Consider the following 115,343-nt stretch of genomic DNA (forward strand, 5'->3'; position numbering starts at 1 on the left):
CCTGCTGGCGCTGGCCGGGAGCGTCCTGGTCAGCCGCTGGTCCCCGGCCCTCGCCCGGGGCGGGAACAACGACATGGTCGGCGTGGTGCTCGGCATCTTCGGCGCGATCTACGGCCTCATCCTGGCCTTCGTCATCGTCAACCTGTGGACCGAGCTGCAGGACACCCAGAAGGTGGTCTCCGCCGAGGCCACCGCGGTCTCGCAGATCGCCCGCGACGCCGCCGCCTTCCCGCCCGGGCCGCAGGACGCCGTCACCGCGTCGGTCGGCGGCTACGTGCACGTCGTGGTCGAGCGGCAGTGGCCGCTGATGAAGGCCGGCCGCGGCGAGTTCACGGCCACCGGCACGGAGGTCGACGCGATGTACCGGGCGCTGCTCGGGTACGAGCCGCAGTCGCAGTCCGAGCAGGCCTTCTACGCGAAGGCGCTCGACAGCCTCAACGAGGTGGCCGGCCGGCGCCGGGACCGGATCAACGCGAGCGGCTCCGAACTGCCCGTCCTGCTCCAGGTGCTGATCGTCGGCGGAGCGGTGGCGATCGTGCTGCTGTCCCTGCTGTACGGCGTCCCCGCCCGGCGGGCGCGGCTACTGTTCGTCGGCTCGGTGGCCGCGCTGATCGGTTTCAGCCTGCTGCTCGTCCTGGTGCTGGACCGGCCGTTCGCCGGGGAGCTCAGCATCTCGCCGGAGCCGTTCCGGCAGAGCGCCCTCGCCCGGTTCTGGTGACCCGGCGCAGGCCTCCGACCTCGTAGACTCTCGGCCATGACCACGCCCGACCCCGCCGCAGCGGACCGGCTCGCCCGGATCGTCAGCCTCTCCTCCGGCAGCTACCTGCTCGTCACCACCTACAAGAAGGACGGCACCCCGGTGCCGACCCCGGTGTGGGTGGTCCGGGACGGGGAGGCGCTCGGCGTCTGGACCGTCATGGACTCCTGGAAGGTCAAGCGGATCCGCAACCGGGCCGACGTCCTGGTCGGCCCCTGCGACGTCAAGGGCCGACCGACCGGCGAGCAGTACCCGGCCACCGCCGAACTCCTCACCCCCGAGCGCACCGCCGCCTACCGCACCCTGCTGCGGCAGAAGTACGGGCTGCTCGGCGTGCTCACCCTGCTCGGCAGCCGGCTGCGGCGCGGCGAGCGCGGCACCATCGGCATCCGGATCACCCTGACGGACTGATGCCCCCGCGGCCTCAGGGGTGCGGGTCCGCCAGCACGCTCGGCAGGCCGACGAACTCCGACTCCGGGCCGAAGCGCTCCTCCAGCGCGTCCGGAGTCCAGCACCTCGCCGTCGTCCATCGGCACCGGCGGGCGGTCGGCCAGGTCGTTCAGCGAGACCAGGCAGCCCAGGGTGTTGTGGGCGACCTGCGCGTGCGGCGCGGCCGCCAGGAACTCGTTCATCGCCCCGCACTCGTCCGCCTCGACGTGCCCGAAGGTCACCCAGCGCAGCCGCTCCAGCGGCACCACCCGGCTGATCGCCTCCGAGACGGCCGGGAAGAGCTGCCGCATCCCGGTGTGGAAGATCAGCGGTTCCTCGGCGTCGACCAGGAACTGGTTGAAGTTGACATCCTCCCCGCCCTAAAGGACGGGGATTCCTCCCGCGCCTGCGGCACGGACACCCGTGGTCCGCAGGTCGCCGAGGTGGGTTCCCCGTTCAGCGGGCCGTGCCTGGCGTGGGATCGCCACGCCAGGTCTTGCCAGCCCTCCAGGGGCGTTTAGCCTGTCCGCCTGCCCGGCGGCCAGAATATTGCGAGCAGCGTTGAGGTCACGGTCATGGAGCACACCGCACGCCTGACAGGCCCACTCGCGCACCGCGAGCGGCTTGGGTCCGTCGCGGTGTCCGCACTCCGAGCAGAGCTGGGAGGACGGGAACGCGCGGTCCACGATGCCGACGTGCCGCCCGTACCGGGCTGCTTTTTCTTCGAGCAGACGCCGGAAGGTGGACCATCCGGCGTCGTGGACGGACTTGGCCAGCCGGCCCCTCGCGAGGCCGCGCACGTTGAGGTCCTCCAGGTACACCGCTTGTGTCTCGCGGATGATCCTGGTGGTCTGCTTGTGCAGCCAGTCCATGCGGGTGCCGGCCACCTTGGCGTGCGCCTTGGCGACCTTGAGACGGGCCTTCGCCCGGTTCTTCGAGCCCTTGGCCTTGCGGGACAGTTCCCGCTGCGCGGCCTTGAGCTTCTTCTCCGCTGTGCGGAGGAAGCGGGGGTTGTCGATCACGCTGCCGTCGGAGAGGACGGCGTAGGTGGTGAGCCCGAGGTCGATACCGACCTCGGCATCGACCTCGGGCAGGTGGTCCGGTTCGACGTCCACCACGAAGCTGGCGTGGTACCGCCCGGACGGGTCCAGCACGATCGTCACGGACGACGGATCGGCGGGCAGTGCCCGCGACCACTTCACCCGCACGTCGCCGATCTTCGCCAGGTTCAGCTTCCCGTTGGACCGGATGCGGAACCCGTTGCGGGTGAAGCGCAGTGACTGTCGGCCATCACGCTTCGACTTGAACCGGGGCAAACCGACCGACCGGCCGACGCGCTTGCCGGACACCGAGTCGAAGAAGTTCCGGTAAGCCGTGTCCGGGTCCCGCAGGGACTGGATCAGCGGATCCACACCCACCGAGGCCAGCCACGCCCTCTCGGCGGTCCTCTTCGCCGCCGTGATCACCAGCTTCTGAAGATCCGTGCTCTTGGGATACGGACGCCCGCCCTTCCGGGCTTCCATCCGCACCGCGAGAGCGTCGTTGTACACCACCCGCGCACACCCGAACGTCCGAGCCAGCAAGGAGCGCTGACCCGCCGTCGGATAGACACGATAGGAGTACCGAAGATGCACCAGACCAACCTACCGACAGGCACTGACAACGGCCCACGTCCGAACACCCGAAGATCACTGCGGCGCTTCGCGGCTCCGGGCCAAGCCCCCATTCCTCCCCGGCCTGAAGGCCGGAGCATCCTGGGAGATCAAAGGTGAAGCCGGCGGGCGGGGCGATCTCCGGGACGTGGGTCGAGACCCGGGTGAACGCCGGCGCCCTTTATCGGAGTCAGCCGGTGCTGGTGAAGCGGCGGCGGTACTCGGTGGGGGTGGTGCCCAGGTGCCGGGCGAAGGCGCGGCGGAGGGTCTCGTCGCTGCCCAGGCCGCTGCGGCGGGCGGCGGCGGTGACGCCGTGTCCGTCGAGGAGGAGCTGCTGGGCGCGGTCCAGCCGGACGCGCTCGACCCAGCGGGCGGGGGTGGTGTGCAGTTCGGCCTGGAAGAGCCGGGTCAGGTGGCGGCTGCTGACGGCGGCGGTGGCGGCCATCGCGGGCAGGCTGTGGTCGGCGGCCGGGTCGGCGAGGACGGCGTCGGTGAGGGTGCGCAGCAGCTCGCTGCGGGCGGGCGGGGTAGCCAGCGCGGTGGAGAACTGGGACTGGCCGCCGGGGCGCTGCATGAAGACGACGAGTTCACGGGCGATGGACCGGGCGGTGTCGGCGCCGTGGTCGTGTTCGACCAGGGCGAGGGCGAGGTCGATGCCCGCGCTGATGCCCGCGCTGGTGTGGTAGCGCCCGTCGCGCACGTGCAGGGCGTCGGGTTCGACCCGGACGCGGGGGTGGCGCAGTCCGAGCGCCCGGGCGTGGCGCCAGTGGGTGGTGGCGCGGCGGCCGTCGAGCAGGCCGAGCGCGGCGAGGACGAACGCCCCGCTGCACACCGAGGCGACCCGCTCCGCCCGTTCGGCGAGGCCGGCCGCGGCGGCGAGCAGCGGCTCGTCGGGCCCTTCGGCGGCGAGGTGGTCGGCGCCGGCGACCACCAGGGTGTCCAGCGGGCCGGTGGACTCCGGTGCGGCGGTGGCGGCCAGGGCCACGCCGTTGGAGGCGGTGACGGTGCCGCCGAGCGGGGAGACCAGCGCGGCCCGGTACGGGTGGCCGAGCCGACCGGCCTGGTGGAAGACCTCCAGCGGGCCGCTGACGTCGAGCAGGGTCACGCCGTCGAACACGAGGAAGGCGACCCGCCGCGTCATGTCCGGATCCGAGGGATTGCTGTCTGTACGGACATGGCTCCAGCCTACGCCGCCGGGCGAGGGTGGAGGAGTCCACCGATCGACTCCCGATCGACTCCCGGAGGAGAGAACCACGATGAGCGAGACCGTCGCCGGCGTACGGATCCCCGACAGCGCCCTGGCCCGTGAGGCGACCGAACTGGTCCGGGACGCGGCCTCCCCGCTGCTGTTCGACCACTCGCGCCGGGTGTTCCTGTTCGGGGCGCTGCGCGGCGCCGAGCAGGGCCTGGCCTTCGACCCCGAGCTGCTGTACGTGGGGGCGATGTTCCACGACCTCGGCCTGACCGAGCGCTTCGCCCGCACCGACCAGCGGTTCGAGATCGACGGCGCCGACGAGGCCCGCCGCTTCCTGACCGCCCACGGCATCGCCGAGGAGCCCGCCCAGCGGGTCTGGACGGCCGTCGCCCTGCACACCACGCCGGAGGTCCCGCTGCACATGGCGCCGGAGATCGCCCTGGTCACCCGGGGTGTGGAGCTGGACGTCCTGGGGCTCGGCTACCACGCCGTCAGCGCCGAGCAGCGCGCGGCCGTCACCGCCGCCCACCCCCGGCCCGACTTCAAGAACCGCATCCTGGCCGCGTTCACGGAGGGCCTGCGGAACCGTCCGGACACCGCCTTCGGCAACGTCAAGGCCGACGTCCTGGCGCACTTCGTGCCCGGCTTCGAGCGCGGCGACTTCGTCGAGGTGATCCTGGGCTCCGACTGGCCGGAGTGACCGGCTCGACCGGCATGACCGGCATGACCGGAGTGACCGCCCGGCCGTGGCAGGCTTGGCGGTCATGGAGTCCATGGAGTCCTTGGAGAAGAGCGGGCCGCCGCTGCTGGTGGTGGACGGCGCGAACGTGGTCGGGTCCGTCCCGGACGGCTGGTGGCGGGACCGGCGCGGGGCCGCCGAGCGGCTGCGGGACGCCTTGGTCGCGGTCGCCACGCAGGGCCTGCCGGAGCGGCCCGGGCCGCTGGAGGTGGTGCTGGTGGTCGAGGGCGCGGCCCGCGGCGTGACCGGGCTACCGGAGGTCCGGGTGGTGTCGGCGGAGGGCAGCGGGGACGACCGGATCGTCGAGCTGATCCGGGAGGCCCGCGCCGGGGCTCCGGCGCGGGCCTGCCTGGTGGTCACCGCCGACCGTGAACTGCGCTCCCGGGTGGGCGCGTTGGGCGCCGAGGTCACGGGCCCGCGCAGCGTCCGGCGCTGAACCGGGGGCCGACGGCCCGTCCCGCTCCTACCGCTCCTGGGCGACGAACCGACTGAGGAGCTCGTGCAGTTGGCCCCGCTGCTCGGCGTCCAGGACCACCAGCAGTTCCGCCATGGCACCGCGGAACAGTTCTCCCGCCTCGTGGAGGCTCCGCTCGCCCTCCGCCGTGATCAGGATCCCGTAGGCCCGACGGTCGTTCGGGGTGCGTTCGCGCCGCAGCAGGCCCCGGCGTTCCAGGTCGTCGACGATCCGCACCAGGGTGGACTTGTCGATGCCGAGCACCTCGCCCAACTCCCGCTGGCTGCGCGCCTTTCCGTCCCGGACCGCGGTGAGCACGCCGGCGTGCTGCAGCTCGATGCCGGTGGGCCGGGCGGCCTGGTTGGCCTTGGCGCGGGCGAGTTGGTGGGCGCGGTACATCAGCAGTCCGAGGGCGGCCGGATCGCCCGGTTGTGTTTCCATGGGCCCGATGCTAGCTTCCGAGAAAGTCTCACATGAGATAATCTCAACTCGGGGTTGCATCATGCGTGTTCTGATCATCGGCACCGGCCTCGCCGGCCCCTGCCTCGCCCACGGCCTGCGCCGCCACGGCCACGACGTACGGCTCTTCGAACGGGACGCCGCCGTCGACGCCCGCAGCCAGGGCTACCGGATCCACATCAACGGCGACGGCGCCGCCGCTCTGCGCGCGTGGCTGCCCGCCGAGGCCTACGCCCAGGCTCTCGCCACCGCCTGCGCCGCGACCGCCGGGGTCAGCGTGACCGGCCCCGACCTGCGGGAGGTCACCGAGATCGAGCTGCCGCCGGGAGCCGCGGGCATCACCGTCGACCGGCTCACCCTGCGCCGGATCATGCTGCGCGGCCTGGCCGACGCGACCCGCTTCGGCGCGGGCTTCGCCCGCTACGAGCTGCCGGCGGACGGCACCGTACGGCTCTTCCTCACCGACGGCTCCACCGCCGAGGGCGACCTGCTGGTGGCCGCGGACGGGGCCAACTCCGCCGTCCGGCGCCAGCTGCTGCCGGACTTCCGGGTCACCGTGCACGGCAGTCGGATGATCTACGGCCGCACCCCGCTGACCGACCTCGTCCGGCAGCTGACACCCCCGGCCGCCCTCGCGGGCTTCCTGGGCGTGACCGGCCCGGACGGGCGCCAACTCGCCCTGGCCGCCCAGCACTTCCGCCGCGACCCGGCCGAGTTCGGGCTGCCGTCGGCCGCCGACTACGTCATGTGGGGCCTGACCGCGCCGGCCGCGCTCTTCGGGCACCCCGGACCGGAGTTCTTCCGGCTCGGCGCCGCCGAACTGCTCGCGCTGGCGGAACGGGCCGTCGCCGACTGGCACCCGTCCCTGGGCGCACTGATCCGGCTCGGGGAACCCGGGTACGTGGTACCCGGGGCCATCCAGAGCTCCGAGCGCCCCGAACCGTGGCCGCCGGTGCCCGTGACCCTCGTCGGCGACGCGGCCCACCCGATGGCCCCGGTCGGGATCAGCGCCGGAGTCGCCCTCCACGAGGCCGGGCTGCTCGCCTCCCGGCTGCTCCCGGACGCGCCCCTGCCCGACGCCGTCCGCTCGTACCAGGCGGAGATGCTCGACTACGGCTTCGCCGCGGTCGCCACCGCCACCCGCCACCACGGCGGCGACCGGTCGGGGTGAGCGCACGGCTCGGGGCCGGGGCGTGGAAGCGGCTCAGTCGGTCGGCGAGTCGACCGGCGGGCGGATCTGGAGGGCGTTGATGCCCCAGTGGATCGACGGGTCCGAGGTGTGCGCGGTGAACTGGAAGTCCCGGCCCGGACGGGCGGGGACCCGGACGGAGCCGACGCCGACCGAGTCCACCGGGCACTGCACCGTGAAGTCCGCCGGGGCCTGGCCGCCGACGTGCACCTGCACCGAACCACCGCCCTGGCAGCCGACGGTGACGTCGATCGGCAGCGTCTCGATCGCCGAGGCGGTCACCGCGCTGCCGTTCCCGATCCACTCCGGGATCGAGAAGATGGTGTCCTCGTCCGGGCTCGGCGGCAGAATCCGGCCCGTCCCCGGGTGGCCGAACGGCTCGCCCGGGCCCGATCCGTCGGTCGGCTGCGCCGACGCCGTCCCGAGCAGCGTCACCGACACCCCCAGCACCCCGGCCGCCACGGCCAGCGCGCGCGTCTTCGTCGGGCTCGTCGTCTTCATCGTCATCCCCCCGGATGTCCGTCATCCGTGCCGGTCTTCGGCACACGAATGATCGTACGACGCCCGGACGACAGTGGTCGGCGGATCGTGACGAGCGCCACCCCCGGACTCGTCGGCCGCACGGGAACCAACCGTTCCGGCCGTCCGACTGGTGGGGGGTGAAGCCGAAATCGCCGGGTGCCCGGCCGTTGAGTGTGCTGGCGGGGTTCGCCCTGCTGCTGGTGGTGGTGTTCGTGGTCTCCTACGCGGTGGGGCGGCAGGCGGGGCCGGTGGCCCCGGGGCTGACGCCGAGCCGGGGCGGCGGGACCTCGCCCGGCATGGACGGGCACAACATGGGCGGGATGCGGTGAGCCCGGTCGCGGGGACGGACACCGGGGAGCTGGTGTCCACCGATCTGGCGGTCGGCGGGATGACCTGCGCGGCCTGTGTGGGCCGGGTGGAGAAGCGGCTGGGCCGGATCGACGGGGTGACGGCCGGGGTGAACCTGGCGACCGGCCGGGCCCGGGTGCTGCATCCGGCCGGGGTGTCCGTGGACGAGCTGGTCACGGCCGTCGAACGGGCCGGGTACACCGCCGAGTTGGCGGCGTCCGGAGTGCTCGGCGGGTTGCCGGAGGAGGAACCGGACGAGCGGTGGCGACTGCTGGTCACCGCCCTGCTGGCCGTCCCGGTGCTGGCCCTGTCGATGGTGCCCGCGCTCCAGTTCACCGCCTGGCAGTGGGTGTGCTTCGCGCTGGCCGTGCCGGTGGTGACCTGGGGTTCGGCGGGCTTCCACCGGCGGGCCCTGCAAGGGCTGCGGCATGCCGCCGCGACCATGGACACCCTGGTCAGCCTGGGGGTGGCGGCCTCCTTCGGCTGGTCCGCGTACGCGCTGTTCCTCGGCGGGGCCGGGGAGTTGGGCATGCGGATGCCGTTCTCGCTGACCGCCGACGGCGGCGGCGCGGCGCACGTGTACCTGGAGGCGGCGGTCGGCGTGCCGCTGTTCGTGCTGGCCGGGCGGCTGCTGGAGGGCCGGGTGCGCCGGCGCAGCGGCTCCGCGCTGCGGGCACTGGCCGAGCTGGGCGCCAAGCAGGTGTGCGTCCGGGCGGAGGACGGCGAGGAGCGCCTGATCCCCGTCGAACTGCTGCTGCCCGGGCAGGAGTTCGTGGTGCGGCCGGGCGAGCGGGTGGCCACCGACGGGGTCGTGGTGGAGGGCGGTTCGGCGCTCGACCTGAGCCTGCTGACCGGGGAGAGCGTACCGGTGGAGGTCGGCCCCGGGGACGCCGTGGCCGGGGCCACGGTGAACGTCGGCGGCGCACTGGTGGTACGGGCCACCGCGGTCGGCGCGGACACCCAACTGGCCAGGATCACCGCCCTGGTGGCCGACGCCCAGGCCGGCAAGGCGCGGGCGCAGCGGCTGGCGGACGCGGTGGCCGGGGTGTTCGTGCCCTGCGTGCTGGCGGTCGCCGTCTGCGTGCTCGGCTTCTGGCTGGGCGCGGGCGCGGCCCCGCAGGCGGCGGTGACGGCGGCGGTCGCCGTCCTGGTGGTGGCCTGCCCGTGCGCGCTGGGCCTGGCCACCCCGACCGCGCTGCTGGCGGCCACCGGGCGCGGCGCCGAACTGGGCGTACTGGTGCGCGGACCGGAGGTGCTGGAGAGCCTGCGCCGGGTGGACACCGTCGTGGTCGACAAGACCGGCACGCTGACCACCGGCCGGATGGAACTGGCGGCGGTGACGGTGGCCGAGGGGCTCGCCGAGGAGGAGGTGCTGCGGCTGGTCGGCGCGGTCGAGCACCGCTCGGAGCACCCGATCGGACGGGCCGTGGCGGCCGCCGCCCGGGAGCGGTGCGGGGCCCTGCCGCCGGTGGACGGCTTCGCCGCCGCGACCGGCCTCGGGGTGTCCGGGACGGTCGAGGGCCGCCCGGTCCGGGCCGTCCGGCCGGACGGCGCCGCGCTGCCCCCGGACCTCGCCGGGGCGGTCACCGCGGCCGGCACGGCGGGCCGCACCGCCGTCCTGGTGGAGCTGGACGGACGGGCCGCGGCCGTACTGGCCGTCGGCGACACCCTGCGCTCCGGCAGTTGGCGGGCACTCCACCGGCTGCGCGGGATGGGCCTGGAGACCGTCCTGCTGACCGGCGACGGCCCCGGCGCGGCCGGGGCCGTCGCCGCCGAGCTGGGCATCGAGCGGGTGCACGACTCGGCCTCGCCCGAGCGCAAGGCCGAGGTGGTGGCCGAACTGCGCGCCGCCGGACGGACGGTGGCGGTGGTCGGGGACGGCGTCAACGACGCGGTCGCGCTGGCCTCGGCCGACCTCGGGGTGGCCCTGGCCTCCGGCTCCGACGCCGCGATCGGCGCCGCCGGGCTGACCCTGGTGCGCGGCGACATCGAGGCGGTGGTGGACGCCGTGCGGCTGGCCCGGCAGACCCTCGCCACCATCCGGGCCAACCTGCTCTGGGCCTTCGGCTACAACCTGGTGCTGATCCCGCTGGCGGCCGTCGGGCTGCTGAACCCGATGCTGGCGGCGGTCGCGATGTCGCTCAGCTCCCTGCTGGTGGTGGGCAACAGCCTGCGGCTGCGCACCTGGGAGCCGGGGCGCGGGCGGACGAACGGCGGCCGGATGAAGGGCGGACGGGCCAGGGGCGGACGGGCGAAGGGCGGCCTGCGGTGAGGATATCCAGGACGCTCGACCGGCTCGCCGTGGTCGGCCCGCCGGTCGGCGCGGCGGCGCTCGCACTGGCCCTGCTCACCGGCTGGACGGCGGTCGGCGGAGCCGGCGTCGGCCCCCGCCCGGTGACGGCCGACAACGGGTGGGTGCTGCTGCCCACGACGGGCGCGGCCACGGCCACCGCGGCCTTCTTCACGATCCGCAACCCGGGCGACGTACCCGACGAACTGACCGGCGCCGACTGGGAGTTCGGCGGCGGGATCACCCTCAAGCGGCATCTGCACCAGGGCGCGGCGGGCCGCTGGGAGCCGGTCTCCGGCCTGCCCGTCCCCGCCCGGGGCGAACTGGCGATGTCCCCCGAGGACGCCGACCTGATGATCGCCGCCCCGCCCCCGCTGCAGGCCGGCCAGTGGGTGGGCTTCACCCTCACCTTCCGGCACAGCCCGCCGCTGCGCCTGGTCGCCCGGGTGCTGCCACCGGGCGAACGCCCGCGCTGAGCGGCGGGCCCGGCGGCGCCGCCCCGAGCCGAAGGGCGCGCCGGTGCCGAGAGGGAGAAGCGACAAGCGAGGTACGAGCGCCGGAGCGCCGACCGTCGGCACCGGGTCAGAGCGCCCGGAGGCGAGTGGGCGAGTAACGGTCACCGGTGCCGCGCCGCCGGGCCGTACCTCACCCGTGCGGGACGACCGCCACCGGCGCCTCGGCGTGGTGCAGCGCCGCGTGGGCGACCCCGCCGAGCCGGGGGCCGAACTCGACCGGGCGGCGGCGCCGGCCCACGACCACCAGCCCGGCCCCGGCGGAGGCCTCCACCAGGCCGCGCGCGGCGCCCAGCCGGACGTCCTCGACCACGTCGACCGCCGGGTGCCGCTCGCGCGGCCCGGCCAGGGCCAGCGACAGCAGCTTCGCCTCCAGCGCCTCCAACTGGTCGACCTCCCCCGCCAGTACGGCCCCGCCCGCGTAGCCGAACAGCGGCGGCAGGTCCCAGCCGTGCACCGCCCGGACCCGGGCGCCGCGCAGCGCCGCCTCGCGGAAGGCGAAGTCGAGCACCTCCTCCTCGGGGGCGTGGGCGTCCACGCCCACCACCACCTCGCCCGAAGGCCGATCGCCCTGCCCGGTCTCCCGCACCACGACCACCGGCGTGCCGCTGCGCCCGGCCACCGCCATGCTGACCGAGCCGAGCAGCAGCCCGGCGAAGCCGCCGCGTCCGCGCGAGCCGAGCACCAGCAGCTCGGCCTCCGCGGCGGCCGCCACCAGACCGTCCACCGGGGAGTCCAGCACCGCGTCGGTGTGCACGGCCAGCTCCGGGTGGCCCCGGCGGACCGCCTCGGCGGCCTCGGCCAGGGTGCGCTGGGCGGCGGCCGGCAGGTCGTCCGGCTCGGCGTAGGCGGCGACCCCGTCGGTCAGCCACGGCCAGGCGTGCACCAGTCGCAGCGACGCCCCGCGGCGCCCCGCCTCCTCGGCCGCCCACTGGGCGGCGGCGGTGCTCTCCGGCGAGCCGTCGACCCCGGCCACCACGGTTGACGTCATGACGGTTCCTCCACTGTTTCGGCACCGGGAACGGTGCGCGCTGACGCCCCGTCCGCTCTGCTCCCACCCTGTCGTCCCCCGGCGGCGCGCCGCCAGAGGCCGCAAGCCCCCCGCCCACGGGACGAAAGACCCCCGGCCGGAAGACTACGGGCGACCCCGGCCGACACCCCGCCGACACCCGGGCACTACCGTGTGGACACGGAATACCCGCTGGTCGGACGGCCCCTGGCCGGGCCTGCCGGCGAGGGGTGGCGGGGCAGGGCGCGGACGAGGAGGACAGCGGTGGGCGGAGCGGACGGCAGCGCGGCGGGTGGCGGCGCACGGATGCCCCGGCTGCGCCTGGACGAGCTGCTGGAGGAGCTCCAGTGGCGGATCGACGCGGCGCGCGGCACCCAGAACCGGGTGCACAGCCTGCTGGAGGCGGTGCTCGCGGTCGGCCGCGAGCTGGACCTCGGCCAGGCGCTGCACCGGATCGTGGAGGCCGCGGTGGACCTGGTCGACGCCCGCTACGGCGCGCTGGGCGTGATCGGGCCGGACGGGCACACCCTGTCCCAGTTCCTGACGGTCGGTCTGTCCGACGCGGAGATCGAGGAGATCGGCCCGCCGCCCTCCGGCCGGGGCATCCTCGGCGAACTGATCCGCCACCCGCAGCCGCTGCGCTGCCCGGTGCTGTCCGACCACCCCGCCTCGGTCGGCTTCCCGGCCGGCCACCCGCCGATGCACACCTTCCTGGGGGTGCCGGTGCGGATCCACGGCGAGGTGTTCGGCAACCTCTACCTCACCGACAAGCGCGGCGGGCTGGACTTCGACGAGGACGACGAGGCGGTGATCGCCACCCTGGCGGTCGCCGCCGGGGTCGCCATCGACAACGCCCGGCTGTACGAGGAGGCGCAGCTGCGCCAGCGCTGGCTTCGGGCGAGCACCGAGATCACCCGCAGCCTGCTGTCGGGCGCGCCGCGCCTGGAGGTGGTCGAACTGATCGCCCGGCGGGCCCGGGAGATCGCCGGCGCCGAGCTGGCGGACGTCTCGGTGGCGCTGGCCGGGCCGGAGGAGCGGGCCGAGGAGCTGGCGGTGGAGGTCGCGCTCGGCGCCGAGCCCGCCGCCCGGCTGGGGGTGACGGTGCCGGTGGACGGCACGCTCTCCGGCGCCGCGTACGCCTCCGGCTCGCCGGCCACCAGCGACGAACTGGCCTGCGACGCCCGCTTCCCGGCCGGCCCGGCGGGCCGCTTCGACGGGCTGGGCCCGGCCGTCGCGGTGCCGCTGGGCACCGGCCCCGGCTACGGGCGGGGCGTGCTGCTGCTGGCCCGGGCGCAGGGGCAGCCCGCCTTCGGGCCGGAGGAGACCGGCCCGCTGCTGGGCTTCGCCGACCAGGCGGCGCTCGCCCTGGAGCTGGCCGAACGGCGGCGCGACGCCGAGCAGTTGACCCTGCTGGAGGACCGCGACCGGATCGCCCGGGACTTGCACGACCTGGCCATCCAGCGGCTCTTCGCCACCGGGATGACCCTGCAGAGCGCGGGCCGGCTGATCGAGAGCCCGGCCGCCGCCGACCGGGTCGCCCGCGCGGTGGCGGACCTGGACGAGACCATCAAGATCATCCGCTCGACCATCTTCGGCCTGCGCGCCCACAGCGAACCCGACCGCGGCCTGCGCGCCCGCGCCACCCGGGTCGTCACCGAGGCCCAGGGCCCGCTCGGCTTCGCGCCCCGGCTCAGCCTGGAGGGCCTGCTGGACACCGACGTCCCGCAGGAGCTGGCCGAACACGTGGTCGCCGTCCTGGCGGAGGCGCTCAGCAACGCCGCCCGGCACGCCCGCGCCACCCGGGTCGAGGTCACCCTGCGCGCCCTGGCCGGGCGGGTGGTGCTCACCGTCGCGGACGACGGGACGGGCATCCCCGCGGGCGACCGGCGCAGCGGGCTGCGCAACCTCGCCGAGCGCGCCGAGCGGGTCGGCGGGGCCTTCACCCACGGCCCGGCGGACGGCGGGGGCGGCGGGGGCGGGGGCACCCGGCTGGTGTGGGAGGCCCCGCTCAGCCTGTGACCGGCGACGCCGTACCCGGCGCCGCACCCACCGCCGTACGGGGGAACTCCGCCGCCGCCCCAGCCCCGTAGCAACCGCACCGCCCCAGCGCGCCCCTAGCCTGCTCGCGTCCCCCGAGCGCTGCGCCGAGCTCCCGCCGCGCGGTGCGCCGAGCGTCGAGCACGAGGACGGCCGATGGCCCACGAGTCACCCGCGACCGCCACCCCGCCCCCGGGCACCGCCGAGGTGCCGTCCGCGCCGCCGCCCAGCGGGTCGGTGACGGCGCTGCGGCTCGCGGCGGCCACGGTCGGCGCGCTGCCGGCGGTGGTGCTGCGGCTGGCCGGGATCCACCCCGAGCCGGTGCCGTCCATGGTGCTGTTCGGCCTCGGTGTGCTGTCGGCGGCGCTGCTGCTGATGTGGGCGGCGGAGACCGCCCGGGCGGACATCTCCGGTCCGCTGGCGCTCGCCCTGCTGGCCTTCATCGCGGTGCTGCCCGAGTACGCCGTCGACCTCTGGTTCGCCTACACGGCCGGCACCCGCCCCGAGTACGCCGCCTACGCGGCCGCCAACATGACCGGCGCCAACCGGCTGCTGGTCGGCGTCGGCTGGCCGCTGGTCGCCCTGGCCGCCTACCTGGCGGCCCGGCGCCGCGGCGTCGTCCCGGGGATCGTCCTGCGGGAGCACCGCCGGATCGACACCTCCTTCCTGGGCGCCGCCGCGCTGGTGGCCTTCCTGATGCCGGCGATGCGGCGGATCTCCTGGGTGCTCGCGGTGGTGCTGATCGCCTGGTACGCCTACTACCTGTTCCGGATCAGCCGCTGCAGCGAGACCGACGAGGAGGAACTCGTCGGCGTCCCGGCCCGGTTGGCGCTGCTGCCGAGGGCCCGTCGACGGTCCGTCACCGTCCTGGTGTTCGTCGCGGCCGCGGCCGTCGTCTTCGCCTGCGCCGAGCCCTTCGCCACCTCGCTGGTGGACGCCGGCTCCTCGCTCGGCATCGACCGCTTCCTGCTGGTGCAGTGGCTCGCCCCGCTCGCCTCCGAGGCCCCCGAGCTGATCGTCGCCGTGGTGTTCGCCTGGCGGCTGCGCGGCGACGACGGCCTGGGCGCCCTGCTCTCCAGCAAGGTCAACCAGTGGACGCTGCTGATCGGCTGCCTGCCGCTGGCCCACCTGCTGGGCGGCGGCCCCGCCTCGCTCCCCCTGGTCGAACGCCAGGTGGACGAGGTGCTGCTGACCGCCGCCCAGACCGTCCTCGCCGTCGTCCTCCTGCTCGACCTGCGGTTCCTCCCCTGGAAGGCCGCCCTGCTGCTCGTCCTGTTCGCCGCCCAGTTCGCCCTGCCCGGCGAGTCCTCCCGGCTGGTCCTCAGCTGGGTCTACCTGGGCCTGGCGCTTCCGATGCTCGCCCTGCGGCTGCGTGAACTGCCGCCCACCGTACGGGCCCTGGCGGGTCGGATCGCGGGCGACCCGCACTGACCGGCGCACCGTCCTTACTCGAACGACCGGGCCGCCGGGAGCGATTCACAGTTCCACCACGAGGCCTTGGAAGAACACTCTCAACATCCATTGTCGCCACGCATGTTCGAAGGTAGAGTCGCCGTTCGCCGAGCACGGATGAGCAGTTCTCAGCAGTTCTCAGCGCATTTGGGGCGGGCATGTCAAATAACCACGGTTTCCCCCAGGTCGCCCCCGACCTGATTGACGTGTTCAGAGATATCGCACGTCGAAATCCCCGCCGTCCGGCGATCGTCCACCACGGACCCGCCCTGACCTACGGCCGACTCCTGGAGTCGGCGAACGCCCTGGCCACACGCCTGGGCCCGGAGCCCGGCACGGTCGCCGTGCCGGCCGTCCACGCGCCGGAAACGGTGGTCGCACTGCTCGGAGTGCTGACCGCCGGGGGCACCTATTGCCCCGTCGACCCGGCATTCCCGGCGGCCCGCCGACAAGCCATGGCAGCGGCCGCCGGGTGCCGTACCGCGGTGCCCGGAAGCTCCGGAGACCTCCTCCGACTCGCAATCCGATTAGTGGAGTTACCGGAACCGTCGAAAAACTCCGGGGACCCCCCGGGCAGCCCCCCGGCGCACCCGCCCGGGACGGCCCCGGAACAACCGGCCTACATTCTCTTCACGTCGGGTTCGACCGGGCAGCCGAAACCCGTCCTGACCCCCCGCCGGGCCGTCACGGCCACCGCCCACGCGCTGGGCGGGCTGTTCCGGCTCACCCCCGAGGACCGGGTGCTCCAGTTCGCCTCGCTCAACTGGGACACCTGCTTCGAGGAGATCCTCCCCACCCTCACCACCGGCGCGACCCTCGTCGTCCACGAGGACGCCCACAGTGGCTCCTTCCCCCGGTTCCTCCGGCTGGTCGAGCGCGAGCGGATCACCGTCCTCGACCTGCCCACCGCCTTCTGGCACGAACTGGTCCACCACCTGGTCGACTCCGGCGACCGACTGCCCTCCTGCCTGCGCCTGCTGGTGATCGGCGGGGAGCCCGCCGCGCCCGCGCGACTGGCCGACTGGGCCCGGCTGCCGACCGGCGGGATCCGGCTGCTGAACACCTACGGCTGCACCGAGACCACCCAGATCACCCACGCCGTGGACCTCGCCGGTCCGCTGGCACCCGGGCGGACCTGGGACGGCACCACCCCCGCGCCGATCGGCCGCGCCCTGCCGCACGTCGTCGAACACCTCGACGAGCAGGGCGAGTTGCTGATCGGCGGCCCGGCCCTCGCGCTCGGCTACCTCGGCCTGCCCGAGGCCACCGCGGCCCGGTTCACCACCCTCGACGGCCGACGGTTCTTCCGCACCGGCGACCGGGTGGGCCGCGACCCGGACGGCAACCTCACCCACCGGGGGCGCCTGGACGGCGAGTTGAAGGTCCGCGGGATCCGGGTGGACCCGGCCGAGGTGGAGGCGCACCTCACCGGCCACCCGGACGTCGCCGCGGCCGCCGTCACCGGCGTCACCGCGGCCGGCCGCACCACCCTGGTCGCGTACGTGGTGGCCCGCCCGCCGGCCGGCACTCACGAACCGGACCGCGACCGGCAGTTGGACCGCGAGCTACTGCGCTACCTGCGGGCGCGCCTGCCCGCCCACCTCGTGCCGGCCCGGATCACCCTGGTGCCCGCCCTGGTGCACACCCCGAGCGGCAAGGTCGACCGGGCCGGCTGCCACCTGCGCCACGCGGCTCCCCCCGACAGGTCGAAGGAGACCTCCCATGAGCACTGACCTCACCACCCCCGCCACCGCGGAGGCCCTGGCGGCCGTCTTCCGGCGCGTCCTGGAACGCGAGGACGTCACCGCCGACTCCGACTTCTTCGACCTCGGCGGGGACTCCCTGGTCGCGACCCGGGTGCTCAGCGCCGTCGCCCGCGCCCACGGCGTCGAGCTGACCTTCGAGGACTTCCTGCTCGCCCCCACCCCGGCCGGCCTGGCCAGACGCATCGCGGCCGCGGCATGAACGAGGACGACGGGCCCAGGGCCCGTCTTCAAACTCCCGTCGTCCGCCCGGAGGGCGGGCGGGGCGGCGTTGGGGTGCGTGCATCGCAAGGCGGAGGAGGGAGTCCATGCGGTGGGGGCACCTCCCAGCCGCCAGGCTGGGGGCCATCGGCGACCGACGACAACGCGGCGAGGTGCGTGCCCCGGCGCCGCCCCGCAGGCGGGAGTTTGACGACGGGCCCTAGAACCCCGGGACGCAGCGCCGTCGTGGTCGGCGCGGGCCTGGCCGGGCTCACGGCGGCCACCGGACTGGCGGCCCACGGCTTCGCCGTCACCGTCCTGGAGGCCCGGGAGCGGGTCGGCGGACGCACCCACGGCATCGAGGCCGCCCCCGGCGTCCGGATCGACGCCGGCGCCGCCTACCTCGGCGACCGGCACACCGAACTCCACGCCCTGGCAGCCGAGTTGTGCCTCAAGACCACCCCCACCACGATGCTCGGCGCCAGCCGCTTCGCCCTCACCGACGCCGACGCCGACGCCGACGAGCAACCCGCCACCTCGGACGGCCGGTTCCCCCCGCTCGACGCCGTCGCCCTCGGCGACCTCTTCGAGCGCCTGGCCGAACTCACCGACGCCGTACGGCCGGACGCCCCCTGGCTCACCCCGGACGCCGAACGGCTGGACGCCCTGACCGCCGCCGAGTGGGCCGAGCGCCACCTCACCCACCCGGACGCCCGGCTGTTCTTCCCGCTGTTCCTCGGCGAGATGTGCGCCGCCGACCCGGCCGACGTCTCCGTCCTGCACCTCGCCTTCTACCTGCGCTCCGGCGGCGGCCTGCGCTACCTCAACGCCTTCGCCGGCGGCGCCCAGCAGGACCGGATCGCCGGCGGCGCCCACCAGGTGTGCGAGCGGCTGGCCGCGCCGCTCGGCACCGCGATCCGGCTGGGCGAGCCGGTCCGGGCCGTCCACCAGGACGACCGCTCGGTGACCGTGCACACCGACCGGGGCACGTACCGGGCCGAGGTCGCGGTGCTGGCGCTGCCGCCGCTGCTCGCCGACGCGATCGAGTACCGGCCCGCCCTGCCACAGCCGCGTTCCGGGGAGCGCACCGCCCGCGGCTGCGCGGTCAAGGTCCACCTGGTCTACCCGGCGCCGCTCTGGCGCGACCACGGCCTCTCCGGCTGGTCGGTCAACGCCCGGGGCCCGCTGCTCTCCACCGTGGACGACTCGCCCGAGGACGGGATCGGCGTCCTGACCGGCTTCGTCACCGGTGCGGAGGCCCACCGCTTCGGCGCGCTCACCCCCGAACGGCAGCGCGCCGAGGCCGTCGACCAGGCCCGCCGACTGTTCCCGATGCTCCCCGAGCCGCAGGGCGTCCACATCACCGACTGGCTCGCCGACCCGTACAGCCGGGGCTGCTACGCCGCCCTGCTGGGGCCCGGCGACTGGACCCGGATCGGCCCGGCGCTGACCGCGCCGCACCGGCGGGTGCACTGGGCCGGCACCGAGACCAGCACCGCGTTCTTCGGCCTGATGGAGGGCGCGGTCCGCTCCGGCCGCCGGGTGGTCGCCGAGGTCCTCGCCCGCGGCTGAACTCCGTACCCCCACGCCCCCGCTCCTCACCCCGCACCCCTCCCCCCGAGAAGTCCAGCACCCCCCCACCACACCCCCAGGCGCCCGGCCCACGAGGCCGCGCGCCCGGCACCCCACGTCCGGAGACCGCCATGAGCGACCAGAGTCCCATCGCGCCCCTCGCCGCCCGCGAGCGACTGATGACCGAACCCGACCTCGGGGCCGGCAACTTCCTCGACCACGCGGTGGCGGCGAACCCCCACCGGTCCGTGCCGTTCGTCTTCACCCACCGCACCGACCACCGCGGCGAGGTGGTGCTGCGCGGCCACAGCCTGCTCGACCTGGTCGCCCTGCGCGACCGCTACGCCGCCTGGTACCACGCCAACGGGGTGCGCCCCGGCGAGCCGGTCGCCGTGGTGGTCGGCGAGGGGCTGGAGCCGCTGCTGCACTTCCTCGCGCTCACCTCGCTCGGCGCCGTCCCCGCGCCGGTCAACGACGCGATGCGGCACGACGTCATGGTGCGCTACCTGGACCACGTCGGCGTGGTCGGCGTGGTCGCCGACGACACCACCCGGCTCGCCGCCGCCTACCGCAGCGACCCGCAGCGCCGCCCGCGCTTCCTCGCCCTCGCCGCCGAGGTGCGCGCCTTCGACGCGGCCGCCGTCGAGCTGCCCGCCGGCCACCCGCACCGGCACGCCGCCGAGGACGTGGTGGCGCTGATCCACTCCTCCGGCACCACCGGCACCCCCAAGTCGACCATGCTGGCGCACCGCGGCTTCTGGGACGGCAAGCAGCCCCGCATGGTGCGCTTCCCCGCCGAGCCGTACGACCGGCTGATGTCGCTGATGCCGCACACCCACGCCGGCGGCCTCAGTTACTTCCTCACCGCCGTCCTGCTCGGGCTGCCGACCGTGGTGATGTCCGACTGGCGCCGGGCCGTGGTGGAGCCGGTGATGGAGGCCTTCCAGCCGACCATGGTCGCCTCCTTCCCGCGGACCTTCGTCGAACTGGCCACCGGGGAGCTGCCGGTGCGCGGCGCGGCCCGGGTGCACTCCTGGTTCAACACCGGCGACAGCGCCCACCACGGGCACATCCGCCGGCTGGTCACCCTCGGCGAGCGGCCCGCCGGACTGATCCGGCCCTGGCTGCTGCCGAGCGAGCGGGCCGAGCAACCCGCCCTGCCCGGTTCGCAGTTCATCGACGGCCTGGGCTCCTCCGAGATGGGCATGGCCCTGTTCGGGCAGGTCAGCACACCGGAGAGCGGCCGGGACGACCGCTGCGTCGGCAAGCCGCTCGAAGTGGTCCGCCGGGCCGCCGTGCTGGACCACGACGGCACCGAACTCCCGGACGGCACCGTGGGGTTGCTGGCCGTCGACACGCCGTCGCTGACCCCGGGCTACTGGCACGACGAGCGGCTGACCGCGAGCTTCGAACTGGCCGGCTACTGGCTCACCGGCGACGTCGCCCGCCGCGACACCGAGGGCCGCTTCCACCACCTCGACCGCACGGTGGACGTCATCGACACCGCCTCCGGCCCGGTCTACAGCCTGCCGATCGAGGAGGTACTGCTGGCCGACTGCGCGGACCTCGTCCGGGACTGCGCGGTCGTCGGCGTCCCGGCCGGCCCCGGCACCGGCCAACACCCCATCGCCGTCGTGCAGTTGCAGCAGGACGCGACCGAAACCGAGGCCGATGCGGTACGGGCCGCCGCCAACGCGGCACTGGCCGCGGCCGGGCTGCCCGCTCTCGCCGCCGTCCGGATCGCCCGCACGGCGGAGGACTTCCCGCTCGGCCCGACCGGCAAGGTGCTCAAGCGCGAGCTGCGCACCCGCTACGCCACCCTCCTCACCGGCCAGTAGACCGCCATGGACCACCCCGCGATCCAGCCCGTGAACCGCCCTGCGGCCCACCCCGCGAGCAACCCGCCGGCCCACCCCGCGATCCGCCAGCCCTACCAGTACACCCGGACCGAACTGGTCGAACCGGACTGGCGCCGGCTGCCCGGCTGGCGCCGGGTCACCGCGGCGCAGTGGCGCGACGCCCAGTGGCAGCGCGCCCACTCCGTGCAGAACGCCCGCCAGCTGCGGGCCGTCGTCGGCGACCTGCTCACCGACCGCTTCTACGACGAACTCGCCGTCGACCAGGCCGAGTTCGCCACCATGCCGATCCTGCTGCCGCCGCAGGTGCTGAACACCATGGCGCCCGGCGCCGACACCACACCGGAGGCCTTCACCGAAGCCTTCGTGGCCGACCCGGTGCGCCGCTACATGCTGCCCGTGCGCACCGACCGCCACCCCCGCTGGCCCAGCCACCCGCTGGCCGCCCGGGACTCGCTGCACGAGGCCGACATGTGGGCGGTCGAGGGCCTGACCCACCGCTACCCCACCAAGGTGCTCGCCGAGCTGACCGCCACCTGCCCCCAGTACTGCGGCCAGTGCACCCGGATGGACCTGGTCGGCACCTCCACCCCGCAGGTCGCCAAGGCCCGGCTGCGGCTGCGCCCCGCCGACCGGCAGGAGCAGATGCTCGACTACCTCAAGCGCACCCCCTCGGTGCGCGACGTGGTGCTGTCCGGCGGCGACCTCGCCAACGTGCCCTGGCCGCGCCTGGAGTCCTTCCTGCTGCGGCTGCTGGACCTCGGCTCGGTCCGCGACATCCGGCTGGCCAGCAAGGCCGTGGTCGGCCTGCCCCAACACTGGCTGCAGCCGGCGGTGTTGGCGGGCGTGGCACGGGTGGCCGCGGTCGCGGCCCGCCGGGCCGTCAACCTGGCCGTGCACACCCACGCCAACCACGTCCGCTCGGTCACCCCGCTGGTCGCCGAGGCGGCCCGGGCCCTGCTGGACGCGGGTGTGCGGGACGTCCGCAACCAGGGCGTGCTGATGCGCGGCGTCAACGACACCCCCGAGGACCTGCTGGACCTCTGCTTCGCCCTCCAGGGCGAGGCCAACGTCCTGCCGTACTACTTCTACCTCTGCGACCTCGTCCCCAACGCCGAGCACTGGCGGACCCCGCTGCACCGGGCCCAGCACCTCCAGGAGGCGATCATGGGCTACCTGCCCGGCTACGCCACGCCCCGCCTGGTCTGCGACGTCCCGCGGGTCGGCAAGCGCTGGGTGCACCAGGCCGTGGCGTACGACCGCGAGCGCGGCATCTCGTACTGGACCAAGAACTACCGCACCAGCCTGGACGCCGACACCCCGGGCGCACCCGGCGGCCCCGACGCCCCTGGGGCGCTCGACGCCCTGGACCGGCGCCACCCCTACTACGACCCGGTGGACACCCTCCCCGAGGCCGGCCGCCGCTGGTGGGCCGGGCCGTCCACGACGACCGCACCCCGAGGAGCACGATGACCACCCCCGACCCGGCCGGCCCGCTGCGCCGGCTGTGCTGGATCTTCCCCGACCGGGAGTCCTCCCGGATGGCCGAGATGTGGCACGGCTTCTTCTGGGACCTCTACGCCGAGAGCGCCGCCGACCTCGGCCTGCGCTGGACCAGGCACGCCCCGGACGCCGTCAGCGTGGACGCCACCGCCCCCGGCCGCCCCCGGGTGTACGTCGACGACGAGCCGGTGACCCCCGAGGACACCCTGTTCATCACCGCGCTCTACTCGCTGCCGTACCAGTCGATGGACGTCTTCAACCAGTACGCGCTCTACGCGGTGCTCGAACAGGCCGGCTTCTACCTGCCGTTCCCCCCGCAGGTGTCGCTGATCGGCAACGACAAGCTGGCCACCCTGCTGTTCCTGGCCGACTCCCCGGTGCCGACCATCCCGACCGTGCGGATCGGCACCGGGCGGGACACGAGCAAGTACGGCTACGAGGTCGCGCTCGGGCGGATGACCTACCCGGCCATCGTCAAACCCGCCGGCTGGTGCGGCGGCGGCGGGATCAACCTGGCCCGCGACCCCGAGGAGGTCCGCGGCCTGGCCAGCCTCGCCCAGGGCGGCGACACCACCCTGGTGGTCCAGCCCTACCTGGGCGACGGCACCGTCGACTACCGGGTGTACGTGGTCGACGGCCGGCCCTACGCGGTGATGAAGCGCACCCCCGAGCCCGGCTCCCCGGTCGCCAACGCCAGCCGCGGCGGGGCCATGGAGTTCCCCCCGGTGCCGCCCGAACTCGCCGCCGCCACCGCCTGGTTCGCCGAGCGGCTGCCGATCCCGTTCTTCTGCGTCGACTTCCTGTACGACGGCGAGCGGTACTGGTTCTCCGAGCTGGAGCCGGACGGCGTGATCGCCCCCGACCACACCGACCCGGACCGCACCCTCCAACGGGACGTCACCCGCGCCCGGTTCGCCGCCTACCGGGACGGCCACGCCACGTGGCTCGCCGACGGCGGGCGCCCGCTCACCCTCGGCACCGCCCCCGGTCCCGGCCCCGCCCCCTCCACCTTCCTCCCCGCCCACCGGACGGACCCCCGATGACCGCCTTCTCGCTGTCCCCCGAGGCCGCCGCGCCCCGGCTGCACGTGGCCCGGCGCACCCTGGAACGGCTGCGCGGCGTCCCCGCCCTGGCCGCGCGCTACCCGTACCACCTCGACGCCGACTCCCTCGAGGGGCTCGCCCAACTGCCGCCGCTGGCCAGGGACGACCTCAACACCGCCCTCGCCCACCTGGAGCCGGCCGCCGACCGGTCCGCGACCTGGCTGTTCCAGAGCGGCGGCAGCACCGGCGCCCCGAAGGTCGGCTACGCCCCCACCGGCTTCTACATGGCCGGCGTGCACGCCCACTGGCAGCCGCTCGACCGCACCGACGTCTTCGTCAACGCCTGGGGCGCCGGCCGGATGTGGGGTGCGCACTTCCTCGCCGCTGCCCTCGCCGACCTCTCCGGCTGCCGGATCATCGCCCTCGGCTCCGTCACCAAGGACGAGTACGGCCCCTGGCTGGAGTTCCTGGCCGCCCGGCGGGTGACCGCCATCGGCGGCACCCCCAGCGTGCTGCGGCTCTGGTTCGCCCACGCCCGGGCCGCCGGGCTCCGGCTCCCCTCGCTGCGCAAGGTGCTCTGGCTCGGCGAGGCCTGGCAGCCCCGACTGGACGACGACCTGGCCGCGGTGGCGCCCGAGGCCCGCCGCTGGGGCATGTTCGGCAGCACCGAGACCTGGGTGGTGGGCACCAACACCCCGCACTGCCGGGCCGACACCTTCCACCCGCTGCCGCACCAACTGGTGCACACCGGCGAGGACGGGCTGCTGGACTTCACCGCCCTCGACCCCGCGGTGCTCAACCCGGTGCTGCGCTACCGCACCGGCGACGCGGGCGAGTTGACCGCCTGCCCGTGCGGGCGCCCCGAGCCCGCCATGCGCGTGCTGGGCCGGCGCGACAGCGTCGTCCAGGTCCGCGGCCTCGGACTGGACGTGGACGAGCTGGTCGCCCGGGCGGAACGCGCCCCGGGCGTGGCCCGCGCCCAGGTGGTGCTCACCGAGCGGGGCGGCCGGGCGACCGGCCTGGAGCTCCTGGTGGTGGCCGCCGGCCCGGCGCCCGCCCCGGACCTCGAACGGCTGCGCACCGAGCTGTTCACCGCCACCATCACCCTCGGCACCGCCTTCCAGCACGACCCCGGCTCCTTCCGGGTGCGCCCGGTGGACGAGCTGGTCAGCAACGGCCGCACCGGCAAGACCGCCGCCCTGATAGTCCGGGAGGAGTCGTGACGGCCGGCACCGCACCGGCGGACCCGGTGAAGGCGGCCCCGACGCCACTCGGGCACGGCTTCGCCCTGTTCTGGGCCGGACAGACCGTCAGCCTGGTCGGCGACAAGGTCACCGTCTTCGTCGTCCCGACCCTGATGATCTTCGTGCTGCACGCCTCCGCCCTCCAGGTCGGCGTGGTGGCGATGGCCCAGTACCTCGGCATCCCGCTGCTCGGGCCGATCGCCGGGGTGCTGGTCGACCGCTGGGACAAGCGCCTCACCATGCTCGCCTGCGACCTGGTCCGGCTGGCCGCCGTCGCCGCGATCCCGCTCGCCTACGCGCTGGACGCGCTCTCCACCCCACTGCTGTTCGCCTGCGTGGCCGTCATCAGCGGCGCGACGATCTTCTTCAACGTCGGCTACCTGGTCGCCGTCCCCGCCGTGGTGCCCGAGGACGGGATGGTCCGCGCCTACTCCCGGCTGGAGGGCAGCGGCTCGGTCGCCGAGGTCGCCGGGCCGTCCATCGCCGCCGCCCTCTACAGCGCGCTCGGCGTGGCCGCCCTGCTGGTCGACGCGGCCAGCTACCTGGTCTCGGCCGCCTGCTTCCGCCATATGCGGCCCTGGGGCGAGCGGACCGTCGAGGAGGGCTCTATCCGGGAGCGGCTGACCCGCGGCTTCCGGCTCAACTGGGCCGACCCGGTGCTGCGCCGGGTGGTGCTGGCGGCCGTGATCCTCAACTCCGGCGGGCCGGTGTACGTCACCGTGCTGCCCGTCCTCGCCTACCGCGGCCTGGGCGTCCGGGTCGGCGTCTTCGGTGCGGCCATGTCGGTCGCGGCACTCGGCGCCCTGCTCGGGGCCGTGGTCGCCCCCCGGCTCTCCCGGCGGTTCGGCCTCGGGCGCACGATGGCCTGGTCGCTGCTGCTGCACTGCCTGGTCGGCCTCGGCGTGCTCGCCGCGCCCGCGCTGCCGCCCGGCCCGGTGATCGCCGTGACCATGGGCTGCTACGGCTTCTTCATGTCCTGCATCAACGTGTGCAGCGCCCCCACCCGGCAGTCCCGGATGTCCGCGCGCAACCAGGGCGTGATGCACGCCGCCTTCCGGACCGTCACCTGGGGCGTGATCCCGCTCGCCGCGCTCGTCGGCGGCCTGGCCGTCTCGCTGCTCACCGGACCGCTCGGCATCCTGGACGCCGCCCGGTTCACCATGGCCGGCGGCACCCTGCTGGCGGCCTGCTCCTTCGTCCCGGCCCTCGGCCTCCAGCCGCTGCTGGACGCCGCCGAGCGCGCGAAAGCCGCCGCGGAGGGCTCGACGGCCGCGACGGCCCCGGAGGGCGCCGCGTGAACGAACCCGACTCCACGGACCCCACCGGCCGGGTCCTGCTGATCACCGGCACCTCCTCCGGCATCGGCCTGGCCACCGCCGTCGCCGCGGCCCGGGCCGGCTACACCACCGTCGCGACCCTGCGCGAACCCGACCGCGCCGGCCCGCTGCGGGCCGCCGCCGAGGCCGCCGGGGCGGCGGTGGACGTCCGCCGGCTGGACGTCACCGACCCCGACTCGGTGACCGACTGCCTGGCCGCCGTGCACCGGACGTACGGGCGGCTCGACGCCGTCGTCAACAACGCGGGCGTCTCCAACTCCGACCCCACCCTGGAGATGTCCACCGACGCGGCGCTGCGCGCCAACCTGGACGTCAACTTCTTCGGCGTCGCCACCGTCAGCCGGGCCGCACTGCCGCTGCTGCGCGCCGCGGGCGGCCGACTGGTCACCATCGGCAGCGTGCACGGCGTGGTCGGCCAGCCCTTCAACGAGGCGTACTGCGCGGCGAAGTTCGCCGTCGAGGGCTTCATGGAGGCGCTCGCCCCGGTCGCGGCGGCGCACGGCGTCCGGGTCTCGGTGGTGGTGCCGGGCTTCGTCCCGGACACCGAGTTCGGCATCTTCCCCGACATCGACCGGACCACCCTCCAGGCCGCCTCCGGCCCGTACGCGCCCACCTTCGCCGACTACCTCCGCTGGCTCGGCGGCGCGGGCTGGGAGTCGGCCGGCCAACCCGCCCGGGAGGTCGCCGAGGTCGTGGTCCGCACCCTGCGCGCGCCGCGTCCGCCGTTCCGAGTGCCCGCGAACGGCTGGGCCGCCGACTACCTGGCCGCCAAACTCGCCGACCCCGACGGCTCCGCCGTCCAGGCCCTCGCCCGCGGCTGGCTCGGGCGGCCCGCGACCACACCCTGAGCCCCCTGAGCCCCGTCACCGGCCCGCTTCCCGACCCGCCTCCACACCCACGGAGTCCCGCCATGCCCGCCAAGCCCCTGGCCGAGCTGATCCGCTTCGCCCGCGCCAACTCGCCCTTCTACGCCGAGCTCTACCGCGACCTGCCCGAGGCCGCCGACCGGCTCGACCAGCTCCCGGTGATCGACCAGACCGCCTTCTGGACGGCCAACACCTGGCCCGACAACCGCGTCCTGACCGGCCCGCTCACCGACGCCGGCGTCTACAAGACCGGCGGCACCACCGGCGTCCCCAAGTTCTCGCCCTGGACCCGCGCCGAGCACGCCGACTCGGTCACCGCCTTCGGCGCCGGACTCGTCCGGGCCGGCCTGCGGCCCGGCCACCGGGTGGCCAACCTCTTCGTCGCCGGCGAACTCTACGGCGGCTTCCTCTACATCGAGAACGCCCTGCACCACGCACCCGTGGACAACGTGCGCCTCGGCGTCGGCGGCGCCGCCCCCGACAGCTACATCGCCGACCTGATCACCGGCTTCGGCGTGCACGTGCTGGCCGGCGAGCCGATGAAGCTCAGCGCCGTCGCCGAGTGCCTGGTCGCCCGCGGCGAGCGCGCCGACGGCGTCGAACTGCTGCTGTTCGGCGGCGACCTGCTCTTCGCCGACCTGCGCCCGCTGCTCTCCCGGGCCTTCCCGAAGGCGGCCGTCGCCTCGGTCGGCTACGCCTCCAACGACGCCGGACTGGTCGGCGCGCCCGTCCCCGGCGAGGACGTCCGGGTGCACGAGGCCTTCGCCGACCGCACCGTGGTCGAGTTGCTCGACGAGGTCACCGGCGAGCCCGTCACCACCCCCGGCACGCCCGGCCGCGTCGTGGTCACCAACCTGTTCCGCACCCTGATGCCGATCCTGCGCTACCCCACCGGCGACCGCGCCGAATGGGTCGACGGCGAGTGCCGCCGCTTCCGCCTGCTCGGCCGCTCCACCGAGGGCGCCCGGGTCGGCACCGTCACCCTGCCCACCGAGGAGATCCGCACCGTCCTGCTCGCCGCCGACCCGGACCGGCACATCGCCGGGATGCAGCTGGTGCAGCGCCGTTGGGACGGCCGCGACGGCGTCATCCTGCGGCTCGGCCACATCGGCCCGCCGCCGCCCGCCGACCTCGCCGACCGGCTCGTCGACGCCGTCCACCGGGCCCTGCCGCTCTACCCCTCGGAAGCCGCCGTCGGCAGCATCCACCCCCTCACGGTGGAGTGGGTGCCGCGCTCGGAGCTGGTCACCAACCCGCGGACCGGCAAGCTCCAGCAAGTCCTGGACGAGCGGCCGCGGGAGTAGCCCGGGGCCGCCGACCGGGCCCCGGCGGGCGACTGACGCTCCGTCAGCGCCTTGCCGGTGACCTGTCGGTGAGCCACCGGTGCTGTGAGCGGTCTGTCCGCGTCCTGTGAGTACTCCCGCAGAGGCTGGTCGACGACAACACCACCGACCCACAGGAGTCCACCGTGTCCACCACCACCCTCCCGCTCGACACCCCGGCGCACCCCCGCGTCACCGAACCCCGGGCCTCGGTCCTGGTCTCCGGCGCCGGCATCGCCGGCACCGCACTCGCCTACTGGCTCCAGCGCTACGGCTTCCGCGTCACCGTCGTGGAGCGCGCCCCCGGGCTGCGCGGCGGCGGCCAGGCCGTGGACATCCGCGGCAACGCCCTGGAGGTCGTCGACCGGATGGGCCTGCTGGCCGAGGTCCGCGCCCGCCGGACCGGCCTGCTCGGGATGTCCCAGGTCGACGGGGACGGCCGCGAGCTGCGCCGCACCACCGAGTGGACGGCCTCCGGCGGCCCGGTCGACGGCCCCGACGTGGAGATCCTGCGCGACGAACTGGCCGAGCTGATCGCCGGAGCCGGAGTCGGAGCCACCGGACCGGACGTCGAGTACCTCTTCGACGACGCGATCGACACCCTCGTCCAGGACGGGGACGGCGTCCGGATCCGCCTCCGCAGCGGCGCCGAGCGGACCTTCGACCTGGTCGTCGGCGCCGACGGCCTGCACTCCAACACCCGCCGCCTGGTCTTCGGCCCCGAGAGCGACTACCTGCACCCCGTCGGCTGCTACGTGGCCGGCTGGAGCGTCCCCAACCACCTCGGCCTCGACCGCTGGGAGGTCATCCACCAGGCCGAGGACGGCTGGGGCTGCATGGCGATGACCGTCCGCGACAACACCGAACTGCGGGTCTTCGTCACCTTCTCCACCGACGAGCCGCTCGACCGGATGCTCCCCCGCGACCGCGCCGAGCAGCGCGAGCTGATCGCCGAGCGCGCCGCCCACCTGCGCTGGGACGTGCCGCGCTTCCTGGCCGGGATGTGGGAGACCGAGGCCTTCCACTACGACGTCGTGGCCCAGATCCGGATGGACCGCTGGTCCCGGGACCGGGTCGCCCTGCTCGGCGACGCCGGGTACTGCTGCTCCCCGTTCACCGGCCAGGGCACCAGCGTGGCCCTGACCGCCGCCTACGTCCTGGCCGGGGAACTGCACGCCGCGGACGGCGACCACCGCACCGCCTACCCCGCCTACGAGCAGCGGCTGCGCGACCACGTCGCCGCCAACCAGGCCATCCTCGAGCTGACCCGCGACCGCTACCGGACCGGCACCGGGCCGTTCGGCGCGCCGGACGACGCCGCACCGGATGCCTCTGCGGACGCCGACGGCGCCCCGGACTTCGACCGGCCCGGCCCGGAGATGGACGCCGCCTTCCGGGTCGCCACCGTCTTCGACCTGCCCGACTACTCCTGACCGCCCACCCCCGCCGGGTCGTCCCGGAAGGGCCTGCGGGAATCCCCCAGGCCCTTCCGGGACGGCCCGGGGCCTCAGCGCAGGCAGCGGCCGATGACCAGCTCCGGCCGGATCCGGATCCGGACCGCATCCGGGGCAGCCGCCCCCGGGCCGACCTTGGCGTGGCCGAGGACGGTGACGAACCAGCCGGAGCCGTCCCGGCCGTCCACCTCGTCGGCCTCGAAGGCGATCACCGCGCCGTCCACCGCCCGGGCCAGCTCGGAGTCGGCGGGCGCGGAGACCAGCACGCCGCCGGGCACCAGCCGGAAGGTCACCGGCAGGACGGCCGGGAGGGCGCCGACGGTATAGACCACCCGCCCGACGGCGGCCCGGCCCAGCAGCTCCAGCGCCCGCTCCCGGTCGAGCTCGCGGGGCCCGGACCGGTCCGGACGGCGGGGGAGGCCGGACGACGCGGGCCGGGGGAACGGGACGTGATCGCGGTTCATGCGAGCGATGCTCACCCGGGGCCGGGCCCGGTCACGAGTGCCGATGGTCCCGCCGAGGGGCCCCGGTGGGGTGGGCCGTCGGCTCGCCGTTCGACCTCCGACCTCCCGCTCCGACCGGGTGTCAACACCGGCAAGGCCGGGTTCACCCAGGGGTGTGGATCACGGGGCGGTGCGTGTGGGAAGCATCCGAGCGGCGGACCTCGCCGCCCACCACCTACCAGGAGGACCATCCCCTTGAAGCGCGTACTGCACGCGGCCGGCGCCGCCCTCGCCGCGGCCGCCCTCTGCCTGACCACCGCCACCAGCGCGGTCGCCGCCGAAGGCGTGCTGATCGTCGGCAACCACCGCTACGAGGACCCGCACGGCTGCTACACCTCCGAGCTCTGGCCGCTGAGCGTCACCAACGACACCGACACCGACGCCTATGTCTACGGCGGGGGGACGGGCTGCGCCGGAAAGCCCATCGCAGTGGTGCGTCCCGGCGAGCGGGGCGTCTTCGAGTTCGGGGCCGCCGTGTCCATCCGCTGAGATCCCGCCCATCGGCGGCACGGCAGGAAGGCCGTGCGGCCTGCTGCACATGTCGGCGGCGTCACCGGAGGTCAACCGTCATCCGTCAAGCCCAGCCCCGGCCGACGCGCAGCGGGGACGACTGGGCGGCGGCCGACTGCCGCAGCTCGGTGGCGATCAACGCCGCCTGCACCCGCCGCTCCACACCGAGCTTGGCGAGCAGCCGGGACACGTGGTTCTTCACCGTCTTCTCGGCGAGGTAGAGCCGCTCGCCGATCTGCCGGTTGGTCAGGCCCTCGCCGATCAGCGCCAGCACCTCCTGCTCACGCGCCGTCAGCCCCGGCCCGGCGGTCGCCGGCCGGGCGGGCTCGGCGTCGCTGCGCAGCCGGTTCAGCAGCCGGGTGGCCGCGCCGGGGTCGAGCATCGAGCGGCCGGAGGCGACGGTACGGACGGCGGCGACCAGGTCGGTGCCGCTGATCTGCTTCAGCACGTACCCGGCGGCGCCCGCCATCACGGCGTCCAGCAGCGCCTCCTCGTCGTCGAAGGAGGTCAGCATCAGACAGGCCAGGTCCGGCATCCGCGACCGCAGTTCACGGCAGACGGACACCCCGTCCCCGTCGCCTAGCCGGACGTCCAGCACCGCCACGTCGGGCCGCAGCGCCGGCACCCGCACCAGGGCCTGCTCCGCCGTCGCCGCCTCCCCGACCACCACCAGGTCCGGCTCGCCGTCCAGCAGGTCGTGCACCCCGCGGCGCACCACCTCATGGTCGTCCAGCAGAAACACCCGGACCGGCGCCGAAGCCTCGACGCCCTCCACCTCGGTCGCCATCACGCGGCCCCACCTTCGTCACCCCCGCACACTCCCAGCGGGGCCCACCGCATCATCCCCCGCCACCCGACAGAGGCCCAGGGCCCAAGGACCCCATTCCCCCGGCCTACGTCCTCCTGCCTGTCATTCCCCGGCCCGCCTCCCCATCACCCCGGTCTACTTCCTCCCGCCCCTCACTCCCCGGCCCACTTCCCCACTCGTCACTCCCCCATCACCCCGGCCTACGTCCTCCTGCCTGTCATTCCTCGGCCGCTCCTGCGCCCCGGAGGGGAGCAGCAACTCGGGCCCGGAGGGACCGAAAGAGCGCCGCGGAGCGGCGCAGCCCACCGCCCCTCACCGCTCCCGCCCCTCACTCCCCGGACGATCCTGAGCCCCGGAGGGGAGCAGCAACTCGGGCCCGGAGGGGCCGAAAAGGCGCCGCGGAGCGGCGCAGCCCGCCGCCCCCCTCACCGCTCCCGCCGCCGGACGTTCCCCCACCCCACCAGCAGGAACGCCAGCGCGACGCCCGCCCCGCCGACCGCCGCGAGCGCCGCCTTCGACGCCGGCCCGCCGCCGTCGGAGAGCAGGATCGCGACCGCGCCCAGCGAGGCCACCGCCGCGCCCACCACCAGCCAGCCGACCAGGACGACGGCCGCCGGGCGGCCGTTCCGCGGCACCGGCCCGGCGTCGAGCGCCGCCCACCGGGCCGCGGTCTCCCGCTGCTCCCCGTGCCGCTCCCACAGCGCCCGCACCCGCAGGGCCGTACCGCCGACCAGTCCGGCGAGGCCCACCTGGGCGGCGGGCCGCCAGCCGGCCCCGGCGAGCAGCAGTCCGCCCGCCAGTGCGAGCGCCGCCCACCAGAGCACGCAGGCCGCCGCCGCGGTGCGGGTGGAGCGGGGCCGGTCGGCGCCGGCCTGGAGGTCGGCGATGGCGGGCAGGTACCAGACGCAGCCGCTGGCGGTGAGCGCGGCAGTGCCGATGGCGAGGACGGTGTGGGTCATGGGCCGGCCTTCCGATTTCACACAAGGAGGGGTGAGGAGGAGCCGTCCCCGCCCGCCCGGGGGCAGCGACGCGGGCGGGGACGGCGTTCAGTGGGTGCCAGGCCTCAACCGTCGATGGAGTCCATGGAGTCCATGGACGAGGCCCGTGCCCGTTCCGCCCGGCTCAGCGGCCGGTCGTACTTCACCGGCTCCACGTCGCCCAGGTGCGTCGCCGGCTTCCCGGTGTGCACGAGCACGTCCCGGGCCGCGATGTCCGGGTGGTGGAGGTCGAAGGCCGGGGATTCGGAGCGGATCCGGGGCAGCTTGACGAAGTTGTGCCGGGGCGGCGGGCAGGAGGTCGCCCATTCCAGCGAGCGGCCGAAGCCCCACGGGTCGTCCCCGGTGACGCGCTCGCCGTACTTGGCGGTCTTCCAGACGTTGTAGAGGAACGGCAGGATCGACAGGCCGAGCAGGAAGGATCCGATGGTCGACACGGTGTTCAGCGTGGTGAACCCGTCCGAGGCCAGGTAGTCGGCGTACCGGCGCGGCATGCCCTCGGCGCCCAGCCAGTGCTGGACCAGGAAGGTCGCGTGGAAGCCGACGGTGAGCGTCCAGAAGGTGATCCGGCCGAGCCGTTCGTCGAGCTTCTTGCCCGTCATCTTGGGCCACCAGAAGTGGAAGCCGGCGAACATCGCGTACACCACCGTGCCGAACAGGGTGTAGTGGAAGTGGGCGACGACGAAGTACGAGTCGGAGACGTGGAAGTCGATCGGCGGCGCGGCGAGCAGCACGCCCGTCAGCCCGCCGAACAGGAAGGTGACCAGGAAGCCGACGGTCCACAGCATCGGCGTCTCGAAGCTCAGCGAGCCCTTCCACATGGTGCCGACCCAGTTGAAGAACTTGACTCCCGTCGGCACCGCGATCAGGAAGGTCATGAAGGAGAAGAACGGCAGCAGCACCTGCCCGGTGACGTACATGTGGTGCGCCCACACCGTCACCGACAGGCCCGCGATGGCCACCGTCGCGGCGATCAGCCCCGCGTAGCCGAACATCGGCTTGCGGCTGAACACCGGGATGATCTCCGAGACGATCCCGAAGAACGGCAGCGCCAGGATGTACACCTCGGGATGGCCGAAGAACCAGAACAGGTGCTGCCAGAGCATCGCCCCGCCGTTGGCCGGGTCGAAGACGTGCGAGCCGAACTTGCGGTCGCACTCGAGCGCGAGCAGCGCGGCGGCCAGCACCGGGAAGACCAGCAGCACCAGCACCGAGGTGAGCAGCACGTTCCAGCAGAAGATGGACATCCGGAACATCGTCAGGCCGGGGGCGCGCATGCAGATGATCGTGGTGATGAAGTTGACGGCGCCGAAGATGCTGCCGAAGCCGGACAGCGCCACACCCATGATCCACATGTCCGAGCCGACGCCCGGCGAGTGGACGGCGTCGGACAGCGGGGCGTAGAGGAACCAGCCGAAGTCCGCGGCGCCCTGCGGGGTGGCGAAGCCGGCGGCGGCGATCAGCGAGCCGAACATGAACAGCCAGTAGGAGAGCATGTTCAGGCGCGGGAACGCCACGTCGGGCGCGCCGAGTTGCAGCGGCATGATCCAGTTCGCGAAGCCGGTGAACAGCGGCATCGCGAACAGCAGCAGCATCACCGAGCCGTGCATGGTGAAGGCCTGGTTGAACTGCTCGTTGGAGAGGATCTGCGTTCCGGGCCGGGCGAGTTCGGCACGCATGACCAGCGCGAGGATGCCGCCGATCAGGAAGAACGCGAACGAGGACACCAGGTACATGGTGCCGATCGTCTTGTGGTCGGTGGTGGTCAGCAGCCTGACCAGGGCCGAACCGGGCCGTCGGGCCCGAACCGGGCCTGGCGGAGGGGGCGTTGGCGGTGAGGTGGGGTCGCCCTGTGCCTGGGTGGCGCTCAAGGACGCGCTCCTTCGGAACGTCGTGCGAATGGATGGCGATCCATGATCCGAACGCACGCCCCGCGCACCCCAGGGCCGTTGGGCCCGCCCGGCCGGGGCCGCTGGGCCCGAGTTCCCGGCCGCGACCGGGACCTCCCGACCGGGCCCCTGGCCAGGACTCCCCGCCGGGGGCCGTCGGAGCCACCGACCGCTCGCGCCCCGCTCGCCCCGCCGCCCAGCCCCGCTGGAGGACCGACGGAGCTCCCCCGCCCCGCCGTCCCCGAACCGTCGGACGGCGAACCCCCGTACGACCGCCTACGGCCCCGCAGCACCTCCGCCCGTCGCCACCGCCCCGCACCCCGCCCGACCAGCCACGCCCCCGCCCGAACCCGCCCGAACCCGACCGACCCGGGCCCCGCACACCACCGCCGACCCCACCCCGGGCCCCCGAGTTGCGCGGACGGCGTGACCGAACCCCGTCGATCCGGTGCCCTTCAACGCCCGCCGACCGCCCAGTAGCCTGCGCCCGGGAACCCCACCACCGCCGGTCACGCCCCCGCGCCCACCCCGACCCCTCCCCCACCCGACCCGCCCCTCCCCCACCCGCCCCGGAGGTACGCCGATGACCCAGCCCCGGCCCGCCGCCCCCGCCCGGCTGCGCTTCGCCGTCCTCGGTCCGCTCACCGGCGAGGCCGACGGCCGCCCGCTCAACCTCGGGCCGCTCAAACAGCGGCTGGTGCTCGCCGTGCTGCTCAGCCGGGCCAACACCGCCGTCCCGGTCGACCTCCTCACCGACGCGGTCTGGCCCGAGGAGCCCCCGCGCACCGCCCGCAAGAACCTCCAGGTGTACGTCTGCGCCCTGCGCACCCTGCTCGGCCGCCAGGACGGCCCGGACCGGCTCGCCCACTCGGCCGGCGGCTACCTGCTGCGGATCGCCGAACCCGAACTGGACGTCCTGCGGTTCCGCGCCCTCGCCCGGGCCGGCCGCTCCGCCGCCGACAGCGGCGCGCTCGCCCCCGCCGCCCGGCTACTACGCCAGGCCCTCGACCTCTGGCAGGGCCCGCCGCTCGCCGACCTGCGCTGCTCCCCCGCCGTCCGGGCCGAGGCCGACCGCCTGGAGGCCCGCTGCCTGGGCGTCCACGAGGACTGGGCGGAGACCGAGTTGGAGCTCGGCAACGCCACCGCCGTGGCCGAGGAACTGGCCGACCTCGCCGAACGCCACCCGCTGCGCGAACGCCTCCAGGCCGCCCGGATGAACGCCCTCCACCTGTCCGGCCGCCAGGCCGAGGCGCTCGCCGTGTACGACACCCACCGACAGCTGCTGGCCCGGGAGTTGGGCCTCGAACCCAGCCCCGCCCTGACCGACCGCTACCGCCTGCTGCTCGCCCGCGGCCGCACCCGGCCCACCGCCGGCCACCCCGACCGGAGCACCGCCCCCACCGCCGCCCTGCTGCCCGCCGACACCGCCGACTTCACCGGACGGACCGCCGAACTACGCGAGCTCCTAGCCGAGTTGGGCCACGATGGCGGCAACGTCAACGGCGACGGCAACGTCACGGTGCTCTCCGGACCGGCCGGCAGCGGCAAGACCGCACTCGCCGTCCACGCCGCCCACCTGCTCGCCGACCGCTTCCCGGACGGCCGTCTGCTCGTCCGGCTGCGCACCGGGGACGGCGCCCCGCGCCCGCTCCCCGAGCTGCTCGCCGAACTCACCGCCCTCACCGGCCACGCGGACCCGCTGCCCACCGACCCCGCCCGGGCCGCCGCCCACTGGCGCGCCTCCCTCGCCGGCCGGCGGACGCTGCTGATCCTCGACGACGCCGCGGGCGAGGCCGTGGTCCGCGAGCTGCTGCCCGCCCTCGGCCCGAGCGCCGTCCTGGTCACCTCCCGCAGCCAACTCGCGGGCCTCGCCCCCGTCCACCGCATCGCCGTCCCACCGCTCGCCCCGGCCGAGGCCCTCGACCTGCTCGCCCGCACCACCGGCCCCGGCCGGATCGGCACCGACCGCGCCGCCGCCGCCCGGATCGTCGACGCCTGCGGACTGCTGCCGCTCGCCATCCGGGTCGCCGGCGCCCGCCTCTCGGTGCTGCGCCACCTCCCGCTCGCCGAGTACGCGGCCCGCCTGGAGGACCCGTCCGGCACCCTGGACGAACTCGTCGCCGGGGACGTCACCGTCCGCGCCCGCCTCGACTCCGGCTGGCACGACCTCCCCCACCAGGGCCGCCTCGCCCTCGCCCGCCTCGCCACCCTGCCCCTCGCCCTGCTCTTCACCCTCCCCGAAGCCGCCACCGCCCTCGGCCGCCCCGAACACCTCGCCCTGCGCACCCTCGAAGCCCTCACCGACACCGGCGCCGTCACCTCCCCCACCGGCGAGGTCACCGCCCACGCCGCCCTCTACGCCCTCCCCCGCCTCACCCACCTCCACGCCCGCGAACGCGCCCCCGAGGCCCTCACCACCCTCCTCTGACCACCCGCCCCTCACCACTCCCCCGCCTTTACGCTCCTCCCCCTCCCCTGAGCACCCCCCGCGCCTGCACCCCCGCTCCCCCCACCCTTCCGCCTCCGCCTCCGCTCCTCCGCTCCGTCGGTCCTCCACTCCTCCGCCCGTCCACTCCTCCACCCTTACGCTCCTCCTCGTTCCTCAACTGCCCTTCCTCCACCCGCCCATCACTCCCCGGCCAATCCTGCGCCCCGGAGGGGAGCAGCAACTCGGGCCCGGAGGGGCCGAAAAAGCGCCGCGGAGCGGCGCAGCCCACCGCCCCTCACCCCAACGTCACCAGATCCGCCCCATCCACCACCCCCTCCAACCCGCACAGCGCCAACAGCACCCCGGCTGCCCCGGTGTGCAGGTCCGCCGAGAAGCGCCGCAGCCGCATCCCCGGCACCAGCAGCCCCTCCGGCCGCGCTACCAGGTGCCACTGCAACTTCCGCACCTGCCCGAGCACCGCCTCCCGCTCCCCCGACTCCCCCGACTCCCCCAACCGCGACAGCGCCAGCAGCAGCCCGGCCCGCCCCCGGAACAGCCCGGGTTCCCGGATGAACCCCGGCGCGCACACCTTCCGTACGTCCGCGACGAAGTCCTCCGCCCCCGCCACCTCGACGCCCGCCTCCGCCAACTCCCGCACCACCAGCGCGATCCCGCTGCTCCCCCGGTCCAGGTACGCCAGTCGCCGCCCCCGGTCCAGCACCTGCACCGACCCGTCCGGCACCCGGACGCACTGCCCCATCGCCCGTTCCACCGCCTCCCGGGCCGCGTCGAGCAGCCAGCGCTCCCCGGTCGACCGGTGCAGTCGCAGCTGGAGCAGCGCGACGCCCGCCAGCCCGTACAGCAGCCCGGCGCCGGTCGGCTCGGCCAGCCCGGGTACGGTCTCCCCCCGCACCACGGCCGCCAGCTCCCGGGCGTCCTCGACCGCCTCCCGAACCAACGTGTCGCCCGCCGCCCCGAGCGAGGACGCCAACCGCACCCGGGCGAGCCCCGCCCCGGCCCGTCCGCCGTACAGCCCGGCCTCCCGGGCCGGCCGCGCCCCACGGACCCGCGCGAGCAGTTCCACCGCCGCCTCCACCCGCCCGACCCGGGCCAGCACCACCGCGACACCGAGCGGCCCGTCGTACAACCCTCCAAGCCCAGCCCCGACCCCGCCCCCGGACCCGGACGACGCGCCCCGCCGCCGCATGGCCGCGATCAGCCAGTCCGCGTACTCCTCGGGCCAGTCGGCCCCGGCCCGGTGCAGCGCGTACAGCACCCCGGCCGCGCCGTGCGCGACGCCCGTACCGTCGTCGGCGAAGCCGGCTACGTCGCCGGGGAAGAGCCGGTCCGGCCGGTCGGGGGTGGCCCCGGCATGGATGCCGGCGACCAGTTCGTCGCGCACAACACCCAGCCCGGCCCCGTCGACCAGGGCAACCCCGTCGAACAGTTCACGCCCCCTCCGTTCACCACCCGAGTCACCCGAGTCCCCGGCCGTTCCGCACCGGGCCCGCACCACCGTCGGCCGCACCGGCCCCTCCCCCTCCCCCACTCCGAACCATTCCCGCGCCCGCCGTTCGAGCGCCCCCGCCTTCCCCGGATCGTGTTCGGCGAGTTCCATGACGGGCATCAGCAGCGTCAGCCAGCTGGCCCACAGCATGTGCCGGTCGGCCTCGGCCCCGTCGAGCCCGGCAGGGACGGGCAGGCCGGCCGCCCCGGCGGTGGGCACCTGGCGGTCGGTCAGTTCGGCCGCGTACTCGAAGTCGACGAGCACCACCGACCCGTCCGGCCGGAGGATCACATTGGCGGGGTGGAGGTCCCCGAACCGCACGCCCCGCCCGTGCAGCGCGTCGAGCGCCCGTTCCAGTCCGGTGACCACGCCGGCCACCCAGGCCGCGTACTCGGCGCGTTGCGCGGCGGTGCAGTTCTGGTGCACCAGCGGGTAGCGCCGGATCGCCTCGGCGAACAGCTGGACGCCCTCGATGTGCTCCTGCACCAGGAAGGTGTGCTCCCACACCGTGCGCACCTCGTGCAGCCGGGGCACGCAGTCCAGTCCGGCCAGGCGTTCCAGCGCCCATTGCTCGCGCCGCAGCCGGGTGAGGGCGTCCGCGCCGGCCGCGTCGAGTCCGGCGTGCGGGCGGGCCTCGCGCAGCACCACCCGCCGGCCCGTCCTGCGGTCCGCGGCGAGGTAGATCCCGCCCGCGTTGGAGAACTGCAGCACCTCCAGGATCCGGTAGGGCAGTTCCCCGGCCGCCGCCTCCCGGGCGGCGAGGTGCGGGCGCAGTGCCGCGGGCGGCCTGACCCACCCGGGCAGCCGGAACACCGGTTCGCGCGGGTCCGGTACCAGCTCACCGGCCGGGTCGCGCAGCGCGGGGACGGTCCGCCCGGTCTCGTCCCGGCACCACAGTTCGACGAAGGCGCCGTAGCGCGCGTACACGGGGGCCGTCCCGATCCGCAGGTCGGTGAGCACGTACGGGCCTGGGCGCCCGTCCAGCTCTGCGGCCAACTCCTCCGCGAGCAGCAGGAATTCGGCTTCGCCCGCCGGGTACACCGTGATGAACTTGCCGCTGCTGCCGCGCCCCGCGTACTTGCCGTCGGCGACCCGCAGGGCCTGGGCGCTGCGCAGGAACTTGTACGCCGTCCGGTGTTCGGCGCAGATCCGGGCGACCACCGCCAGGGTGTCGGCGGCCTGGTCCTCGACGGTGGAGACGTGGAGCTTCCAGCCCTGTTCGGGCAGTGGGGCGCCGTCCGGCAGCAGCACCGTCCACAGGCCCTGTTCCCGGCGCCGCCACCCGGCGGGCACGGCGCCGAGCCCGTGCGGGTAGCGGCTCGCCCGGTCGGGCAGCCGCCCGGGGGTGTCGTAGTAGGTCGGGTCGGCGAGGCAGTACTGCTGGGTCTCGTGGGCGCCGGCCACGGCGCACCACCTCCCTTTCCACCAGGGGTTCAGACGGCCGGAACACCCGGACCAGCCGGGACGGCCGGAACAGCCGCCGGCCCGCGCCGCACCGGCGGTGCCCAGGTCACCACGGCCGCGCAGAGCGCGATCGCGAGGGCCAGCAGGGCGAAGGTCCGGGTGCCGCCGAGGGCGCCGAGCAGGGCGCCGCCGACCAGCGGACCGAAGGGCTGCACCAGGGTGGACAGGAATCCGGCCGCGCTCTGCACCCGGCCGATCCGGTCCGGCGGCGCGGCGAGCAGCATTCCGGAGACGAAGCCGATGCTGGCGACGGTGGACAGGCACATGCAGACCGCGCACAGCAGCCCGATCAGCAGCGGCAGCCGGGTGAGCACCAGGACGGCGGCGGTCGCGGCGGAGGCCCAGCAGGCCAGCGCGACCAGGTTGCCGTCACGGGTCCTGGCGCCCAGTCTCGGGGCGAGCAGCGCGCCGGCCAGGGCCCCGGCGGCGGTGCAGGAGACGACGGTGCCGCCGCCGAGGCCGGAGTGCCCGCCGTCGGAGGCGACGGCCAGGGTGGTGAACATCAACGCGCTGAACGCGAAGTTCATCCCGAGGCCGAAGATCAGCAGCAGGGTCCGCAGGTAGGGCTGGTGCCAGAGGAAGGCGATCCCGGCGGTCAACTCGGCGCGGCTGAACACGGATCCGGCCTTGCTCTCCGGCCGCGAGCGGGTCCGGATGAGCGCCACGCAGACGGTGGAGAGCAGCAGTCCGACGCCCTCGGCCACGAAGGGCAGCACCGGGTGCCAGGCGAACAGCGCACCGCCGCCGAGCGGCCCGACCAGCCGGGCGGCGGCGCCGCGGGCCTGCATCCGGGAGGAGGCTTCGCGGACCTGCCCGCGCGGCACCACCGCGCGCAGCAGGCCGCCGGCGGCAGGCCCGTACGTGCCGGCGATGACCGCCCCGGCGGCGGCGACCAGCAGCACCAGGACCAGCGGCGCGCGCCCGTTCAGCACGGCGAGCACCAGGGCGGTGACGGCGAGCAGGCTGCCGACGTCGCACAGCCGCATCAGCCGCCGGCGTTCGATCCGGTCGGCGAGCACTCCGCCGGGCAGTGTGCTGAGCAGCAGCGCGCCGACCGAGACGGTGCCGATGGCACCCGCCCGGGCGGCCGAGCCGGTGTCCCGGAGGACGAGCAACGGCAGGGCGATCGAGGAGAGTTGGGAGCCGAGCGAGGCCAGCAGGCCGCCGACCCAGAGCAGCCGGAAGTCCCGGTTGCGGGTGAGCGGGGTGGAGTCCATGGCCGTCCTCCGGAATGGGTGGGGGCAGAACCGGGCCGGGGCTGAGCCGCCGGCCGGGGGCGGTGGTGCGACCGCCCCCGCGCCGGGGCCACCGGGCCTGCCGCGGCTCAGGAGGCCGAGGTCTCCGCGGAGTTGACGTAGCTGACGATGCTGAAGCAGTTGCCGTCGGAGGAGGCCTGGAGGAACTTGAGCGCCTGGAGGTCCAGCACGTTGGCGACGTGCGCCTCGACCTCCGCCGTCTCCTCGCCGCCACCGTCGACGCTCTCGTCGACGTTCTGCTCCATGTTCCCGATGTTCCCGATGTTCCCGATGTTCTCGGCCATGGTGGGACTCCCTTCCATGAGTGGGCTGCCGGTAGCTGCCGGTACCGCGCGGGCCGACGGTCCGTCGCAGCGGCAAAGCTAGGCGGGCCCGGCTGCGGACGGCCTGGGAATCGGTTGGCCACCGGTATGGCCGCAGGTCGGCGCGGGCGCCGAGGCCACCCGCAGCACCGCCCGTCCCGCCGGACACCCGCCCCGCACCCGCTCCGGGCTGCGGCCATACCGCCCGCATACCGCCCCCGAACCGGCTCCGAAGCCCGCCCCGCGACGCTGGCCGGGCACGCCCGTACGCCGTCCCGGCGCCGAGCACGCCCGCACAGCGAAGGACTAGCGAAGGACTGCCACCATGCCCTGCCCACTCTGCGCCCAACTCGCCAACACCAATGACCAGTTCTGCCCCGCCTGCGGCACCTCCCGGGCTGCCGCCCTCGACCTGGCGGCCGAGGAGCGCAAGCTGGTCACGGTGGTCTTCTGCGACCTGGTCGACTCCACCGCCCTGTCCGGCGCGCTCGACCCGGAGACGCTGCGCGAGGTGATCCTGCGCTACTTCGAGCGGATGCACCGCCAGATCGAGGCGCACGGCGGCACCCTGGAGAAGTTCATCGGGGACGCGGTGATGGCCGTCTTCGGCGTCCCGGTGATCCGCGAGGACGACGCCCACCGGGCGCTGGCCGCGGCCCTGGCCATGCTGGAGGACCTGGAGGACCTCAACGCCGAGCTGGACGCCACCCTCGGGGTCCGGCTGGACGTCCGGATCGGCGTCAACACCGGGCAGGTGGTGGCGGGTTCGGACGCCTCGGCGCGCCAGGCGCTGATCTCGGGCGAGACGGTGAACATCGCCGCCCGGCTGCAGACCCGGGCCGCCCCGGGCCAGGTGCTGATCGGCCCGCAGACGCTGCGGGCGGCCGGGCCGGCCGCCCAGGTGGACGAGGTGGGCCCGCTGCAGCTGAAGGGCAAGGCCGAGCCGGTGACCGCCTACCGGCTGGTCGGCCTGGACGAGGACGACCCGGAGCTGTTGCGCCGCTTCGACGTGCCGCTGGTCGGCCGGGAGCGCGAACTCGAGGCGCTCGACGCGGCGTTGGCCCGGGTGGCGGGCGGTGGTGGCGCCGAGCTGCTGCTGGTGGTCGGGGAGGCCGGGATCGGCAAGACCCGCCTGGTACGCGAGTGGCGCGAGCGCTCGGCCCGGCTCACCGCGCGCTGCGGCACCGGCCGCTGCCGCAGCTTCGGCGAGCAGGGCGTGCCGGCCCCGCTGGCCGAGGCGGTCCGCACCCTGCTGGACGAGCCGGGGGCACCCGCCCCCGCCGAAGCGCTGGCCCGCCTCGCCGAGGCGACCGACACCACGACCGACACCATGTCCGACGCCACGTCCGACGAGGCGCACAACCTCGACCGCTCCCTCGACCAGCTCGCCGCGATCCTGCGCGGCCGCACCGTGGAGCGCCCGGCCGTCCTGGTGCTGGACGACTGCCAGTGGGCCGGCCCCGCCCTGCTGGACGCCGCCGAGCGGCTGGTCGCCGCGCTCGGCCCGGCCCCGGTGCTGCTGCTCTGCCTGTCCCGCCCGGAGCTCCTGGCCTCCCGGCCGGAACTCCTCTCCCCCCGGCCGAAGTCGGCGACCCTCCCGGTCGGCGGCCTGTCCTGGGACGAATCCGCCCTGCTGGCCGCCCAGTTGACCGAGCTGAGCGCCCACCAGGACACCGTGCCGACCCGGCTGCTGGAGCGCGCCGAGGGCAACCCGCTGCACCTGGAGGAGCTGCTGGCCGCCCTCACCGAGGCCGACGGCCCCGGCGACGCCGCCCTCGCCGATGAACTCCCGCCCACCGGACGGGCCTTGCTCAGCGCCCGGATCGACGGCCTGGAGCGGGACGAGCGCACCACCCTGGACCTCGCCGCCGTGCTCGGCCGCGCCTTCACCGCCGCCGAGCTCGCCCAACTCGCCCACGGCGGCACCGACCAGGACGCCTTCGCCGACCCGGAGGACGACGTGTTCACCGGCCCGATCGACGGCCTGCCCGCCGCGCCGCCCGCCGACGGGGACGACACCCCGCCCCGGCTGCACGCCGCGCTGGCCCGGCTGGCCGAGCGCCGGCTGGTCGAACCGGCCGGCACCGGCTACCGGTTCAGCAGCGGCCTGGTGCAGGAGTCGGTCTACCAGTCGATGTCGAAGCGGGCCCGGGCCGAGCGCCACGAGCGCGCCGCCGACCTGCCGGCCGTCCGCGCCACCGGGGCCGCGGCCGTCGGCGGCCACCTGGAGCGCGCCCACCGCTACCGGCTCGAACTGGGCCTGCTGGACGCCCGCACCGACACCCTGCGCACCCGCGCCGCCGCCGCCCTGGGCGCCGCCGGGGCCGCCGCTCTGGCCTGCGCCGACCTCGCGGCCGCCGACGACCTGCTGGAGCGCGCAGCCCGGCTGCACTACCCGAACGAGCGCGCCGCCGGCCCGGTGCTGCGCCGGCTCGGCGAGACCAGGCTGGCGCTGGGCCGCGCCGAGGAGGCGCTGCCCGTCCTGGCCCAGGTCCGCGATTCGGCCGCCGACCCGCTGGACGCCGCGCACGCCCGCCTCGCCCTCGCCGCCCGGGGTCTGCCGCCCGGCCCGGAGCAGCCCGCCGCCACCGCCCGCGCCGTGCTGCCGCTGTTCACCGACGCCGGTGACGCCCTCGGCCAGGCCCGCGCCCGGCTGCGGCTGGCCGAGGAGCACCTGCTGGCCGGCCGGCACACCGAGGCGGACCGGCTGCTCGACCAGGCGCTCGGCGAAGTCTCGCGCACCGACGCCGAGTTGGACCGGGCCGCGGTGCTGTCGGCACTGGCCGCCTCGCTGCTGGCCGGCCCCGAGCCCGCCCCCGCCGCCACCTTCCGGCTGCGCGCCCTGCTCGCCGAGCACGGCGCCGGCCGGCGGACCGTACGGGTGGCGCTGAACGGCCCACTGGCCGTCCTGCTCGCCCTGCGCGACCGCCCGGACGAGGCCGAGCTGCTGCTCGCCGAGGCCAACGGCCTGGCCGGCGAGCTGTCGCTGGCCGAGGCGATGGTCTCGCTGCCGACGCTGACCGCCCAGGCCGCGGCCGCCGCCGGGCTGTCCGGCCACGCGCTGGACCTGCTGGCCGACGCCGCCGAGATCGCCCGCCGCCAGGGCAGCGCCGCCCCGCTGCCGCGGCTGGCGCTCACCACCGCGCGCGTCCTGCTGGACTCCGACCGCCCCGAGCCGGCCGCCCGGCACCTGGACGGCGTGGACGCCGCCGCGGCGCTGCCGCCGGTGCTGGCCGTCGAACTGGACGCGCTGCGCGGCCGGCTCGCCGCCGCCCGGGGCGAGTCCGCTCCGGCGCTGGAGCTGACCGGATCGGCCCTGCGCGCCGCCGAGGCCACCGAGTCGGTGCTGCTCCAGGCGCTGACCGCGCTGGACCGGGCGCACGCCCTGCTGCTGCTCGACCGGCCCGCCGAGGCCGCGGTGGCCGCCGCCACCGCCCGGGACCGCTTCGCCGCCAAGGGCCACCTGCCGGGCGTGCGCCGGGCCGAGCGGCTGGGCGGCGGCCGGTGACCGCCCCGGCCGCGGGCCTGACCTGGAGCCTGCGCGAGCGCCGGGTGGACGAGCCGCCGGTGCTGGCCGACCCGGTCGAGGAGCACCCGGGCGGCACCGGCGCGGGCGTGCGGGTGTGCGTGGTCGACTCGGGCATCGAGCCCGACCACCCGCTGGTCGGCCCGCTGCACGGCTCCTGGGCGGTGGTCCGGGACCCGGTCACCCGGGAGCTGGCCGTGCGCCCCGACACCGTCGGCGACACCTGCGGCCACGGCACCGCCTGCGCGGGCATCATCCGGCGCACCGCCCCGGACTGCGAGCTGTACAGCGTCCGGGTGCTCGGCGAGCGCTTCACCGGCACCGGCGACATGCTGATCGCCGGGCTGCGCTGGGCCGTCCGGCAGGGCTTCGACGTCATCAACCTCAGCCTCTCCACCACCCGGACCCGCTTCCTGGAGGAGCTGCACGCGATCGCCGACGACGCCTACTTCGCCCGCACCGCGATCGTCGCCTCCGCCCACAACACCCCGGTGGAGAGCTTCCCCTGGCGCTTCTCCTCGGTCATCTCGGTGGGCAGCCACCAGGAGGCGGCCCCGGACCTGCACCTGTACAACCCGGCGCCGCCGGTCGAGTTCTTCGCCCCCGGCCAGAACGTCCGGGTGCCCTGGCTCGGCGGCGCCACCATCCGCACCACCGGCAACAGCTTCGCCACCCCGTACGTGGCCGGGCTCTGCGCCCGCATCCTGTCCCGGCGGCCGAGGCTGACGACCTTCCAGCTGAAGAGCGCGCTCTACCTCACCGCGGCCAACGTCCAGGTCCCGTCCACCCCCACCCCGGAGGCGTCCGATGACCCTCAGCACTGACCCCGCCGTCGACCCGCTCGCCCGCGAGCTGCTGCAGTCCGTGGTGGACGTCGCCCGGGCGATCTTCGGCGCCCAGGCGGGTTCGGTCTGCCTGCTCGACGAGGCGGCCGGCGAGCTGGTGTTCCAGGCGGTCTCCGGCCGGGGCGAGGAGTCCCTGGTCGGCCGGCGCTTCCCGGCCGGGCGGGGCATCGCCGGCTGGGTCGCCGCCTCGGGCGAGCCGATGGTGGTGGACGACCTGGTCGCCAGCCGCACCTTCGACCGGGCCTTCGCCGAGTCCACCGACTACGTGCCGAACGCCCTGATGGCGGCGCCGCTCACCCACGGCGGCCGGGTGCTCGGCGTGCTGGAGGTGCTGGACCCGGCCCCGCAGGTCCGCCCCGGCCTGCCGGAGCTGGACCTGCTGGCGATGTTCGCCCGGCAGGCCGCCGCCGCCCTGCGGGTGCTCGCCGAGCGCGGCACCCCGGCCCCGCGCCCGGCACCCGACCGGGCGGCGGCGCTCGGCCTGCTGGCCGACCTGGAGGAGCTGCTGCGGCGTCAGCCCTGAGCGCTCTGAGCGTCCTGACCGCCCTGAGCGCCGTCCGGGCCCGGACCACCGCCGTCCAGCCGCCGCGTCCGCACCCGGTACCAGGTCGGCTGGACGAGCCGCCCGCAGAGCACGTCGCAGACCACCTCGACGTCGTCGGGGACCCCGGCCTCGTACAGCTGCCGCACGAAGGCCCGGTGCTCGGCCGGGTCCTCGGTGCTGTGCAGCACCTCCCAGGGCCCGGCGGCGGCCCGGCGTTCGCTCCACCGCCGGAGCTCCTCGGCCTGCTTGCGCTTGCGGGCCCGCTGCCCCGGCACGGCGGCTCAGCCCGCCAACCGGGCGATCTGTCCGCGCTCCAGCGCGGCGTACACCGCTCCGTCCGGCCCGACGGCGATGCCGTGCGGTTCGGCGCCCGGGCCGGGGATCGGGTACCCGTCGAGCCGTCCGTCCGGGGTGATGACGCCGATCCGGCCGGCGGCCCACTCGGTGAACCAGAGCCGCCCGTCCGGGCCCGCGGCGATCGCGTGCGGCCGGGCGGCCGGGTCGGCCAGCGGGTACTCGGTCACCTTGCCGTCCACGGTGATCCGCCCGACCAGCCCGCCGCCGATCCCGACGTACCAGAGCGCCCCGTCCGCCCCGGCGGTGATGCCGACCGGCGCGGTGCCCGCGGTGGGCAGCCGGTGGACGGTCACCTCGCCCCGGACGCTCACCCGCGCGACGGCGTCCGCCTGGTTGAGCGCGCACCACAGCGCCCCGTCCGGCCCGGCGGTGATGTGCGCGGGGAAGGAGTCCACCGGCAGCGGGTACTCCGTCACCTCCCCGTCCACGGTGATCCGCCCGACCAGCCCGGCGTTCACCTCGGTGAACCAGAGCGCCCCGTCCGGCCCGGTGGCGATCCCGCACGGCCCGGCGCCCTGCGTCGGCAGCGCGAAGGACGAGACCTCGCCGTCCACCGTGATCCGCCCGATCCGCCCCGCGTTCATCTCCGCGTACCAGAGCGCCCCGTCCGGCCCGCCGGTGATCACCGACGGCCCGCACCGCGGCGCCCCGAGCCCGAACCGCCGTACCGAGCCGTCCGGCGCCAGCCGCGCGATCTCCCCGGCGTGGATGAGCGTGAACCACACTCCGCCGTCGGCCCCCACCGTGATCCCGTACGGCCCGTCCGCCACCTCGGCCACGTCGATCAGTTCCACCCGCACCCCTCTCAAGCTATCGCGACTGACGTCGCATTAGTGATGCTCGCACGCCCGCCCCACCGCGGGCAACCGAATTCATCCGGGATCGGTTCCCAGCCCCCGCAGGACCGAGATCACGCCCATGCCCGCCGCGCAGACCGGCACCGCCAGCAGGGCGCCGATGATGCCCGCGACACCGGAGCCGGCCACCACCGCGACCATGATGGTCGCCGGGTGCAGCTCCACCGTCCGGCTCTGGATCACCGGCTGCAGGATGTTGCCCTCGATCATCTGCACCGTCAGCACCACCCCGAGCGCCCACAGCGCCGTCCCCAGGCCGCCGTCCGCCAGCGCCACCAGCACCGCGACCGTGCCGGACAGGAACGCGCCGACGAACGGGATGTACGCGCCCATGAAGACCAGCGCACCCAGGCCCGGGGCACCGGGCACACCCAGCGCGACCAGGCCGACGGTGATGAAGCCCGCATCGATCAGGGCGATCAGGGTGGTGCCGCGCATGAAGCCGGCCATCGCCTCGAAGGCCCGCTCGGCGCAGGCGATCACCGTCTCGGCGCCGCGCCCGGGCAGGTGGCCGCGGATGGCGTCGCCGGTGCGGTGGCCGTCGCGCAGGAAGAAGAACACCAGCGCCAGGGCCAGCACCGCCCCGGTGATCAGCTGGGTGAGCAGGCCGAGGCCGGACAGCACGCCGTTGGTGAGGGTGGAGACCAGCGAGTTGGTCTCGCCCTTGGCGTTGTTCAGCGCGTGCTCGATCTTGGCCCCGAACGGTCCGAGCCACTCGGCCAGCCGGCGTCCGGCCGCCGGGAGCGAGGCGGCGATCTGCGGGGCGCTGTGCACCAGGGAGTTGACCAGCAGCGCGATCACCCCGACCACCGCGACCATCAGCAGCAGACAGGTCAGCCCGGCGGCCAGCCCGCGGCTCACGCCCCGCCGGACCATCCAGGGCACCACCGGGTAGAGCAGCGAGACCCCCAGCAGCGCCAGCACGAACGGCACGGTCGCCGCCCGCAGCTCCACCAGCGCGAACACCACCAGCGAGCCGACGGTGATCAGCAGGATCACCGCCACCGACCAGGCCGCCGCCCACCGCACCGCGGGCGGCAGCATCAGGTACGGCCTGCGGTGGTCGGGCCGCCCACCGGGCGGGCGCTCCACGGACACGGGCACCTCCGCCGAGGGTCGTCGTTGTCATCGTCGAGTCCGGCAACGCCGAGTCCGGACCGACCCAGCTCAGCAGAGAATGTGATGGTCCGCCCGTTCTGCGACTACTCCGCCACGGCGATCCGCACCGACCCGCCGCCGTCCGCGCCCCCGCCCGCGAAGGCCAGGACCCGCTGCGCCTCGGTCTCGGCCGCCGCGCGGTCCGCGCGCGCCAACCGGACGAACGGCTCGACGACCACCTCCTGCTCCCCCGTCAGCCGCCACGTCCCGGCGACCAGCCCGTCCACCAGCAGGGTGCCGAGCACCAGGCCGTTGCGGGTCATCACCCGGTCCTTGTACCGCTCCGGCAGCACCCGGCTCCGGTCGGCGTGCGAGAGCAGCAGGTTGTCGAACGGCGCGACCAGCCGCACCGGCGCCGGGACGTCCGGGTCCGGCCGGGGCGCCTCGGGCAGGTCGTACAGCAGCCGGCCCTGCTCGTCCAGAAACGTCAGCAGCTCCGGCATGAGCCGCTTGAGCACAGGCCCCAACCGGCTGAGGCCGCACCACTTCTGCAGGTCGGCGACGGTGGCGGGCCCGAAGGCGGCGAGGTAGCGCAGCACCAGCTCGTCCGGCGCGGGCGCGGGGTCGAGCGGGCGGCCGAGCCAGGCCTCGGCGGTGGTGTGGGCGGCCGGGCCGCTGCGCCCCCACAGCCCGCGCGGCGGCACCTGGACCAGCGGCAGCAGGCAGCGCGCCGCCTGGGCCAGGGCGGCCGGGTCGCGGTCCGGCCGGGTGGCGGCGAGCAGCGCGCCGAGCTGCTGGAAGGTGCGCGGCTGCGCCTCGACCAGCGTGCGGGCCTCGGCGGCGAGCGCGGCCGGGTCGAGGCCGCTGAGCCGTTTGCCGTAGGTGCTGCGCAGCGCCTGGTCGAGGACGGGCTGGAGCAGCGGGCGCAGGGTCAGGCAGTCCTGGGCGGTGACCAGGTGGATGGTGCCGCGCTGGAGCGCGATCCGGACCGCCGCCCGCTGTTCGAGCAGGGTGCTGAGCGCTTCGGGGGTGAAGCCGTCGAGTCGGGAGAGCAGCCCGAGGTAGGGCGGCTGCGGTACGGCCTGGGCCTGGAGTCCGCCGAGGTGGTGGATGACGTCGAGGGGTGCCAGGCCGGTGCGGGCGAGCAGGTGCTGACGGGCCAGCAGGGCGCGGCCCAGGGCCCGGGGGCCGAGCACCGCCTGGGGGCCGGGCACCTGGGGGCCGCGCACCCTCACCGGCGGCCGTCCAGGACCGAGCGCAGCACGGAGATCCGGTTGGTGGTGATGGAGGCGGCCCCGGTGTCGCGCAGCCGGCGCATGGTGCGGCGCAGGTCGGCGGTCCAGGTGGAGACGGCGAGCCCCTCGTCGGCGGCGGCCCGCACGAAGTCGGGGGTGACCAGGCCGAACGGCGGGTTGAGGAAGCGCGGGCGCAGGTCGCGCAGCAGGGCGGGGGCGGGCATCCGCGGCTGCTTCCAGGTGAGCGCGATCTCGGCGTCGCGGCTGAGTGCTCGCACGGCGAGCATGGCGGTGGCGGGGCCGCAGAAGGCGACCAGGTCCTCGGCGCCCTGCCCGGTGACGACGGACCAGGTGGCGGCGGCCGGGCCGGGTTCGTCGAGGTCGATGAGCAGCCGGGGGCCGTCGGCGGCGGCGACGGCCTTGATCGCCTCGGCCAGGGTGGGGATGGCCAGGTCGCCCTGGCGCAGCTCGGCGAGCTGTTCGGTGGTGACCCGGCCGATGGCGCGCGGGTCGCCCCAGAGGCGTTCCAGGGTGGTGTCGTGCAGCAGCACCGGCACCTTGTCGCGGGTGAGCTGGACGTCCACCTCGACGGCGTCGGCGCCGGCGGCGAGCGCGGACTCGACCGAGGGCAGGGTGTTCTCGCGGTGGCGGTACGGGTCGCCGCGGTGGGCGACGGCGAGCACCGGGCGGCGGTCGGCGGGGGCGGAGGCAGCGGCAGCGATGCTCATCGGATCTTTCCAGAAAGCCAGGGGGTGAGGTCGTGGACGCCGAGGGCCTCGCGGTAGGAGGGTTCCCCGGGGACGGTGACGATCAGGGTGCTGGACGGCGGGAAGGTCCGGACCTTGACGTGCACCAGGTCGGACCAGAGCGCGTGCAGGAAGGCCGGGACGCTGTCGCGCGGGACGTCGAAGGCGATGCCCTCGACGGTGACGGCGGCCTCGTCGTGGGTGAACAGCCGGACGGCGGTGCGCGGGCTGCCGTCGAACTCCAGCAGCGCCTCGTGCGGAAGGGTGTGCGGCCCGTCGTCCTGACCGATCAGCCCGGCGAAGGTCTGATCGCCACCGATGTCGTGCTCGGCGCGGACGGCGCGGCCGTGCCGGGCGGCGACGGCTTCGATCGCCAGGACGGCGGCCTGGGTGGTCGGCAGGTTCGGGTGGTTCATCCGGGCCTTTCGCTCAAGAACTCGTCAGAACTCAGAACTCAGAACACAGCACACGGCTAGCGTCGCTCGATCATCACATTGGTCGACTTGATGACCGCAGTGGCGGGTGCGCCCGGCACCAGGTTGAGCTCCTCCGCCGCGTCCCGGCTGATCAGCGACACCACCCGGAACGGCCCGGCCTGCACCTCCACCTGCGCGGCCACGTCGCCGAGCCGCACATCGGTGACGATGCCGGGGAAGCGGTTGCGCGCCGAGGAGGGGCGCCCCTCGGCCTCGGCGTTCTCCGGCTTCGCCAGCTCCCGGGCGAAGGCGGCGAGCTCGGCGCCGGGGATGATCCGGTGCCCGTGCTCGTCCCGCACGGCGGCGAGCCGCCCGGCGTCCACCCAGCGCCGCATGGTGTCCGCGCTGACGCCGAGCAGCGCCGCCGCCTCGCCGATGCGGTACGGGTTGACCGGCACCTCGGGCTGGCCCATGTGCGACTCCTGACGGTGGTTCGAGGTACGGGGTGGACGCCCCCCGGGGCTACGCGCCCCCGGCCGCCATCCTGCCGTACCGGGGTCGCCGACGGAAAAGACGCCTACGGAAAGGCCTACGGCTCGCCGAACAGGTCCCGCCGTGCGGCGTCCCCGGCGGTGAGCACCGCCCCCGCGAGGATGGCACCGCCGCCCGCCGTACCGGCCCGCACCTCGGTGCGCAGCGGGGAGAGCCCGGCCAGGCGCCGTTCGACCCGGCCCGCCAGTTCGGCGCCGCCGGCCCGGCCGACCTCGCCGCCGAGCACCACGCAGCCGGGGTCGAGCACCACGCAGACGCCGGCCGCGCCGAGCGCGATCCGTTCGGCCAGCTCGTCCAGGAAGGCCGCGCCCTGCTCCCCGGCGGCCAGGGCGGCGCGCACGGCGGCCTCGGCGGCGGGCGCGTCGCCGGCCGGGTCGGCGGGGAGCCCGTGGGCGCGGGCGAGGGCGCACAGGGCCGCGCTGCCGACCAGCCCGTGGAAGCCCCCCTCGCAGCTGTCGGCGCTGGGCAGTCCGGTGGCGCCGGGGACGGGCAGGAAGCAGATCTCGCCGGTGCCGCCGGAGGCGCCGCGGCGCAGCCGCCCGTCGAGGATGACGGCGGCGCCGACGCTGTGGCCGAGCCACATCAGCACGAAGGTGTCGCGGTCGCGCGCGGCGCCGACCCGGTACTCGGCCCGGCCGGCCAGGTTGACCTCGTTCTCCAGGATCACGTCGGTGCCGGGCAACTCCCGCAGTGCGGCGAGGAGTTCGGCGTGCCAGCCGGGGAGCTGGCCGGTGCTGTGCAGCCGTCCGGTGGCGGGGTCGACCAGGCCGGGGGCGCCGACCGCGACGGTGTGCAGCTGCTCGACGCCGGCGGCGCGCGCGGTCTCCCGCAGGGTGCGCACGATCGCCGCGGCGGTGTCGGGGGTGCCGTCGCCGTGGACGGGGATCTCGGCGGTGCCGAGGGTGCGTCCGGCGAGGTCGGCGACGACCAGACTGACGCCGCCCTCGCGGACGTCGACCGCGCCGAGGTGGGCGCGGGAGGCGACCAGGGCGTAGAGCCGGGCGTTGGGGCCGCGCCGCTGTTCGCCGCGTTCGCCGACCAGCGCGACCAGGCCGGTGCGCTGGAGGCGGTCGAGCAGGTCGGCGACGGTCGGCCGGGAGAGGCCGGTGAGGTCGCGCAGCTCGGTCGCGGTCAGGGGGCCCTGTTCGAGCAGGAGGTTGAGCGCCAGCCGGTCGTTGATCGCCCGGGCGGTGCTCGGCGTTGCCGTACGCACGGTGGTCATGGCCGATCATCCTTCCAGAGCGTTTCTATCAGGGTCCCTTCCTGATAGTTTATCGACCACCAGGACCGGGAGGGAACGCCGTATGACCACCGCCACCATCCTCGATCCACTCGTCGAACCACGCCGCTCCCGACGGAGCATCGCGCTGGTCTTCGGCGTGCACGGCGCCGTCGGCGGCACCTTCGTCACCCGCATCCCGTGGCTCCAGGAGCGCCTCGACCTCTCCCCCGGGCAGCTCGGCCTCGCCCTGGTGATGCCCGCCGTCGGCTCCTCCCTCGCGATGCCGCTGGCCGGGCGCTTCGTCCACCGGTACGGCGGCCGGGCCGCCGTCCGCGCGCTGATCTCGCTCTGGTGCCTGGCCCTCACCCTCCCCGCGCTCTCCCCCTCACTGCCCGCACTGTGCGCGGTGCTGCTGGTGTACGGCGCCACGGCGGGCATGGCCGACGTCGCGATGAACGCCCAGGGCGTGGAGATCGAGCAGCGCCTCGGCCGGTCGATCATGTCCGGACTGCACGGGATGTGGAGCGCGGGCGGCCTGCTGGCCTCCGGCTTCGGCATCCTGGCCGCCCACCTCGCCCTGGACGCCCGGCTCCAGCTGGCCGTCACCGCCCTCGTACTGCTCGCCCTCGCCCAGCCGGTCTGCCGCGGCCTGCCCGACCTGCGGGCGCCCGAGGAGGCCGAGGCCCCGCCGCGCTTCACCCTGCCGCCGCGCAGCTCCCTGGTGATCGGCCTGGTCGGCTTCTGCGCGGTGTTCGGCGAGGGCGCCTCGATGGACTGGAGCGGCGTCTACCTCAAGGACGTCACCGGCGCCTCGGCCACCGTCGCCGCCGCCTCGTACACCGCCTTCGCGCTCACCATGGCGGTCAGCCGCCTGGCCGGCGACGCGGTGATCCGCCGCCTCGGCGCCGTCCGCACCAGCCGGCTGAGCGGGGCGGTCGCCACCCTCGGCGGCGTGCTGGTGGTGGCCGCCGACACCCCGGCGCTGGCCATCCCGGGCTTCGCCCTGATCGGCGTCGGCGTCGCGGTGATCGTCCCGCTCGCCTTCGCGGCCGCCGGCCGGATCGGCAGCAACCCCAGCCAGTCCATCGCGGGCGTCGCCACCGTCACCTACACCTCCGGCCTGATCGCCCCCGCCGTGATCGGCGCCCTCGCCCAGGCCACCTCGCTGACCGTCTCCTTCGGCCTGGTCACCCTGCTCGCCCTCGCCCTGCTGCTGAGCGCCGGCGCCCTGCGCCGGGCCGAACCGGACTCCCCGGCGGGCAAGGTGACCGCGGTGTCACCGGAAGGCACCTCCGGAAAGGACCTCTCCGCGATCTGACCCCGCCCGACTGGGACCGGCCTACCGCCCGCCCGGGGTGAAATCCCGTTGCCCCGACGGGCGGTCCGGTCCGACACTGCGGTCATGCTCGGATTCGTCAGGACCGACAACGAAGCCCTGGTCTCCTGCCTGGGCGACCGGCAGCGCGCCGTGGCCGCCCACCGGGAGCTGCTCCGGCGCGGCACGGAGGCGCTCGACGCCATCCGGGCCGGCCTGGGCGACGAGCGCCCGGCCGTCCGGGAGGGCTGCTGCAAGCTCCTGGACCACCTGGTCGACACCGAGTCCATGGGCCGGCTCGTCACCATGGCCGACGACCCCGACGCCGAGGTCAGGATCGCCGCGTTCCACGCCCTGGCCTGCGACCGGTGCAAGGACGACGCCTGCGCACCGGGTGCGGGCCTGGTCCTCGAACCCGCACTGCGCCACCTGGCCGACGACCCCGACCCCCGGGTCCGGGCCAGGGCCGCCGAACTGGTCGGCAAGTTCGCCCACACCGATCCCCGCGCCGCCGCCGCACTGCAGGCCGCGCACACCGGGGACCCGAGCCCGGCCGTACGGAAGAAGGCGGGCTGGTACGCCCCCGGCGGCGCGATCCACGCCCGGACGGCCCCACGCACCCGCTAGCCGGCGCTCAGATCCCGCCGAGGCCGCCGCCGTCGCCCCGGCTCTCCGCCGCGCGCCGCCGCTCCTCCTCGCGCCGGGCGCGCGAGGCCTGCCAGGCCTCCTTCAACAGGTGCCCCTCCGGCAGGGCGTAGTAGCCGTACAGGGCGACCCGGCCCTGGAGGTCCCGCCAGGCCGGATCGCTCCGGGCCAGCCGGAGCAGCTGCTCGCCGTGGTCCGTGGCGTGCCGGGGCTCGCGCCGGAACACCCGGTCCCCGACCAGCAGCAGGAGGGCGATCAGCAGCACGAACGCCCCCGCCGGGAGCAGCACGTTCCGGTGCTCCGCCACCACCCAGCCGACCCCGACCACCCCGGACACCACCAGCAGCGGGCCGCCGGCGCTCCCCCAGCCCGCCGCCCGGTTCAGCCGGCGGCGCAGCCCCGGGTCCCGGACCAGCCCGCGCTCCGCCAGCCCCGCCTGGAACGCCCGGAGCGCCGGCTGCCGCCCCAGCCGGGCCTCGACGGCGAGCAGGTCGCCGTCCGTCCGGGCCTCGGCCGCCGCCAGCAGGGCCGCGTAGAAGCCGCGCCCACCGGGTCGGCCCTCGGCCACCAGGTACCCGCCGCCGCGCACACTGACGGCCCCGCGCTCAAACGCCTCCAACAGCAGCAGCTGGGCCAAGTGGTCCGCGATCCCCGCCAGTTCGTACACCTCGAGCTCGGCCTCGGGCGGTCCGGCGAGACTCCGCTCGACCCGGTACAGCTCCGCCCGCGCCGCCCGGCACCACAGCGCCGTCCCGACCAGGTACGCCGCCAGGAAGACCAGGAGCCCCACGCACACCGCCACGACGCCCCCTCGGCCGATCCACCGAACTCCCGTGCCCAGCATGGCACTTCACGGCCGGTTCAGGTACGCCGGCAGCGCCCGCACCCGTCGGTCGGCGGTTGGGTGAGCCCCCGCTCCGGCGGGCTCGCGGAGAGCAGCCGGGCGATCACCGCCGGGCCCGATGCCGACCGCGCTCACCGGCGTCGACCCCAGGGCCCGCACCGGCCGGAGGGGCCGGCCGGTAGCGGGAACCGGTTAGGCTCGGCCCGTGCCCGCAGCCCTGACCACGCCCGCCGACTCCACCGCCTCCGCCGAACCAGCCGAGGCCGTCGATGCTGCCGAGGCCGTCGAGGCCGTCGGAGCGGCCCCGTCCCGCTCGCCCTGGTGGCGGTTCGGCCTGCTGGTGGTCCTGCTGGGGGCGTGCGCCGGGTCGCTGCTGCTGTGGAGCCCCACGGACCTGCTCTCCGGCGGCCTGGCGGAGCGGATGCCCGGCTACTGGTTCGCCCCGCTGTTCGCCCTGGTCTACGCCGTCGGCACGCTCGCCTTCGTCCCGCGCCCCGCGCTCAACGCGGTGGCCGGCCTGCTGCTGGGCATCCAGCAGGGCGTGCTGCTCGCCGTACTCGGCACCACCCTGGGCGCGGCCCTGGCCTTCGGCCTCGGCCGGGGCCTGGGCCGGGAGGCCCTCAAGCCGTACCTGCGGGGCAAGGTGCTCGGCGCGCTGGACCAGCGCTTCACCGACCAGGGCTTCCGCAGCGTCCTGATCCTGCGGCTGCTCCCCGGTCTGCCCTTCCAGGCCGGCAACTACGGCGCCGCCTTCTCCGGGGTCCGCTTCCTCCCCTTCCTGCTCGCCACCGCGATCGGCGTGGTCCCGACCACCGCCGTGTACGTGGTCGCCGCCGCCAGCGCGGACCAGCCCGGCTCGGCGGCCTTCCTGGTCTCCGCCGGGGTGATCGCCCTGCTGGTGGTCGGCAGCCTGGTCGGCCTCTGGCGGGCGGCCGCCGCCCGCCGCCGGGCCCGCACCTCCTGACACACCGGTCCGCCCGGCGGGCCCGCCTGCCCGCCTGCCCGCCTGGCGGCAATTCGGTCGCACGAGCGGGCCGACCGCGAGCAGGATGTCCGCCATGACCGAACTCACACCGCGGGTGGACCCGCCGATGGCCGCCGACGAGGCCGCCATGCTCACCTCCTGGCTCGACTACCACCGCAGCACGCTCGCCCTGAAGTGCGCGGGCCTGACCGACGACCAGCTGCGGCTGCGCTCCGTCCCGCCGTCCACGCTCTCCCTGCTCGGCCTGGTCCGGCACATGGCCGAGGTGGAGCGGCACTGGTTCCAGGGCGTCCTGCTGGGCGAGGAGGTCGCCACCGGCTACTACTGGACCGAGGCGGACCCGGACGGGGACTTCGACAACGTGGCCACCGCCGACGTCGCGGCCGACTTCGCCGTCTGGCGCGCCGAGATCGACGCCGCCCGCCGCGCCGCGGCCGGTCTGCCGCTGGACACCGTGGGCAAGCGGCTGCGCCACGACCAGGAGGTGACGCTCCGCTGGATCCTCGTCCACATGATCGAGGAGTACGCGCGACACAACGGGCACGCGGATTTGTTGCGTGAACTGGTGGACGGTTCGACCGGCGAGTGAAATCGTTTCCGCATTGTTGACAGAAGGTCAATTACGCGGTGACCGCTACCGATATGGTCTACGCGCGCAACCGTACGGCGCTGCGCCGCGTCGATCTCTGTGCCCGGGTCCGCCCGGGTTTCCGGCGCGGCACGACTCGTACGGGGGCCGCGAGCGGGCACGGGACCGGTGAACAGTGCGATACTCGGACAGTTCCGACGAGTGGATGACGTGTCAAGAAGGACACCCACCCCCGGGGGACCAGACGGGACGAGGCAGGGAGGCGCGGCATGGGAGCACTTCGCGACGAGCACCACAACGGGTGGCTGATGCCCTCCGGGAACTACCCGGCCGCGGCGTACGACGACGAGTGGGTGGATCAGGAGACGGTGCCGGCCGTCCCCGCGCCCGCGAAGATCGTCTCCCTGCGGCCGACGGGCTTCGAGGCGGCCCGCACGGTCGGTGAGCACATCCGGGCGTCCATCCCCGTAGTGATGGACCTCACCGAGATGAACGAGGCCGAGGCCAAGCGCATGGTCGACTTCGCCTCCGGGCTGATCTTCGGCACCCAGGGCGGCATCGAGCGGATCGCCCGCCGGGTCTTCCTGCTCACCCCGGCGGACGTCGAGGTCATGGTGATCGACCGCCCGCTCGACGACACCGGGTTCTACAACCAGAGCTGAGCGCGGCGCGGGCCGTACGGCCCGCGCCATGCCCGCTCCACCCCGACCGGGGACGGCACACCGCCGTCCCCGGTTTTTTGCTGCCCGGGGGCCGGTCGCGGAGGGTGCAGATGAGATCCCCACATCAAAAGTGAGACGTGGATGTCTCACTTGGCCTACACTCGACTCATGGCCACCGACCGCGACACCGTTCTGGAAGCCGCCGTCGGCGTGCTGTCCCGCCGCCCCACCGCCCACCTGGACGAGATCGCCCGCGCCGCGGGCATCAGCCGGGCCACCCTCCACCGGCTGTTCCCCGGGCGCGACGCACTGATCCGCGAGGTCGGCCTGCTCGGCCTGCAGCGCTTCGCCGCCGCCCTGGACACCGCCGCCACCGAGGAGGGCGACGTCGAGGCCGCGCTGCGCCGCCTGGTGGACGCCGCCGTCCCGGACGCCATGCTCTGCGCCTTCCTGGCCGGCGAGAACCAGCTCTACGACCACGCCGACATCAACGACCTCTGGGAGGTCCAGATCGACCGGCTGCACGCGCTGTTCCTGCGCGGGCAGCGGGAGGGCGTCTTCCGGATCGAGCTGAGCGCCGCCTGGCTGAGCGAGGCCTTCTTCGACCTGGTGGCCGGCATCGGCTGGGCCATCCAGGACGGCCGACTCGCCCCCCGCGACGCCGCCTTCTCGCTCGCCGAGCTGTTCCTCGGCGGCGCGCTCCGCCGCCCGGAGCCCCCCACTTCTGTCGTCACGACCCACAGCACCTCGGACCGGAAACCGGAAACCGATACACCATGAGCAGTACCCCCGCCCTGACCGTCCGCCAGCGCTGGACCGGCCTCGCCGTCCTGGTGCTGGCCGTCACCGTGGTCGCCCTCGACGCGACCGTGCTCTCCCTCGCCATCCCCTCCATCAGCGAGACGCTGCGCCCCAGCGGCACCCAGCTGCTCTGGATCGGCGACTCCTACTCCTTCGTGCTGGCCGGCCTGCTGGTCAGCATGGGCGCCCTCAGCGACCGGATCGGCCGCAAGAAGCTGCTGCTGACCGGTGCCGCCGCCTTCGGCGCGGCCTCCCTGCTGGCCGCCTACGCGCCGGGCCCGGGCTGGCTGATCCTGGCCCGGGCGCTGCTCGGTGTCGCCGGGGCGACGATCATGCCCTCCACCCTGTCGCTGATCCGCAGCCTCTTCCCGGACGACCGGGAGCGGGCCACCGCGATAGGCATCTGGGGCGCGGCCGCCACCGCGGGCGCCGCGCTCGGGCCAGTGGTCGGCGGGCTGCTGCTGGAGCACTTCTGGTGGGGCTCGGTGTTCCTGCTGAACATCCCGGTGCTGCTCCTGCTGCTGGTCCTCGGCGCCTGGCTGCTGCCGGAGTCCAAGGACCCGAAGCCGGGCCGCTGGGACGTGCTCAGCGTCGGGCTGTCGATGGCCGGTGTGATCGGCGTGGTCTACGCGATCAAGGAGGGCGCCGCGCATGGCGTGGCCCGCTGGGACGTCCCGGTCACCTTCCTGCTGGGCGCGGCCGCGCTCACCCTGTTCGTCCGCCGCCAGCTGCGGCTGGAGACCCCGCTGCTGGACGTCCGGCTGTTCCGCGACCGCCGGTTCACCGCCGCTGTCACGGCCTCGCTGATCTCACTGGTCGGCCTGTCCGGCGTGATCTTCGTGGTCTCCCAGTACCTCCAGCTGGTGCGCGGCTACGAGCCGCTCCAGGCGGGCCTGGCGGAACTGCCGGCCTTCGCCGGCTCGGTGGCCGGCGGGCTGCTGACCGCCCGGATCGCCCGGCGCTACGGCGCGCGCAAGGCGCTGACCGTCAGTCTGCTGGCGATGGGTCTGGCCGCGGGCGCGCTGGGCTGGCTCCAGCAGGACACCACCTACCTGCTGCTGGCCGTCTCCTTCCTGATCACCGGCACCGCGGAGGGCGTGGTCTACACCCTCGGCGCCGACCTGGTGCTGAGCGCCGCGCCCGCCGACAAGGCCGGGGCCGCCTCGGCGGTCTCCGAGACGGCGTACGAGCTGGGCACCGCGCTCGGCATCGCGCTGGTCGGCTCGGTGGTCGGCTCGATCTACGCCGGCGGGCTGGCCGTCCCGGCCGGGGCCTCCCCGGAGGCCGCCGCCCGGGCCGGGGAGTCGCTGGGCGCGGCCGTGGAGACGGCGAACGGGCTGTCGCCGGACGTCGCCCAGCCGCTGCTGGCGAGTGCGAAGGACGCCTTCGTGCACGGCATGAACAGCGCCGGGCTGCTGGCCGGGGTGCTGCTGGTCGGCGCGGGCGTGCTGGCCTGGCTGCTGCTGCGCGGGCTGTCCGCGCCGACGACGGCCGAGCCGGTCGCCGTCGGCGGCCCGGAGGAACTGGAGAGGGCGGAGAAGCCGCAGGTGCACGCGTAAGCGCGAGGCGACGTGAGAACGGCCGTTCCCCATTCGGGAACGGCCGTTCTCACACATCGGGGAGCGGTTAGGAGACTCCGAAGGGGAGCTCCAGCTCGGCCCAGACGACCTTGCCGTCCCGGGTCAGCCGGCTACCCCAGCGCTGGGCGAGTTCGCTGACCAGGAACATCCCGCGGCCGCCCTCGTCCTGTTCGGCGAAGGGGCGCAGCTGCGGGGTCGCGCCGCCCGCGTCGGAGACCTCGACGGTGAGCACCCGGTCGCGGAACAGCCGCAGCCGGCGCGGTGCCTCGGCGTGCAGCAGGGCGTTCGTGACCAGTTCGCTGACCAGCAGTTCGGCGTAGTCGCAGAGCGCGTTCAGGCCCCAGGCGTCCAGGGTGGCGCGGGTGAAGCGGCGGGCCGTGCCGGGGAGCTTGCCGCCGCCGGTGAGCGGGAGGGTGGCGATCCGGTCGGCGGGCACCGGCAGCGCCCGGGCCATGATCATCGCGATGTCGTCCTCGGTGCCGTCGGTGACCAGGGCGCCGATCACGGCGTCGCAGCTCTCCTCCAGCGTCCGGCCGGGCCCGGCCAGGGTGCGGGTCAGCAGGTCGATGCCGTGGTCCAGGTCCTGGCCGCGCCGCTCGACCAGGCCGTCGGTGTAGAGGGCGAGCATGGCGCCCTCGGGGAGGGTGAAGCCGATCGACTCGAAGGCGACCCCGCCGACGCCGAGCGGGACGCCGGGCGGCACCTCGATCCTGCGGGCGGTGCCGTCGGTGCCGACCCAGACCGGCGGCAGGTGCCCGGCGGAGGCGACCTGCACGGTGCGCTCCAGCGGGTCGTAGACGGCGCAGATGCAGGTGGCGAACTGGCCCTCGCCGATCCCCGAGGCGGTCTCGTCCAGTCGGGTGAGCACCTGCTCGGGCGGCATGTCCAGGGTGGCCAGGGTGCGGGCGACGGTGCGCAGCTGGCCCATCGTGGCGGCCGCCCGGATGCCGTGGCCCATCACGTCGCCGACCACCAGGGCGACCCGGCCGCAGGACAGCGGCACCACGTCGAACCAGTCGCCGCCGACCTCGCTGACCACGCTGCTGGGCAGGTAGCGGTAGGCGATCTCCAGGCCCAGGGTGCGGTGGATCTCCTGCGGCAGCAGGCTGCGCTGCAGGGTGAGGGCGGTCTCCCGTTCGCGCCGGTAGAGCCGGGCGTTGTCCAGGGCGAGGGCGGTGCGGGCGACGAGTTCCTCGGCGAGCGCGACGTCGGCGTCGTTGAAGGGCTCGGGGTTGCGCATCCGGATGAACTCGGATCCGCCGAGGACCATGCCCCGGGCGGTTATCGGCACCATCAGGTACGAGTGGATGCCGGCGGCCATCCCGGGGGCGACCCGGTCCTCGCTGGACACCAGGCCGCGCAGCACCTCCTCGTCCACGTGCTCGCGCAGCAGCGGCCGCCCGCTGCGCAGGCACTGGGTGTAGCTGCGGTCGGGGGCGTACTCGGAGGTCTCGCCGACGACGTCCACGGCGTGGGCGAGCCCGGTGTCGTAGTTCTCCCCGACGGCGACGGCGCGCAGGGTGACGGAGCGGTCGGCGGGGATCGGGGTGGGCTCGGCCCCGCGCAGCACCGGTTCCAGCAGGTCGACGGTGGCGAAGTCGGCGAACCGGGGGACGACGGCCTCGATCAGCTCCTCGGCGGTGCGCTGGAGGTCGAGGGTGGTGCCGATCCGGGCGGTGGCCTCGGCGATGGTGGCGAGCCGCTCCTGGGCTCGGGCGGCCCGGGCCTCGGCCTGGAAGCGCTCGGTGACGTCGATGATCGAGGAGCAGACGCCGAAGACCCGGCCGGTGGAGTCCTCCAGCCGGAAGTAGGAGGCGGACCAGGCGCGGTCCCGCTTGGGGTCGCCCGGGACGCGGCCGTGCGAGCGGGCGTCCACCACGGGCTTGCCGGTCTTGAGGACCAGTCTCATGGTCTGTTCGATCTCGGCGCTGTTGATGCCGGGCAGGACGGCGGATATCCGGCGGCCGAGGTGGGCGGCGACCGGGACGCCGTTCATCCGGGCGAGCGCCTCGTTGATCCGGACGTAGCGCAGGTCGCTGTCGTAGACGGCCATGCCGATCGGGGAGCGGCCGAAGACACCGTCCAGCACGGCGAGGTCGGCCTCGATGGCGTGCACGGCCCGGGTGTCGGAGGCGGTGGCGAGCAGTAGCAGGGTGCCCGCCGGGCCGGCTATCGGGTAGGTGCGGAACTCCAGCTCGACCCGGTGGCCGTCGCGGTGGCGGACCGGGAAGACGAATGAGGCGCCGCTGCCGGACATGATCTTCTGGAACAGGCCGAGCACCGCGGGGCGGTCGGTCTCGTCGGTGAGCAGCCGGGCCGCGTAGCTGCCGACGGCCTCCTCGGCGGAGTAGCCGAGCAGCGCCTCGGCGTCCTCGCTCCAGTGCAGGATCAGGCCGTCGCTCTGCAGCAGGGCCGTGGCGAGCGGGACGAGGCGGTGGCCGTCCGGGCGTACGGGATCGCCGCTCGGCGCGGGGCCGGCGGCGGCGGTCGCGTCCCACTCGTGTCCGTGCATTCAGGCAGCACCCCGGTTCGGCTCGTGCCCGGCCGGATGGGGACTCGCGGTCCGTGCCGGCCGGGGTTCTTCTCCAGACTGCACGGACATCGGCCGCCCGGCGACCCCTTGGTCAGGGGGCGTCCGGTCGCTCGGTTGTACGGGCGTCATGGGCGTACCGGCCGCAGCGTACTCTCCAAGACGCCCGCCCACTGCCGGATCACTCCGGAACGTCGAAGGCTGTCGTCGGTCAGCAGGTTGGCCAGGCCGAGCCCGCGGGCGAGGTCGAGGGTGGCCTGCACCGATTCGCGCACGCCGGGCCGGGTCTCGTCGGCGTCCAGGAACTCCACGGCGGCCCGGTGGGCCTCCCGGCCGACGTGGCCCTCCAGGGCGATGATCCGCTCGCGCAGGCCGGCCTCGGTGGCGGCGGCGGTCCACAGGTGCAGGGCGGCCCGGAACAGCGGGCCGGTGTAGAGGCGGACGATCATGTCGACCACGGCCCGGGTGCGGTCGGGGCCGGCGGCCGGCAGCTCGTCCGCGTGGGCGCGGACGGCTGCCAGCCGCTCGGTGGTGACGTGCTCGACGGCCGCGGTGAAGAGGTCCTCCCGGGTCGGGAAGTGGTGCTGGGCGGCGCCCCGGGAGACGCCGGCCCGTTCGGCGACCACGGTGACGGTGGAGCCCTGCCAGCCGAGCTCGGCCAGGCAGTCCACGGCGGCCGCGAGCAGCCGGGCCCGGGTCGCGCGGCTGCGGTCCTGCTGGGGGGTGCGGACGGCGGGGTGACTGGTCATGGCGGGTGGCAGTTCCTGTATCGATGGGGTCTGTTCCGGTCGGGGCGCGGCGGGTCGGGGCGCCGCGGGTCGATCCTCACAGACGGGCTGCGGCCTCAGGCCTCCGGGGCTCGGCGGTAGGGGTTCAGCGGGAGGGGTTCAGCGGGAGGCCTCGCGGGCGCGCAGTTCGCGGCGGAGGATCTTGCCCGCCGCGGACTTGGGGACGGCGTCCACGAACTCCACCGCGCGCACCTTCTTGTAGGGGGCGACGTGCCCGGCGACGTAGCCGGTGACCTCCTCGGCGGTCAGCTCGCTGCCCGGGGCGCGCACCACGAAGGCCTTGGGGCACTCCGTCCCCTCGGCGTCCCGGACGCCGATCACGGCGGCGTCGGCGATCTGCGGGTGGCCGAGCAGGACGGCCTCCAGCTCGGCGGGGGCGACCTGGTAGCCCTTGTACTTGATCAGCTCCTTGACCCGGTCGACGACGAACAGGTAGCCGCGCGCGTCCACGTAGCCGACGTCGCCGGTGTGCAGCCAGCCCTCGGCGTCGACCATGGCGGCGGTGTCGGAGGGGCGGCCGAAGTAGCCCTTCATCACCTGGGGGCCGCGGATCAGCAGCTCGCCCGGCTCCCCCGGGCCGAGGTCCCGGCCGGAGCCGTCCAGGGCGATGACCCGCAGTTCGGTGGAGGGGATCAGCCGGCCGACCGAGCCGGGCACCGGGTCGGTCTCGTTCGGGGAGACCACGTGGGTGACCGGGGACAGCTCGGTCATCCCGTAGCCCTGGAGCAGGTGCGGCAGGCCCAGCCGGCGGGCGCAGGCCTCGGCGAGGTCCTGGTCCAGCGGGGCGGCCGCGCACAGCAGGTACTCGACCGAGGAGAGGTCGAACCGCCCGACGGCCGGGTGCTTGGCCAGCGCCAGGACGATCGGCGGGGCGACCACCAGGCCCTGCACCCGGTGGCGTTCGATCGCGCCGCAGAACTGCTCCAGGTCGAAGCGGGGCAGCACGACCACGGTGGCGCCGCACCGCAGCGGCTGGTTGAGCAGGGCCGTCAGGCCGTAGATGTGGAAGAACGGCAGCACGGCGAGCACCCGCTCGCCGACGGAGGGGCGGTAGAGGGCGTCGGTCTGGGCGAGGTTGGTGGCGATCGAGCGGTGGGTGAGCATCACGCCCTTGGGCAGTCCGGTGGTGCCGCTGGAGTAGGGCAGCACGGCGACGTCCTCGCCGGGGACGATCGCGGGTTCGGGGGCGGGGCCGGTGGCGGCCAGCAGGTCGGCGAGCGAGCGGTGGCCCTCGGCGCCGTCCAGGACGATGATCTCGGCCGGCGGGCGGCCCTCGGCGGCCAGCTGCTCGGCGGCGGCGCGGGCGGTCGGCAGGAACGGGGAGACGGTGATCAGGCAGCGGGCGGCGCTGTCCGCGAGCTGGCCGGCCAGCTCGCCGGCGGTGCTGAGGGAGGACACCGTGGTCACGGTGGCGCCGGCCCGGCTGGCACCGTAGTAGGCCATCGGGTACACCACCGAGTTGGGGCTGAACAGGGCCACCACGTCGCCCTTGCGCACCCCCGCCCCGGCCAGCCCGGCGGCGACCCGCTCGACGGCGGCGGCCAGCCGCGTGTAGCTGACCTCCTCCCCGGTGAGGCCGTCGATCAGGGCCGGCCGCTCGCCGTACTCGGCGGCGGCGGCGAGTACCGCGTCATGGATCGGCAGGTCGACGACGGGGACGTCCGGGAACTCGCTACGGAACACCAAGGCATGCCTCCAGTAAGGAAGTTGACGCGGCAACCAAATCGTCGGACGGTGGAGCGGGGCGTGTTCAGGAGCATACGGACAGTGCGGGGGCGGGCTGGGCCATTGTGGGGAACCGGGGGCCTGGCGAGCGTGGCACGGTTGCTCCGGGGGGCGCCCGAACGGACGGTGTGCAGCACGGCCGCCCGCCCGGGTGCGGCCCCGGCCCCCTGGAGCACCCCCGTGAGACCCACCTCCGCCGCCCTGCCGTCCGCCTGCCGTCTGCTCGCCGCCGCCGGTGTCGCGGCCGCGCTCACCCTCGGCGGGGCCCCGGTCGCACTGGCCGCGCCGGGCGACAACGGCGACGTCAAGATCCACGAGAGCACCACCCCGGTGGGCGACCAGAGCGACCAGCCCAAGGTCTGCCTGTTCTACCTGGACGCCTTCAACTTCGACACCGTCCAGCAGGTCAACTGGACCATCGAGCAGCAGCCGCCGACCGGCACCGCCCAGGTGCTGGCCGGGTCGCTCACGCTGAGCGGCGGCACCGGGCACACCGGCAACCTCACCCTCCCGGACGGGCACTACAAGCTCGAATGGACGTTCGTGGGTGAGAGCGGCACGGCGAAGCAGAAGGTCTTCGACGTCTCCTGCGCCACCTCGTCACCGTCCGCGTCGCCCTCGGGCTCGACCTCGCCGTCCGGTTCACCCTCGCCCTCCTCCTCGCGCTCGCCGTCCGCGTCCGCCAGCAACTCCCCCAGCACCTCGCACTCGCCCTCGCTGCCGCCCGGCCGCTCGCCGAGCGCCCCGCCGAACGGCGGACCGCACGGCGGGGTGGGCACCGGCGGCGGCGGCACCTCCGGGGCCGACACCGTCGAGGTGCTCGGCGGCCTCGCGCTGGTCCTCGGCGCCGGCGGACTGGGCGTCCGCGCGATGCGCCGCCGGTCCGGGCGCAATGCCGAGTCCTGACCGCGCCACCCGCGCGCCGCGCGGCGGCTCCTGGCCCTGGCGGGCCGGGGTCGCCGCGCTCGCGTTGGCGGCGGGCGGCGCCTGGCTGGTCCACGACGGCACCACCGGCCGGGACGGGCCGCCGCTGCCGCCCGCACCCGCCGCCGCCGCGCCGACCGCGGCGCCGGCACCGACGGCGAAGCCGAGCCCGACGCCGCCCGCCCGTCCGCCGCTGCCGGCCTCGGTGCCGACCCGGATCCGGATCCCCTCGATCAAGGTCGACGCCCCGGTCACCGGCCTCGGGCTGACCTCAACCCGGCAGCTGAGCACCCCGCCGATGGACCAGCGCAACCTGACCGGCTGGTACCGGGACGGCGCCGCGCCCGGCGCCGCCGGGAACGCCCTGGTCGTCGGCCACGCCGACGGCCGCACCGGACCGGCCGTGTTCTACCGGCTCGGGCTGCTGCGCCCCGGCGACACCGTCGAGGTGACCCGCAAGGACCGGCGCACCGCGGTGTTCACCGTGGACTCCGTCCGGGTCTTCCCCAAGCAGGACTTCCCGGACGCCCTGGTCTACGGCCCCACCGACCGGGCCGAGCTGCGGCTGATCACCTGCGGCGGGAAGTTCGACCGGCACACCGGGTACGCGGCCAACACCGTGGTGTTCGCGCACCTGACCGGCGCGAGGTGACGCCTCCCCGCCCCCCGCGGACCGGCGCTCAGTACGACTTGGGCAGGCCGAGGGTGTGCTGGGCGACGAAGTTGAGCACCATCTCCCGGCTGACCGGGGCCACCCGGCCGACCCGGGTGGCGGCCAGCAGCGCGCCCAGGCCGTACTCCTGGGTGAGGCCGTTGCCGCCCAGGGTCTGCACCGCCTGGTCGACGGTGCGGGCGGCGGCCTCCCCGGCGGCGTACTTGGCCATGTTGGCGGCCTCCCCGGCCGCCATGTCCTCGCCCGCGTCGTAGAGCAGCCCGGCCTTCTGGGTCATCAGCCGGGCCAGCTCGATCTCCACCGCGCACTGGGCCAGCGGGTGGGCCAGGCCCTGGTGGGCGCCGATCGGGGTGGACCAGACGGTGCGGGTCTTCGCGTACTCGACCGCCTTGCCGAGCGCCTGGCGGGCCAGACCGAGGGAGAAGGCGGCGGTCAGGATGCGCTCCGGGTTGAGGCCGGCGAACAGCTGCAGCAGACCGGCGTTCTCGTCGCCCACCAGGGCGTCGGCGGGCAGCCGGACGTCGTCCAGGAAGACCTGGAACTGCTTCTCGGGGGCGACGAGTTCCATCGGGATCGCCCGGTACTCGAAGCCGGGGGTGTCCCGGGGGACGACGAACAGGCAGGGCTTGAGCTTGCCGGTGCGGGCGTCTTCCGTACGGGCCACGAACAGCACCGCGTCGGAGTGGTCGATGCCGGAGACGAACACCTTGCGGCCGGTCAGCAGCCAGTCCTCGCCGTCCCGGCGGGCGACCGTGGAGATCCGGTGCGAGTTGCTGCCGGCGTCCGGCTCGGTGATGCCGAAGGCCATCTTGCGGCTGCCGTCGGCCAGTCCGGGCAGCCAGCGCCGCTTCTGCTCCTCGGTGCCGTACCGGGATATCACCGTGCCGCAGATCGCCGGGGAGACGATCAGCAGCAGCAACGGGCAGCCGGCGGTGCCGAGTTCCTCCAGGACGATGGCGAGGTCGCTGATGCCGCCGCCCCCGCCGCCGTACTCGACGGGCAGGTTGACGCCCAGGTAGCCGGCCTTGCCGGCCTCCGCCCAGAGTTCCTCGGCGGGCTCGCCGGCCCGGGCCTTGGCCAGGTAGTAGGCGGAGCCGTAGCGGCGGCCGAGGTCGCCGACGGCCTTGCGCAGGGCGGTGCGTTCGGGGGTTTCGAGGAGCTGACTGCCGATGGACGACATGCGTGGTCCTTCCGCTGTGCGGGTGGTCGGGCGGTGCTCAGGACTCTTCGGAGGATCAGGGCTCTTCGGGGGATCAGGACTCTTCGGGCGACATGACGACGGCGAGCAGGGCGCCGAGCTGGACCTGCTGCCCCGGGGCGGCGCGCAGTTCGACCAGGGTGCCGTCGGCGGGGGCGGTGACGCGGTGCTCCATCTTCATCGCCTCCAGCACCAGCAGCGGCTGCCCGGCGGTGACGGTGTCGCCGACGGCGGCGGTGGTGCGCAGCACGGTGCCGGGCATCGGGGCGAGCAGGGCGCCCGGGTCGGTGTGGGCGGTGGGGTCGGGGAAGCGCGGCAGCGCGGTGAGCGCGGTGCTGCCGGTCGGGGTGTCGACGTACACCCGGTCGCCGTAGCGGGCGACGTCGTAGCGGCGCTGGACCTCACCCTCGCGCAGCAGGACGTGGTCGGGCCGGGCCGCCACGAGTTCGACGTCCGGGTGGTCGGCGGCCTCCAGGCCGCCCCTGGTCCGGCGGTAGCGGACCTCCAACTCGCCTCCGTCCGGAGCCCGGTAGCGCTTGGACTGGGGCTGGGAGGGCAGGTTGCGCCAGCCGGACGGCAGGGCGCCCGGGCGGTCGGCGGCATCGGCGAGGGCCGCGGCCAGGGCGGCCCGTCCGGCGCCCTCGGCGTCGGGGGCGAGCAGCTCGGCCGCGTGCTCCACCAGGAAGCCGGTGTGCAGGCGCCCGGCCAGGAAGGCCGGGTGCCGCAGCGCCCGGACCAGCAACTCCCGGTTGGTGGACGGCCCGTGGATCCGGGTGCGGGCCAGGGCGTCGGCCAGCCGGCGGGCGGCGGCCGCGCGGGTCGGCGCCCGGACGATCACCTTGGCGAGCATCGCGTCGTAGTGCGGGGTGATCTCGCTGCCGGCCTCCACCCCGGAGTCCAGCCGCAGCCAGGAGTCCGGTCGCAGCCCGGGGCCTCCGAACTCCTGGTGCTCCGTGGTCAGTTCGAGGCGGTGCAGGGTGCCGGTGGCGGGCTGCCAGTCCCGGGCCGGGTCCTCGGCGTACAGCCGGGCCTCGATCGCGTGGCCGGTGCTCGGCGGCGGCCCGGCCGCGGGCAGCTCCTCCCCTTCGGCGACGGCGAGTTGGAGCGCGACCAGGTCCAGGCCGGTGACCGCCTCGGTGACCGGGTGCTCGACCTGGAGCCGGGTGTTCATCTCCAGGAAGAAGAACCGGCCGTCCTCGGCGAGCAGGAACTCGGCGGTGCCGGCGCCGACGTAGCCGATCGCCCGGGCGGCGTCCACCGCCGCGGTGTGCAGTTCGGCCCGTACGGCGGGCGGCAGGCCGGGGGCCGGGGCCTCCTCGATCACCTTCTGGTGCCGCCGCTGCAGCGAGCAGTCGCGGTCGCCCACCGCCCATACCGTGCCGTGGGCGTCGGCCAGCAGCTGCACCTCCACGTGCCGGCCGGTGGGCAGGTAGCGCTCGCAGAACACCTCGTCCGAGCCGAAGGCCTTGGCCGCCTCGGCCCGGGCCGCCGCCAACGCGGCGGGCAGGTCCGCCAGCCGTTCGACCACCCGCATGCCGCGGCCGCCGCCGCCCGCCGCGGCCTTCACCAGCACCGGCAGGTCCGCCTCGGTCGGTTCGGCCAGCGCGCCCAGGACGGGCACCCCGGCCACGGCCATCAGGCGCTTGGCGGCCGTCTTGGAGCCCATCGCGGCGATCGCGGCCGGCGGTGGGCCGACCCAGAGCAGGCCCGCGTCCAGCACGGCCCGGGCGAACTCCGCGTTCTCGGACAGGAATCCGTACCCGGGGTGGACGGCGTCCGCCCCGGCCTGGAGGGCCGCCCGGATGATCAGCTCGCCGCGCAGGTAGGTGTCCGCGGGCGCGGCCCCGGGCAGCCGCACGGCGGCGTCCGCCTCCCGCACGTGCGGGGCGCGGGCGTCCGGGTCCGAGTGGACGGCGGTGGTCGCGATGCCGAGCTCACGGCAGGTGCGGAACACCCGGCGGGCGATCTCGCCGCGGTTGGCGACCAGCAGGTTGGTGATCATCTGACCTCTCACATCCGGAAGACGCCGTAGCCACGCGCGCCCTCGACCGGCGCGTTGTGGATCGCGGACAGGCACAGGCCCAGCACCGTACGGGTGTCGCGCGGGTCGATCACGCCGTCGTCGTACAGCCGGCCGGACAGGAAGACCGGCAGCGACTCCGCCTCGATCTGCTGCTCGACCATCGCCCGGATCGCCGCGTCCGCGTCCTCGTCGTACGGCTGCCCCTTGGCCGCGGCCGACTGGCGGGCCACGATCGAGAGCACCCCGGCGAGCTGCTGCGGGCCCATCACCGCGGACTTGGCGCTCGGCCAGGAGAACAGGAAGCGCGGCTCGTAGGCCCGGCCGCACATGCCGTAGTGGCCGGCCCCGTAGGAGGCGCCCAGCAGCACCGACAGGTGCGGGACCTTGGAGTTCGAGACGGCGTTGATCATCATCGCGCCGTGCTTGATGATGCCGCCCTGCTCGTAGTCCCGGCCGACCATGTAGCCGGTGGTGTTGTGCAGGAACAGCAGCGGGGTGTTCCGCTGGTTCGCCAACTGGATGAACTGGGCGGCCTTCTGGGACTCCGCGCTGAACAGCACCCCCTGGGCGTTGGCCAGGATGCCGACCGGGTAGCCGTGCAGCCGGGCCCAGCCGGTGGCCAGGCTGCTGCCGTACCGCGGCTTGAACTCGTCGAAGTCGGAGCCGTCGACGATCCGGGCGATCACCTCGCGCGGGTCGAAGGGCACCTTGAGGTCGCCGGGGACGATGCCCAGCAGCTCCTCCTCGTCGTACCTCGGCGGCTCGGCGCAGCGGTCCGGGTCCGGGCCCGGTTTGCGGTGCTCCAGCCGGGCGACGATCCGGCGGGCGATCCGCAGCGCGTCCGCCTCGTCCAGCGCGAAGTGGTCGGCCAGGCCGGAGCTGCGGGCGTGCATCTCGGCGCCGCCCAGCGACTCGTCGTCGGCCTCCTCCCCGGTGGCCATCTTCACCAGCGGCGGGCCGCCGAGGAACACCTTGGCACGCTCCTTGACCAGCACGGTGTGGTCGGACATCCCCGGCACGTAGGCGCCGCCGGCCGTCGAATTGCCGAACACCACGGCCACGGTGGGGATCCCGGCCGCCGAGAGCCGGGTGAGGTCGCGGAACAGGGCGCCGCCCGGGATGAAGATCTCCTTCTGGCTGGGCAGGTCCGCCCCGCCGGACTCCACCAGGTTCACCACCGGGAGCCGGTTGTGCAGCGCGATCTCATTGGCCCGCAGCGCCTTGCGCAGCGTCCACGGATTGCTGGCGCCGCCGCGCACCGTCGGGTCGTTGGCGGTGATCACGCACTCGACGCCCTCGATCACCCCGATGCCGGTCACCAGCGCGGCACCCACCGGGTGGTCGCTGCCCCAGGCGGCCAGCGGGGACAGCTCCAGGAACGGCGAGTCCTGGTCCACCAGCAGCTCGATCCGCTCCCGGGCCAGCAGCTTGCCCCGCCTGCGGTGGCGCTCCACGTACTTGGGGCCGCCGCCGGCCAGCGCCTTGGCGTGCTCGGCGTCCAGCTCGGCCAGCTTGGCGATCATCGCGGCACGGTGCTCCGCGTACTCGGGCCCGGCCGGGTCGACACGGGTGGGCAGGGCGGTCACAGCAGAACCTCCGGGATGTCGAGGTGGCGCGAGCGCAGCCACTCGCCCAGGGCCTTCGCCTGCGGGTCGAAGCGGTGCTGGGCGGCGACGCCCTCGCCGAGCAGGCCGGTGAGGGTGAAGTTGACCGCCCTGAGGTTCGGCAGCAGGTGCCGGGTGACGGGCAACTCGGCGGTCTCGGGGAGCAGTTCGCGCAGCCGGGCGACGGTGAGGGTGTGCGCCAGCCAGCACCAGCCGTCCTCGGTGCGGGCCCAGACGCCCAGGTTGGCGTCGCCGCCCTTGTCGCCGCTGCGGGCGCCGAGCACCAGGCCGAGCGGGGCGCGGCGGGTCGGGCCCGGGGGCAGCGGTTCTGGCAACTCGCCTTCGACGGCCGGAACTTGGCCGGTGACGGGGGCGGGCGGGACGGTGATCCGACGGCCGTCCGGCAGCACCGCGGTGTGCTCGACCAGCTTCGCGTCCAGGTGCGCGGCGGTGAACACCCCGTACGGCGCGCCCGGTCCGGGTGGAGCGGTGAGGTGGAAGCCCGGGTACCCGGCGAGTCCCAACTCCACGGCGGCCTTGCCGAGTTCGCGGCCCACCTTGGCCGGGTCGCGGTCCCGGGCGGTCAGCCGGAGCAGGGCCGAGGCGGCCTCCTCGGTGTCGGCGTCCGGGTGGTCGGTGCGGGCGAGGGTCCAGCGCAGCTCGGCCGGCCTGGCCTCGGGCGGCAGGGCGTTGGCGAACTGCCGCCGCACCAGGGCGGCCTTGGCCTCGATGTCCAGGCCGGTCAGCACGAAGACCACCTCGTTGCGGTGGCCGCCGAGCCGGTTCAGGCCGACCTTGAGGGTCGGCGGCGGGGCCTCGCCGCGCACGCCGTCGATCCGCACCCGGTCCGGGCCCTCCTCGGTGAGCCGTACGGAGTCCAGCCGGGCGGTCACGTCGGGGCCGAGGTAGTGCGGTCCGCCGGTCTCGTAGAGGAGTTGGGCGGTGACGGTGCCGACGGTGACGGCCCCGCCGGTCCCGGGGTGCTTGGTGATCACACTGGAGCCGTCGGCGTGCAGCTCGGCCAGCGGGAAGCCCGGACGGTCCACGTCGTGCTCGGCGAAGAACGCGTAGTTGCCGCCGGTCGCCTGCGCGCCGCACTCCAGGACGTGCCCGGCCACCACCGCCCCGGCGAGGGCGTCCCGGTCGGCGGCGGTCCAGCCGAAGTGGGCGATCGCGGGCCCGACCACCAGCGCGGCGTCCGTCACCCGCCCGGTGACCACCACGTCCACCCCCTCGGCCAGGCAGGCGGCGATGCCGAACCCGCCGAGGTAGGCGTTGGCCGCCAACAGGCCATCGGGCAGGCCGAGTTCCTCCCGGCGCGGCAGCAGGTCGTCGCCCTCGACGTGCGCGACGGCGGTCGGGACGCCCAGGCACCGCGCCAACTCCCGCAGCTGCTCGGCGAGTCGGGCCGGATTGAGGCCGCCCGCGTTCACCACGATCCGCACGCCCCGGTCCTGCGCCAGCCCGAGGCACTCCTCCATCTGCCGCAGGAACGTCCGGGCGTACCCGAGGGACGGGTCCCGCAGCCGGTCCCGGGCCAGGATCAGCATGGTCAGCTCGGCGAGGTAGTCCCCGGTGAGCACGTCCAGCGGCCCACCCGTGAGCATCTCCCGCACCGCCGCGAAGCGGTCCCCGTAGAACCCCGAGGCATTGCCGATCCGCAGTACCGAGCGTGCGCGCGCCAATGCGCCTCCCCTGCCGGTGGGTTGACGACGCCCCGCACGAGCGCCGCCGGGCAGCAGCGTGGCACCGGGCGGGGAAAAAAGCAATCATGCCTGCTTGTTTTTCCGCCACCGCGCCGGAGTCTCCGGGCCGGAGCCGAAGCCGGCGCCGGCTCCGGTTTCGGGTCGGCTCCGATTTCGGCCGCCGGGGGCTCTGTTCGGGCCAGTCGTGCGGAATCGTGGCACCTGGACCGCCCGCCGGGACGATTCTGTTGGTGCTGCACATGGGCGCTGCCGTGAACCCGCCGGCTGCCCGCTCGAACCCCTGCCACCGCACTGTAGGGAGTCCTGACCGTGCCGTCCTTGCTGAACTACGCCATCCTCACCGACCCGACCCCGCTCCTCGCGTCGCAGCCCGGCGCACCCTCCGTGGGAACGGTGTACGTGATCGTCTCCAACACCCACCAGTCCGAGGTGCGGTGGGACTTCATCGACGTGGAGATACCGGTCGGCAGCGGCTCTGACGACCTGACGGGCGACCCCACGGCGATCAGCGCGAACCTCGAGAAGGACTACACCGTCAACCGGGAACCGGAACCGGTCTTCGACTGGGACAAGACGCGCGGCCGCTTCCGGGCGCACGACCCCTCCGGGGGGAGGCTGACCCTGCCGGCCGAGGAGTCGCTGGTCCTGAAGCTGGAGAACATACCGGTCTCCGACCTGGCGGGGCTGGTCCGGCTGAAGGTCCACGAGCGCTCCGGCGGCGGCGACGACAACCTCCCCGTCCGGAGGGCGAGACACACCACCACCCTCGGGCTGGTGAAGCAGGCTCCGAAGGTCCCGCGCAACTTCCGCCCGGAGAAGGACTCCCTGGTCGACGTGGACGCGGGCCGGAGCGTCGTGCTGGCCTGGGAGGGGCCGGACAACCTCGACTACTGGATCCGCGACCCGCAGGGGAACGAGGTGCTCGTCCAGTCGGCGTCCCAGGGGCCGCGGGTGACCCAGCGGCCCTACAGCTGGTCGCCCCCCTCCGCGCCGAGGCGGGGCACCACCTACACGCTGATCGCCGGGACGACCGTCGCCGCGCAGCCGCACCAGGGGTACTTCCTCACCACCACCGTCCACGCGCTCGTCCCCGAGTTCGACCACGGGACGCGCACTCCCTGGGTCGAGCAGGCGCCAGGCGGGAGCCGGGTCGCCTTCTCCACGACCGGAGTGGAGATCCACAACGGGACCGGCGCCCCGGGCACCGTCCTGGCCGGCACGGTCGACGCGGAACGCGTGAACGCCGGGACGGTGCACGGCCGCGGCGCCGGCGACGGGTGGATCGACTTCCCGCAGGGCGGGGTGCACGTGCACAAGGAGGGCAAGCAGGACCGGGGGACGGTCTGGGCCGACAAGGCCGACCTGAACGGCGTGAAGACCGCGTGGGTGCAGGGGCCCGGCGACACCGACGGGTGGATCGAGTTCCCGCCGAACGGGCTGAACGTCTTCCACGGCCAGGGCAGGGCCTGGGGAACCGTCTGGGCCGACCGGGCCGACCTCAACGGCGTGACCACCCACTGGGCGGAGGGGCCGGACGGGAAGAAGAGCCGGATCGCCTTCACCGAAACGGGCGTGAAGATCACCGACCCCGAGAAGAAGCGGGGCACGATCGTCGCCGGCGAGACCAACGTCCGCAGCGTGGTCACCCCCTGGGTGTCGGGGCCCCAGGCCGGCGCGGGCTGGATCTCCTTCCCGAACGAGGGGGTGGACGTGCACCGGGACGGAGAGGTCTCCTTCGGAAGGATCCGCTACGCCTCGTACAAGGAGTCGCAGAGGGTGGACGAACGCCCCGTGCACCGCAGGCTGCCCCCTTACGAGTGGCCGCCGAAGTCCGGGAACTAGTCACAGGCGGTTATCCGGTGGGTTCGCGGTCGGTTCGCGGATAGCCTCGGCGGCATGAGTTGGCTTCCTGATGACTTCGTCCACCCCGTCCACGTGCCGCTGCTGGACGGGGCGTACCACCTGCGGCCGATCCGGGAGGCGGACGCGCCGATGGACTATCCGGCCGTGATGGGGTCGCGGGAGCGGCTGTTCGGGATCTTCGGGCCGGCCTGGGGGTGGCCGGCCGGGACGATGACGGCCGAGGCGAACCGGGTGGACCTGGCGCGGCACGAGCGGGAGATCGCCGCGCACCAGTCGTTCAACTACGTGCTGCTGGACGCCGCGGAGACGGCGGTGCGCGGGTGCGTGTACATCGATCCGCCGGAGCGGGTCGGGGCGGACGGGGAGATCGCCTGGTGGGTGGTGGACGAGCTGGTCGGCGGGGAGGTGGAGCGGGCGCTGGACGCGCTGGTGCCGCAGTGGATCGCCGCCGACTGGCCGTTCGCGCGGCCGCGCTTCCTGGGGCGCGACCTCGCCTGGGAGGAGTGGCTGGCGCTGCCTGGTGCGCCCGATGCCTGATCGGGCGGCGCCTGACCGGGCGCTGACCTTCGGGACGGTGGCCGAGGCCTACGAGCGGTACCGGCCGGGGTATCCCGCGGAGCTCTTCGACCTGGTCGCGGAGTACGCGGGCCGGCCGGTGCGGACGGCCCTGGAGATCGGGGCCGGGACGGGCAAGGCGACCCGGCTGTTCGCCGGGCGCGGCGTCGCCGTCACCGCGACCGAGCCCGACCCCGCCATGCTCGCCGAGCTGCGCCGGCACGCCCCGGCCGGCGTCCGGACGGTACGGGCGGCCTTCGAGGAGCTGCCGCCTGACGGACCGTACGACCTGGTGTACGCGGCAGCGGCGCTGCACTGGACGCAGCCGGCGGGCCGGTGGGAGCGGGTGGCCGAACTGCTACGCCCGGGCGGGGTGTTCGCCTCCATGGGCGGGCCCTTCCAGCTGACCGATCCCGAACTGGCGGAAGCCGTCCGGGCGGCGCGGGCGCCGTTCCTGGCGAGCGATGACGTGCCGTCCCCGGACGGGACGCCGCCGGAGCGGGAGATGCAGTGGCCGGGCACCGAGCTGCAGCGTTCCGAGTGCTTCGACGAGGTGCAACAAGCGCTGGTGCCACGGCGGTTGACGCTGGGTCCGGAGGAGTACCTCGGCCATCTGTCGACCGTCTCGGCCTATCTGATGCTGCCGCAGGACGCCCGGGAGGAGGCGTTCCGCCGGATCCTCGCGATGCTGCCGGAGCGCGTCGCACTGGACGCGGACATCACCGTTCACCTCGCGCAGCGCCGCTGATTCGTGGCTTCCGCCAGTACTGGCGGTCCGCGGCGCTGCGGAAGACTTCCCGTCAGGTCGTCAAACCACGGGAGGGCCACGCGATGGGCGTGCAGCAGTACGACGGGATCGGCGAGGCGTTCGAGGGCTTCAAGGCACTGCCGCTGACGCGGTACGGGGAGGTGCCGAGCTTCCTCGGCCTGGTCGGGGACGTGCGCGGCAAGAGCGTCCTCGACCTGGCCTGCGGGACGGGCTTCTACAGCCGGGAGCTCCGGCGGCGCGGCGCGGCGGAGGTGCTCGGCGTCGACATCTCCACCGAGATGATCGCCGCCGCGGAGTCGTTCGAGCAGCGCGAGCCGCTGGGAGTGCGCTACGAGGTCGGCGACGTGGCCGAACTCCGGCCGCTGGAAGGGAAGTTCGACGTCGCACTGGCGGTGCAGTGTCTCAACTACGCGGAGGACCGCGCGTCGCTGGACCGGATGTGCCGCAACATCCACCGCAGCCTGGTGCCGGGCGGGGACTTCTACGTCTTCGCCCAGAAGCCGGACTACGCCTTCGACTGCGCGTCCCTGGAGCAGTACGGGTTCCGCTGCGAGCCGACCGGTGATCACGTCGAGACCGGCCCGCGGGTCCGGGTCACCGCGCTGCTCGACCCCCAGCCGATCAGCATCCTCGGCACCGTCCCGCGCCGCGAGGTCTACGAGGAGTCGCTGCGCGGGGCCGGGTTCACCGAGCTGGAGTGGGTGCCGCTGGGGATCTCCGAGGAGGGCCTGCGCGAGTACGGCGAGGACTTCTGGGCGGACCTGCTCGCCCACCCGCCGCTGGAGATGCTGCGCTGCCGCGCCTGAGCGGCGAGCGCTGAGCGCCACGCCCTGCGCATGACCATCGACCCCGGGGAACGGCGACCACACCCGCCGCTCCCGGGGTCGATCAGTTTTCGAGAAGCGCCCGCCCGGGGGCCGCGCCTAGCGTTGCAGTCATGAACGACATCAGCATTCACTGGACCTTCCTCCCCCACACCGACCCCGAGGCCTCGCTCGCCTTCTACCGGGACCTGCTCGGCTTCGAGGTCCGCCAGGACGTCGGCGGCGGCCCGATGCGGTGGATCACCGTCGGGCCCGCCGACCAGCCCGGCGTGTCGCTGGTGCTGGAGCCGCCGTTCGCGGACCCGGGCATCACCGAGGACGAGCGGCGTACCATCACCGAGATGATGGCCAAGGGGACGTACGCCCGGGTGGTGCTCGCCACCGCCGACCTGGACGGGGTGTTCGACCGGCTGAAGTCCGGCGGCGCCGAGCTCGTCCAGGAGCCCACCCTCCAGCCGTACGGCGTCCGCGACTGCGCCTTCCGCGACCCGGCGGGCAACATGGTCCGCTTCAACGAAGTGCGCTGACCCCCTCGGGCCCGTCCCGGCCACGACCGGCCGGGGCGGGCCCGCCCCCTGCCGAAACGACCGATCACCGAGAACGACCGATCACCGAGAACGACCGACCGCCGGGAGCGAAGAGAACGATGGCCGAGCCGCACGTCGCCGACAGCCACGACCTGATCCGCGTGCACGGGGCACGCGAGAACAACCTCAAGGACGTCAGCGTCGACATCCCCAAGCGCCGGTTGACGGTGTTCACCGGGGTGTCCGGCTCCGGCAAGAGCTCGCTGGTCTTCGACACCATCGCCGCCGAGTCGCAGCGGCTGATCAACGAGACCTACAGCGCCTTCGTCCAGGGCTTCATGCCGACCCTGGCCCGCCCCGAGGTGGACGTCCTGGAGGGCCTGACCACCGCGATCCTGGTCGACCAGCAGCGGATGGGCGCCGACCCGCGCTCCACGGTCGGCACCGCGACCGATGCCAACGCAATGCTGCGGATCCTGTTCAGCCGGCTGGGCACCCCGCACATCGGCTCCCCCAAGGCGTTCTCCTTCAACGTCCCCTCGATCAGCGGCGCCGGCGCGGTGACCGTCGAGCGCGGCGGCAAGACGGTCAAGGAGCGGCGCAGCTTCAGCATCACCGGCGGCATGTGCCCGCGCTGCGAGGGCCGGGGCAGCGTCTCCGACATCGACCTCACCCAGCTGTACGACGACACCAAGTCGCTCGCCGAGGGCGCGATCCTGGTCCCCGGCTGGAAGCCGGACAGCTGGTGGACGGTCGGGGTCTACGCCAACTCGGGCTTCCTCGACGCGGACAAGCCGATCCGCAAGTACACCAAGAAGGAGCTCCAGGACTTCCTGTACCGGGAGCCGACCAAGGTCAAGGTCAACGGGGTCAACCTGACCTACGAGGGCCTGATCCCCAAGATCCAGAAGTCCATGCTGTCCAAGGACAAGGAGGCGATGCAGCCGCACATCCGGGCCTTCGTGGAGCGCGCCGTCACCTTCACCGCCTGCCCGGAGTGCGAGGGCACCCGGCTGAGCGCGGCCGCCCGCTCCTCGAAGATCGGGGCCGTCAGCATCGCCGACGCCTGCGCGATGCAGATCAGCGACCTCGCGGACTGGGTCCGGGCGCTGGACGAGCCCGCGGTGGCGCCGCTGCTCTCCGCGCTGCGGCAGGCGCTGGACGCCTTCGTGGAGATCGGCCTCGGCTACCTCTCGCTGGACCGCCCCTCCGGCACCCTGTCCGGCGGCGAGGCGCAGCGGGTGAAGATGATCCGCCACCTGGGCTCCTCGCTGACGGACACCACGTACGTCTTCGACGAGCCCACCACCGGGCTGCACCCGCACGACATCAGCCGGATGAACGACCTGCTGCTGCGGCTGCGGGACAAGGGCAACACGGTGCTGGTGGTCGAGCACAAGCCGCAGACCATCGCGATCGCCGACCACGTGGTGGACCTCGGCCCCGGGGCGGGTGCGGCGGGCGGCTCGGTGTGCTTCGAGGGCAGCGTGGCCGGGCTGCGGAAGAGCGGCACCGTCACCGGCCGGCACCTGGCGGACCGGACGGCGCTGCGGGAGGGGGTGCGCAAGCCCACCGGGTCGTTGGCGATCCGCGGCGCGAACGCCCACAACCTGCGGGACGTGGACGTGGACGTCCCGCTCGGGGTGCTCACCGTGGTGACGGGCGTGGCGGGCTCCGGGAAGAGTTCGCTGATCCACGGCTCGATCCCGATGACGGAGGGCGTGGTCTCGGTCGACCAGGGCGCGATCAAGGGCTCCCGGCGCAGCAACCCGGCGACGTACACCGGGCTGCTGGAGCCGATCCGCAAGGCCTTCGCCAAGGCTAACGGCGTGAAGCCGGCCCTGTTCAGCGCCAACTCGGAGGGCGCCTGCCCGACCTGCAACGGGGCGGGCGTGGTCTACACCGACCTGGCGATGATGGCCGGGGTGGCCACCACCTGCGAGGACTGCGAGGGCAAGCGCTACCAGGCCGCGGTGCTGGAGTACCGGCTGGGCGGCCGGGACATCAGCGAGGTGCTGGCGATGTCGGTGACCGAGGCGGAGGAGTTCTTCGGCGACGGGGAGGCGAAGCTGCCGGCCGCGCACCGGATCCTGGAGCGGCTGGCCGACGTCGGCCTGGGCTACCTCAGCCTCGGCCAGCCGTTGACCACGCTGTCCGGCGGTGAGCGGCAGCGGCTGAAGCTGGCCACCCACATGGCGGACAAGGGCGGGGTCTACGTCCTGGACGAGCCGACCACCGGGCTGCACCTGGCGGACGTCGAGCAGCTGCTCGGCCTGCTGGACCGGCTGGTGGACTCCGGCAAGTCGGTGATCGTGATCGAGCACCACCTGGCGGTCATGGCGCACGCCGACTGGATCATCGACCTCGGGCCGGGCGCCGGGCACGACGGCGGGCGGGTGGTCTTCGAGGGCACCCCGGCCGAGCTGGTCGCGGCCCGCTCGACGCTGACCGGCGAGCACCTCGCCGAGTACGTGAAGTGAAGCTCTACGCCAGCGGGAGGACCATCTCCAGGATCCGGGCCTGCTCGTCCAGCACATACGGGGTCTCGCCGCCGGTGTAGCTGAAGCCGCGCCGCCGGTAGAAGGCGGCGGCGCGGTCGTTCGCCTCGTGGACGCCGAGCAGCATCCACTCGGCGCCGTCCTCCCGGGCCCGGGCGATCACCGCGTCCAGCAGGGCGTCGGCGACGCCGCGCTCGCGGCCGCGGTGCGCCGGGTCGACCCAGACGCCGATCAGGTCGACGGTGGCGACCTTGCGGCTGGGGGTCGCGATCATGGTGGCGACCCACCGGTCGGTCTCGTCCACGGCGACCAGGCCGAACCGGCCGGGCTCGTTCAGCCAGTCCGTCCGGGCCCGCCAGTTGCCCTCGCCCTGGAGCAGCGCGTACGCGTGGGTCTCGCCGAACGCCAGCGGGGTGTCGAGGAGCTGGGCCAGCCGGATGGTGCGCAGCCGCTCCCAGTCGTCCGGTCCGATCCGCTCGATCCGGTACTCCATGCCCGCCCCCGTCATGCGATCCGCCTCCGCCGCCGGCGGTCGCCGACGACGGAGGCAGGATAACCGCAGCTCAGGTCAGGGCTTGAGGCGGACCACCTGCGGGTCGTGGTCGCTGGCCTGCTGGGCGAACTCGGCGTTGATGTGCACCACGTCGTACGTGGCACGGCCGAGCGCGGGGCTGACCAGGATGTGGTCCAGCACCTGCGAGTTGCCCTGGTAGACGTACGAGTACTGCTCGGTCTCCGGCAGCTCGTCCACCAGGTCGCGCAGCACCCCGCCCTTGGTGAGGGCGGCCAGCGCGGGCGAGAACTGGTAGTCGTTGAAGTCGCCGAGCGAGACGACCTTGGCCTGCTCGTCGGCGGTCAGCAGCTTCGCGACGAAGGCCTGCTCGACGGTGGCCTGCTTGATCCGCTGCACCTCGGAGCCGCGGGTCGGGGCCTGGAAGCGGCTGTCGATGCCCTGGTCGCCGCCCTTGCTGTTGAAGTGGTTGGCGATCACGAAGACTTTCTGGCCGCGGAAGGCGAACTGGCCGACCAGCGGCTTGCGGCTGTTGGTCCACGCCTCGTCGGCGGGCTCGATCCGGCCGGGCGAGGCGGTGAGCGCGGCGGCGGTGCCGGTGCCGGTCACGCCGACGGCGGTGGTGGCGCTGCCGCCGGGGATGTCGGTGAAGGAGACCCGCTGGGGGTTGAACAGGAAGACCTGGCGGATGTTGCCGCCGGGCTCGCCGCCGTCCTTGCCGTCCTGCGGGTCGACCGAGCGCCAGTCGTAGGCGGGGCCGCCGGCCGCCTTGATCGCGTCGAGGAACTTCGCGACGGTCCGGCCGGCGCCGACGGTGCCGTCGTTCTTGGCGCCGTTGTCGTCCTGGATCTCCTCCAGGGCGACGATGTCGGGCGAGCGCAGGTTGGTGACGATGCCCCGGGCCAGCTCGGCGAACTTGGCGTCCGGGTTGGTGGCGGCCAGGTTCTCCACGTTGTAGGTGGCGATGGTGAGTTCGCGCTCGCCCGGCTGCGCGGTGACCTCGCGCTGGAGGTGGTTGTCCTTGTGGGCGCCCAGGGTGCCGGCGACCAGGGTGTAGCCGCCGAACTGGTTGTAGTCCAGCGGGCCGGTGGTGGTGCCGGTCAGTTCGTCGCCGACATTGGCCACCGGGAAGGGCTGCTGGGCGGCGGGGGCCTGCTGCTGCACCATCAGGCGGCCGACGTTGGGCTCGCGGTAGGACTCGTACAGCACGCCGCCGCGCTTGCTGCGCTGGTCCTGCCGGTCGGCGGCGACCCACAGCTCGTTGTACTTGTCGGTCGCCTGTATCACCCGGACGTCCTTGACCTGGACGAGCATGCCCTCCAGCGACTCGTAGAAGTCCAGGGCGTACTTCTCCGGGTTCAGCTGTCCGGCGTCGATGCTGCCGTCGGGCCCGGCGGGCGGGGCGTAGCGGCCGGGGATGTTGCGGGTGTCCAGCACCACGGGGGCGGGCAGCGGGTTGCCGGCGGAGAGCACCGTGACGGCGGGGCCGGTGAGTTCGGTGATGGACTGCGAGCCGCCCGAGTAGTTCGGGTAGTACTCGGTGACCTTGCCGCTGACCAGCACCGAGTCGCCGACCTGCACGGTCGGGTTTCCCCCGGTGTAGACGAAGATGCCCTCGCTGGTGGCGGGGTTGTCGTCGGGGTTCGGGTCCTGCAGCCAGAAGCCCTTGACGCCGCCGTACGCGCGCACGCCGGTGACGATCCCGGGCACGCCGGTGACGGGCTTTCCGGCCTGCGGGGAGACCCGGGTGGTGCCCTGGATGTCGTGGATCCGCAGCGGGCCGGCCTCGGTCGGCGCGGGCGGGGCGGCCTGGCCTGCGGCGTTCGCGGCGGGCAGCGGGACGAGCACCAGGGAGAAGGCCAGCGCGGCCGGGGCGAGGGCGGCGCGCAGCAGGGCGGCTCTGCGGGGGCGGGGAGCAGGGGCGGTGGTCACCGGGCGGGTCTCCTGTCAGAGAGATGGCGGGGGACGGCTCCCGTCCCCCGCGGCGCCCTCAAGATACGCGCGTAGAAAATGCCCCGACAAGACCGCGTCAGTGAACTCCTGATACCCGGCGCATTACCTGCCGTTTGCTCAACTCCCAGCTTTTCCCGGATACTTCCCAGGAATCCGTCAGGCTTCCCCGATCCGTTCCACGATCAGCTCGCACAGCTCGTGGGTGCGCAGCGCGTCATGGGCGTCCAGGGTCTTCCCGGCCCGGACGGCGTCCAGGAAGCCCAGCACGCACTGCTCGATCCCGCGCTGGCGGGCCACCGGCACCCAGTCGCCGCGCCGCCGGACGGTCGGCTGGCCGCGGTGGTCGATCACCTCGGCGAGGTTGCGCACCTCGCGCTTGGAGTCGCCGCCGGAGACCTCCAGCACCTCCTCGGTCGAGCCGGAGAGCCGGTTCATGATGCCGAGCGCGGTGAACCCCTCCCCGCCGAGCGTCAGCACCACGTGCTCGACCAGGCCCGCCCGGTCCTTGCGGGCCCGGACGTCCACGTGCTCGATCTCGCCGGGTACCAGGAACCGCAGGGTGTCCACCACGTGCACGAAGTCGTCGAAGACCAGCGTCCGGGCGGCCTCGGCGAGGCCCTCGCGGTTCTTCTGCAGCACGATCAGGTCGCGCGGGCGCTCCAGGGCCTGGACGTACCCGGGCGCGTGGCGCCGGTTGAAGCCGACCATCAGCGAACGGCCGGTCCGGTCGGCGAGGTCGACCAGCCGGCGGGAGCCGTCCACGGTGTAGTCGAGCGGCTTGTCCACGTACACGTCCACCCCGGCGCCGAGCAGCCGCTCGACGATCGGCACGTGCTGGTCGGTGGCCGCGTGCACGAAGGCGGCCCGGATGCCGCTGTCGATCAGCGCCCCGAGGTCGGTGAACCGCCGCCCGGCGTCGATCCGGTGGGTCTCCCCCAGCCGGTCCAGCTTGGCCCGGTCCCGGGTCATCAGCCGCAGGTCCAGTCCGGGCAGCGCGGTGAGCACCGGCAGGTAGGCCTTCTGCGCGATGTCGCCGAGGCCGATCACCCCGACCGGCAGCGGGCCGGCGGGGACGACGGTCGAGGTCATGGGGGCTCCAGGGGTGCGGCCGGTCATGGTTCCCGCCACCCTACGCGCTCCGCCCCGGACGGTTCGGGCACGATCCCGGGCCGGCGCCCAACGGCCTTCCGGCGCACGGATGGTAGGGGAAACCCGACCACCGGTTCTCGACCTGGCTGTCATGACGTCACCGACCGGCGGCGGCTGGAATGGTGGGGTGCTCACTCACCAGGCCCACCGGGCCCCGGGAGCCGACGGGCACAGGTGGTACTGGTGCGCCGGATGGCTCGCATCCGCCGCCTGGGCCGCCGCGTTCCCCCTCGTCTCCTCCCTCGGCCCGCACCGGACCTGGGGGACGGTCGCCGCGGTCGGCTACCTCGCCGCGGCGGTCACCGTCCTGCTGCCCTCCCGGCGGGACCCGCGGACCGGGTCGACCGCCCTCGCGCTCTCCGGTGCGGTCGTCCTGCCGCTGCTGCTCCTGGTGCACTCCGGGGCGGCGCAGAGCGAGGTCGGGGTGATCGAGCGGTCCGGCTCGCTGCTGGTCCACCAGGTGTCCCCGTACCTCGACGACCCGCGCACGGTGGGCGAGGTGACGCCCTACCTGCCGGCGATGGCGCTGCTGGGCGTGCCGCGCGCGCTGCTCGGCGCCGACGGCCTGCCGGCCCGGCTGGCCGGGGACCCCCGGGTCTGGTGCGCGGCCGTGCTCCTCGGCGGGCTGTGGCTCGCCCACCGGCTGCTGCGCGCCGCCGCGCCGGACACCGGGGCGGCGGCCGGACCGGACGGCGGGCCGGACACCGGGCCGGACGACGGGCGGCGCTGGGGCGCGGTACCGGCCGGGCAGGCCCTGGCGGCCCTGGTCGCCTCGCCGGTGGTGGCGCTGCCGCTCGCGGTCAGCGGCGTCGACCTCCCGCTGACCGGACTGCTCTGCCTGGCCCTCGCGCTGGCCGCGGTGGGCCGCCCGGCCGCCACCGGGCTGGTGCTGGCCGCGGCCTGCGCCATGAAGTGGACGGCCTGGCCCGCGGTGGCCGTCGCCGTCGCCCTGCTCGCCGCCACGGCCGGGCGGCGGGCCGCGGGCCGCTGCCTCGGCACGGCGCTGGTGGGCACCGCCGCCCTGGTGCTGCCGGCCGCGGTGCTCGCCCCCGGGCCGATGGTCGACCAGGTGCTGGCCTTCCCGCTCGGCCGCGGCGGGCTGCGCACCGAGGCCGCCAGTCCGCTGCCGGGCAAGCTGCTCGCCGACCTCGGCACGGCCGGCTGGTGCGCGGCGGTCGCCCTGCTGCTGCTCGGCGGCCTGGGCGTCGCCGTCTCGCTGGTGCGCCGGCCGCCGCGCGACCTGGTCGCCGCCGCCGACCGGCTGGCCCTCGGGCTGGGCGCGGCCTTCCTGCTGGCGCCGGCCGGCCGCTTCGGCTACCTCGCACTGCCGGCCGTGCTGGCGCTCTGGGCCCGCGTCATGCCCGCGCCGCGCCCGGCGGGTCCGGTGCCGGCCCCCATTCCGGTTCCGGTGCGTCAGGGCGGCGCCGAACCGACCACCACCCGTTCCTCCCAGGAAGGAGGTGTCCGATGAGCCTCCAGCCGCTGGACGCCACGGCCCCGCTCGACCCCACCGACCGGCCGCACCCCGCCCCCGGGGCCCGCACCCGCCCCGTCGCCACCCGGTCCACGGGCATCCGCGCCACGGCCGTCGCCGGCGCGCTGCGCCGGGCTGGCGGGCGGTTGTCCTTCGTCGAGGACGAGGTCGCCGGGCTGCGCCAGGTCGTCGCCCCCGGCGCCACCTGCCTCGACATCGGCGCCGAGTACGGCCTCTACACCTGGGTGCTGTCCGCCCTGGTCGGCCCGGCCGGGCGGGTGCACAGCGTGGAGCCGCTGCCCGGCCCGTCCCGCTGGCTGCGCACCGCCTCCCGGCTGCTCGGCACCCGCAACGTCGCCGTGCACCGGCTCGCCCTCGGCGCCGAGGCCGGGCGCGGAACGCTCAGCCTGCCCAAGCGGCGCGGGCTCCCAGTGCACGGCCGGACGTACCTCACCGACGGCGCCGACGGTCCCGGGCCGAACGCCGAGTTCAGCACCTCGGTCCAGGTGGCCACCCGGGTCGCCACCCTCGACCGGCTCGCCGACGAACTGCACCTCACCGAGGTCTCGTTCATCAAGGCCGATGTCGAGGGCGCCGAACTGGCCCTGCTCCGCGGCGGAGCCGCCACCCTGCGCCGCCACCGGCCGGCGCTGCTGCTGGAGATCGAGGACCGGCACCTGGCCAAGTACGGCGCGCGGGCCGCGGACGTCGTGGAGCACCTGGAGCAGTACGGCTACCGGCCGCACCGCTGGTGGCGCGGCCGCTGGGTCCCCGTCCCGGAGGTCGGCGACGACTGCCGGAACTACCTCTTCACCGTCTGACCGCCCCTCAACGCCACCCCTCCCGCCACCCCTCACGGAAGCGAGGCACCGACACCCATGGGCACCACGCTGATCGTCACCAACGACTTCCCGCCCCGGCAGGGCGGCATCGAGACCTTCGTGCACGCGATGGCGGTGCGCGTGCCGGACGACGACGTGGTCGTCTACACCTCCAGCGAGCCGGGTGACGCCGCCTACGACGCCACCCTGCCCTTCCCGGTGGTCCGCGACCCGAGCCGCACCCTGCTTCCCACCGCCCGGGTGACCCGCCGGGCCGTGGAGATCGCCCGTGCCCACGGCTGCGACCGGGTCTGGTTCGGGGCCGCCGCCCCGCTGGCCGCGATGGCGCCCGCGCTGCGCCGCGGCGGGATCGAGCGGACCGTCGCCACCACCCACGGCCACGAGATCTGGTGGGCCCGCGCCCCGCTGGCCCGCCGGCTGCTGCGCCGGATAGGCAACCACGTGGACGTCGTCACCTACCTCGGCGAGTACACCCGCCGCCGGATCGCCCCCGCGCTGGGCCCGCGGGCCCGGATGGTGCGGCTCGTGCCCGGCGTGGACGCCGGGGCGTTCCGGCCCTCGGCGGAGCACGGCCGGGTGATCCGAGAGCAGCACGGCCTCGGCGACGCCGAGGTGATCCTCTGCGTGTCCCGGCTGGTGCCCCGCAAGGGCCAGGACGCCCTGATCCGGGCGCTGCCGCTGATCCGCCGCCAGGTCCCGAACGCCGTCCTGGTGATCGTCGGGCAGGGCCCGGACGAGCCGCGGCTGCGCCGGCTGGCGAGCGAACTCGCCCCGGGGGCCGTGGTGTTCGCCGGCGGCCAGGACCACGCGTCGACGGCCTGGTACTACGCGGCGGCGGACGTCTTCGCCATGCCGTGCCGGACCAGGAAGGCCGGCCTGGAGGCGGAGGGCCTGGGCATCGTCTTCCTGGAGGCGGCCGCCAGCGGCCTGCCCGTGGTGGTCGGCGACTCCGGCGGCGCGCCGGACACGGTGCTGGACGGGCGGACCGGGAGCGTGGTGGACGGCCGGGACGTGTCGGCCGTGGCCGACGCCGTCGCGGCCGTCCTGCTGGACCCGGACCGGGCCCGGGAGTTCGGGCGGCGGGGCCGGGAGTGGGTCGCGGAGCAGTGGTCCTGGGACGCCTCGGCGGAGCAGCTCACCCGGCTGCTCACCCCCGGGGTGGAGCTGCGCTCGGTGACCGTCCCGCCAGGGGACTGACCCTACGGTCGGGCGCCCCCGCCGCGCAGGTAGGCCAGCACCGCCAGCACCCGCCGGTTGCCCTCCACCGGGTCGAGGTCCAGCTTCATGAAGATGTTGCTGGAGTGCTTGACCACCGAGGCCTCGGTGACGGTCAGCCGCTGGGCGATCGACTGGTTGTTGAGGCCCTCCGCCATCAGCCCCAGCACCTCCCGCTCGCGCGGGGTGAGGCGCTTCAACGGCTGGTCGGCGGTGCGCTGTTGGAGCAGCACCCGGACCACCTCCGGGTCCAGTACGGTCTGCCCGCCCGCCACCCGTTCCAGCGCGTCGATGAAGTCGGTGACCTCGCCGACCCGGTCCTTGAGCAGGTAGCCCAGGCCGCCGTCGGTGGAGGAGTCGTTGCTGAACAGCTGGGTCGCGTAGGCCGTCGCCACGTACTGGGAGAGCACCAGGACGGGCAACCCCCGGTGCCGGGAGCGCAGTTCGACGGCGGCCTTGAGCCCCTCGTCCCGGAAGTCCGGCGGCATCCGCACGTCGGTGATCACGATGTCGGGCCGCTCGGTGTCCACCGCACGGGCCAGTTCCCCGGCGTCGCCGACCGCGGCGACCACCTCGTGGCCGACCCGCCCGAGCAGCTCCACCAGGCCGGCCCGCAGCAGTACGGCGTCCTCGGCGAGCACTACACGGAGCACGGGACCTCCACGCGCAGTTGGGTCGGTCCTCCGACCGGGCTGGTCACGATGAGTCGTCCTCTCAGGATGGCCACCCGGTCGGCCAGCCCCTGGAGGCCGGCGCCGGCGGCGGGATCGGCCCCGCCGTGGCCGTTGTCGGTGACGAGCAGCACCAGCTTCTCGCCCTTGAGGTGGGCCGCGACCGCGACCTCGTCCGCGCCGCTGTGCTTGGAGGCGTTGGTCAGCGCCTCGGTGATGGTGAAGTAGGCGGCGGTCTCCACCGGGCCGGGCAGCCGGTGCGGCAGGTCGATGTCGACGGTGACCGGGATCGGGTTGCGCAGCGCCAGTTCGGCGACCGCCGCGGGCAGCCCGTGGTCGGTCAGCACCTGCGGGTGGATCCCGCGCACCAGGGTGCGCAGCTGCTCCAGGGCCTGCTTGGCCTCGCCGCGGGCCCGGGTGACCAGTTCGGCGGCGGCCGGGTGCTGCCCGCGCAGCTCCAGCTCGGCCAGGCCCAGGGTCATGCTCAGGGCGACCAGCTGCTGCTGGGCGCCGTCGTGCAGGTCGCGCTCGATCCGGCTCCGCTCGGCCTCGAAGGCGTCCACCAACCGGGCGCGGGAGCGGGTGAGTTCGATGACCCGGCTGCCGAGGTCCTCGTCCCGCACCGCGAGCAGGAACTGCGCCGTCCGCACCTGCGCCCCGGCCAGCAGCGCCCCGGCGTAGGAGGAGAGCACCAGCCCGAGCAGCCCGACCGCGCTGCCGGGCAGGGCCCCGAGCGGGTTCGTGATCGGCCGGCCGGGCCACAGCATCACGGTGTCCGGGCTGACCGCCCACACGAACACCGGCGCCGAGAGCAGCATCAGCGAGAGCCCGAGCAGCGCGACGAAGCCGATGCCGCTGGCGGTGAACAGCACGGCCTGGATCAGCACGTACGCCAGCTCGCGCCAGGTCGCCCGCTCCTTGAGCCTGCTGCGCAGCCAGACCGCCGCCCCGACCCCGGGCAGCGAACCGTGCGGGTCGGGCAGCGGCACCGGCTCGACCAGCAGCAGCCGGCGCCGCTCCAGCACCGCCAGCGGCACCCCGAGCACGGCGACGCCGGTCAGCACCACCAGCCCGATCCCGACCACGGACAGCCCGACGCCGACGAACAGCAGCACGGCCAGCACCACCAGCGAGACGGCGCCCTGGACGGTGCCGGTCAGCAGGAAGGCCCAGGTGCGCAGCGGCCAGGCGGACCACAGGAAGCCCAGCGGCCGCCGCCGCACGGCCTCCCACACGGCAACCGTCATGGCGCTCCACCCTCCCCGCACGCGTACGAACCTCGGGCCCCGAGCCTAGTGCGTGTCCGACGGGCGCTGGGCCGCAGAGAACCGCGGCGGAGCGGCGATGGTAGGGAAAACCAGACCCCGAGGACTCCTCGCAGACCCACTGCGCCCGCTCCCCCGCTCTGTTGGACTGGGGGCATGTCACTGCTCACCGACATCCAGCTGCCGGCGGTCAACCTGGTCGGCGTCACCAAGAGCTACCCGAGCGCCGCCGGGCCCGTCCCGGTGCTGCGCGAGGTCAGCCTGGGCTTCCCGCAGCGCGCCCTGACCGCCGTGATGGGCCCGTCCGGCTCCGGCAAGACCACCCTGCTCAACTGCGCGGCCGGGCTGGACCGTCCGGAGGGCGGCAAGGTGCTGCTCGGCGACACCGACCTGGCGGCCTGCGACGAGCGGCAGCTGACCGAGGCCCGGCGCAGCCGGATCGGTTTCGTCTTCCAGCAGTTCAACCTGCTGCCGATGCTCACGGCCTTCGAGAACGTGGCGCTGCCGCTGCGGCTGCAGGGCCGCAAGGTCCGGCGGGCCGACGTGGTCGAGGCCCTGCGCATGGTGGGCCTGGAGGGCCAGGCGGACCGCCGGCCGGCCCAGTTGTCCGGCGGCCAGCAGCAGCGGGTGGCGATCGCCCGGACCCTGGCGGCCGAGCCCGAGATCATCTTCGCCGACGAGCCGACCGGCTCGCTCGACCGGCGCAACGGCCGTCAGGTGATGCAGCTGCTGCGGGACGCGGTCGACCACGAGGGCCGGACGATCGCGATGGTGACCCACGACCCGGCCGCGGCGGCCTGTGCCGACCGGGTGGTGTTCCTGTCGGACGGGCGGATCGTCGGCCGGCTGGACCAGCCGACCGCCGAGGCGGTCGCCCACCAACTGAGCGTCTGGGAGCAGTGATGTGGCGGGTGTCGGTGCAATCGGTGCGCCACTACTGGGCGTTGTTCGCGGGGACGTTCGTGGCGCTGGCGCTGGGCGTCGGCCTGGTCGGGGTCTCGGCCTCGGCGCTGGCGGCCACCTGGGCGGTGCCGACGGTGTCGGCCGCCGGTACGGCGTCGGTGACGCTCACCGACCAGGCCGGCGGCGCCCACACCGTCACCACCGGGCAGGCCGACCTGGGCGGGGTGCAGAGCGTGCTGGCCATGGGCGGCGTGGTGTCGGGCTTCGTGACGGTCTTCGTGGTGGCGGGCACCTGCGCCTTCGGGATCGCGCTGCGGCGGCGGGACATGGGGCTGCTGCGACTGGTCGGCGCGGGCGGGCCGCAGGTGCGCCGGATGGTGCTGGGCGAGTCCCTGGTGGTGGCGGTGCCCGCCGCCGCGGTCGGCTGCGTGCTGGCGGCCGTGGCGGCGCCCGCCACCGTGCGGGCGCTGAACGGCACCGGCCTGTCGCCGGTGGAGTTGCGGCCGGGGCCGCTGTTCTGGCCGCTGGTGTTCGCGGCGGGCACCGGGCTGCTGCTGGCCTTCCTCGGCATGGTGGCCGCCTCCAAGCGCGCGGCGCGGGCCCGGCCGGTGGAGGCGCTGCGCGAGGCCGACCTGGACTCCCGGTCGATGACGGCCGGGCGGGCGGTGGCCGGGGTGCTGGCGCTGGTGGGCGGCGGCGCGATGGTGGCGCTGACCTCCGGGGCCGGTGAGGAGGCGGCCACCCCGCTGGCGCTGTTCGGCACCATGGCGCTGGCCGTGGCCGCCTCGCTGCTGGGGCCGCTGTATCTGCCGCCGGTGCTGCGGCTGCTGTCGCTGCCGCTGCGGCTGACCGACCCGGTGGCGGGCCGGCTGGCGGCGGAGTCGGTGCGCACGGCGCGGCGCCGGACGGCCGCGCTGGTGGGGCCGGTGCTGGCGATCGTCGCGATCGTCGGGGTGTTCACCACGGTGCTGTCCACGGCCGGGGCGGCCAGCGCGGCGGACGACCGGGCGCGGACGGCCGCCCAGCTGGTGGTCGAGCCGGTCGGGCCCGGCGGGTTGGGCGCGCGGCAGCTGGCCGCGCTGCGCTCGGACCCGCGGGTGGCGGCGGTGTCGGCGCCGGCCGCGCTGGACGTCGCGGTGGCCGGGCCGACCACGGCCTGGAAGGAGCAGGCGGCGGTGCTGGACCCGGTCGAGCTGTCCCGGACGCACCGGATCTCGGCGACCGAGGGCGCGCTGGCGCCGCTCGCGCCGGACACCGTCGCGGTGTCCGCGGAGTTCGCGTCCTGGTACGGCTTCCACGCCGGGAGCACCGTCAGCTACGGGCTGTTCGGCGGGCGTCCGGTCACGGCCCGGGTCGCCGCGGTGCTGGAGGGCGGTTCGGCTGTGCCGCACCTGCTGCTGCCGGGCGCCGCGGCGTCGGGGGCGGCCGCGCCGGAGCGGGCGAGCGTGCTGCTGACGCCCGCGGCGGCCGGCTCGCCCGGGGCGGCGGCGGACGCGCTGACCGCGGCGCTGGGGCCGGACCAGGTGCGGGTGGTGCCGAGCGCGACCTGGTTCGACCACCACAGCACCGACCAGGAGCGGCTCAACCGCCTGGTGCTGCTGGTGCTGACGGTGCCCGGCTGCCTGTACGCGCTGATCGCGGTGGGCAGCACCCTGGTGATGTCGTACAGCCGCCGGGGCCGGGAGGTCACGGCGATGCGGATGCTCGGGGTGAGCAGCGGGCAGGTGCGGCGGATGGCGCTGTGGGAGTCGGTGTCCACCACGCTGGTCGGGGCGGCGGTGGCGGCGGGCGTGGTGACGCTCGGGGTGCACGCCTTCCGCGGGGCGCTGCGGGTGTTCGGCGGCTCGACGCCGCTGAGCGTGCCCTGGCAGTTCCTCGGCACGCTGTTCGCGGCCTGTCTGCTGATGAGCGTGACGGTGAGCCTCGCCGCCACCGGGCACCTGTTGCGGCGGGTGAGTGCGGGAACTGCCGGGGCCCGGCAGTAGCGGGGGCGGACGGGCGTAGCGTCAGTCGGTCCGCCGTGCCTATGCTGAAGCCCAACTGATGAGCGGTCACGTTTATGTTCATCATTCAAGGTTTGTGCTCGCCACCCGGCGTGGACCCACTATTCAGGAGTCGCCATGCGCGTCGCGATCGCGGAGGATTCCGCTCTCCTACGGGCCGGAATGGCGAGGCTGCTGGCGGATGAGGGAATAGAGGTGGTGGCTTCGCTGGCCGATGCCGTGAATGTCCTCGATGTCGTCAAGGAGACCTGTCCGCACGTCGTCATCATGGACGTCCGGATGCCTCCCACCCACACCGACGAGGGCATCCGGGCGGCCGTGGACATCCAGCGGCTGGACGGCGGACCGGCCGTGCTGCTGCTGTCCCAGTACGTGGAGCACACCTACGCGCAGCAGTTGGTACGCAACGCCCGGGGCGGCACCGGATATCTCCTGAAGCAGCGGATCGGCGATTTCGCGGAATTCCTGGAGGCCCTCCAGCGGGTCGGGAAGGGCGAGACCGTCCTCGATCCGGACCTCTTCCGGCAATTCGTCGGGAGCCCGCGCGAGAAGCGCGCCGCGGAATTGCTGACGCCGCGCGAGCACCAGGTGCTGGAACTCATGTCGACCGGTCTGACGAACATGGGGATCGTCAACCGGTTGAACATCTCCGAGCGGGCCGTGGAGAAACACGTCACGGCGATCCTGGGAAAGCTGCGCATTCCGAATTCCGGGGAGAGCCACCGGCGGGTGCTGGCCGTCCTGGACTATCTGCGCGGCATCGACCGGCTGACCGCGGACGAGAACCGCTGACGCCGCTGTGTCCCCGCCGCACGTGAAGCTGCCGACCCCGTACCGGGCCGCCGCCGGCCTCATCTACCTCTCCGTCGGCAGCCTGGTGGGCCTGCTGCTGGCGCCGCTGGTCGTCCTCTCGCTGCTCCTGCGGGTGCTGTCCTGGCTGCTGCTGGTCGGCCTGCCGATGCTGGTGGTGCTCTGCGTCCGGGCGCTCACCGCGGCGTTCCGGCGGGTGGCCCGCCCCGGGCCGGCCGCCGCCGGGGGCGGTCCGCCCGCCCGGCCGAGCCGCACCTGGCGCGAGCACCTGCGGGACGTGCCCGCCCGGCTGGCGTTCCTGCGCGACGGCATCTCGTTCAGCCTGCCGCTGCTGCGGGCCGTCGCCGAGCTGGAGCAGCTGCTGGCCCGCTTCGTCCACGGCGTGGACGGCCCCCGGGAGCCGGTGCTGCGCGCCATCGGCCTGCGCCGGGAGCGGCGCCGCCCGCCGGAGGCGACCTGGGACGACATCGGCTACCTGGGCCTGCTGCTGCTCGGCGCGGTCTGGCTGGCGCCGCTGGCCGCGCTGGCCGTCCCGGTGGTGGCCTTCGTGGTGGCCCTGCCGATCGGCCCGCCGGACCAGCTGGCCTTCGGCCCCGGCAACAACGTGGTGGTGGACGGCGCCGTCACCCGGCTGCTGGTCGCGGCCTGCTCGGTGCTGGTCTTCGTGCTGCTGCTGGGCCTGCTGCTCTGGCTGGGCCGGCTGCGCGCCCGGATGGTGCGCCGGGTGCTCGGCCGGATCGAGCAGACCGAGACCCGGCGGCGGGAGGCCGCCGCGGAACGCCAGCGGGTCGCGGCGCTGCGGGTGAACGACGCCGATTTCCGCCGGGTGGAACGCGACCTGCACGACGGCGCCCAGGCCCGGCTGGCCGCATTGCTGATGCACCTCTCGCACGCCCGATTGCGCCGCGGCGACGACGCGGAATACCTGGCGGCGGTCGTCGGCGAGGCGCACCAGGAAGTCTCGAAGGCCATCGAGGAAATCCGCGACCTGGTCCGCGGAATCCAGCCTCCGATACTGAGCGACCGCGGTCTGGACGCCGCCGTGACGGCATTGACGGAACGCTTTCACGTACCCGTCTCGATTTCCAGCACACTGGACCGCCGGCCGGACGTCCGGGTGGAGTCGACCGCCTATTACGTCATCGCGGAATGCCTCGCCAATACCGCCAAGTACGCGGGCGCCACGGCCATCCACATCGCACTCGAACAGGGCGACGACCGGCTGGTGGTCTCGGTCACGGACGACGGTGTCGGCGGCGCCAGCCCCGCCGAGGGCACCGGCCTGCGCGGCCTGGAGGACCGGGCCGCCGCGATCAACGGCCGACTGGACGTCAGCAGCCCGCCGGGCGGGCCCACCACCGTACGGGCCACCCTGCCCTGGTCCGTGACTCCCGTCTGACCTGCGCCTTTTCCCCACAGGGAAAGATCTTGCCCTTCCTTGAACATCTGATCGAGGATGGATGGTGCGGGTAGCCGCACCATCCATGGTGCGGCTACCCGTACCCAGGTGCACTCGATGAAGGGGGAAACATGGATGCGCACCTCACCGTTCGGCTGGCCGAAGCGGCCCGCGATCACGCGGTCCCCGGAGCCCAGCTGACCGTCCATCACGACGGCCGGACCAGATCCGCCGTCACCGGCGTCACCCGGGCCGGCACCGCCGATCCGGTCACCCCGGAAACGGCCTTCGCGCTCGGTTCCGTCACCAAGGCCTTCACCGCCACCGTCGTCGCCCAACTGGCCGCCGACGGGGATATCGACCTCGACGACCGGATCGCCGAGTACGTCCCGGAGTTGAGCGCCCCGGCGGCCGCCGGGATGGACTCCGTGACAATTCGGCAGGTACTCAGCCACACCGCCGCACTGGTCGCCGACCACGAACTCGACAACCACGAGGACGCCTCACTGATCCGGTACGCGGCCAGCGTCGCGAACACCGGACTGCTGAATGCGCCCGGCACCTGCTTCTCCTACTCGAACACCGGCTACAACCTGCTCGGCCGGGTCATCGAATACGTCACGGATATGAAGTGGCGGGCGGCCCTGGAGAATTTCCTGCTCCGCCCGCTCGGAATCGACCCGCTGCTGCCCGGCGATTCCGCCGACCGCTCCCGGACCCTGGCCACCTGCCACACCGTCCGCCCCGGCGACGGCTCGGCGCACCCGGTGGGCCTGTTCCTGCCGCACAGCTGGGCGCCCGCCAGCGGCCTCGCCGCCGGCGCGGACGACCTGGTCCGCTTCGCCCGGCTCCACCTGGGCGACCACCCGGACGCCGAGGTGCTGCTCCCCGCCGAGCTGCGGGCCGAAGTCGCCCGCCAGGCGCCGGGCGCCGACGCCTTCGGCATGGCCGACGGCTGGGGCCTCGGCCTGGCCCGCTACGACTCCCCGGACGGCGTCTGGCTCGGCCACGACGGCACCGTCGACGGCGGCACCGCCCACCTGCGCTTCCACCCCGCCAGCGGCACCGCGCTCGCCCTCACCACCAACGCCACCACCGGCACCCTGCTCTGGGCCGACCTGGTGGGCGGGCTGCCCGGGCTCGGCCCGGCGGTCGGCGACTACCGCCCCCGGCTGCCCGACCCCGCCCAGCCCCTGGCGGCCGAGCGCCTGGTCGGCGACTACCGCAACGGCGACACCTCCTTCTCCGTGCGCCGCCACCCCACCGGCCTGCGGCTGTCCGACGGCACCGGCCTGGTCGCCGAGATGGCGCTGCACGGCCAGTCGGTCTTCACCGCCCGCCGCCTGGACGCCCGGGAGGCCGCCTACACCGGCCGGTTCGTCACCGACCCGGTGACCGGCGAGGCCGTGGTGCTGCAGCTCGGCGGTCGCTCCGCCCGGCGCACCGCCGCCTGACCCTCCCGCACCGCCCCCACCCCGCAGGGCCCCACCGCACCCCGCACCACACCCCCCACCCCCGTCACCCGCGCCCTTGCGGCGCCCCGGTCCGTGCCCGCGCGCCGTCCAGCGCGCCGTCCCGCGGCAGGACCGCCCGTCCCCCCGTGCCCGTCCCCCCTTCCCCCCTCCCCCCGTTCCCCGTTCTCCCCGTCGCCGGCCCGTCAGCAGGGCTCCCCTCGGCATGCCCCCGTGCTGACGCCGGCCTTTCTGGAGGTACCACCGTGGCTCGCGCCGACATGTCGGTCAACCGGGCAGTCCCCCACCACCTGGCCTACTGGCGGGAGCGGCTGGCGGGTGTGGCCCCGCTGGAACTGCCAACGGACCGGCCGCGCCCGGTGGTTCGCTCCGCCGCCGGCGCGAGCTGCGAACGCGCGCTGCCCGCCGACGCCGCGGCCGCGCTGACCGCCCTCGCCCGGGCCCACGACACCACCCCGACGGCGGTGCTCGCGGCGGCCGTGGCCGCGGTGCTGGTGCGCCACTCCGGCCAGGAGGACATCGCGCTCGGCACGGTCTCCCCCCGCACCGGGCACACCCTCGTGCTGCGCACCGCCGTCGACCCCGCCGCCGGCTTCGACGCGCTGCTGCGCCGCACCGCCGAGGGCCTCGACCAGGCCCTCGCCCACGACGGCGTCCCGATCGCCGGGCTGGTCGAGGCGCTGGCCCCGCGGCAGGACACCAGCACCACCCCCTTCGTCCAGGCCGTGGTCGCGCTCACCGACGAACTCCCCGAGCAGCACCGGGCGTTCGACCCGCTCGACCTGTCCGTCGAGCTGCTCGCCGCCGAGCGGCGGATCAGGATCCGGTACGCCACCGCCCTGTTCGAGCCCGACACCGCGGCCCGGCTCGCCGACCAGCTGGCCGTCCTGCTCGCCGGGGCCGGCGCCGACCCGCGGCAGCCGCTGCCCGCGCTCCCGCTGCTCTCCCCCGACCAGGCCGAGCGGGCCGTCCGGGCCTGGAACGACACCGCCCGCGCGGTGCCCACCGGCAGCTTCCCCGAGCTGTTCGCCACCTGGGCCGCCGCCCAGCCCGACGCCCTCGCCGTGATCGACGAACGGGAGCGGGTCGGCTACCGCGAACTCGACGAGCGGGCCAACCGGATCGCCCACCACCTGCTCGAACTCGGTGCCGGGCGCGGCCAGTTGGTCGGCCTGTGCGTGGAGCGCGGCGCCGCGATGGCGGCCGGACTGCTCGGCATCATGAAGGCCGGCGCCGCCTACCTGCCGCTCGACCCGGCCTACCCCGCCGACCGGCTCGCCTACATGCTCCAGGACTCCGGCGCCCGGCTCGTCCTCACCCAGCGCGGCCTGCGCGAGCGGCTGTCCGCCACCGACGCCGTCCTGGTCGACCTGACCGCCGACCGGGCCGCGATCGCCGCCCGGCCCGCCACCGCCCCCGAGGTCGCGCTCCGGCCGCAGGACCTCGCGTACGCCATCTACACCTCGGGCTCCACCGGCCGCCCCAAGGGCGTGCTCGTCCCGCACGCCGGGATCGGCAACCTGGCCGCCGTCCAGGCCGAGGCCTTCGACGTGACCCCGGGCTCGCGGGTCCTGCAGTTCGCCTCCGCGAGCTTCGACGCGGCGTACTGGGAGGTCAGCATGGGCCTGCTGACCGGCGCGACGCTCGTCATGGGCAGCAAGGAGACCCTCGCCCCCGGCGAGCCGCTGGCCTCCTGGGCCGCCGAGCACGGCGTCACCCACGCGACCCTCACCCCGGCCACCGTCGCCGTGCTGCCCGAGGGCCGGGGCCTGCCCGAGGGCGCCACCCTGGTCGTGGCCGGCGAGGCCAGCACCGCCGACCTGGTGGCCCGCTGGTCGGCGGGCCGCCGGATGGTCAACGCGTACGGCCCCACCGAGACCACCGTCTGCGCCACCATGAGCGCCCCGCTGAGCGGCGCGACGGTGCCCCCGATCGGCACGCCGATCGCCAACTTCCAGGTCCACCTGCTGGACGAGGCGCTGCGGCCGGTCCCGGTCGGGGTGCGCGGCGAGCTGTACCTGGCCGGTGTCGGCCTGGCCCGCGGCTACCACGGCCGCCCGGGCCTGACCGCCGAGCGCTTCGTCGCCAACCCGTACGGCGCCCCCGGCGAGCGGATGTACCGCTCCGGCGACATCGCCCGCCGCCGCCCCGACGGCGCCCTGGAGTACCTCGGGCGCGCCGACGACCAGGTCAAGATCCGCGGCTTCCGGATCGAACTCGGCGAGATCGAGAGCGCCCTGGCCCTGCACCCCGACGTCGCCCAGGCCGCCGTCCTCACCCACAACACCAACCTGGTCGGCTACGTCTCCCCCGCCGAGGGGCGGCGCCCCGACCCGGAGGCGCTGCGCGCCCACCTCGCCGCCGGGCTGCCCGCGCACCTGGTGCCCTCCGCCGTCCTGGTGCTCGACACCCTGCCGCTCACCCCCAACGGCAAGGTCGACCGCCGGGCGCTGCCCGACCCGGGCACGCTGCGCGCGGGCGCCGAGGCCGCCGCGGCGCCCCCGCGCACGGCCGTCGAGGCGACCATCGCCGACGTCTGGTCGGACGTCCTCGGGGTCGAGGCCGTCGGGGTGCACGACGACTTCTTCGAGCTGGGCGGCAACTCGATCCTCTCCGTCCGGGCCGTCTCCCGGCTGCGGGCCGCGCTCGGGATCAAGCTGCCCCCGCGCATCCTGTTCGACGCCCCCACCGTCGCCCTGCTCGCCGCCGCCGTGGCGCCCGCCGACTCCGTCGCCGAGCAGCCGATCCCCGCGGTGCCCCGGGACGGCGCGCTGCCGATGTCCTTCGGCCAGCAACGGCTGTGGTTCCTGGCGGAGTTCGACCCGGGCAGCACCGAGTACCACACCGCCCTCGGGCTGCGGCTGGCCGGCCCGCTCGACCAGGCGGCGCTGCGCGCGGCGGTGGCCGACCTGGTGCGACGGCACGAGTCGCTGCGCACCACCTTCGGGGTGATCGACGGCCACGGCGTCCAGGTCGTCCATCCCGAACTGCCGCCGCACTGGCGCACCGCCGACCTGAGCGGCACCCCGGACGCGCTGCGCGAGGAGCGGCTGGCCGAGCTGGTCGGCGCCGAGACCTCCCGGGCCTACGACCTGCGCACCGGCCCGGCGGTGCGGGTCCTGCTGGTGCGGCTGGCCGCCGAGGAGCACGTCTGCGTGCTCGGCATGCACCACATCGTCACCGACGGCTGGTCGATGGGCGTGGTCCGCCGCGAGCTGGGCGAGCTGTACGCCGCACGGGCGGCCGGGCGCGCCGCCCGGCTCGGCGAACTGCCCGTCCAGTACCCGGACTTCGCCCAGTGGCAGCGCGGCCGGCTGGCCGACGGCGCGCTGCTCGACCACCATCTGGACTGGTGGCGCGAGCAGCTGGCCGGCGTCACCCCGCTGGAGCTGCCCACCGACCGGCCCCGCCCGCCGGTGCGCTCCTCGGCCGGCGCGACGCACTCCTTCCGCCTCCCCGACGAGACCGCCGCGGCGCTGCGCGGACTGGCCCGCGAGCAGTCCGCCACCCTGTTCATGGTGCTGACCGCCGTGGTCAAGGCCGTGCTGGCCCGCTACTGCGGCCAGCAGGACATCGCGGTCGGCACCGCCTCCTCCGGCCGCAACCGCGCCGACCTGGAGGGCCTGGTCGGCTTCCTGGTGAACACCGTCGTGCTGCGCTCGCGGGTCGAGCCGGAGCAGTCCTTCACGGCGTTCCTGGCCGGCGTCAAGGAGACCGTGCTGGAGGCCTTCGCCCACGAGGAGGTGCCGTTCGAGCGGCTGGTCGAGGCCGTCCACCCCGAGCGCGACGCCAGCCGCACCCCGCTGGTCCAGGCCATGGTGGTGCTGCAGAACGCCCCGGAGGACGCCCTGCGGCTGCCCGGCGTCACCGTCACCGACCACCCGGTGCACCGCGAGGCCGCGCCCTTCGACCTGACCGTCGAGTTCTTCGAGGCCGACGGCGGGCTCACCGCCCGGATCGGCTACAGCACCGCGCTGTTCGACCGGGCGACCGTGGTCCGCCTGGCCGGCCACCTCACCACCCTGGCGGCGGCCGCCGCCGCCGAGCCCCGCCGGGCGCTGGCCACCCTGCCGATGCTGACCGAGGCCGAGCGGCGCGAACTGCTGCCGGCCGCGCGGACCGAGGAGCAGCCGCCGTTCCTGGCCTTCCCCCGGCTGGTCGAGGAGCAGGCGCGCCGCCGCCCGCACGCGCCCGCCGTCGAGGACGGGCACGGCACGCTCAGCTACCGGGAGTTGGACGAGCGCGCCGACCGGCTCGCCCACCACCTGGTCGCGGCGGGAGCCGGACCGGGCCGGATCGTCGGCCTCTGCCTGGAGCGCGGCAACGAACTCCTGGTCGGCCTGCTCGGCATCATGAAGGCGGGCGCCGCCTACCTGCCGCTGGACCCCAACTACCCGGCCGACCGGCTGGACTTCATGCTCCGCGACTCCGGCGCCGGGATCGTCGTCACCCGCACCGAGCTGCTCGCCGAACTGCCCGCCACCGGGGCGGTCCTGGTCGACCTGGCCGCGCAGGCCGGGCCGATCGCCGCCCGGCCCACCGGCGCCCCGGCCGTCGAACTGCGCCCCGCCGACCTGGCGTACATGATCTACACCTCCGGCTCCACCGGCACCCCCAAGGGCGTACTGGTGCCGCACTCCGGCATCGCCGGGCTGGCCGCCGCACTCGCCGAGCGGCTGGACGTCACCCCGGACAGCCGGGTGCTGCAGTTCGCCTCGTCCTCCTTCGACGGCGCCGTCATGGAGTTCCTGATGGCCCTGCCGACCGGCGCCGCCCTGGTGCTGCCCCCGCACGGCCCGATCGTCGGCGAGGCGCTGCAGGACTTCCTGCGCGAGCGGCGGATCAGCCACGCCCTGCTGGCGCCGTCCGCGGTGGCCACCCTGAGCCCGGACGGCCTGGACGGGCTGCGCGCCCTGGCGGTCGGCGGCGAGGCCAGCACCGGCGACCTGGTGGCCCGCTGGTCGGCCGGCCGGCGGATGGTCAACGCGTACGGCCCCACCGAGGGCACCGTGGTGGCCACCATGAGCGGCCCGCTCTCCGGCGACGCGGTACCGCCGATCGGCACCCCGCTGACCGGCACCCGGGTGCTGCTGCTCGACGCCCAGCTCCAGCCGGTGCCGGTCGGCGTCCCCGGCGAGCTGTACCTCGCCGGGCCGCACCTGGCCCGCGGCTACCACCGGCGCCCCGGCCTGACCGCCGAGCGCTTCACCGCCAACCCGTACGGCGCCCCCGGCGAGCGGATGTACCGCACCGGCGACGTGGCCCGCCGCCGCCCGGACAGCGCCCTCGAGTACCTCGGCCGGGCCGACGACCAGGTCAAGATCCGCGGCTTCCGGATCGAACTCGGCGAGATCGAGAGCGCGTTGGGCCGCCACCCGGCGGTCCGGGACTCCGCCGTGGTGGTCCACCAGGACGAGGCCGGGCGCAAGCGCCTGGTCGCCTACCTGGTCGCCGACCGCGGCCTCCCGGCCGGCGAGCTGCGCGCCCACCTGACGGGCTCGCTGCCGGACTACATGGTCCCCGCGCTGTTCGTGCCGCTGGACCGGCTGCCGCTCACCCCCAGCGGCAAGGTGGACCGCCGCGCCCTGCCCGAGCCCGACCTGCGGGCCGGGCGCGACCAGGCCCGGTACACCGCGCCCCGGGACGCCGTCGAGGAGCTCCTCGCCGACGTCTGGTCCCAGGTGCTGGGCGTCGAACGGGTCGGCGTCCACGACAACTTCTTCGACCTGGGCGGGGACTCCATCCTCTCCATCCAGGTCGTCTCCCGGGCCCGCCGGGCCGGCCTGCTGCTGACCTCCAAGCTGATCTTCACCCACCAGAGCGTGGCCGCACTGGCCGCCGTCGCCGGGCGGGTGGACGACGCGCCCGCCGCCGCCCCGGCCGAGGTGGCGGGGGTCGTCCCGCTGACCCCGGTCCAGCGCTGGTTCCTCGCCGAACACACCGTCGCCCCGGGCCACTTCACCATGTCCGTCCAGCTCGAACTCGCCCCCGGGACGGACACCGTGCTGCTGGACCGCGCCCTCGGCGCGGTCGTCGACCACCACGACGCCCTGCGGCTGCGCTACACCCGCACCGGCCGCGACTGGGTGCAGGAGTACGGCGAGACCCGCTGGCACACCGGGCGGCTCGCCGTCCGCGACCTCTCCGCCCTGCCCGCCGAGGAGCAGGACGCCGCCGTGCACCGGACGGCGCTCGCCGCCCAGAGCGGCCTCGACCTGGCCGAGGGCACCCTGGTCCGGGCCGTCTTCCTGCGGCTCGGCGGCTCCCGCCCGCCCCGGCTCTTCCTGACCGTCCACCACCTGGCGATGGACGGGGTGTCCTGGCGGATCCTGCTCCAGGACCTCGAGACCGCCTACCGGCAGCTCGACGCGGGCCGCCCGGTCGACCTCGGCGCCAAGTCCAGCAGCTTCCAGCAGTGGTCGCAGCGGCTCTCCGAGCACGTCCGCACCGGTGGCCTGGACCGTGAACTCCCGCACTGGCAGCGGGCCGGCGCCGCGGTGCACCCGCTGCCGGGCGGCGCCGGGCAGCGGCAGCCGAACACCTTCGGCGCGGCCCGGACCGTCAGCGTGCGGCTCGGCCGGGCCGAGACCGAGGCGCTGCTCCAGCGCGTCCCCGCCGCCTACCGCACCCGGATCAACGACGTGCTGCTCACCGCGCTCGGCCGGGTCCTGCGGGACTGGGCCGGCGCCCCGGTGACGGTCGCCCTGGAGGGGCACGGCCGCGAGGAGCTGTTCGCCGACCTCGACCTGTCCCGCACCGTCGGCTGGTTCACCACCATCCACCCCGTCACCCTGGACGTGCCGGCCGGCGGCTGGGGCGAGGCGCTCAAGTCGCTCAAGGAGCAGCTGCGCGCCGTCCCGGGCCACGGGCTGGGCCACGGCGCGCTGCGCCACCTCTCCGAGCCCGGCAGCCCGGCGCACACCGCGCTGGCGGACGCCGCCCAGCCGCAGATCAGCTTCAACTACCTCGGCCAGTGGGACGCCAGCACCAGCGGGAGCGGCCTGGTGCGCGCCCGGCTGGCCGCGCCCGGCGCCGACCAGGCCCCGGACGAGCACCGCCCGCACCTGATCGACATCGTCGCCGAGGTCGCCGGCGGGGAGCTGCGGATCGACTGGATCCACTCCCCCGCCGTCCACCCCGCCCCGGAGGTCCGGCGGCTGGCGGAGGCCTTCCTGGCCGCGCTCGGCGAGCTGGTGGAGCACTGCCTGCAGCCCGGCAGCGGCGGTGCCACGCCCTCCGACTTCCCGCTCGCCCGGCTCGACCAGGCCGCGCTGGACCGGATCGTCGGCCACGGCCGCGACGTCGAGGACGTCCACCCACTCACCCCGGTGCAGAGCGGCATGCTGTTCCACAGCCTGACCGAGCCGAGCGCCTACTCCGAGCAGCTGAGCTTCGTCCTCGACGGCGTGCGCGACCCCGAACTGCTGGCCCGCGCCTGGCAGTCGGTGGCCGGCCGGTTCGACGTGCTGCGCGCCCGGGCGGTCTGGCAGGACCTCGAACGCCCGCTGATGGTGGTCGCCCGGCACGCCGAGCTGCCCGTCACCCACCTCGACTGGCGCGAGCTGACCCCCGCCGAGCAGCGGGCCGCCGAGCAGCGGCTGCTGGCCGAGGACCGCGCCGAGCCGCTGGACCTCACCGCCGCCCCGCTGATGCGGCTGACGCTGGTCCGGCTGTCGGCCGACTCGGTCCGGGTGGTCTGCGCCTTCCACCACGTGCTGCTCGACGGCTGGTCCACCTTCACCCTGCTGGCCCGCACCTACGACGCCCACGCGGCGCTGGCCGCCGGCCGGGAGCCCGAACTGCCCGACCACCGGCCGTTCCGCGAGTACGTCGCCTGGCTGGAGCGGCAGGACCACGGCGCCGCCGAGGCCTACTGGCGCGAGGCGCTGGCCGGCTTCCCGGCGCCCACCCCGCTGCCGGCCCTGCGCCGCACCGCCGTCGGCCAGGGCGCCGGCGCCGACGGGGCGCTGGCCCGCCGACTGCCCGGGCCGGCCGCCGAACGGCTGCACGACTTCGCCCGCCGCCACCGGCTCACCGTCAACACGGTGCTCCAGGGCGCCTGGGCGCTGCTGCTGGCCCGCCACGCCGGTGAGCGGGACGTCGTCTTCGGCACCACCGTCTCCGGCCGCCCCACCGACCTGCCCGGCGCCGACGCGATGGTCGGCATGCTGATCAACACCCTGCCGGTGCGGGCCCGGGTCGAGGAGTCCGCGCCGGTCACCGCGTGGCTGGCCGACCTCCAGCGCCGCCAGGTCGAGGACCGCCAGTACGAGTACGCCGCGCTGCCGCAGATCCAGGGCTGGAGCGAACTCCCGCGCAGCACCGCCCTGTTCCGCACCCTGATGGTCTTCGAGAACTACCCGGCGGACGACCGGGCGGCCCGGGCGCACGGACTGCGCGTGCGCGAGCTGGACGGCACCATCGCCGCCCACTACCCGCTCAACCTGATCGCCTACGGCGCCGACGGCCTGGCCTACACCCTCGCCTACGACACCGCGCTGTACGACGGACCGACCGTCGCCCGGCTGGCCGACCGGCTGGACGCGCTGCTCGCCGGGATCGCCGACGCCCCGGACGGCGCCCGGCTCGCCGACCTGTCGATGCTCGCCGCCGACGAGGCCGAACTCACCCTGGAGACCTGGAACGACACCGCCCGGGAGCTGCCGGACGTCGCCCTGCCCGCCCTGTTCGACGTCGCCGTCGCGGCCCACCCCGACCGCGTCGCGCTCAGCTACCGGGACGGGGACCGGGCCCACCGGCTGACCTACCGGGAGCTGGCCGAGCGGGCCGACCGGCTGGCCGGCCACCTGGCCGAACTCGGCGCCGGGCCGGAGCAGTTGGTCGGCGTCTGCCTGGAGCGCGGCCCGCGGGCGATCACCGCCCTGCTGGCCGTCCTCAAGGCCGGGGCCGCGTACGTGCCGCTCGACCCGGACTACCCGGCCGACCGGCTCGGGTACATGATCGAGGACACCGGGATGCGGCTGCTGGTCACCGAGGAGCGGCTGCGCGGGCGGCTGCCCGCCACCACCGCCCGGCTGGTCGACCTGGACCGGGAGGAGGCGCTGATCGCCGCCCGCCCGGCCACCGCCCCCGCGGCCGCCCCGGCGCCGGACTCGCTCGCGTACGTCATCTACACCTCCGGCTCCACCGGCCGCCCCAAGGGCGTGCTCACCACCCACCGGGCCGTGGTCCGGCTGGTGCACGGCACCACCTTCACGGACATCGGCCCGGACAGCACCGTCGCCCAGTTCGCCTCGCTCTCCTTCGACGCCTCCACCCTGGAGGTGTGGGCGGCGCTGCTGCGCGGCGCCCGGCTGGCCGTCCACCCGCCGCAGCTGCCCACCCCGGCCGAACTCGGCGCCTTCCTGAAGGAGCAGCAGGTCACCCACCTGTGGCTCACCGCGGGCCTGTTCCACCAGGTCGTGGACGAGCGGCCGGACGCCTTCGCCGAGCTGCGGCAGCTGATCGCCGGCGGCGACCGGCTCTCCCCCGAGCACTGCGCCCGGGTGCTGGCCGCCCACCCCGGGCTGCGGCTGACCAACGGGTACGGACCGACCGAGGCGACCACCTTCACCACCACCCACGACCTGACCGCGGGCGCGGCACCGGGCCCGGTGCCGCTGGGCGCCCCGATCGCCAACACCCGGGTGTACGTGCTCACCGACACCCTCGCCCCGGCGCCGGTCGGCGTATCCGGCGAGCTGTACATCGCCGGCCCCGGGCTGGCCCGCGGCTACCACGGCCGCCCGGGCCTGACCGCCGAGCGCTTCGTCGCCGACCCGTACGGCGCCCCCGGCGGGCGGATGTACCGCTCCGGGGACCTGGTCGCCTGGCGGGCGGACGGGGTGCTGGACTTCCTCGGCCGCGGCGACGGGCAGGTCAAGATCCGCGGCTTCCGGATCGAGACCGGGGAGGTCGAGGCCGCCCTGGTGACCCACCCGGCGGTCGGCGACGCCGCCGTCGTGCCGTGGACCGAGGACGGGCGCACCGTGCTGGTCGGCTACCTGGTGCCCGACGCCACCCGGCCGGATACCGCGCTGCCCGACGCCGCCGCGCTGCGGGCCCACCTGGCGGCCACCCTGCCCGGCCACATGCTCCCCGCCGCCTTCGTCCCGCTGCCCGCCCTGCCGCTGACCGCCAACGGCAAGGTCGACCGGCGGGCCCTGCCCGCCCCGGCCGACCGGATCGGCTCGGGCACCGGGCACCAGGCCCCGCGCACCGCCACCGAGCAGCTGATCGCCGACATCTGGCGGGAGCTGCTGGGCGTGCCGAGGGTCGGCGTGGAGGACGACTTCTTCACCCTCGGCGGCGACTCCCTGCTGTCGCTGCGCGCCGTCTCCCGGATCAACTCCCTGTTCGGCACCGGGCTCTCGCCGCGCGCCCTGTTCGAGCGGCCCACGGTCGCCGGGACGGCGACGGCCGTCGAGGACCTGGTACTGGCCGAGCTGGAAGCCGCCGCGGCGCAGTCCTGAACCCCCTGCACACCCTTCCCCGTACGCCCCCCGACAGGAGTCCCCCGTGTCCAACCCCTTCGAGCAGAACGACCGCTCCTACAGCGTCCTGGTCAACGACGAGGGCCAGCACTCCCTCTGGCCCACCGGCACCGCCGTCCCGCCCGGCTGGGAGACCGCCCTCGCCGACCGGCCCCGCGAGGAGTGCCTCGCCTACGTGGAGACCCACTGGACCGACCTGAGCCCGCGCAGCCTGCGCCCCACCGCAAGCTGACCCGCGGCGCGTCCGTCCCCGCAGCCCGGACCGCCCCACCGCCCCGACCACCACCACACTGGGGGATTCCTTCCGATGAGCACGCCGCCCGCCCGCGAAGACCGGATCGCCGCCCTGCCCGCCCACCTGCGCGAGGCGCTCGCCCGCCGGCTGGCCGGCCAGGCGCCGGGTGCCGCCGAACCGCTGATCCCCGCGGTCGCGCGGGACGGCGAGCTGCCCATGTCGTACGGGCAGCAACGGCTCTGGTTCCTGGAGGACTTCGAGCCCGGCAACACCGACTACCACTCGGCGCTGCCGCTGCGGATCACCGGCCGGCTCGACCCGGACGCGCTGCGGGCGGCCCTCGACGGGGTGGTGGCCCGGCACGAGGCGCTGCGGACCACCTTCGCGGCGCGCGACGGGCGCGGCCTGCAGATCGTCCACCCCGAGCTCGCCCCCGAGTGGACGGCCGCCGAGGCGGACGGCGAGGACGCCGCCCGCGCGCTGGTCCGGGCCGAGATGGCCCGCCCGTACGACCTGCGGCACGGCCCGCTGGTGCGCGCCCTGGTGGTCCGGCTGGCGCCGGAGGAGCACCTGTTCGTGCTCGGCATGCACCACATCGTCACCGACGGCTGGTCGCTCGGCATCGTCGCCCGCGAGCTGGGCGCACTGTACGCCGCCGGGCTCGCCGGGCGCCCCGCCGAGCTGCCCGAAGTCCCCGTCCAGTACCCGGACTTCGCGGCCTGGCAGCGCGCCCGGCTGGAGCGCGGCGGGCTGCTGGAGGGCCGGCTGGACTGGTGGCGCGAGCAGCTGCGCGGGATCTCCCCGCTGGAGCTGCCCACCGACCGGCCCCGGCCCGCCGTCCGCTCCACGGCCGGCGCGGTGTACGGCTTCCAGCTCGCCGAGCCGACCGTCACCGGGCTCAAGCAGCTCGCCAAGGAGCACGGCGCCAGCCCGTTCATGGTGCTCACCGCCGCCGTGAAGGCCGTCCTGGCCCGCTGGTCGGGCCAGCAGGACATCGCCGTCGGCACCTCCTCAGCGGCCCGCGAGCACCCGGAGCTGGAGCGGCTCGTCGGCCTGCTGGTGAACACCGCGGTGCTCCGCACCCAGGTCGAACCGGCGCTCTCCTTCACGGAGTTGCTGGCCCGGGTGAAGGACACCGTGCTGAACGCCTTCGCCCAGGGCGACGTCCCCTTCGACAAGCTGGTGGAGGCCGCCCGGATCGAACGCGACCCCAGCCGGACGGCCCTGGTGCAGGCCACCGTCGTGCTGCAGAACACCCCGGACGACACCCTGGCCCTGCCCGGCGCCACCACCGCGCCCTACCCGCTCGAACGCGCCGCCTCGCTCTTCGACCTGACCTTCGAGTTCGAGGAGCGGGACGGCCGGCTGCACGGCCTGGTCGAGTACAGCACCGAGCTCTTCGACGAGGCCACCGTCGCCCGGATGAGCGGCCACCTCGGCGTGCTCCTCGACGGCGCGATCGCCGACCCGGACCGCCCGCTGGCGACGCTCCCGCTGCTCACCCCCGCGGAGCACCGGCAGCTCGTCACCGACTGGAACGCCACCGCGCTGCCCGCCGGCGACCGGGCGCTCATCCACCAGCGGACCGCCCGGCAGGCCGCGCTCACCCCCGACGCGGACGCGGTGATCGCCGAGGACGCCACCCTCACCCACCGCGAGCTGGACGAGCGCGCCAACCGGCTCGCCCACCACCTGGCCGCCCTCGGCGCCGGCCCCGGCGCGCTGGTCGGGCTGAGCGTCGAGCGCGGCTCCGCGATGGCGGTCGGCCTGCTCGGCATCCTCAAGGCCGGCGCCGCCTACGTGCCGCTCGACCCGGCCTTCCCCGCCGACCGGCTGGCGTACATGCTCGACGACTCCGGCGCCCGGATCGTCGTCACCGCCGGCGCCGTCCGCGATCGCCTCCCGGCCGACGGGCTCCGGGTGGTCGACCTGGACACCGACCGGGCCGCGATCGCCGCCCGGCCCGCCACCGCCCCGGAGACCGCCGTCACCGCCGGCGACCTCGCCTACGTCATCTACACCTCCGGCTCGACCGGCAACCCCAAGGGCGTCGCCGTCGAGCACCGCAACGTCCGGCACATCTGCGCCGCCTGGGACGCCCGGTACGGCCTCGCCGCGCTCAAGCCGCGCTTCCTGTCCGTCTCCAGCCTGTCCGTCGACCTCTTCTTCGCCGACCTGATCCGCTCCGTCCCCTTCGGCGGCGCGCTGATCATCGCGTCCAAGGACGTCACCACCGAGCCGCCGGCCCTGCTCGACCTGATCGCCCGAACCGGCGCCACCGGCCTGGAGATCGTGCCCTCGCTGCTCAACGCCGTCCTCCAGGAGGTCGAGCGGCGCGGCGACGGCTTCCCGCCGCTGCGGCTGCTCTCGGTCGGCTCCGAGGGCTGGCGGGTCGAGGACTGCCGCACCCTGCTGCGGCAGATCCGGCACGACGCGGTGGTGGTCAACGCCTACGGCGGCACCGAGGCCACCGTGGACTCCACCGTGTTCACCCCCACCGAGGAGGCCCTGCGCGGCAGCGTCTACGTCCCGATCGGCCGCCCGCTGCCCGACACCCGGGTCTACGTCCTGGACGCCCACGGCGAGTTGGCCCCGATCGGGGTGCCCGGCGAGATCTGGATCGGCGGCGAGGGCATCGGCCGCGGCTACCACGGCCGCCCCGACCTGACCGCCGAGCGCTTCACCGACAGCCCCTTCGTCCCCGGCGACCGGCTCTACCGCACCGGCGACCGGGCCCGCCGACTGCCCTCGGGGGACCTGGAGTTCCTCGGCCGGGCCGACGACCAGGTGAAGATCCGCGGCTTCCGGATCGAGCTGGGCGAGGTGGAGAGCGCCCTGCTCACCCACCCCTCGGTGCGCGAGGCCGTGGTGCTCGCCCACCAGGACGCCGCCGGACGGCGCCGGCTGGCCGCGTACGTCGTCGGCGAGGGCGCGCCCGCCGTGTCCGAGCTGCGCTCCCACCTGTCCGGGCTGCTCCCGGACTACATGGTCCCGGCCGTCTTCACCGCCCTGGAGCGGCTGCCGCTCACCCCCAACGGCAAGGTCGACCGCCGGGCCCTGCCCGAGCCGGCCGCCGAGGCCGCGCTGCCCGGCGCCGAGTACACCGCGCCGCGGGACGCCGTCGAGGAACTCCTCGCCACCGTCTGGTCCCAGGTGCTGGGCGTCGAACGGGTCGGCGTCCACGACAACTTCTTCGACCTGGGCGGGGACTCCATCCTCTCCATCCAGGTCGTCTCCCGGGCCCGCCAGGCCGGCCTCCAGCTCACCTCCAAGCTGCTCTTCCTGCACCAGAGCGTCGCCGCCCTGGCCGCCGTCACCGGAACCGCCGAAGCGGCGCCCGCCGCCGTCTCCGCCCCGGCCACCGGGCGCGTCGAACTCACCCCGATCCAGCGCTGGTTCCTCGCCGCGCACACCGTCAACCCCGACCACTACGCGATGTCCGTCCAGGTCGAACTGGCCCCGGACACCGACCCCGGACTGCTCGCCCGCGCCCTCGACGCCGTGCTCGACCAGCACGACGCCCTGCGGCTGCGCTACACCCGGGACGGCGGGGAGTGGCTCCAGGAGTACGCGAGCCGACCCGAAACCCCGCTCACCGTCCACGAGTTGAGCGGACCGGACGACCCCGCCCTGGAGGCCGCCGCCGTCCGGGCGCAACGCGCGCTGGACCTCTCGGCCGGCCGGCTCGTCCAGGGCGTGCACCTGCGCTTCGCCGACGGCACGGCCCCCCGGCTCTTCCTCGCCGTGCACCACATCGTCATGGACGGCGTCTCCTGGCGCGTCCTGCTCGACGACCTGGCCACCGCCTACGACCGGCTGGCCCGCGGCGGCCCGGCCGCGCTCGGCCCCCGCAGCAGCAGCTACCAGGACTGGGCCAGCCGGCTCGCCGAGCACGTCCGCAGCGGCGGCCTCGACCACGAGCTCGCGCACTGGAGCGCCGTCGCCCCCGCGACGGCCCCCGCCCTGCCCGTCGACCACCCCGAGGGCCGCAACGTCACCGCCCACGAGCGCACCGTCGAGGTCCGCCTCGGCCGCGCCGAGACCGAGGACCTGCTGCACCGGGTGCCCGCGGTCTACCGCACCCGGATCGACGACGTCCTGGTCACCGCGCTCGGCCGCGTCCTGACCGACTGGACCGGCGCCGACCGCCTGGTGCTCGGCCTCGAAGGGCACGGCCGCGAGGAGCTGTTCGAGCAGGTCGACCTCGCCCGCACCGTCGGCTGGTTCACCACCCACTACCCCGTCGCCCTGCGACTGCCCGCCGACCCCTCCTGGGGCACCGCGCTCAAGTCCGTCAAGGAACAGCTGCGCGCCGTCCCCGGCCGCGGCCTCGGCTACGACGCGCTGCGCTTCCTCTCCACCCCCGACCAGCCCGGACACGCCCTGCTGGCCGACCCGCTGCCGCCGATCAGCTTCAACTACCTCGGCCAGTGGGACGGCACCACCTCCGCCGACGGCCTGATCCGCGACCGCCTCCCCGCCCTCGGCCTCGACCACGAGCCCGACGAGCCCCGCCCCTACCTGCTCGACGTCGTCGGCATGGTGGAGGACGGCGTCCTCGGCTTCACCTGGATCTACTCCGCGGAGGTCTTCGCCCCGGAGACCGTCGACCGGCTGGCCCGGCGGCACCTGGACGCGCTGCGCGAACTGCTCGCCCACTGCCTGCAGCCCGGCAGCGGCGGCGCCACGCCGTCCGACTTCCCGCTCGCCGGCCTGGACCAGGCCGCCGTGGACCGGATCGTCGGCGACGGCCGGAACGTCGAGACCGTCTACCCGCTCACCCCCATGCAGAGCGGCATGCTCTTCCACACCCTCTCCGAGCCCGGCTCCCGGGCCTACTTCGAGCAGACCGCCTTCCTGCTCGACGGCGTCGGCGACCCGGCGCTGCTGGAGCGCGCCTGGCAGCACGTCACCGACCACCTGGAGGTGCTGCGCGGCGCCGTGGTCTGGGAGCGCGTCGACCGCCCCCAGCTGGTGGTCCACCGGCGGGTCCGGCCCCCCGTGGTCCACCTCGACTGGCGCGGCCGCACCGAACAGGAGCACGCCGAGGCGCTGGAGCGCCACCTCGCCGAGGACCGGGCGCGCGGCATCGACCTGTCGGCGGCCCCGCTGATGCGGATGGCCCTGATCCGCCTCACCGACACCACCGTCCGGGTGGTCCGCACCTCCCACCACGTGCTCCTCGACGGGTGGAGCACCACCCAGATGCTCGCCGACCTCACCACCGCCTACCGGGCCCTGGCCGCCGGCGAACGGCCCGTACTCCCCGCCCGGCGCCCCTTCGCCGCCTACGTGGAGTGGCTGCAACGCCAGGACCTCGCCGAGGCCGAGGCCTACTGGCGGCGGCTCCTCGGCGGCGTCACCGAACCCACGGCCCTGCCCTTCGACCGGCTGCCCGCCACCGGGCACCAGGCCCAGTCCTCGCGCCGGCTGCTCACCCGGCTCCCCGAGGACGTCTCACGGCGGCTCTACACCGCCGCCCGGGAACACCGGGTGACCGTCAACACCGTGCTGCAGGGCGCCTGGAGCCTGCTGCTCGCCCGGTACGCGGGAGAACCGGACGTGGTCTTCGGCGCGACCGTCTCCGGCCGGCCCGCCGACCTGCCCGGCGCCGACGCGATGGTCGGCATGCTGATCAACACCCTCCCGGTGCGGGTCGAGGTCGACGGCGACGCGCGGATCGGCGCCTGGCTCGCCGGCCTCCAGCAGGCCCAGGCCGAGGCCCGGCAGTACGAGCACGTGCCGCTGACACAGATCCAGGGCTGGAGCGGCGTCGAGCGGGGCACCCACCTCTTCGAGAGCCTGGTCGCCTTCGAGAACTTCCCGGCCGACGGCGGGTCAGGGGCCGACGGCTCCGGCGGTGCTGGCGGCGACGGCGGGGTCCGGTTGTACGGGCTGGAGGGCGCCGACGTCACCAACTACCCGCTCAACCTGGTCGCCTACGCGGGTGAGGAGCTGGCCTTCGCGCTCTCCTACGACCCCGCGCTGTTCGACCCGGAGACCGTCGAGCGGCTCGCCGGCCACCTGGGCGCCCTGCTGACGGCCATCGCCGAGGCCCCGGACCGGACGGTGTCGGCCGTGCCGATGCTGATGCCCGGGGAGCTGGAGCGGGTGAGCGGGGAGTGGAGCGGGGTGCCGGGGGCGCCCGCCTGGCCGGGCACCATCCACCAGCTGGTGGCCGAGCAGGCCGCCCGCACCCCGGACGCACCGGCGGTCACCTTCGGGGAAGATACCCTCAGCTACCGGGAGTTGGACGAGGCCGCCAACCGGCTCGCCCACCACCTGCTCGCCCACGGCGCCGGGCCGGACCGACTGGTCGCGCTCTCGGTCGAGCGCGGGCTGGAGATGGCCGTCGGGCTGCTCGGCATCATGAAGGCCGGCGCCGCGTACGTTCCGCTGGACCCCGCGTACCCGGCCGACCGGCTCGCCTACATGCTCCAGGACTCCGGCGCCCGGCTGCTGGTCACCCACCGCGGCCTCAACCGGAACCTGCCGTCGGAGGACGTCCAGGTCATCGACCTCGACCAGGACGCCGCCGCCATCGCCGGGCACCCGGCCACGGCTCCGCAGTCCGGTGCCACCGCCACCGACCTGGCGTACGTCATCTACACCTCGGGGTCGACGGGACGGCCGAAGGGCGTCGCGATCGAGCACCACACTGTGCTCCACCTGATGGCCAACTCCCAGCCCCTGTACGGCTTCGGGCCTGAGGACGTGTGGACGGTCTTCCACTCCTACGCCTTCGACTTCTCCGTCTGGGAACTCTGGGGAGCCCTCACCACCGGCGGCCTCGCCGTCATCGTCGACCACGACACCGCACGCAACCCCGACGCCATGTGGCAACTCCTCCACCAGCAGCGGGTCACCGTCCTCAACCAGACCCCCTCACTCTTCCGCGAACTCGTCGAACATGCCGCCCAGGGTGCCAACACCGCACCCCCGAAGCTGCGTTGGGTCGTCTTCGGCGGCGAAGGCCTCGAACCCAAACACGTCACCACCTGGTTCAACGCCTTCCACCAGCCGGGAACGCGTCTGGTGAACATGTACGGCATCACCGAGACCACCGTCCACGTGACGTACGGCGAGATCACCCCCGAGCACCTCACCTCCCGACGACGTCTGCCCGCCGGACGCCCGCTGCCCGGCTACGGCATCCACCTCCTCGACCCCCACGGCAACCCCGTCCCCACCGGCATCCCCGGCGAGATCCACGTCACCGGCGGCGGACTCGCCCGCCACTACCTCCACCGCCCCGACCTCACCACCGAACGCTTCCCCACCCACCCCAACGGACAGCGCATGTACCGCTCCGGCGACATCGCCCGCTGGCTCCCCGACGGCACCCTCGAACACCTCGGCCGCGCCGACCACCAAGTCAAGATCCGCGGCTACCGCATCGAACTCGGCGAAATCGAAACCGCCCTCCTCACCCACCCCCACATCCACGAAACCCTCGTCACCACCCACCCCACCCCCGACGGCCACCACCGCCTCACCGCCTACCTCGTCACCACCACCCCTGTCTCCCCCACCGACCTCCGCACCCACCTCACCACCACCCTCCCCGACTACATGATCCCCGCCCTGTTCGTGACCCTGGACCGGCTGCCGCTGACCCCCAGCGGGAAGGTCGACCGGCGGGCCCTCCCCCGGCCCGACCTCCAGGCGAGCCGCACCGAGACCCCGTACACCGCCCCCAGCACCCCCACCGAGCAACAACTCGCCGCGATCTGGGCGGACGTCCTGGGCACCGAACGCGTCGGCATCCACGACAACTTCTTCGAACTCGGCGGCGACTCCATCCTCACCATCCAGGTCATCTCCCGCGCCCGTGAGGCGCTGGGCGGCAGCCTCACGCCGCGGATGCTCTTCGAGACCCCGACCGTCGCCGAACTCGCCGCGACGCTGCAGCAGCCGGACTCCGAACCGGCTGCCCCGGCCATCCCGCCGGTGCCGCGCGACGGCGAACTGCCGATGTCCTTCGGCCAGCAACGCCTGTGGTTCCTGCAGGACTTCACCGAGGGCAGCACCGAGTACCACGCCGCGCTCGGCCTGCGCCTGACCGGACCGCTCGACGCCGCTGCCCTGCGCGGCGCGGTCGACGACCTGGTGGCACGGCACGACGCGCTGCGCACCACCTTCGACGTCGCCGACGGCCGGCCGGTGCAGATCGTCCACCCGGAGCTGCGTCCGGAGTGGCGCGAGGCCACGGCGGAGGACGAGGAGCAGCTGCGCAGGCTCGCCCGGGAGGAGCTGACCCGCCCGTACGACCTGCGGGGCGGTCCGCTGGTGCGGGTGCTGCTGGTCCGGCTCGGTGCGGAGGAGCACGTGTGCGTGCTCGGCATGCACCACATCGTCACGGACGGCTGGTCGATGGGCGTGGCCGCCGGCGAGCTGGGCGCGCTGTACTCGGCCCGGGCCGAGGGCCGTACCGCCGATCTGCCCGAAGTCCCGGTGCAGTACCCGGACTTCGCCGCCTGGCAGCACCAACGGCTGGCCGACGGCGGGGTGGTCGCGGAGCAGCTCGATTGGTGGCGGGAGCGGCTCGACGGGATCACGCCGCTGGAGCTGCCCACCGACCGGCCGCGTCCGGCCGTCCGCTCCTCGGCGGGCGCGGTGCACGGCTTCGAGGTGCCCGCCGACACCCTGGACGGGCTCAAGCGGCTGGCCCGTCACTCGGGCGCGACGCTCTTCATGGCGCTGACAGCAGCCGTCCAGACGGTCTTCGCCCGGTACACCGGGCAGCAGGACATCGCGGTGGGCACGGCCTCCGCCGGGCGGGCGCACGGCGGGTTGGACCAGCTGATCGGGTTCCTGGTCAACACGGTCGTCCTGCGGTCGCGGATCGAACCGGACGCCTCCTTCGCCGAGTTGCTGCGGCAGGTCCGGGGCACCGTCCTGGACGCCTTCGCCCACGAGGACGTGCCGTTCGAGCGCCTGGTGGAGGCGGTGCAGCCGGAGCGCGACACCAGCCGCACGCCGCTGGTGCAGGCCATGGTCGTCCTGCAGAACACCGCGAGCCCTCACCCCGACCTGGCCGGTCTGCGGGTCGGCG

86 protein-coding genes (2 of these 86 running past the window's edge) are annotated in these 115,343 nt (G+C 74.8%); 52 read left to right on the forward strand and 34 right to left on the reverse strand.

Annotated features, from left to right (window positions below):
• Both ACFVXG_RS14540 and ACFVXG_RS14545 read left to right on the forward strand, forming a co-directional pair.
• A protein-coding gene (locus ACFVXG_RS14540) for a DUF4239 domain-containing protein (RefSeq protein ID WP_387927442.1) crosses the window boundary here: on the forward strand, positions 1-718 show its 3' portion. It extends 68 nt beyond the left edge of the window; only the last 718 of its 786 coding nucleotides appear in the window; the start codon falls outside the window, past its left edge; its stop codon occupies positions 716-718.
• Between the two features lie 36 nt (positions 719-754).
• Positions 755-1,168 (forward strand): PPOX class F420-dependent oxidoreductase, encoded by a 414-nt coding sequence (locus tag ACFVXG_RS14545; protein ID WP_387927444.1) that lies wholly within the window; start codon positions 755-757, stop codon positions 1,166-1,168.
• Here the strand turns inward: ACFVXG_RS14545 and ACFVXG_RS14550 are convergent.
• From ACFVXG_RS14550 to ACFVXG_RS14560, 3 genes are all read right to left on the reverse strand, one after another.
• On the reverse strand, positions 1,051-1,497 hold the full coding sequence (locus tag ACFVXG_RS14550) for a hypothetical protein (RefSeq protein ID WP_387927446.1): 447 nt from the start codon (positions 1,495-1,497) through the stop codon (positions 1,051-1,053). The genes ACFVXG_RS14545 and ACFVXG_RS14550 overlap by 118 nt on opposite strands.
• Positions 1,498-1,566: 69 nt before the next feature.
• Positions 1,567-2,820: an RNA-guided endonuclease InsQ/TnpB family protein gene (locus ACFVXG_RS14555; RefSeq protein ID WP_387927448.1), complete on the reverse strand. Its 1,254-nt coding sequence runs from the start codon at positions 2,818-2,820 to the stop codon at positions 1,567-1,569.
• Positions 2,821-3,028: 208 nt separating this feature from the next.
• Positions 3,029-3,979, reverse strand: coding sequence for a GlxA family transcriptional regulator (locus ACFVXG_RS14560; RefSeq protein ID WP_387927450.1), 951 nt, complete (start codon positions 3,977-3,979; stop codon positions 3,029-3,031).
• A 115-nt stretch (positions 3,980-4,094) separates the two neighbouring features.
• On the opposite strand from ACFVXG_RS14560, the gene ACFVXG_RS14565 reads away from it, so the two are divergent.
• Together ACFVXG_RS14565 and ACFVXG_RS14570 are read left to right on the forward strand one after the other, a co-directional pair.
• Entirely contained in the window at positions 4,095-4,733 is a 639-nt protein-coding gene (locus ACFVXG_RS14565) for an HD domain-containing protein (protein WP_387927452.1), read from the forward strand.
• A 73-nt stretch (positions 4,734-4,806) separates the two neighbouring features.
• Positions 4,807-5,208 (forward strand): NTP pyrophosphohydrolase, encoded by a 402-nt coding sequence (locus ACFVXG_RS14570; RefSeq protein ID WP_387927841.1) that lies wholly within the window; start codon positions 4,807-4,809, stop codon positions 5,206-5,208.
• A 27-nt stretch (positions 5,209-5,235) separates the two neighbouring features.
• On the opposite strand, the gene ACFVXG_RS14575 is transcribed toward ACFVXG_RS14570, so the two are convergent.
• Positions 5,236-5,667: a MarR family winged helix-turn-helix transcriptional regulator gene (locus ACFVXG_RS14575; RefSeq protein WP_387927454.1), complete on the reverse strand. Its 432-nt coding sequence runs from the start codon at positions 5,665-5,667 to the stop codon at positions 5,236-5,238.
• Positions 5,668-5,728: 61 nt separating this feature from the next.
• On the opposite strand from ACFVXG_RS14575, the gene ACFVXG_RS14580 reads away from it, so the two are divergent.
• Positions 5,729-6,856 (forward strand): FAD-dependent oxidoreductase, encoded by a 1,128-nt coding sequence (locus tag ACFVXG_RS14580; protein ID WP_387927456.1) that lies wholly within the window; start codon positions 5,729-5,731, stop codon positions 6,854-6,856.
• A 33-nt stretch (positions 6,857-6,889) separates the two neighbouring features.
• Here the strand turns inward: ACFVXG_RS14580 and ACFVXG_RS14585 are convergent, their stop codons facing one another.
• Positions 6,890-7,375 (reverse strand): hypothetical protein, encoded by a 486-nt coding sequence (locus tag ACFVXG_RS14585; RefSeq protein WP_387927458.1) that lies wholly within the window; start codon positions 7,373-7,375, stop codon positions 6,890-6,892.
• Between the two features lie 188 nt (positions 7,376-7,563).
• Here ACFVXG_RS14585 and ACFVXG_RS14590 point away from each other — a divergent pair, with 188 nt between their 5' ends.
• Genes ACFVXG_RS14590 through ACFVXG_RS14600 form a run of 3 tightly spaced genes read left to right on the forward strand, consistent with a single transcriptional unit; the run spans position 7,564 to position 10,510 of the window.
• Positions 7,564-7,725, forward strand: a complete 162-nt coding sequence (locus tag ACFVXG_RS14590; RefSeq protein ID WP_387927866.1) for a hypothetical protein — start codon at positions 7,564-7,566, stop codon at positions 7,723-7,725.
• 59 nt (positions 7,726-7,784) lie between these two features.
• Entirely contained in the window at positions 7,785-10,016 is a 2,232-nt protein-coding gene (locus ACFVXG_RS14595) for a heavy metal translocating P-type ATPase (protein ID WP_387927843.1), read from the forward strand.
• Positions 10,013-10,510 carry a copper chaperone PCu(A)C gene (locus ACFVXG_RS14600; RefSeq protein WP_387927459.1) on the forward strand — a complete coding sequence of 166 codons (498 nt, stop codon included), beginning with the start codon at positions 10,013-10,015 and terminating at the stop codon, positions 10,508-10,510. Before ACFVXG_RS14595 ends, ACFVXG_RS14600 begins: the two co-directional genes overlap by 4 nt.
• A gap of 169 nt (positions 10,511-10,679) precedes the next feature.
• On the opposite strand, the gene ACFVXG_RS14605 is transcribed toward ACFVXG_RS14600, so the two are convergent.
• Complete coding sequence (locus ACFVXG_RS14605; RefSeq protein WP_387927461.1) at positions 10,680-11,537, reverse strand: universal stress protein; 858 nt, start codon at positions 11,535-11,537, stop codon at positions 10,680-10,682.
• Between the two features lie 324 nt (positions 11,538-11,861).
• On the opposite strand from ACFVXG_RS14605, the gene ACFVXG_RS14610 reads away from it, so the two are divergent.
• The 13 genes from ACFVXG_RS14610 (at position 11,862) to ACFVXG_RS14670 (ending at position 29,184) form a co-directional block, all read left to right on the forward strand.
• On the forward strand, positions 11,862-13,574 hold the full coding sequence (locus ACFVXG_RS14610; RefSeq protein WP_387927844.1) for a GAF domain-containing protein: 1,713 nt from the start codon (positions 11,862-11,864) through the stop codon (positions 13,572-13,574).
• Between the two features lie 174 nt (positions 13,575-13,748).
• Complete coding sequence (locus ACFVXG_RS14615; protein ID WP_387927463.1) at positions 13,749-15,023, forward strand: hypothetical protein; 1,275 nt, start codon at positions 13,749-13,751, stop codon at positions 15,021-15,023.
• A 179-nt stretch (positions 15,024-15,202) separates the two neighbouring features.
• Positions 15,203-16,777: an AMP-binding protein gene (locus tag ACFVXG_RS14620; protein ID WP_387927465.1), complete on the forward strand. Its 1,575-nt coding sequence runs from the start codon at positions 15,203-15,205 to the stop codon at positions 16,775-16,777.
• On the forward strand, positions 16,767-17,009 hold the full coding sequence (locus ACFVXG_RS14625; protein WP_387927467.1) for a phosphopantetheine-binding protein: 243 nt from the start codon (positions 16,767-16,769) through the stop codon (positions 17,007-17,009). Before ACFVXG_RS14620 ends, ACFVXG_RS14625 begins: the two co-directional genes overlap by 11 nt.
• Positions 17,010-17,215: 206 nt before the next feature.
• Entirely contained in the window at positions 17,216-18,580 is a 1,365-nt protein-coding gene (locus ACFVXG_RS14630; protein ID WP_387927469.1) for a flavin monoamine oxidase family protein, read from the forward strand.
• Positions 18,581-18,711: 131 nt separating this feature from the next.
• Positions 18,712-20,418, forward strand: coding sequence for a class I adenylate-forming enzyme family protein (locus ACFVXG_RS14635; protein WP_387927471.1), 1,707 nt, complete (start codon positions 18,712-18,714; stop codon positions 20,416-20,418).
• A 30-nt stretch (positions 20,419-20,448) separates the two neighbouring features.
• On the forward strand, positions 20,449-21,909 hold the full coding sequence (locus ACFVXG_RS14640) for a KamA family radical SAM protein (protein ID WP_387927472.1): 1,461 nt from the start codon (positions 20,449-20,451) through the stop codon (positions 21,907-21,909).
• Positions 21,906-22,982, forward strand: a complete 1,077-nt coding sequence (locus ACFVXG_RS14645; protein WP_387927474.1) for a RimK family alpha-L-glutamate ligase — start codon at positions 21,906-21,908, stop codon at positions 22,980-22,982. The genes ACFVXG_RS14640 and ACFVXG_RS14645 overlap by 4 nt, the downstream gene beginning before the upstream one ends.
• Positions 22,979-24,205 (forward strand): phenylacetate--CoA ligase family protein, encoded by a 1,227-nt coding sequence (locus ACFVXG_RS14650; protein ID WP_387927475.1) that lies wholly within the window; start codon positions 22,979-22,981, stop codon positions 24,203-24,205. The genes ACFVXG_RS14645 and ACFVXG_RS14650 overlap by 4 nt, the downstream gene beginning before the upstream one ends.
• Complete coding sequence (locus ACFVXG_RS14655; RefSeq protein ID WP_387927477.1) at positions 24,202-25,524, forward strand: MFS transporter; 1,323 nt, start codon at positions 24,202-24,204, stop codon at positions 25,522-25,524. The genes ACFVXG_RS14650 and ACFVXG_RS14655 overlap by 4 nt, the downstream gene beginning before the upstream one ends.
• Complete coding sequence (locus ACFVXG_RS14660) at positions 25,521-26,411, forward strand: SDR family NAD(P)-dependent oxidoreductase (RefSeq protein WP_387927479.1); 891 nt, start codon at positions 25,521-25,523, stop codon at positions 26,409-26,411. Before ACFVXG_RS14655 ends, ACFVXG_RS14660 begins: the two co-directional genes overlap by 4 nt.
• 62 nt (positions 26,412-26,473) lie before the next feature.
• Positions 26,474-27,733, forward strand: coding sequence for a phenylacetate--CoA ligase family protein (locus ACFVXG_RS14665; protein ID WP_387927481.1), 1,260 nt, complete (start codon positions 26,474-26,476; stop codon positions 27,731-27,733).
• Between the two features lie 164 nt (positions 27,734-27,897).
• The gene (locus ACFVXG_RS14670) at positions 27,898-29,184 is read left to right on the forward strand and encodes an FAD-dependent monooxygenase (RefSeq protein ID WP_387927483.1); all 1,287 of its coding nucleotides are present in this window, start codon (positions 27,898-27,900) and stop codon (positions 29,182-29,184) included.
• Between the two features lie 74 nt (positions 29,185-29,258).
• Here ACFVXG_RS14670 and ACFVXG_RS14675 read toward each other — a convergent pair whose 3' ends face one another.
• Positions 29,259-29,669 (reverse strand): pyridoxamine 5'-phosphate oxidase family protein, encoded by a 411-nt coding sequence (locus ACFVXG_RS14675; RefSeq protein ID WP_387927485.1) that lies wholly within the window; start codon positions 29,667-29,669, stop codon positions 29,259-29,261.
• Between the two features lie 234 nt (positions 29,670-29,903).
• Here ACFVXG_RS14675 and ACFVXG_RS14680 point away from each other — a divergent pair, with 234 nt between their 5' ends.
• Complete coding sequence (locus ACFVXG_RS14680; protein ID WP_387927487.1) at positions 29,904-30,197, forward strand: hypothetical protein; 294 nt, start codon at positions 29,904-29,906, stop codon at positions 30,195-30,197.
• 85 nt (positions 30,198-30,282) lie between these two features.
• Here ACFVXG_RS14680 and ACFVXG_RS14685 read toward each other — a convergent pair whose 3' ends face one another.
• The 3 genes from ACFVXG_RS14685 to ctaD all read right to left on the reverse strand — a co-directional run bounded on the left by ACFVXG_RS14685 (position 30,283) and on the right by ctaD (position 33,757).
• Entirely contained in the window at positions 30,283-31,005 is a 723-nt protein-coding gene (locus ACFVXG_RS14685) for a response regulator (protein WP_387927489.1), read from the reverse strand.
• 446 nt (positions 31,006-31,451) lie between these two features.
• The gene (locus ACFVXG_RS14690; protein WP_387927491.1) at positions 31,452-31,985 is read right to left on the reverse strand and encodes a hypothetical protein; all 534 of its coding nucleotides are present in this window, start codon (positions 31,983-31,985) and stop codon (positions 31,452-31,454) included.
• A 104-nt stretch (positions 31,986-32,089) separates the two neighbouring features.
• Positions 32,090-33,757 carry a cytochrome c oxidase subunit I gene (ctaD, locus tag ACFVXG_RS14695; RefSeq protein WP_387927846.1) on the reverse strand — a complete coding sequence of 556 codons (1,668 nt, stop codon included), beginning with the start codon at positions 33,755-33,757 and terminating at the stop codon, positions 32,090-32,092.
• 736 nt (positions 33,758-34,493) lie between these two features.
• On the opposite strand from ctaD, the gene ACFVXG_RS14700 reads away from it, so the two are divergent.
• On the forward strand, positions 34,494-36,338 hold the full coding sequence (locus ACFVXG_RS14700) for a BTAD domain-containing putative transcriptional regulator (protein ID WP_387927493.1): 1,845 nt from the start codon (positions 34,494-34,496) through the stop codon (positions 36,336-36,338).
• Between the two features lie 295 nt (positions 36,339-36,633).
• Here ACFVXG_RS14700 and lanKC read toward each other — a convergent pair whose 3' ends face one another.
• From lanKC to ACFVXG_RS14715, 3 genes are all read right to left on the reverse strand, one after another.
• Positions 36,634-39,249 carry a class III lanthionine synthetase LanKC gene (lanKC, locus tag ACFVXG_RS14705; RefSeq protein WP_387927495.1) on the reverse strand — a complete coding sequence of 872 codons (2,616 nt, stop codon included), beginning with the start codon at positions 39,247-39,249 and terminating at the stop codon, positions 36,634-36,636.
• 29 nt (positions 39,250-39,278) lie between these two features.
• The gene (locus tag ACFVXG_RS14710; protein WP_387927497.1) at positions 39,279-40,526 is read right to left on the reverse strand and encodes an MFS transporter; all 1,248 of its coding nucleotides are present in this window, start codon (positions 40,524-40,526) and stop codon (positions 39,279-39,281) included.
• 107 nt (positions 40,527-40,633) lie between these two features.
• Positions 40,634-40,849 (reverse strand): hypothetical protein, encoded by a 216-nt coding sequence (locus ACFVXG_RS14715; protein WP_387927499.1) that lies wholly within the window; start codon positions 40,847-40,849, stop codon positions 40,634-40,636.
• Between the two features lie 343 nt (positions 40,850-41,192).
• Between ACFVXG_RS14715 and ACFVXG_RS14720 the strand changes: the two genes are divergently transcribed.
• From ACFVXG_RS14720 to ACFVXG_RS14730, 3 genes are read left to right on the forward strand one after another with little or no spacing between them, the layout of a single operon-like run.
• Positions 41,193-44,375 carry an adenylate/guanylate cyclase domain-containing protein gene (locus tag ACFVXG_RS14720; RefSeq protein WP_387927501.1) on the forward strand — a complete coding sequence of 1,061 codons (3,183 nt, stop codon included), beginning with the start codon at positions 41,193-41,195 and terminating at the stop codon, positions 44,373-44,375.
• Positions 44,372-45,217 (forward strand): S8 family serine peptidase, encoded by an 846-nt coding sequence (locus ACFVXG_RS14725; RefSeq protein WP_387927503.1) that lies wholly within the window; start codon positions 44,372-44,374, stop codon positions 45,215-45,217. Before ACFVXG_RS14720 ends, ACFVXG_RS14725 begins: the two co-directional genes overlap by 4 nt.
• Positions 45,201-45,761 carry a GAF domain-containing protein gene (locus ACFVXG_RS14730; protein ID WP_387927505.1) on the forward strand — a complete coding sequence of 187 codons (561 nt, stop codon included), beginning with the start codon at positions 45,201-45,203 and terminating at the stop codon, positions 45,759-45,761. Before ACFVXG_RS14725 ends, ACFVXG_RS14730 begins: the two co-directional genes overlap by 17 nt.
• Here the strand turns inward: ACFVXG_RS14730 and ACFVXG_RS14735 are convergent.
• The 8 genes from ACFVXG_RS14735 to ACFVXG_RS14770 all read right to left on the reverse strand — a co-directional run bounded on the left by ACFVXG_RS14735 (position 45,752) and on the right by ACFVXG_RS14770 (position 52,265).
• Positions 45,752-46,057, reverse strand: coding sequence for a hypothetical protein (locus tag ACFVXG_RS14735; protein ID WP_387927507.1), 306 nt, complete (start codon positions 46,055-46,057; stop codon positions 45,752-45,754). The two genes, ACFVXG_RS14730 and ACFVXG_RS14735, sit on opposite strands and share 10 nt — an antisense overlap.
• 6 nt (positions 46,058-46,063) lie before the next feature.
• Entirely contained in the window at positions 46,064-46,939 is an 876-nt protein-coding gene (locus ACFVXG_RS14740; protein ID WP_387927509.1) for a virginiamycin B lyase, read from the reverse strand.
• Positions 46,940-47,011: 72 nt separating this feature from the next.
• On the reverse strand, positions 47,012-48,094 hold the full coding sequence (locus ACFVXG_RS14745) for an AI-2E family transporter (RefSeq protein WP_387927511.1): 1,083 nt from the start codon (positions 48,092-48,094) through the stop codon (positions 47,012-47,014).
• 104 nt (positions 48,095-48,198) lie between these two features.
• Complete coding sequence (locus ACFVXG_RS14750; RefSeq protein WP_387927513.1) at positions 48,199-49,308, reverse strand: winged helix DNA-binding domain-containing protein; 1,110 nt, start codon at positions 49,306-49,308, stop codon at positions 48,199-48,201.
• Positions 49,309-49,325: 17 nt separating this feature from the next.
• A complete protein-coding gene (locus ACFVXG_RS14755) occupies positions 49,326-50,057 on the reverse strand; it encodes a glycerophosphodiester phosphodiesterase (protein WP_387927515.1) in 732 nt (243 codons plus the stop codon).
• On the reverse strand, positions 50,054-50,491 hold the full coding sequence (locus tag ACFVXG_RS14760; RefSeq protein ID WP_387927517.1) for a hypothetical protein: 438 nt from the start codon (positions 50,489-50,491) through the stop codon (positions 50,054-50,056). Before ACFVXG_RS14760 ends, ACFVXG_RS14755 begins: the two co-directional genes overlap by 4 nt.
• Before the next feature lie 56 nt (positions 50,492-50,547).
• Positions 50,548-50,964, reverse strand: coding sequence for a molybdopterin-binding protein (locus ACFVXG_RS14765; protein WP_387927519.1), 417 nt, complete (start codon positions 50,962-50,964; stop codon positions 50,548-50,550).
• Between the two features lie 116 nt (positions 50,965-51,080).
• Entirely contained in the window at positions 51,081-52,265 is a 1,185-nt protein-coding gene (locus ACFVXG_RS14770) for an ROK family transcriptional regulator (RefSeq protein ID WP_387927521.1), read from the reverse strand.
• A gap of 82 nt (positions 52,266-52,347) precedes the next feature.
• Between ACFVXG_RS14770 and ACFVXG_RS14775 the strand changes: the two genes are divergently transcribed.
• Both ACFVXG_RS14775 and ACFVXG_RS14780 read left to right on the forward strand, forming a co-directional pair.
• Complete coding sequence (locus ACFVXG_RS14775; protein ID WP_387927523.1) at positions 52,348-53,583, forward strand: MFS transporter; 1,236 nt, start codon at positions 52,348-52,350, stop codon at positions 53,581-53,583.
• Positions 53,584-53,667: 84 nt separating this feature from the next.
• Complete coding sequence (locus ACFVXG_RS14780; protein WP_387927525.1) at positions 53,668-54,207, forward strand: HEAT repeat domain-containing protein; 540 nt, start codon at positions 53,668-53,670, stop codon at positions 54,205-54,207.
• Between the two features lie 7 nt (positions 54,208-54,214).
• Here the strand turns inward: ACFVXG_RS14780 and ACFVXG_RS14785 are convergent, their stop codons facing one another.
• On the reverse strand, positions 54,215-55,027 hold the full coding sequence (locus ACFVXG_RS14785; protein WP_387927527.1) for a TIGR04222 domain-containing membrane protein: 813 nt from the start codon (positions 55,025-55,027) through the stop codon (positions 54,215-54,217).
• Positions 55,028-55,274: 247 nt separating this feature from the next.
• Here ACFVXG_RS14785 and ACFVXG_RS14790 point away from each other — a divergent pair, with 247 nt between their 5' ends.
• The 5 genes from ACFVXG_RS14790 (at position 55,275) to ACFVXG_RS14810 (ending at position 59,665) form a co-directional block, all read left to right on the forward strand.
• Positions 55,275-56,033 carry a TVP38/TMEM64 family protein gene (locus tag ACFVXG_RS14790; protein WP_387927529.1) on the forward strand — a complete coding sequence of 253 codons (759 nt, stop codon included), beginning with the start codon at positions 55,275-55,277 and terminating at the stop codon, positions 56,031-56,033.
• A 94-nt stretch (positions 56,034-56,127) separates the two neighbouring features.
• On the forward strand, positions 56,128-56,643 hold the full coding sequence (locus ACFVXG_RS14795) for a DinB family protein (RefSeq protein WP_387927531.1): 516 nt from the start codon (positions 56,128-56,130) through the stop codon (positions 56,641-56,643).
• Positions 56,644-56,912: 269 nt separating this feature from the next.
• Positions 56,913-57,305 (forward strand): cell division protein SepF, encoded by a 393-nt coding sequence (locus ACFVXG_RS14800; RefSeq protein WP_350503330.1) that lies wholly within the window; start codon positions 56,913-56,915, stop codon positions 57,303-57,305.
• A 168-nt stretch (positions 57,306-57,473) separates the two neighbouring features.
• Positions 57,474-58,085 (forward strand): TetR/AcrR family transcriptional regulator, encoded by a 612-nt coding sequence (locus ACFVXG_RS14805; protein WP_387927533.1) that lies wholly within the window; start codon positions 57,474-57,476, stop codon positions 58,083-58,085.
• Positions 58,082-59,665, forward strand: a complete 1,584-nt coding sequence (locus ACFVXG_RS14810) for an MFS transporter (protein ID WP_387927535.1) — start codon at positions 58,082-58,084, stop codon at positions 59,663-59,665. The genes ACFVXG_RS14805 and ACFVXG_RS14810 overlap by 4 nt, the downstream gene beginning before the upstream one ends.
• A 67-nt stretch (positions 59,666-59,732) precedes the next feature.
• On the opposite strand, the gene ACFVXG_RS14815 is transcribed toward ACFVXG_RS14810, so the two are convergent.
• From ACFVXG_RS14815 to ACFVXG_RS14825, 3 genes are all read right to left on the reverse strand, one after another.
• On the reverse strand, positions 59,733-62,198 hold the full coding sequence (locus tag ACFVXG_RS14815; protein ID WP_387927536.1) for a SpoIIE family protein phosphatase: 2,466 nt from the start codon (positions 62,196-62,198) through the stop codon (positions 59,733-59,735).
• A 146-nt stretch (positions 62,199-62,344) separates the two neighbouring features.
• Positions 62,345-62,965 (reverse strand): TetR/AcrR family transcriptional regulator, encoded by a 621-nt coding sequence (locus ACFVXG_RS14820; protein WP_350503326.1) that lies wholly within the window; start codon positions 62,963-62,965, stop codon positions 62,345-62,347.
• Positions 62,966-63,103: 138 nt separating this feature from the next.
• On the reverse strand, positions 63,104-64,687 hold the full coding sequence (locus tag ACFVXG_RS14825; protein WP_387927538.1) for a 4-coumarate--CoA ligase family protein: 1,584 nt from the start codon (positions 64,685-64,687) through the stop codon (positions 63,104-63,106).
• 222 nt (positions 64,688-64,909) lie between these two features.
• Here ACFVXG_RS14825 and ACFVXG_RS14830 point away from each other — a divergent pair, with 222 nt between their 5' ends.
• Positions 64,910-65,635, forward strand: coding sequence for a hypothetical protein (locus tag ACFVXG_RS14830; RefSeq protein WP_387927540.1), 726 nt, complete (start codon positions 64,910-64,912; stop codon positions 65,633-65,635).
• Positions 65,622-66,305 (forward strand): class F sortase, encoded by a 684-nt coding sequence (locus tag ACFVXG_RS14835; RefSeq protein WP_387927541.1) that lies wholly within the window; start codon positions 65,622-65,624, stop codon positions 66,303-66,305. The genes ACFVXG_RS14830 and ACFVXG_RS14835 overlap by 14 nt, the downstream gene beginning before the upstream one ends.
• A 28-nt stretch (positions 66,306-66,333) precedes the next feature.
• Here the strand turns inward: ACFVXG_RS14835 and ACFVXG_RS14840 are convergent, their stop codons facing one another.
• The 4 genes from ACFVXG_RS14840 to ACFVXG_RS14855 all read right to left on the reverse strand — a co-directional run bounded on the left by ACFVXG_RS14840 (position 66,334) and on the right by ACFVXG_RS14855 (position 72,836).
• Complete coding sequence (locus ACFVXG_RS14840) at positions 66,334-67,506, reverse strand: acyl-CoA dehydrogenase family protein (protein ID WP_387927543.1); 1,173 nt, start codon at positions 67,504-67,506, stop codon at positions 66,334-66,336.
• A gap of 73 nt (positions 67,507-67,579) precedes the next feature.
• Positions 67,580-69,526, reverse strand: coding sequence for an acetyl/propionyl/methylcrotonyl-CoA carboxylase subunit alpha (locus ACFVXG_RS14845; protein WP_387927545.1), 1,947 nt, complete (start codon positions 69,524-69,526; stop codon positions 67,580-67,582).
• 8 nt (positions 69,527-69,534) lie between these two features.
• Positions 69,535-71,133: an acyl-CoA carboxylase subunit beta gene (locus tag ACFVXG_RS14850; RefSeq protein WP_387927546.1), complete on the reverse strand. Its 1,599-nt coding sequence runs from the start codon at positions 71,131-71,133 to the stop codon at positions 69,535-69,537.
• Positions 71,130-72,836 carry an acyclic terpene utilization AtuA family protein gene (locus ACFVXG_RS14855; protein ID WP_387927548.1) on the reverse strand — a complete coding sequence of 569 codons (1,707 nt, stop codon included), beginning with the start codon at positions 72,834-72,836 and terminating at the stop codon, positions 71,130-71,132. The genes ACFVXG_RS14850 and ACFVXG_RS14855 overlap by 4 nt, the downstream gene beginning before the upstream one ends.
• 330 nt (positions 72,837-73,166) lie before the next feature.
• On the opposite strand from ACFVXG_RS14855, the gene ACFVXG_RS14860 reads away from it, so the two are divergent.
• The 6 genes from ACFVXG_RS14860 (at position 73,167) to ACFVXG_RS14885 (ending at position 79,875) form a co-directional block, all read left to right on the forward strand.
• Positions 73,167-74,699: a hypothetical protein gene (locus ACFVXG_RS14860; RefSeq protein ID WP_387927550.1), complete on the forward strand. Its 1,533-nt coding sequence runs from the start codon at positions 73,167-73,169 to the stop codon at positions 74,697-74,699.
• A gap of 54 nt (positions 74,700-74,753) precedes the next feature.
• Positions 74,754-75,257: an N-acetyltransferase gene (locus ACFVXG_RS14865; protein ID WP_387927552.1), complete on the forward strand. Its 504-nt coding sequence runs from the start codon at positions 74,754-74,756 to the stop codon at positions 75,255-75,257.
• Positions 75,250-76,023, forward strand: coding sequence for a class I SAM-dependent methyltransferase (locus tag ACFVXG_RS14870; RefSeq protein ID WP_387927554.1), 774 nt, complete (start codon positions 75,250-75,252; stop codon positions 76,021-76,023). The genes ACFVXG_RS14865 and ACFVXG_RS14870 overlap by 8 nt, the downstream gene beginning before the upstream one ends.
• An 83-nt stretch (positions 76,024-76,106) precedes the next feature.
• Positions 76,107-76,850, forward strand: coding sequence for a class I SAM-dependent methyltransferase (locus tag ACFVXG_RS14875; RefSeq protein WP_387927556.1), 744 nt, complete (start codon positions 76,107-76,109; stop codon positions 76,848-76,850).
• 131 nt (positions 76,851-76,981) lie between these two features.
• Entirely contained in the window at positions 76,982-77,395 is a 414-nt protein-coding gene (locus tag ACFVXG_RS14880; RefSeq protein WP_387927558.1) for a VOC family protein, read from the forward strand.
• Between the two features lie 119 nt (positions 77,396-77,514).
• A complete protein-coding gene (locus tag ACFVXG_RS14885) occupies positions 77,515-79,875 on the forward strand; it encodes an ATP-binding cassette domain-containing protein (protein WP_387927560.1) in 2,361 nt (786 codons plus the stop codon).
• Between the two features lie 4 nt (positions 79,876-79,879).
• Here the strand turns inward: ACFVXG_RS14885 and ACFVXG_RS14890 are convergent, their stop codons facing one another.
• The 3 genes from ACFVXG_RS14890 to ACFVXG_RS14900 all read right to left on the reverse strand — a co-directional run bounded on the left by ACFVXG_RS14890 (position 79,880) and on the right by ACFVXG_RS14900 (position 83,416).
• Complete coding sequence (locus tag ACFVXG_RS14890) at positions 79,880-80,401, reverse strand: GNAT family N-acetyltransferase (RefSeq protein WP_387927562.1); 522 nt, start codon at positions 80,399-80,401, stop codon at positions 79,880-79,882.
• Between the two features lie 60 nt (positions 80,402-80,461).
• The gene (locus ACFVXG_RS14895) at positions 80,462-82,336 is read right to left on the reverse strand and encodes an endonuclease/exonuclease/phosphatase family protein (protein WP_387927564.1); all 1,875 of its coding nucleotides are present in this window, start codon (positions 82,334-82,336) and stop codon (positions 80,462-80,464) included.
• A 177-nt stretch (positions 82,337-82,513) separates the two neighbouring features.
• Positions 82,514-83,416, reverse strand: coding sequence for a Gfo/Idh/MocA family protein (locus ACFVXG_RS14900; protein ID WP_387927848.1), 903 nt, complete (start codon positions 83,414-83,416; stop codon positions 82,514-82,516).
• Between the two features lie 217 nt (positions 83,417-83,633).
• Here ACFVXG_RS14900 and ACFVXG_RS14905 point away from each other — a divergent pair, with 217 nt between their 5' ends.
• The 3 genes from ACFVXG_RS14905 to ACFVXG_RS14915 are packed head-to-tail and all read left to right on the forward strand — an operon-like array spanning position 83,634 to position 87,019.
• Entirely contained in the window at positions 83,634-84,977 is a 1,344-nt protein-coding gene (locus ACFVXG_RS14905) for a hypothetical protein (RefSeq protein ID WP_387927566.1), read from the forward strand.
• Positions 84,974-85,801, forward strand: a complete 828-nt coding sequence (locus tag ACFVXG_RS14910) for an FkbM family methyltransferase (protein ID WP_387927568.1) — start codon at positions 84,974-84,976, stop codon at positions 85,799-85,801. Before ACFVXG_RS14905 ends, ACFVXG_RS14910 begins: the two co-directional genes overlap by 4 nt.
• Before the next feature lie 57 nt (positions 85,802-85,858).
• Positions 85,859-87,019 (forward strand): glycosyltransferase family 4 protein, encoded by a 1,161-nt coding sequence (locus ACFVXG_RS14915; RefSeq protein ID WP_387927569.1) that lies wholly within the window; start codon positions 85,859-85,861, stop codon positions 87,017-87,019.
• Positions 87,020-87,021: 2 nt separating this feature from the next.
• On the opposite strand, the gene ACFVXG_RS14920 is transcribed toward ACFVXG_RS14915, so the two are convergent.
• Positions 87,022-87,690, reverse strand: coding sequence for a response regulator (locus ACFVXG_RS14920; protein WP_387927571.1), 669 nt, complete (start codon positions 87,688-87,690; stop codon positions 87,022-87,024).
• On the reverse strand, positions 87,678-88,955 hold the full coding sequence (locus ACFVXG_RS14925; RefSeq protein ID WP_387927572.1) for a sensor histidine kinase: 1,278 nt from the start codon (positions 88,953-88,955) through the stop codon (positions 87,678-87,680). Before ACFVXG_RS14925 ends, ACFVXG_RS14920 begins: the two co-directional genes overlap by 13 nt.
• 174 nt (positions 88,956-89,129) lie before the next feature.
• On the opposite strand from ACFVXG_RS14925, the gene ACFVXG_RS14930 reads away from it, so the two are divergent.
• The 8 genes from ACFVXG_RS14930 to ACFVXG_RS14965 all read left to right on the forward strand — a co-directional run.
• Positions 89,130-89,876 carry an ABC transporter ATP-binding protein gene (locus ACFVXG_RS14930; RefSeq protein WP_387927574.1) on the forward strand — a complete coding sequence of 249 codons (747 nt, stop codon included), beginning with the start codon at positions 89,130-89,132 and terminating at the stop codon, positions 89,874-89,876.
• Entirely contained in the window at positions 89,876-91,861 is a 1,986-nt protein-coding gene (locus ACFVXG_RS14935) for an FtsX-like permease family protein (RefSeq protein WP_387927576.1), read from the forward strand. Before ACFVXG_RS14930 ends, ACFVXG_RS14935 begins: the two co-directional genes overlap by 1 nt.
• A 135-nt stretch (positions 91,862-91,996) precedes the next feature.
• Positions 91,997-92,671, forward strand: a complete 675-nt coding sequence (locus ACFVXG_RS14940; RefSeq protein WP_387927578.1) for a response regulator — start codon at positions 91,997-91,999, stop codon at positions 92,669-92,671.
• Positions 92,672-92,693: 22 nt separating this feature from the next.
• Entirely contained in the window at positions 92,694-94,088 is a 1,395-nt protein-coding gene (locus ACFVXG_RS14945; protein ID WP_387927579.1) for a sensor histidine kinase, read from the forward strand.
• Between the two features lie 131 nt (positions 94,089-94,219).
• On the forward strand, positions 94,220-95,542 hold the full coding sequence (locus ACFVXG_RS14950) for a serine hydrolase domain-containing protein (protein ID WP_387927581.1): 1,323 nt from the start codon (positions 94,220-94,222) through the stop codon (positions 95,540-95,542).
• A gap of 263 nt (positions 95,543-95,805) precedes the next feature.
• Positions 95,806-106,032 carry an amino acid adenylation domain-containing protein gene (locus ACFVXG_RS14955; protein ID WP_387927583.1) on the forward strand — a complete coding sequence of 3,409 codons (10,227 nt, stop codon included), beginning with the start codon at positions 95,806-95,808 and terminating at the stop codon, positions 106,030-106,032.
• Positions 106,033-106,078: 46 nt separating this feature from the next.
• On the forward strand, positions 106,079-106,285 hold the full coding sequence (locus tag ACFVXG_RS14960; RefSeq protein WP_387927585.1) for an MbtH family protein: 207 nt from the start codon (positions 106,079-106,081) through the stop codon (positions 106,283-106,285).
• A 75-nt stretch (positions 106,286-106,360) separates the two neighbouring features.
• Positions 106,361-115,343, forward strand: partial view of an amino acid adenylation domain-containing protein gene (locus tag ACFVXG_RS14965; RefSeq protein ID WP_387927586.1) — the 5' portion only. Its footprint extends 3,419 nt past the window's final position; only the first 8,983 of its 12,402 coding nucleotides appear in the window; its start codon is at positions 106,361-106,363; the stop codon falls past the right edge of the window.

This window comes from Kitasatospora sp. NPDC058162, assembly GCF_042884005.1.
Lineage (GTDB): Bacteria > Actinomycetota > Actinomycetes > Streptomycetales > Streptomycetaceae > Kitasatospora.

Bases quoted from the DNA above. Each gene is read 5' to 3' on its own strand.
- ACFVXG_RS14690 (WP_387927491.1), bottom strand. From the start codon at position 31,985: ATGACCCACACCGTCCTCGCCATCGGCACTGCCGCGCTCACCGCCAGC.
- ACFVXG_RS14595 (WP_387927843.1), top strand. From the start codon at position 7,785: ATGACCTGCGCGGCCTGTGTGGGCCGGGTGGAGAAGCGGCTGGGCCGG.
- ACFVXG_RS14765 (WP_387927519.1), bottom strand. From the start codon at position 50,964: ATGGGCCAGCCCGAGGTGCCGGTCAACCCGTACCGCATCGGCGAGGCG.
- ACFVXG_RS14570 (WP_387927841.1), top strand. From the start codon at position 4,807: ATGGAGTCCTTGGAGAAGAGCGGGCCGCCGCTGCTGGTGGTGGACGGC.
- ACFVXG_RS14890 (WP_387927562.1), bottom strand. From the start codon at position 80,401: ATGACGGGGGCGGGCATGGAGTACCGGATCGAGCGGATCGGACCGGAC.
- ACFVXG_RS14635 (WP_387927471.1), top strand. From the start codon at position 18,712: ATGAGCGACCAGAGTCCCATCGCGCCCCTCGCCGCCCGCGAGCGACTG.
- ACFVXG_RS14775 (WP_387927523.1), top strand. From the start codon at position 52,348: ATGACCACCGCCACCATCCTCGATCCACTCGTCGAACCACGCCGCTCC.
- ACFVXG_RS14610 (WP_387927844.1), top strand. From the start codon at position 11,862: ATGCCCCGGCTGCGCCTGGACGAGCTGCTGGAGGAGCTCCAGTGGCGG.
- ACFVXG_RS14550 (WP_387927446.1), bottom strand. From the start codon at position 1,497: ATGCGGCAGCTCTTCCCGGCCGTCTCGGAGGCGATCAGCCGGGTGGTG.
- ACFVXG_RS14805 (WP_387927533.1), top strand. From the start codon at position 57,474: ATGGCCACCGACCGCGACACCGTTCTGGAAGCCGCCGTCGGCGTGCTG.
- ACFVXG_RS14685 (WP_387927489.1), bottom strand. From the start codon at position 31,005: ATGGCGACCGAGGTGGAGGGCGTCGAGGCTTCGGCGCCGGTCCGGGTG.
- ACFVXG_RS14780 (WP_387927525.1), top strand. From the start codon at position 53,668: ATGCTCGGATTCGTCAGGACCGACAACGAAGCCCTGGTCTCCTGCCTG.
- ACFVXG_RS14755 (WP_387927515.1), bottom strand. From the start codon at position 50,057: ATGAGCATCGCTGCCGCTGCCTCCGCCCCCGCCGACCGCCGCCCGGTG.
- ACFVXG_RS14800 (WP_350503330.1), top strand. From the start codon at position 56,913: ATGGGAGCACTTCGCGACGAGCACCACAACGGGTGGCTGATGCCCTCC.
- ACFVXG_RS14845 (WP_387927545.1), bottom strand. From the start codon at position 69,526: ATGATCACCAACCTGCTGGTCGCCAACCGCGGCGAGATCGCCCGCCGG.
- ACFVXG_RS14720 (WP_387927501.1), top strand. From the start codon at position 41,193: ATGCCCTGCCCACTCTGCGCCCAACTCGCCAACACCAATGACCAGTTC.
- ACFVXG_RS14565 (WP_387927452.1), top strand. From the start codon at position 4,095: ATGAGCGAGACCGTCGCCGGCGTACGGATCCCCGACAGCGCCCTGGCC.
- ACFVXG_RS14625 (WP_387927467.1), top strand. From the start codon at position 16,767: ATGAGCACTGACCTCACCACCCCCGCCACCGCGGAGGCCCTGGCGGCC.
- ACFVXG_RS14815 (WP_387927536.1), bottom strand. From the start codon at position 62,198: ATGCACGGACACGAGTGGGACGCGACCGCCGCCGCCGGCCCCGCGCCG.
- ACFVXG_RS14795 (WP_387927531.1), top strand. From the start codon at position 56,128: ATGACCGAACTCACACCGCGGGTGGACCCGCCGATGGCCGCCGACGAG.
- ACFVXG_RS14880 (WP_387927558.1), top strand. From the start codon at position 76,982: ATGAACGACATCAGCATTCACTGGACCTTCCTCCCCCACACCGACCCC.
- ACFVXG_RS14760 (WP_387927517.1), bottom strand. From the start codon at position 50,491: ATGAACCACCCGAACCTGCCGACCACCCAGGCCGCCGTCCTGGCGATC.
- ACFVXG_RS14665 (WP_387927481.1), top strand. From the start codon at position 26,474: ATGCCCGCCAAGCCCCTGGCCGAGCTGATCCGCTTCGCCCGCGCCAAC.
- ACFVXG_RS14605 (WP_387927461.1), bottom strand. From the start codon at position 11,537: ATGACGTCAACCGTGGTGGCCGGGGTCGACGGCTCGCCGGAGAGCACC.
- ACFVXG_RS14870 (WP_387927554.1), top strand. From the start codon at position 75,250: ATGCCTGATCGGGCGGCGCCTGACCGGGCGCTGACCTTCGGGACGGTG.
- ACFVXG_RS14710 (WP_387927497.1), bottom strand. From the start codon at position 40,526: ATGGACTCCACCCCGCTCACCCGCAACCGGGACTTCCGGCTGCTCTGG.
- ACFVXG_RS14930 (WP_387927574.1), top strand. From the start codon at position 89,130: ATGTCACTGCTCACCGACATCCAGCTGCCGGCGGTCAACCTGGTCGGC.
- ACFVXG_RS14585 (WP_387927458.1), bottom strand. From the start codon at position 7,375: ATGAAGACGACGAGCCCGACGAAGACGCGCGCGCTGGCCGTGGCGGCC.
- ACFVXG_RS14700 (WP_387927493.1), top strand. From the start codon at position 34,494: ATGACCCAGCCCCGGCCCGCCGCCCCCGCCCGGCTGCGCTTCGCCGTC.
- ACFVXG_RS14650 (WP_387927475.1), top strand. From the start codon at position 22,979: ATGACCGCCTTCTCGCTGTCCCCCGAGGCCGCCGCGCCCCGGCTGCAC.
- ACFVXG_RS14915 (WP_387927569.1), top strand. From the start codon at position 85,859: ATGGGCACCACGCTGATCGTCACCAACGACTTCCCGCCCCGGCAGGGC.
- ACFVXG_RS14770 (WP_387927521.1), bottom strand. From the start codon at position 52,265: ATGACCACCGTGCGTACGGCAACGCCGAGCACCGCCCGGGCGATCAAC.
- ACFVXG_RS14835 (WP_387927541.1), top strand. From the start codon at position 65,622: ATGCCGAGTCCTGACCGCGCCACCCGCGCGCCGCGCGGCGGCTCCTGG.
- ACFVXG_RS14820 (WP_350503326.1), bottom strand. From the start codon at position 62,965: ATGACCAGTCACCCCGCCGTCCGCACCCCCCAGCAGGACCGCAGCCGC.
- ACFVXG_RS14875 (WP_387927556.1), top strand. From the start codon at position 76,107: ATGGGCGTGCAGCAGTACGACGGGATCGGCGAGGCGTTCGAGGGCTTC.
- ACFVXG_RS14865 (WP_387927552.1), top strand. From the start codon at position 74,754: ATGAGTTGGCTTCCTGATGACTTCGTCCACCCCGTCCACGTGCCGCTG.
- ACFVXG_RS14810 (WP_387927535.1), top strand. From the start codon at position 58,082: ATGAGCAGTACCCCCGCCCTGACCGTCCGCCAGCGCTGGACCGGCCTC.
- ACFVXG_RS14840 (WP_387927543.1), bottom strand. From the start codon at position 67,506: ATGTCGTCCATCGGCAGTCAGCTCCTCGAAACCCCCGAACGCACCGCC.
- ACFVXG_RS14645 (WP_387927474.1), top strand. From the start codon at position 21,906: ATGACCACCCCCGACCCGGCCGGCCCGCTGCGCCGGCTGTGCTGGATC.
- ACFVXG_RS14940 (WP_387927578.1), top strand. From the start codon at position 91,997: ATGCGCGTCGCGATCGCGGAGGATTCCGCTCTCCTACGGGCCGGAATG.
- ACFVXG_RS14575 (WP_387927454.1), bottom strand. From the start codon at position 5,667: ATGGAAACACAACCGGGCGATCCGGCCGCCCTCGGACTGCTGATGTAC.
- ctaD (WP_387927846.1), bottom strand. From the start codon at position 33,757: ATGTACCTGGTGTCCTCGTTCGCGTTCTTCCTGATCGGCGGCATCCTC.
- ACFVXG_RS14935 (WP_387927576.1), top strand. From the start codon at position 89,876: ATGTGGCGGGTGTCGGTGCAATCGGTGCGCCACTACTGGGCGTTGTTC.
- ACFVXG_RS14675 (WP_387927485.1), bottom strand. From the start codon at position 29,669: ATGAACCGCGATCACGTCCCGTTCCCCCGGCCCGCGTCGTCCGGCCTC.
- ACFVXG_RS14615 (WP_387927463.1), top strand. From the start codon at position 13,749: ATGGCCCACGAGTCACCCGCGACCGCCACCCCGCCCCCGGGCACCGCC.
- ACFVXG_RS14715 (WP_387927499.1), bottom strand. From the start codon at position 40,849: ATGGCCGAGAACATCGGGAACATCGGGAACATCGGGAACATGGAGCAG.
- ACFVXG_RS14885 (WP_387927560.1), top strand. From the start codon at position 77,515: ATGGCCGAGCCGCACGTCGCCGACAGCCACGACCTGATCCGCGTGCAC.
- ACFVXG_RS14925 (WP_387927572.1), bottom strand. From the start codon at position 88,955: ATGACGGTTGCCGTGTGGGAGGCCGTGCGGCGGCGGCCGCTGGGCTTC.
- ACFVXG_RS14950 (WP_387927581.1), top strand. From the start codon at position 94,220: ATGGATGCGCACCTCACCGTTCGGCTGGCCGAAGCGGCCCGCGATCAC.
- ACFVXG_RS14730 (WP_387927505.1), top strand. From the start codon at position 45,201: ATGACCCTCAGCACTGACCCCGCCGTCGACCCGCTCGCCCGCGAGCTG.
- ACFVXG_RS14620 (WP_387927465.1), top strand. From the start codon at position 15,203: ATGTCAAATAACCACGGTTTCCCCCAGGTCGCCCCCGACCTGATTGAC.
- ACFVXG_RS14580 (WP_387927456.1), top strand. From the start codon at position 5,729: ATGCGTGTTCTGATCATCGGCACCGGCCTCGCCGGCCCCTGCCTCGCC.
- ACFVXG_RS14560 (WP_387927450.1), bottom strand. From the start codon at position 3,979: ATGACGCGGCGGGTCGCCTTCCTCGTGTTCGACGGCGTGACCCTGCTC.
- ACFVXG_RS14910 (WP_387927568.1), top strand. From the start codon at position 84,974: ATGAGCCTCCAGCCGCTGGACGCCACGGCCCCGCTCGACCCCACCGAC.
- ACFVXG_RS14545 (WP_387927444.1), top strand. From the start codon at position 755: ATGACCACGCCCGACCCCGCCGCAGCGGACCGGCTCGCCCGGATCGTC.